This window comes from Frigidibacter oleivorans (assembly GCF_003993775.1).
GTDB lineage: Bacteria > Pseudomonadota > Alphaproteobacteria > Rhodobacterales > Rhodobacteraceae > Frigidibacter > Frigidibacter oleivorans.
This window is the reverse complement of sequence record NZ_RJRZ01000005.1, coordinates 1-109,137: the sequence shown is the minus strand read 5'-3', so window position 1 is coordinate 109,137 and position 109,137 is coordinate 1. Positions and strand designations below refer to the sequence as shown.

Here is a 109,137-nt window from a genome sequence, read left to right as displayed (position 1 = left end):
GAACACCTCTCCCATACACCAAGAGCGCTATTCTGCGCCCATGCGTAAGTTTGCGAACACCCTGTGCGGTTTGTGCTTGCTCGTCGCCCTTCTTTGGGCGGCGCTTCCTGATCACGCATCCCACGGCGCTCATGCAGATCATGCTCAAACCGCAGCTGTGGACCAGGACGCCCTTTGCAGCGACGGATCAGGCCATGCCTCCTGCCAGCTTGTCGCAACTGCCTCCTTGTCATTTTTCGAGGTGGCACCGTATGCCAAGTCTGCGCGGTTCGTGATTACGCCGGTCTCTGCCTCAAGCCGCGCCTTTGCCCCCGGTCGCCCACCTCCGCGAACCTTCCTCTGAGTGAACCCTCGTCCTTCACGTTCCTCTCAGGAGTTCGCATGATTTTCCGTCGATCCTTTCTTTCCGGCGCAGCCGCTGCAGCCCTCTCGATGCCAACTGTCCTTCGTGCCCATACCGATGAACCCTTCGTACTGGCCGACGAATTTCAACCTCGCGAGGTCCGAGTCCGAGAGCAACATGCCCCCGGTCAGATCCTCGTCTTCCCGCGAAGTTTCTTTCTGTACTATGTTTTCGATTCCGAGCGGGCCGTCCGGTACGGTGTCGGCGTCGGCAAGGCCGGTCTGGCATTCAAGGGATCGGCAATCATTGAACGCAAGGCCGAATGGCCGTCATGGCGCCCGACAAACGACATGATCCGCCGGAATCCCGATCGCTATGCCCAGTTTGCCGAGGGGGTGCCGGGCGGACCTGGCAACCCACTGGGCGCCCGAGCCCTCTACCTTTACCGCGACGGGCGCGACACCTACTACCGGATTCACGGCACGACAGAGCCGTGGTCGATTGGACGGTCCGTGTCGAACGGTTGCATCAGGATGCTGAACGACCATGTGATCCAACTCTATGAGCAGGTCCCAGTCGGAACGCCGGTTACTGTCCTGTGACGATCCGCCGTCGTTATGTCTTCGTGTTGGGGGGCATCGTAGCCTTGATCTATGGACTACGGGCCCTGCCCTGGGACCGGCTTGGCGGAAGCGGGCTGTCCTATGTCGACATCGAGGGTGTGCCGCCATTTCGTCGACTGGAGCTGGCCGGTCAGACCTCCACGGCAAACATCGCCCTTGTCGGTCTCGATGGGCCACTACCTGATGCGGGAGCACGCAGGGCGCGCATGGAGACCCTGCGCACTGACCCATGCCCAGCCCTGTTCGGAAATAACTCCCCGGATGCTGTGGTTCCGATCGCCTACTTCAGTGAGTTTCGTTGCCCCTTCTGCCGTGCACTCGAGCGGGATCTTGAGACCCTGCTGGCCGAAGATCCGGCTGCGTACCGGCTCGTGCAACACGAACTTCCAATCTTCGGGCCGCCGTCTGAACTGGCCGCCCGGGCATCTGTTGCCGCCGCACGTCAGGGCAAGCAACAGGAGCTTCGCCGCCGCTTCATGCGGACACCGATGGTTGCCGAAGAGGCCTCGGTGCGGCGTGTGGCGGAAACCCTTGATCTGGATGTCGAGCGGCTCTTGATTGACATGTCCTCCGCTGCGGTTCAGGTCGAGCTCGAACGAACACGCGCACTTGCCGATCTCTTCGGGTTCATCGGCACCCCAGGTCTGGTGATCGGCCGGACCGTGCTCACCGGTGCGGTTCCCCTCTCCCTCCTCCGAGAGATTGCGCAAGAGGAGAAGGCCGAACCAGTTCCGGTCTGTTGATACGATGAACACACCAACCCATATGCTGATCGGGGCTGCCGTCTTTGCGCGTCCCATCGTGCCGGCCACTCTGGTAGCGGCCATGCTGGGCGGCCTCGCCCCTGATGTCCCGATGTTTGCATTGGTCCTATTTTCGACACGCCTGGTCGGAATTCCGCAGCATGAAGTCTTCGGAGACCTCTTCTACTCGGACTCATGGCAGGCCATTTTTGCCGTTGATCACAGTTTTTTCGTCTGGGGCCTGCTTCTTGCTCTTGGACACTGGCGACGTCACCTCATTCTTACCGCCTTTGCAGGAGCCGGCCTTTTGCATGCGGCCACCGACTTCGTCACCCATCATGACGATGCCCGCCGCCAATTCTGGCCCGTGTCGGACTGGGTATTCCGCAGTCCGGTCAGCTACTGGGACCCGAACTATTACGGCGGTATCATCGGCGTGGTGGAACTTGGGCTGGTTCTGTTCGCCACTGTCTTTCTCTGCTGGCGGCACCAAAAACTCTGGCAGCGCGTCGTGATCGTCATTTTGGCTGCTGTGTTCGTCGTACCCGTGATTGTCACAGGTGGCTTCCACGGACTTCACGGCATGGGCTGAAAGAGCGCAACGCAACCTGCTCCAGGTTCCCGCTCGGCATGGCTTGAATGGCCATTCTGGATTGATCGCGCCGCCCCTCGCAGCTTACCGAAAAGCCCGCTTGGTCGTCCTAAGCGCTCAATGTTTCCTTAGCTCGATCTGTATCGCCGCAACAGTTGCGCGTTGATGGCAACAATGATCGTGGAGGCCGACATGAATACGGCACCGACTGCAGGCGTCATCAGGAAGCCGGTGCCGAAAGTGATGCCAGCCGCCATTGGAATGGCAAAGGCGTTGTATCCTGTCGCCCAGATCAGGTTCTGAACCATCTTCGAATAGGTCGCTCGTGACAAACCAAGAATGGCCTCGACGTCCCTTGGGTCAGAACGCACCAAGACCACGTCAGCGGATTCCACGGCGACATCCGTTCCCGCACCAATTGCAATCCCAAGATCGGCTTCGACGAGCGCTGGCGCGTCGTTCACCCCGTCTCCGACCATGGCGACTTTCAAACCCCGGGCGCGAAGTTCTTTCACGCGGGCCGCTTTCTGATCCGGGAGCACCTGTGCGAAATATTCATCGAGGCCGAGTTCTGCGGCGACCGACTTCGCGACACCCTCTGCGTCTCCTGTCATCATGATTGACCTGACGCCCTTTGCCTTGAGACGCGCTACGACATCACGCGATTCCGTGCGCACGATGTCTGCCAAAGCAAGCAACGCATAGGGCTGGCCGCCGACCTCCAGCACCACGACGGTCTTGCCGGCCGCCTCCAGCAGGGCGAGTCGGGGGTCGGTTACAGGTCTGTCCTGCCGCCGGAGATGACTGGGGCTGACAATCGCGATTTCCTGCCCTTCAACGCGCGCCGTTACGCCAGCACCAGTGATGCTCTGCAATCCTTCCGGTGCCGGAAATCCGATGCCACGGGTTTTCGCGGCGGCGACGACTCCCATGGCGATCGGATGCTGCGACTGGCTTTCAACCGATGCCGCAAGGCGCAAGGCGGTTGTCTCGTCGCCATCTTGCAGCAAAACCAGATCGCTGACGCCGAACCTGCCCTCGGTCAGTGTGCCTGTCTTGTCAAAGACCACGGCATTCAGATCCCGCGCACGCTCGAAGGCCGCACGGTCGCGAATCAGCAGTCCGTTGCGCGCTGCCAGCGATGTCGAGACGGCCACGACGAGCGGCACGGCAAGGCCAAGCGCATGCGGGCAGGCGATGACCATGACGGTCACCATCCGCTCAAGCGCAAAAGTGGCCCCCGCCCCGACCGCATACCAGTAACCGAACGATCCGAGGCCGACGGTGATGGCAATCCAAGTCAGGACAGTCGCTGCGCGCGAAGCCAGATCCTGTGTGCGCGAGCGGCTGTCCTGCGCCACTTTCACCATGGCGATGACCTGTGACAGGTAGGTCGCCTCGCCCGTCGCCTTCACCTCGATGGTAACAGCACCTTCGCCATTTACCGCACCGCCGATGACAACCTCGCCCGCAGACCGCGTGACAGGTTTCGATTCCCCGGTCAGCATGGCCTCGTTGAAGGATGATGTGCCTTCGATGATCGTTCCATCGACCGGCACCTTGGCGCCGGGGCGGATCACGACCCGGTCGCCGGCAATCAAGGCCGCGACGGGCACGTCCTCCGTTCCACCGTCCGCAGTAACGCGCAGTGCGGTATCGGGCAGCAGGCGGACCAGTTCCTCCAAAGCGCGAGAAGCGCCGAGGACGGACCGCATTTCAAGCCAATGGCCCAAAAGCATGATCGTGACGAGCGTGGCCAGTTCCCAATAGAACGGCTCTCCGCCGGGCAGTCCCAGCGTGACGGCAGCCGAGTAGAAATAGGCTGTAGAGATGGCAAGCGCGACCAGCGTCATCATGCCCGGACGACCACTGCGGATTTCCGGAAGTGCCCCTTTCAGGAAGGGCCAGCCGCCCCAGAAATAGATGATCGAAGACAGGGCCAGCGCGACCCACTCTTCGCCAGCAAACAGGGGTGCCATCCCTTGCCCCGTAAAGACCCGCACCATCGGCGACAGCACCAAGACTGGGACGGTCAAGACGACGCATACCCAGAACCGGCGGCGGAAATCGGCCACCATGTCGCCGTGTCCTGCGTGGGCACTACCCCCCTGTGGCGCATGCCCCATCGCGGTGTGATCAACGGCGGGCTTAGCACCATGGCCCATCCCGGAATGGTCCATTCCGGCCATCGGCGGGTGGGTGTCCGGTTTCTGCGCGTTGCTGGCCATCAAACCGAACTCCTTTGCGTCCCGGATTGCACGCGGCGCGGCCGATCTCGACCGCGCCGCCCAAGGTCATGCCGGGCTTACATGCCCTTGGTGGCGAGAAAGGCCTTGAGCGTGGCGATCTCGGATTCTTGCGCCGCAATGATCGCTTCGGCCAGCTTGCGCATTTCGGGGTCCTTGCCGAATTCAAGCTGAATCTTCGCCATGTCGATAGCGGCCTGGTGGTGCGGGATCATGCCCCTGGCGAAATCGATATCCGGGTCGCCGGTATAGGGGACCATCATGTCGGCCATCATCTTGTCCATCGCGGCAGCGCTGGCGACGGTAGCCGGGTCATTGGCGAGTTCCGGGGGTATCAGGGTCGCATGGCTCATCATGCCCATATCCCCCATGCCCATGCCGCCCATGTTGGAGTGGTCCATGCCCTCCATGGTTTGCTGGGCAAATGCGATCCCGCCGACAACAGCAACAGCCGCAATAGACAGCGCTAGAGTACGTTTGTTCATTCAGATTTTCCTTCGATGGTTATGTTTTGTCAGGCAGGCGCGTAGCCGACCTCAGTCAGCGCAGCGACCAATCGGTCGCGAGAAGCCGCTGATTTCACTTCGACCTTGTGCGAGGCCGGATCTGCGCTCACCTTAGCGGTGGGGTCCACCGCCTGGATCGCCTTGGTCACACTGCGTGCGCAGCCGCCGCAGGTCATGTTCTCGATATGGAACTGCATGAGTGTCTCCTTTTGGACAATCGCCTCATGCAACTCGATATGGGCCTTCCCACCGTTGTAAGGTCAAGGGAACAAATCCGTGAACAGACAAATTGAAATCAGGGCTTGACCTTATCATCATGGGAAGCCTTATCTCAGTCAGCGGAGTAACTCGCCACTGGAGTGCCGCGATGAACATACAAGCCCCTCAGAACGCCACGGCAGACCTCGGCCGGATCGTGATCGACGTCGAGGGCATGACCTGCGCATCATGTGTCGGGCGCGTTGAGCGCGCACTGCAGGCGGTCTCCGGGGTAAAAACCGCAGCCGTCAACCTCGCGACGGAACGGGCAGAAATCATCGGGCCAGACCTCGACCGGTCGGCTCTGGTCAAGGCAATCGAGGACGCGGGCTATGATGTGCCAACGCGCCCGATCGATCTCATCATCGAGGGGATGACCTGCGCCTCCTGCGTCGCACGGGTGGAGCGGGCCTTGAAAACGGTACCCGGTGTGACCGCAGCCAATGTCAATCTGGCCACGGAACGCGCCACGGCCACCGGAACGGCGGATCTTGCCTCCCTGATCGGCGCAATCGCGGATGCGGGTTACGTGGCACGGGCAGCGACCGAAACCGCCATCATGTCAGAAGAGTCCGCCGCGAAGAAAACGGCCGAGGAAGCCGCATTGAGGCGCGATGTGCTTTTTGCTGCGGCTCTGACTCTGCCGGTTTTTGTCCTCGAGATGGGATCGCATCTGTTCATGTGGGTCCACATGGCGGTGATGAACAGCATTGGCATGCAGAACAGCTGGTACATTCAGTTCGCCTTGACGACCGTGGTCCTCCTTGGCCCTGGCCTCAGGTTTTACCGCAAGGGGTTTCCGGCCTTGGCGCGTCTGGCGCCTGATATGAACAGCCTAGTCGCGGTCGGAACGTTGGCTGCCTTCGGCTATTCCCTCGTGGCAACCTTTGCCCCCGGAATCCTTCCCCCAGGCACCCAGAATGTCTATTTCGAGGCGGCGGCAGTCATCGTCACATTGATCCTCCTTGGTCGTCTGCTTGAAGCTCGCGCAAAAGGCCGGACCTCAGAGGCAATCAAGCGGCTGGTCGGACTTCAGGCCAAGACCGCCCGTGTCCTTCGCAATGGCGGCCTGGTCGAAGTGCCGGTCGCCGAAGTCCGCCCGGGCGATGTCGTCGAGGTCCGCCCGGGCGAGCGGGTGCCGGTCGACGGCGAGGTGACGACGGGCGCAAGCTGGATCGACGAAAGCATGATCTCTGGCGAGCCCGTGCCGGTCGAGAAGGCACCGGGCAGCACCGTGACCGGCGGCACAGTAAACCAGACCGGCGCCTTCAGTTTCCGGGCGACGGCGGTGGGCGAGGCTACGATGTTGGCTCAGATCATCCGCATGGTCGAAGCCGCGCAAGGCGGCAAGCTGCCGATCCAGGCGTTGGTCGACCGCGTGACGATGTGGTTCGTTCCCGTCGTCATGGCGCTTGCCGTCCTGACTTTCGCCGTCTGGCTGATCTTCGGGCCTGATCCGGCCCTGACCTTTGGCCTGGTCAACGCCGTCGCCGTCCTCATCATTGCCTGCCCCTGCGCCATGGGTTTGGCCACACCAACGTCGATCATGGTCGGCACCGGGCGTGGTGCCGAAATGGGCGTGCTCTTCCGCAAGGGTGAGGCCCTCCAAGCCTTGCAGAGCGTCAAGGTGGTCGCGTTCGACAAGACCGGTACCCTGACCGAGGGCAAGCCGCGCCTGACCGACATGGCGCTGGCGCCGGGCTTCGACCGGGCCGCAGTGCTGGCAGTGGTGGCGGCTGTCGAAGCGAAGTCCGAGCATCCGATCGCCCGCGCCATCGTCGCCGCGGCCGAAGCCGAGGGCCTGATCCTTCCCGAGGTCACTGCCTTCGATTCCGTCACCGGTTTCGGTGTGACGGCGGCGGCGGGCGGACAGCGGGTCGACGTCGGCGCCGACCGCTACATGGTCAAGCTCGGCCTCGATGTCTCGGGCTTCGGCGATACCGCGACCCGGCTCGGCGACGAGGGCAAGTCACCGCTCTATGCCGCCATCGACGGCAAGCTTGCCGCGATCATCGCCGTTGCGGACCCGATCAAGGAAACCACGCCGCAGGCGATCCGGGCATTGCACCTGCTGGGGCTGAAGGTTGCCATGATCACCGGCGACAATGGCCGCACGGCGAACGCCATCGCCCGCCAGCTTGGCATCGACGAAGTTGCGGCCGAGGTGCTGCCCGACGGCAAGGTCGCTGCTGTGAAACGTCTGAAGGCGTTGGGGCCGCTGGCCTATGTCGGCGACGGGATCAACGATGCTCCCGCCCTGGCCGAAGCGGATGTGGGCCTTGCCGTCGGCACCGGCACCGACATTGCCATCGAGGCGGCGGACGTCGTACTGATGTCGGGCAGGCTGACTGCGGTTTCGGATGCCATCGCGCTGTCCAAGGCCACCATGCGCAACATCCGCCAGAACCTGTTCTGGGCCTTCATCTACAACGCCCTGCTGATCCCGGTTGCGGCAGGCGCGCTCTGGCCCGCCTTCGGAATCCTGCTGTCGCCGATCTTCGCCGCCGCCGCGATGGCGCTATCGTCGGTCTTCGTCCTTGGCAACGCTCTGCGACTGCGGCGCTTTGCACCTTCAATCGCCGTGTAAGGAGGACCTGAGATGAACATCGGTGAAGCTTCAAAATCTTCGGGCGTTTCTGCCAAAATGATCCGCTACTATGAGTCGATCGGACTCATTCCGGCAGCAGGAAGGACGGTTGCAGGATATCGCGTCTATACGATGACCGATGTTCAGCTTCTGCGCTTCATCCGAAGGGCGCGGGATCTGGGCTTCTCCGTCGAGAAGATCGAGGAGTTGCTGGCGCTCTGGCAGGATCGTTCACGGCAGAGCGCCGATGTGAAACAGATTGCACTTGAGCAGATCGCCGGTCTTGAAGTTCGAATTCGTGAAATGCAGGCAATGATGGACACGCTTCGCCATCTGGCGGATGCGTGCTGCGGCGATCACCGCCCGGACTGTCCGATCCTAGCAGACCTCGTGAATGGCCCCGATCAAGGCAGTAATGGTGGCCAGGATGAACGAACTCCCGCGTCCCGCTCCGAAAAGGCTGCCGGGCTTCAAGCGCATTGACATTCTACGGCCTGCGCATGATCGTGATCTTGTTTGGTGTTCATGGGATGCAGAGTCCCCGAACTCAATCGGGAATGAGGAAGGGTGGACCCAATAGCGGCACCCGACGCCTCAGCCGCCCCCGCGACTGTATGCGGTAGTGGCCCTTCGATATGCCACTGGGCAACTGCCCGGGAAGGCGAAGGGTTGCAGTGACCGTGAGCCAGGAGACCGGCCAGACAGGAGGCTTAACCCCAATCCCGTCGGGTGTGACGGGCGGAGAAACTTCATGTCTGCCACCACTCTTTCCACCGCGTCCGTACAGCACGCAGGTCTGGTTCGGCCCATCCTGACCAGTGCTGTCCTTGGTACGTTTCTCATCTTTGCGGCAGGTTTTGCCTCTTCAGATGCGCTGCATGCCGCAACACATGATACCCGCCACGCCACTGGCTTTCCCTGTCACTGACAGATCGAGTTCGCTGACATGACGAGATCCCTGTTGTCCGGCGGGGTGATTGCGGGTGCTATTACAGGTCTCGCGGTTGCCTTTCTGCAGTTTTTTCTGATCCAGCCACTCATCATCGAAGCCGAGCGATACGAGACCGGCGAACTTGTCCTGATGGGGGTGGCGCAAGATGACCCCTCGGGATCGAGTGGCGATCCTGTCCTGCCTGCGCACGATGCCGACGACGCTGACGAAGAGGTTGGTATCGTCGTGCGAAACGGCCTGACGGTCCTGACTTTGGTCTTGACCTGGTCAGGCTTTGGCCTGGTCGCGGGAGCTGCTCTTGCAACACACCGTGCCCTGTGGGGTCCACACAGCATTTCTGCACCCGCGCTCGCCCTTTCCGGCTTCGCTGCTTTCGCCCTGTCACCCAGCTTGGGACTGCCACCGGAGTTGCCAGGCATGCTGGCCGCTGATCTGTCGGACAGGCAAATGTGGTGGGTCATGTCGGCGGCGGCGACGGTGGCGGGGCTTTTCCTCGCCAGTGGGGTCAAGTCCTGGCCTGGGCGTCTCGCAGGGCTTGCCTTGATGGTGGCCCCCCACCTTCTCGGGGCACCGCAGCCACCTGCTTCCGTCCCGGTCATTCCTCCGGATTTGGCCGCGCTCTACAGTGCCCGGGTACTCGGCCTGAGCCTGATCGGTTGGCTTGCTCTCGCATCCCTTCTCTTCAGATTGATGCCGGAAGACGGGCGGGAGCAACCTACTGCTGTCGCAGAAGCTGTTGATACCCGTTGACAGAGCAGTCGGAACGACGCATGCGCTCCAGTCTTGCGGTGATCCGATCATCGTCCTTCACATCCTGAACCGCACGATGCATGTTGAGGACAACTTTTTTCCGGACGGCTGACACCCCACGCCTGTGAAGGGCTGTCAATTCGCAGCGCGCCACATCCGATACCGCCCCTGCCCCGTCACCTCGCGGATTAGACCCCGCGTCTCCATCCAGGCGAGGTTGCGCTGGACGGCGGCGCGGCTGGCGCCGGTCAGCACCTCAGCCATTGGGGCGGATACAAGAGGCCATTCGGTCAGCACCGCGCGCAAGGCTGGGGGTGTCCTGCCCGAGAGCGTGGCCATCTCGGTTTCGGACCGCGCTGACCAAGCCTCGATGTCGTCGAGGTGCCGCATCGCGGTCCGGCTTGCCGACTCCATCCCGTCGAACCATCGCACCAGTCGGTCAGCGGCTGTACCACCGGCGCGCAGCCCCCCTGCCCCGCCCATGGCGAGAGGGACAAATATCGCTCCCCTGCCCTCGCTGGTCGCAATCCGCGCGGCCGTTACAGCCGCTTCCACACGGTCTCCGTGCTGCCCGAGACCCGCCAAACTCCAAAGGTGGAACCCCATGCAGGCGCGGCTGATCGGGTGGAGATCAGCAGCTTGCGCCATCACGTCCAGCCAACCCCCCGCACGATCCGCGAAGGACTCCGCCTCATTCGCCAAGTTTTCAGGGTCACGGCGATCCACAAAAGCGGCCAGGTCCACCTCCGGCCTTGGCCCTCCCGTCAGGCGTCGCACCGCCCATCCGACGCGTGCCAAGGCGGCCGTGTCGTCTTGAACTCCAGACAGGCGCAGGGCGATCCAGAGCGCCAGTCGATCCGGCCCGATGCGGTCGCCTGCGAACCAGCTTAGGTCGGCTGCTTCGATCAGGGCGAGCCTGTGGCGCCAGCCCTCAGGCCCACGCTTCAATCGTTCGTCCAGAGCGCCAATCCGCCCCGCGACGCGGGCGAGCCGCGCGGCATGACCCGCCTCGGCCTTCCGCCAGTCATCAAGAACCGCCGTCGCGCGGGGTTCGGCTCTGGGGCCGGGCGGCAGATCGTCGGGCTCGTCTTCGATCGGACCGGGCAGGAACCACAAATCGTCTTCCGATCTCTCCTCGGCCTCTTCCACCCCGGTCAGAGGGTCATCAAAACTATCATGTAGAGCAGATGCTTGAGGCTTCATATGTGCAAAATACGCACGTTTTGCACTTTACCCAAGGGTTTTCTTGGGGTGCGTCTGCACTCCTTATATGGCACGCGCGCGCGAATGCCTGCGAGATCTCTCTGATCGCGCGCAGCCCTAGGAAACCAAGGGCATTTCGCTGACCTCAGCAATAGAGAGCGCCCTTGCATCCGTTTACAAACGGTCGTTTATTAGCGCTACATGAAACTGCAAACGGCCCGTTTTGATGCCCCTGATCGGTTACGCGCGCGTCTCGACCGAGGATCAGACCCCCCTGCCCCAGTCGCAGGCCCTGAAGTCAGCGGGCTGCGTCGAGATTCACGAGGAGCAGGCCTCGGGCGGCAATCGCGCACGGCCCGTGCTGGCCCGCGTGCTGGAACGGATCGGCAAAGGCGACACGCTGGTCGTCGTGCGCATCGACCGCCTGGCGCGGTCGCTTTCGCACCTGCTGGAGGTGATCGAGCGACTGGAGGCAAAGGGTGCCTTCTTCCGCTCGCTCACTGATCCGATCGACACGTCCTCCCCACAGGGTAAGTTCACCCTCCAGGTCCTCGGCGCCGCAGCCGAGTTCGAGCGTGCCCTGATCCGCGAACGCACCAAGGCGGGGCTGGCCTCGGCGCGTAGCAAGGGGCGGATCGGTGGCAACCCGGGTCTGCGCGCCCGCGATCCCGCGGCGCTGCGCAAGGTGCGGCTGGCGCGACAGGACGGCTACATGGAACGGCTGAACGAGACGGCGCAGGACTGGGTGCCCCATGTGCGACGCCTGCGGCCCGACATGGCCTGGGAAGACGTGCTGCGCATCGTCAACGGCCCCCTGCCCCGCGAGCGCCAATGGACGCAAAGCCGCCTTTTGCGCGCAGTCAACGCCTATGTGCGGGACGGCTTCCTACCGCCCACGGTACTGGACCGCGCCGGCCGCCGCGAAACCGACGACCGCCTGCCCGCCATCGTCGCCGCCATCAAGGGCGCGGACCCCGACATCACACTTCAGGCGATCTGCACTCGACTGGACGCGATGCGCGAGCGTACGCCCCGCGGGCGGACAAGCTGGCAGCCCTCCTCGGTGAAGATGCTGCTGGAGAGGGCTGAGAGGCTGGGGCTGCTTGCGTAGTCGAGATACCTTGCAAATTCTCCACGACATGGAAGGATTACAAGGCTTTGGCCACCGCCATGCTCAGAAACTCTCTGCTCACGCAAAGGGGTTGATGATGCGAAGCTGGCCTTCGACCAGCAGGCCATCTTGCATGTCCTCGCTCCACAGCGTGGTGCAGCCCGCAACCAAAGCGCTGGCCACGATCATCGCGTCGTAGATCGAGAAGCCGTAGCGTTCCGCCAAGGCACGGCCGACGTCATGGGTCTGGAGGGTCAGGTCTTCGACGGGGCACAAAGCACGCACTCCTTCGAGAAACGCCCCTGCTTCTTCCCAGCTTAGGCCAGCCTTGCGGCGACAGTTCACCAGCGTCTCGTTTAGGACCTGAACGCTGATCCGGGGCCCCTGCCCCAGGATAATCTCGGCGCGATCGGCCTTTGGGCCATCGTCGAGCAGGTAAAGAACGACATTCGTGTCCGCGAACTCAGCGCTCATGCGCGTCATCGCGGCTCAGGCGCTCTGCAGCGGGCAGCTTGCCCCGGAAGCGGCGCAGGCCCGTCAGCACCTCATCCGCGCGCGCCAGACGACGGACTCTGACCTGGCCGTCGTCCTTGACCAGATCGATCTGATCGCCTTCCTTGAGGCCAAGCTCCCGGACAAGCTCCGCGGGCAAGCGGACGGCGAGCGAGTTGCCCCATTTTGCGACCTGCATCGTGGCCTCCTGCGTGGATATACGATCAGTAATGTATATCACACTAGCTACATGGGCAAGCCTGTCCGCTGCTTGGGCTACTCTTGTGCGTCGCGCAGTGGCTGACACCAGATTTAGAAAGTGCTTGCACGAATCTGAGTCCTCCGGCAATAGTCACGGAAAAGGGCGACTAAACGCCGAAATCCGTGAACACGCCACGGACGCGCGAGGGTAGATGAGCAGAGCCGATACACCAGAAGACCTGAACGCTGTGATCCGCCAGCACTCCGAGTTGTTGGCGGCGCAATTGCATTCGCAACGTGAGAGCCTGTTCCCGCCCGACGCTTCGAAGACTATGCGCAAATTCACCTCTGGGGAAGCTGCTGCACTGCTGGGCGTCAACGACTCATACCTCAGGAAACTTCACCTTGATGGCAAGGGGCCGTCGCCAGAGGTCTCATCGGGGAACCGGCGGCATTACTCGGCCGAAGATATCCATAACTTGCGGGTCCTGTTGGAGAAAACGGCTCGCAAGCCGGGAGACTATCTGCCTGGTCGCCGCGCTGGGGATCATCTTCAGATCATCGGCGTGATGAACTTCAAGGGTGGCAGCGGCAAGACAACCTCCTCGGCGCATCTTGCGCAGCGGTTGGCCCTCAAGGGGTACCGTGTCCTGGCAATCGACCTTGATCCGCAGGCTTCGCTTACGGCCTTGCACGGGGTTCAGCCAGAATTCGACCTACGTGATGGTGGCACACTCTACGATGCGATCCGCTACGAAGACCCGGTTCCGATCGCAGAGGTCATCCGCAAGACCTACATACCAAACTTGGATCTGATTCCTGGAAACCTCGAACTCATGGAGTTCGAGCACGAAACGCCCCGGGCTCTTTCTCGTGGCAACGCGGGCTTGTTCTTCTTCCGTGTGAAGGAGGCGCTGGCACAGGTCGATGATCGGTATGACGTCGTCGTCATCGACTGTCCTCCGCAACTTGGGTTCTTGACTATGTCCGCACTGTCGGCCGCGACAGGCGTTCTTGTGACGATCCATCCCGAGATGCTCGACGTGATGTCGATGAGCCAGTTCCTCAGGATGACAGCCGACCTCATGGATGTCATCGCCGACAGTGGAGCCGACATGTCGCATGACTGGATGCGCTATCTGTTGACCCGCTATGAGCCGACGGACGCGCCACAGAACCGCATCGTCGCCTTCCTGCGGACGATGTACGGAGACAAGGTATTAAACGCTCCGATGCTCAAGTCGACGGCCATCTCGGATGCCGGCCTGACGAAGCAGACCCTGTACGAAGTCGAGCGGAGCGCCTTCACCCGGACTACCTATGACCGGGCAATCGAAAGCCTGAATGCCGTCAACGATGAGATCGCCCAGCTCATCCAGAAGACGTGGGGGCGCTGATGACCGACAGCAAGAAAAAGCGCATGTCCATGCTCGACAGTTTGGCGGCGGCGGGCACGCCCCCTCCCCCGGGCAGCATGATGTCAAGTAATCGGGCGCTCCGCTCTGCGCGCGATGCCGTGGATGCTCACCATGTCTGGGAACTCGATCCGGTTGAGATCGAGGACGAAAGGTATTCAGATCGCCTCGACCCCAAGGATGTGCATGATCTACGCGCCTCGATAGAGCAGAACGGCCAGACCGTCCCCATTCTCGTAAGGCGCCACCCGACCGAGACCAATCGCTATCTCCTTGTCTATGGACGCCGACGTCTTGAGGCCATTCGTGCCTCCGACAAGGTCAAGAAGGTTCGAGCGCTTATCGCGAACCTGGACGATACGGCCGCGTTGCGCGCCCAGGTTTCCGAGAACACCGGACGGCGCGACCTCAGTTACATCGAACGCTCCCTCTTTGCCCAGGAGCTGCTCGACAACGGCTTTGGTTCGCAGGCTCAGATTGCCGAAGTGCTGAACGTGACCCGTTCTGCGGTTTCGATGTCGATCTCGGTTGCCAAGGCGATCGGGACTGCCTTGGCCCATGCGATCGGACCGGCTCATGGAATCGGGCGCCCCAGATGGGAATCCTTGGCGAAGGAACTTTCCAACGCCGGCATGGGCATGGACGAGCTGTGCCGGGTTGCGATTGATGCCCGTGGCAAAGCAGCCGCAGGCGTACCGGCCGACGAGGAGCCCCAGGTTGATCCTTCGGTCGCGGCATTTGAGGCCGTTGTCCGTCATGTGAGGAGGACCAGTGGTCCTTCTCTTGACAGGAGGCCGAGACCAAAAGCGACGCCCCTTTTGATCGATGGCGCACCTGTGGGAGCCATCAAGAGGTCGGCTCGGGCAGTCAGGCTGGACCTAACGGATGTGGACGATGCCTTTGCACAGTGGCTCGACGCCCGTGCGCAGGACGTCCTCGAAGAGCTTCATGATCGCTGGAAACGCGAGACATGAAGAGAGGTAGAGCAGCAACAAGAAGGAGGCACGGTACAGGCTAAAGAAAAGGTCCCGCAAAGCTTGCGCTCCACGAGACCCCAACTTTGATCTTAGCACCTTCAAGGTAGTGGGCCAGCGCGCAAACCGCAAGTCATATGTGATTCGCGGCGCAGTCTTTCTTTGCCTTCGTGAACTGACATCATGGAGTACACACCGATTTCGCCGTTTATGCGGCCGATCTCGCACGCCCATCTGCGCGTGGTCGAGCGGCCTGAGGCGTCTGTTCCAGGCAAGCCTGTCAACAAGTGGGAGCTCCTTCGCGAGCTTTCGAAGGCGCAGGCCGCCTTTGGGGTTACTGAGCGCGATCTGACCGTCCTGCAGGGGCTTCTCAGCTTCTTTCCCGATGATGCGCTTGGCGGGAACGCCGAGATGGTCGTCTTCCCGTCCAACAAGGCGATCTGCGAGCGGCTGAATGGCATGCCCTGCTCCACGATGCGCCGTCACCTGGCCCGCCTGGTCGAGGCAGGCTTGCTGATGCGTCGCGATAGCCCCAACGGGAAGAGGTATGTCCGCAAGCATGGCGATGGGCGCGTGGCTTTCGGCTTTGATCTCTCGCCACTCTACTGCCGGTCCGAAGAGGTGGCACGGGCCGCAGAGGCCGTGCGTGAGGTAGAGGGTCGTGTGCGGCGACTGCGCGAGGTCGTGAGCCTCATGCGGCGCGATCTCGCTGCTCTTGCGGAGTTTGGAGAGGATATCCAGCCAGGCCTTGGCCTATGGGATCAGCTACGCGACAAGGCGGCCCTCATTGCCCGCGCCCTCCGCCGCAAGCTCGCGATCGAGGAGCTTTCGGCATACCGAGCAGACCTCGAGGCCCTTCTCGACCATGCTCGCAACGTCATTGACGGTCCTGAAACAGAAGAAATGAACACCAATGGTGCCAGTTTTGAGCGTCATCATCATAATTCAAATGAAGAATCTATAGATCTTGAACCTGCCTTAGAAAAAGGCGGGGCGGCGGCCGGCGCGCCAGATGTTGAAACGGATGTGCCATTTGCTGACCTGGAAGAAGCAGACACAAGACGCGTGCCAAAGATCCCGCTTCATCTGGTGATCGCGGGCTGCCCGTCGCTCAAAACCTTCTACCAGGGCGATATCCGCCACTGGCATCAGCTTTTCGACGCGGCTTGCCATGTACGGCCCGCCATGGGCATCAGTGCGTCCGCTTGGGAAGAAGCGCAACGGTTCATGGGCCCCGAACAGGCCTCGATCGTTGTTGTCGCCATGCTGGAACGCTTTGCTCACATTAGATCGCCCGGCGGATACCTCCGTGCGCTGACATCGAAGGCGGCGGCGGGCGAGTTCTCCTGCGGGCCGATGGTCATGGCACTGATGTCGCGACGAACCGCGGCATGATGTTCACAGCTGTGAACTCTTGTCACGCTCGAGACAGTTCACAGCTGTGAACTGTCGGACGGGTCGCGCGACGATGAACGTAGAGAGGGAAAGGTTGGGGGTTTGAAGGGTGACGGGAAGTGAGATCGGGAGAGTGGCTTCCGGCGACCGTTGTGGAGAAGATCTGATGGCGAAAGCAGCTCAGAAAATCACCCTGTCCCCCTCACGGGACATCCCCTTCGACAAGCTCGTGCTGAGCCAGTCCAACGTGCGGCGCATCAAGGCGGGCGTTTCGGTGGAAGAGCTGGCCGAGGACATCGCGCGGCGCGGGCTCCTGCAGAGCCTGAACGTGCGGCCCGTAGTCGATGCCGATGGTGTCGAGACCGGGATGTTCGAGATCCCGGCCGGCGGCCGTCGCTTCCAGGCACTGTCACTGCTGGTGAAGCAGAAGCGACTCGCGAAGACCGCGCCGATCCCCTGCATCGTGCGGGATGCTGCGTCGGAGATTCTGGCCGAGGACGACTCGCTGGCAGAGAATATGCAGCGCGTCGCCCTGCATCCGCTCGACCAGTTCCGCGCGTTTCAGGCCTTGCGTGAAAAGGGTCAGGGCGAGGAAGCGATCGCGGCGGCCTTCTTCGTCACGCCGCAGATCGTCAAGCAGCGCCTGAAACTCGCGTCCGTGGCCCCTGCCCTGCTCGAGGTCTATGCCGAGGATGGCATGACGCTGGAACAGCTGATGGCCTTCACCGTGAACCCCGATCATGCGCGTCAGGCGCAGGTCTGGGATGCGGTGAAGAACTCCTGGAACAAGGAGCCCTACGCCATCCGGCGTATGCTTACCGAGACCTCTGTCCGGGCCTCCGATCGTCGCGCGGTCTTCGTCGGTGTCGATGCCTATGAGGCGGCGGGCGGTGTCGTCCTGCGCGATCTCTTCCAGGGCGATGACGGTGGCTGGCTCGAGGACCCTGCCCTGCTCGACCGGTTGGTGGCCGAGAAGCTTCAGGCGGAAGCCGAGGCGCTGGTCGTCGAGGGCTGGAAGTGGATCGAGGTCGCGACCGACCTGCCCTATGGCTACAGCCACGGTCTGCGGCGTCTGGCCGGTGATCCCGCCCCGATGACCGACGAGGAAAGCGCGGCCCACGCTGTGCTCCTCGCAGAGTATCGGGCGCTGGAAGAGGAATACTCTGGTCAGGACGAATATCCCGTGGAGATCGATGCCCGGCTCGGGCAACTCGAGATGGCCATGGAAGCGCTCGAACAGCGGCCGCTGATCTACGATCTGGCCGAAGTTGCGCGCGCTGGCGTCTTTGTGACGCTGGATCGGGACGGCAGCCTTGCGATCTATCGCGGCTATGTCCGGCCCGAGGATGAGCCGCGCGAGAAGACCGCGGTCCAGGATGGCGATGGTCCGGATGCCATGGGGCAGGGGGGTGATGCTGGTGTTTCCAGTTGGAACCCGTCGGCGACCTCCGCCGGGGGCACCGTCATCACCTCGGGCGGTCAGCCGGTCGGCGCGGATGCGTCCGATGAGGAAGATGACGGTGCGCTAAAGCCGCTGCCCGAGCGGCTGGTCACGGAGCTGACCGCCCATCGGACCCTCGCGCTGCGTGAGGCCATCGGGCGTTCGCCGGATGTTGCTCTGACGCTTCTGCTCCTGAAGGTGGTGACGGATACCTTCCGCACCTCCTCTGCCACGGGCAGCTGTCTCGAGGCTTCGGTGCGTCACGTCTACATGTCGGCGCAGGCACCCGATCTGAAGGACAGCACCGTGGCCAAACTGGTCGATGAGCGTCACGCAGCCTGGGAGGCCGCTCTGCCCCTCGGCGATGATGCGGCGCTCTGGGACTATCTGACGGCTCTCGACCAGGGCAGCCGTCTCGCCCTTCTGGCGCATTGCCTCAGCTTCGGGATCAACGCGCTCCATGAGAAGGTGAACCCCTATGGGGCTGGCATCTCCGCCAGCGGTCTGACTCGTCGCATGGCGCATGCCGATCTCGTGGCCCGGGCGGTCGATCTTGACATGGTCGAAGCAGGCTGGGAGCCGACGGTCGATGGCTACCTTAACCGCGTGCCCAAGGCCCGGATCCTCGAGGCTGTTCGCGAGGCGAAGGGGGAGGGGACTGCGCAGCTTCTCGATCACCTGAAAAAGGGCGAGATGGCGACCGAGGCCGAGCGGCTCCTCAAGGGCAGCGGCTGGTTGCCCGAGGTCCTGCGCCGGGTCGATCTGGCGGCAGGCGATGGCGAGGTAATCGCAGAAGGGCAGGGGGAGGACGCGGGTCAGGCCGAGGAAGTCGATCTTCCCGCCTTTCTGACGGCCGGTCTGCCGGAAAGCGCCGCGTCGATGATGGCCGCAGAGTGATCTGAGGCATGCGGGGGCGGGGAAACCCGCCCCTTCTCTTACAAAACACAGCAATATCAATATGATGAATGCAAGAGCTCGCATTCAGGATGAGGAATCATGTCTGCAACAACCATCATCGACACAGCCCCCCTCGGGGCGCTTATTCGCTACACCGACGGCAGTCTCAGGCCGCCGGCACGTTTCACCAAGAAGCTTGCCGCCTGGGAGCACTCGAACGGCGTGGGTCGTCTCGTGAAGAAGGAGCCGCCCCGGGTCTATCCGACCTGGACGGCACCTGCCTCTTTCACGCTGCATGAAGGAAACTTCTCCTCGGACGGGGTCATTCTCGTCACGATCATGCGCAGTCATTCGGCCGACAGCCGTCTGATCTTCGAAGTGGCCGAGGTACCGAAGGCCGGGCAGGTGCGTGTGCTCCTCGACTTCGGGGGCAACACTGAATTGCTGCATCTGGCGGAGTCCGTCACTGCGGCCGAGCTCTGGATCGCGCGAGAGGGCTATCGCAACGCACGGCTCGAAATCGTTGGCGCCGAGGACGGCGATAGGGCAGGGGGCGCGGACCTGGCCGCCTGAGCCCTGAGATTGTGTGAGGGGCCTGCCGAAGGGCGGGCCTCTCACCGATCGCACCTTCGTCCCGCGATGCCGCGGGGCGCCAAAGGATCCATCTCCCAAGAAGGAGGTCTTCAACGAAGAGCCTGGCCGGGAGGCCGGCGGCGTTCCACGCATCAACGGAACAATCGGCTCCTGACGTTGGGGCACCATCCCCCGCTCGCCATTCCCTTCCTTGCCCCGAATCCCGTCTTCGAGATCAACCCGCGAGGGGTCGGACTACGGGCAAGCCCGTGCCGCCGGGTGGATTCGGACGAGCCGAACGCACCCGGTGATGTCAGCCAGTCTTCGGGCCTGCGGGGTCCTGTCGCGCGGGGGATGGTCCCCCGCCTCCAAGACAGGAGCCAAACAGATGTCCCGCAAAGATGCACACGCCTTCGCCGCCTCCCTCGCCGCCACGCTCATGGTCTCGATCGTTGTCTTCCAGGCAGGGGATGGAACCTTCGGCGCCGTCCCCGCCGATGAAATCGACGGCGACGAGGTTCAAGTGGTCGCTGAGGTCGACCCGTGGGCATAATGCCCACTGTTTCTCCCGAGACTCGGCATCGGGGCAGGGGCCCCGATCCGGGCCGTTCGGCTTTCAGACCTCTCGTTGGCCCGGAAATTTGAGGCGACGCGGAGGTCGGCACGACTGCCCAAGGAGCCGAACGCCCGGTGTCGAGTTTACGGTCCGCCCGAAACGTCGAGGAAGAGTTTCACCAGGGCGACGTTGATGAAGTAGTTGTGCTTTCCAGAGCGGTGCTTTTCGACAAAGCCCTGCTCAGCCAAAGTATCGAGATACTTCGCGGCCGTCTGCCGACTGACATCCAGATCGTTCTGCAGATATTCGATCCGGGTGTAGGGATGGCGAAACAAGTTGTTCAGAAGTTCCTGGCTGTACATCTTCGGCAAGTTCTCACGTAGGCGATGCTTCACGTCCGCCATTTGCTGTCGGATGCCGGTGACAATCTCGACGGTTGTGGCAGAAGTCTCTGCAACGGCCTGCAGCATGTAAATGACCCAGGGTTCCCATTCGCCCGTGTCGCGCACCGCCTGAAGGTGCCTGTAGTAGTCCGCTTTGTTACGGGTGATGAACCGCGACAGGTAGAGCACCGGGATGTCGAGCAACCCCGTTCTGGTGAGATAAAGTACGTTCAGGATGCGCCCGATCCGTCCGTTCCCATCCGGAAACGGGTGGATGCTTTCGAACTGATGATGGATCAAAGCCATCTTGATGAGCGGATCGAGATCGCTGAGTTCATCGTCGTTGATGAACCGTTCGAGCGCCGTCATGTGGCGGACAATTTCGTTCGCGTCCTGGGGCGGAACGAAGACGATCTCCCCTGTTTGCTCGTTCTTGAGGGCAGTGCCCGGTGTCACGCGAAATCCATCGCTGCGGTCCTTCAGCAAGCGGAACATGTCGATCAGGGCCGAATTCGGGATGAGGCCGCCGGTTTCGCCCAAGCGTGCGTATCCGAGCCGCAGAGCGTCGCGATACAGCGCCACTTCCTTTGCCGCAGGGGACTGCGGATCGTCAGGGAAAACATCCGCCTGAAACAGTTCATCCTGCGTAGTGACGATGTTTTCGACTTCCGACGAAGCCTTGGCTTCCTGAAGCGCTAGGGTATCGATCAGGATGCCTTGGTTCGGAATGGTCTTCGCCTGACCTTTCAGATCCGCAAGCGCGCGGCTCGCTCCCGCGAGCGCCTTCAGCACCGGAACGGTCTCGATCTCGGCCGGGGGTGGCAGGGCAGGAATGGCATAGGTCGGCTTTAACATGCGCTCCGCGTCGTGTTAAGAAATCGTCGTTTTTCTAACATGATCGAACAGTCGTGTCAGCAAAAACCGGTTTCCTTAACTTGGCCATGCTTCGCCCGGGCGGGGTCACCCAACTCCGTCAGACTGCCAGAGCGCTCGGGTCCTTGCCGGAGTTGATGTGGTCTGCGAACCACTGCGGTTTCCGGCCACGGCCCGACCAGGTGAGGGCCGCGTTCTCAGGGTGCCTGTACTTCGCGAGGGCCGGCGCACGGGTGGCTTTCACCTCAATACCGATCAGCTCGGCGAGGGAGTAGCCCATCTCTTTGACGATTGCTTCCAGCTTGGTGCGGGCTTCGGCCTTGTGACGGTCCTCATAGGTGGAAATCGCCTTGGCGAGGTCCTTCTGCAATTGCCGCAGTTCCTTGAGCGACAGTGCCTCGAGATTGAAATCAGCCATTGGGCCCTTGTGTCCTGAATGATGCATCCGGGATAGCCGTCAGGGCGAAACATCGCAACTCCCAGGGAGGTCACCGCGATAGGGCAGGGGGGTGTGGTTGGCTTGAGCTGCCGGGTCAGCGGTTTCGCAAATGCTTCAACCCCGTTGCCATGGCCAGGAAGGCCGAGTTCTGCGAGAGCCCAGGTCGCTCCCATCCCCGGTGCCATCCCTTCGACTGACAATCCCCTAAGCCTGTTCGGCCTCTGGCGCGCAACCCCGCGTCAGTCCGGGCCGTGTTGCCCTTTCAGGGCTGCCCGCTCCACCCCGGCCCTCTGGAGGTTTCCGGTCGACGTTCCGTCTCCCGTGCACGCCTCAGCCGACAGGCTTTTTTCGGGTCTTGTCGAAGGGACGGTCCCAGGGACAGGAAACACAGGAGCTTAGCATGCAGAACATCGTCATCCTCGCCGGCAACATCGGTCAAAAGCCCGAAGTGCGCTCGACCCAAAGCGGCACGAAGATCACCAACTTCACCCTGGCCACCTCGCGGCCGCGCCTCTCGGAAGGTCGCGTGATGCGCGACGAGAACGGCTACCGGGTCATGGATACCGAATGGCACCGCATCACCTGCTTCAACGGTCTCGGCAAGACCGTCGCAGAGCATTGCGAAAAGGGCATGAAGGCCCTCGTTCACGGGCGCATCCACTACACCAAATGGACCGACGCCACCGGCACTGACCGCTACGGCTGCGAGATCATCGCCGAGAAGGTCGACTTCCTGAGCCGCCCGAAGTCGGCCGAGAACGAAAACCCCGAGCTGGTCGACCGCGACGACGAGATCCCGTTCTGAAAAGAACGGGGTCTCCCCCTCGGGCCCGGCGGGGAAACCCGCCGGGTTCCGTCGTTTTCGGCCCTTACCCGCCGGTCGGCCCCGACCAATGCTGTGGAGCGGCACTCCGAGAAGCAGTCGTTCAGTCAGTCTTGCAGCAAAATACACGATCTGTGGTAGCGATGCGGGACCAATTAGCTGGTCGCGGTCGCAGCATCAGAACAAACTGCGTTGCTCATCCCGCGTCTGCAAACCTCAAGGTCAGACTGGAGGTGGCGACGTTGAGATTGTTTTCAACCGTGTCGCACTACCCTATAGACGAAACAACGAACGCTCGGGGTACGAATGCATACGTGTGAGCCGCCAGTCGCCACGATGGAGGAATGGCTCAAGTCCTATCCGAGCGTCGAGGGCAATTATGGCCATCTGCTGCTGGAGCAGCAGATGGCCCTTAGCCCTCAACTTGTCGGCGGCCTGCGCCCGTATTTCGAATCCGCACATCTTGACGCCCGGGAACATTTCCACGCGCAGATTGCAATCGATTTGCATCCCGACGCTGACGCGCCCGGTGCGCATGCGTGCTATCCAAATTGCCTACCACTGACCGCCCAGCACGGACTGTTCGGTGAGGTCATGGCGGGCCTGCTGACTGAGGTTTACCAAGAGGAATTCGTCGGCGCCCATAATTGGACTGTGCCAATCTTCCTTTTCCGCTACCATGCCGATGTTGAAAGCTACCTCTGGACCTTTGCCCGCGATGCCGATCGCGAACGTCCGATCTTTGGACGCTTCGGCTCCGACTTCATTGGCCTTTCGCTTGACGACGATGGAGAGGTCATCAGACTAATCGCCGGAGAAGCGAAATGGCGCAACCGGCTTACACAATCTGTGGTCGATACTCTGATGTTCGGCGACTATGAGGATGAGGAGGACGAAGACGGCGAGCGGGCGCGGAACGGACGCGGCGTCTGGTTCGAGATCAACCGTGATATGCCGGTTCCGCATGGCTTGCGCCAGTTGCAGCGCCTGCTCGAACTGCGCGCACCGCAGGACTACGCCGCCGCGATCCTGTCGATCGATCGCGCAATCGCACTCGACGGACCGCCGCTGCCGCGTACAAACCTGATCCTGATCTCCGGCAATGGCGCTCGTCGCCGCGAGGCAGGCGGCTACCTGATCCCATGGGAGGAATGTCCCGAGGACTATACCGCCCCACACGATCTTCAGGTCATCGAACTGGTCCTTGAGGAAGGTGCCGATCTGATCGAGCAAATCTACTCGAGCCTATGGCGGGCGGGTGCAGATGCCTGAATTTGACCCCGAACGGCTTGAAATCGCCGATCGACTTCGCCGTCAGCTCGCCATCGAGAATGAACTCTCGCGGTCGCAGGCGAGGGCCTACGTGCGGTGTCTCCAGACGAGCTGGCAGGTCCAGACGATCCAGTGGACCGAACGCGAATCCAACGGACAGCGCTCTGACGCCCGGCGCCTGCTGCATGCGGCCCATGTCTTCCGCGAGATTGAAGGGCCTATGTCTAGGCGCGCGATCGATTGCTACCGCCGCGCCGGCGAGATCCTTGAATGGCTGGCGCGCGCAGGGGACGATTCCGGAAGGCAGGTGCCAATTGAACTGCTCGCCGCCGGCGCTTACCAACTCGGCGGGCTGCCTGCGATGGCCACAGGCCTAATGGCGCAAATCCCAACCGAGCACGAGGGGGTCGCGCTATATGGTGCCTTCCTGCGGGCCGATTTCGACGGCGTACTGCGACGCGCGGCGAGTTATTGGAGCGCCAATCCTGACTTGACGGTACCTGCTGCAGGTCGTCTCCTCGCCGCGGTCGAGGACCGAGAGGATATCGAACGGGTCGGCCGATATTTCACGGTCGAACTGATCCGGAGCCTCGGCCTAGTCGCCGACAGCCTGCGGCGAGGTGACGATGCCCGTCTCGCCCGCGCAATGGACAAGCTGCAAGCGCTGGAGAGGATGGCGATGCGGATCCTCAGCGACGATGCCTCACTGATCATATCGCTGCTTTATCAGGTAGCCGAGAGCTACAGTAAGGCCAGCATCTACGGTGCAGTTCGCTCGCTCGCTAACCTGAACCCCGAGCGGCAAGGTCGGCTGCTCGCTTATGCGCGCGATCAGTTCAGCCGGGGGCGCGGCGTCCTGTGGACGTCGCAGCTCCAAGGCATAGATCGCCTGCGACAGGAAACCTCCTTTGCGCTCTGTACGCCGACCGGCTCGGGCAAAACCCTGATTGCCAACCTCGCACTGGTGCGCGAACTGCTGCTGCGCGAAGCCGACGGGCTCGCGCCACTCGCCATGTATCTCGTTCCGTCGCGTGCGCTGGCCGGCGAAGTGGAGGCCAAGCTCCGTTCTGAGCTCGGCCGCGACATGACGGTGACCGCGCTCTACGGCGGTGCTGATTGGGGTATCACCGATGCATGGTTGACCGACGACCAACCAACCGTACTGATCGCGACAGTCGAGAAGGCCGATGCCCTGATGCGCTATCTCGGACCGATCCTAGCGGCGCGGCTCCGGCTTATAATTGTCGATGAAGCACATCAGGTCGTTCCCGAAGCCAACGAGAACACCCGCGTCAGCTTTTCAGAGCACAGCAATCGCGCCATCCGGCTCGAGCAACTGGTCTCCCGCGTGTTGGTCCAGCGTCCCAATGTCGTCCGCATCGCGCTCACTGCAGTAGCCGGCGGCGCCGCGGGTCCGGTCGCCAAATGGATCGAGGGCCGCGCCGATGCGACTGCTGTCGGGGTGCGCTACCGAAGCACGCGGCAGGTGATCGGCGTACTGGAAACCGCGCCCGGTGCGCAGGGCCGGATCCTCCTCGATATAATGAACGGCCGGCCTCTTTACGTCCGCGGCCAGGAGCAGCCCGTCTATCTGCCGCTGCGAATGCCTCCGATGCCGGACATCCCCGCGCGTATGCGCAACAGCCTGAATCGCTTTAACTGCCTGAGCGTACTCTGGACCGCGCTCCATCTCGTCGAGGAAGATCAGCGCATTCTGATTTCGGTCGCTCAGGAGCCGGAGAAGACCATGCGCTGGTTCCAGGAAGCGCTGCTGCTACCGGCCTGGGCGAACGCGCCCCAGTTCCGGTCACCCGAAGGGTTCTTGCGCGAGCGTTTCGATGAAGCCCGGGCAGCCTGCCGTGACTATTGCGGCGAGGCGTCGTTCGAGATGTTTTTGCTCGAACGCGGTATCGCCTCGAGCCACGGCCAAATGCCCCAGCGCCTACGGCGGCTGATGACCGAGATGATAGAGCGGCGGATCTGTCCGATCACGGTAGCGACGGCAACACTGACCGAAGGCGTGAACCTGCCTTTCGACCTCATTTTTCTTACCTCGCTCAAGCGGCGGTCCTGGGACCAGGTCTCTGAGCAGCAGGTCGTCACTCCGTTGCCGACCTCCGAGATCCGCAACCTTGCTGGGCGCGCGGGTCGACCAGGCGCGGCCAAGGGCATCGAAGGCATGACTCTCGTCGCTATCCCGACACGCGAGGCGGCAACGGCGCCCAAAACTATTCCTGTTCAGCGTCAGCAGCGTAACGAACTCCAGCGTGACTATGATCGGATGCGCGAAGCGCTCCTGATTGAGGAGGCTGAGGCCGGCGAAGTGGAAAGTCCGCTGGCTCTGCTGTTGTGGACGATCCGCGAGCGCGCAATTCGTGTCCTTGGTGTCGAGCCCGATGATTTTCTCGACTGGCTCGAAAGCACCGCGCCCACCGAGATTAGCGATTACGCCGGGGAAGATGCTGCTGATCGCAAGTCTCGCTTGGCGGACGCCGTAGATGAACTGGATAGCATCCTGCTGACCGCGATCGAGGAAATCGCCAAGGCCGAGGGGCAAGATATGACGCCGGCGCGCGCAGAGGAGCATCTGGCGCAGCTCTGGAGCACGACCTTTAGCGCCGTCGCCGCCGAGCAGGAGACTTGGCTCAAGGAGGCTTTTGTTCTGCGCGGTCGCGGCATCGTCGGGACCGTCTATCCCGATGCCGCCGAGCGCCGTCGCCTCTATCAATATGGCTTTACTCCGCTGGTCGGTCGGCGCTTCGAGGAGGTCGCGCCGCACATTCGCAGGCTCATCGAAGAAGCCGACACCTATGGCGAAGCCGAGGCGACGGCGCGTATCGAGGTATTCGAGGCCATCGGCGACCTACTCGCCAATGACCGCGGGTTCGGCTTCCGAGTGCGCAGCACCGACACGGATCAAGCTTTACTTGAACGTTGGGCCGATGTGCTGGGATGGTGGATGGACGAACCCGACAGTTTCGATCCCGATGCCGACGCGTTGCGAGGGTGGCAGCGATTTGTTGCGGACAATCTGGAATTTCGCCTCGGCATCGCGATTGGTGCGGTCGTCACCCAAGCGTGGTCAGATGGCGCGGCAGATGCATTCGCAGTGCCGACGCTCGCCGAATGGAAGGATACTACTGGTATGCCTTGGTACGGCTTTTGGGCGCGCGAGTTGCTTCGCTGGGGCACGCACGACCCCTTCGTCGCCTTCGCATTGTCCCAGGGTCTCGCGCAGACGCGAGAAGCCGCGGCGGGGCGCCGCGAAGAATTCGAGACTTGGCTTGACGACGACCTTGAGGAAATCTCATCAGAGGATCTGATCGATCCGCAGCATTTCTTACGCTGGCAGCTCAGTTTAGGGCGCGACGTCCGGGACCTGTTTGATGATCTCCCTGAGTTGGTCGAGCTAACCGGGACGGATGGCCGTCGTCGCCGGTATAATGTCATTCCTGCTCGCCGCGACGGGCGCGTGGGCTGGATGGATCCCGCCGGGTTTGAACTGGCACAGTCCGATGACATCTTCGATGAGCTCGGCCCCGGCGCAATACGCAGTGATTACGAGCTGCGCACAGACGGCGTTGAAGCGCATGTTCACCGCGTCTTCGCGGCGGGTCGGTAGCGTCATCGCCGGTCATCTTGAGTTATGAGATGATGGAGGTGATACGCTACTGCCGATACCTCAACACGTCCTGTACAACGTTGTCTACAAGCTGCCTCAGTAGCTCCGAAAAATCATACTGTGCAAGTTCATTGCACAGAAGAGAGTAAACGCAGGCTAGGAGATCTACGCCCATTTCGCCGACTGGCTGGCGGATGTAGACGTTCCTATGCGCCGCAAGGCGAAACCGGAAGAGAACTGACCGCTAGCTCTTGCACCCAACTTATCCGTTGTGTACTTGTCCACAACAAATAAGTTGGGTAAATTGAGGCATGGCGATGAATGGAATCACCCTGAACGAGAAGGAGGCTCGGGAAACGCGCGCCCGCATTTCCCGTCTGACCGAGGCACTGAGCTCTGAGCGCGCGATGGAACCGGTTGTTGCCGGACTGCCGCCCGAGGTAGTTTCCCAAGTCTCGCGCATGATGAAGGCCGAGCGCGAGCGCCTGACACGCGCAGTCGAGGCATATGAGGAGGCCAAGGAAACCCAACGCCCCTCCGCTCTTAAGGCACTAGTTAATCGCGACCTTGGACTGATGCTGATCGTGGCGAGGATCGCCAATGGCTTCTCTCAGAAAGACTTGGCGTGGCGCCTCGGCGTGAAGGAGCAACAGGTCCAGCGGTGGGAAGCTGAGCGATATGGCCAGATCAGCCTCAAGAATTACCATCGCTTGGCGGCGCTGCTCGGTGTGCGCCCGTGGGCAGACATGCCCGACCAACCGGAATTCCGCGGGCTGGACAGGGTCATCGACGGTGTGTCGAAAGCCGAGATCAAGAAAATCCTTAAGCACGGGCGCGAGAACGGCTGGTTCGCCGAGGACTTCACTGAGGCAGAACTTCGTCGCTACATCGCGGAGAACAGGATCGACTTTGGAAGTCCCGGGCTTCTCCGAACTGGCCTCAACGTTGTGGATCACACCGAAGATGTCATGCTCCACGCTTGGCGCGCGAGGGTAACAGCAAAGGCGCGGGAGGCTTTCGCAACCGTCGAGGACGTTCACGAGCCGCTTGAGCTCAAGTGGATGCCCGACTTGGTGCGCCTGAGCAAAGAACCCGACGGGCCACTCCTGGCGGTGGAGGTGCTCGCGACCCACGGCATTGTTTTGATCGTGGAGCCGCAGGTCCCCGGCCTGAAGATCGACGGCGCGGCCTTCATCGTGGATGGGAGACCGGTCATCGGAATGACCGTCAGGACCGACACCGTGGACAACTTCTGGTTCACGCTGATGCACGAGCTTGCCCACGTCACGCTTCACTTCGCCACCGGGCTGGCCGTAGGCTTCTACGATCAGACGGATCAAGAGGCATCGGTCGATGAACAGGAGGAGGAGGCAAACCGCTTCGCCTCCAACCTACTCATCCCGGAGGAACGCTGGCGGCGCTCTACCGCCCGCATCGCGAAGTCGGCTGCGGTAATCGAGCGCTTTGCCAACGAGTTGGGTATCCATCCGGCGATTGTTTTCGGGCGGATACGCAAAGAACGGGGAGAGTGGTCCCTGTTTGCAAACAAGATCGGGAGGAACACCGTGAGGAAACTGTTTGTGGGCGAAGCCCAGAAAGGAAAGAGTGATGCTCCCATACTTCCCGGCCCTCAGGGCTAAGCCCGGCGAGTTCGCGGCCTGCGGCAGGCTGGCTCCTCGTTATCAGGGCCATGTCTGCCCTCGCTTCGTGGTGCCGCCGCCCACCGAGTCCGATCCCGAAAAGGGGCGCGTGCCAACGCTGGACGAGATCGCCTACATGATGGGCGAGCGCCTCGGAAAGAGCTGGCCCCACCGGCGTGCGTTTCTTGACCCGCAACTGGCAGCGGCGGCCCTCGGCGACGAGGGGGTGGCGACTCTCTTCCGCATCGCCACGGCCGTGAATTCGCGCCTGCTTCCGGTGCTGACGATCGCCGATCTGTCCAATCCGGCCCGCCACGCGCTCGTTCGGGACGGGAACGTTAGGGCGGGCATCTACATGGACTTCGAGGAAGTTGATCCCGCCGCTTTGGTCGAGGCGGTGGAGAAGGCGGGGGTCCGGCCGGAACAGTGTGTCCTCTTCGTGGACTTCACCGGGGCTCCCCTGGGCGCCGACTTCGCGCCCGCCATCGGCGAAATCTTTGACCAACTGGACGCCGCGGCGCGGTGGAGCAAGATCGTGTACCAGGCGTCGGCGTACCCGGACAAACTGCCGGTCGGAGCCAACGAGCGCACGCTGATCGCGAGGGCGGAGTGGACCACCTTCCAGGCGGCCCTTAAAGAGACCGGCGTCCAACCCGATCGACTGGCCTACGGTGACTTCGGCGCGGATTGCGGGCGGATGGTGTTCCCGAAGGGCAAGAGAGGCGGGCGGCCGAGGCCGCACCTGCGCTACACGGGCACGACCCACACCTTGGTCGTCAGGGGCAGCGACTCGGGAGCCTTCACTCCGACTATGCGCGACGTCTGCAAGCAGATCGTCGAGAGCAAGGAGTACAGCGGCCGGGGCTTCTCCCCAGCGGACGACCGTATCTGGCGAAACGCGAAGGGGCTGACCGATACCTGCGGCGACGCGACTGGCTGGCGGGAACTGAACACCGCGCATCACCTGGTCAGGATCGTTAGGGACCTGGGTGCCATGTCTGGCATCGAGTTCGAGGAAGATTCTATCGCCGAGTACTCAGAGCAGGGGGCTCTCTTCTAAGTACCGACAGGAGCGATTTTTCGCTCGAATACGGTGTTCATTCGGCACTTGACGTAGCTCACACCTGGCTGCGGTCATCGTAAGTGCTTGTTTGTTATGGATCCGGCGGCGGGGATCGAAACTAAGACCATGTTTAACAGATAGCTGGTCGACGCGTTCCCGCCCAGATCACAACTACGAGGTGCGGCGATCGTTCACATCAACCCGCAGCCGCCGCTCACTCCGACGGCAGCGACCGTCCGCTTTTCGCCCTTCACGTCGGCCAGAGTCAGAGGAGTGCCGGTTTCCCGGTGACGGGTTGAGGGCTGGGAGAGTGGCTCCCGGCGCCCGCCGCGGGAGATAGCCGATGGGCGTTGTGGAAGTTCTGGATCCGGTCGCACCGAGGAAGGCTGGTGGCTGGAAGGTGGATGTGAGCCGGGGTGAGCGGAATGGGCGGGTGTCGTCCGAATGGTTCAATCGGCCGGATGACGAGCGTTATCTGTCGCTCGACGATCTATGGGCCAATGTGAAAGGCCGCTCCGATCGCAGCCGCAGCCGCGTGGTGCAGACGGCTGACATCCGCATCGAAGCCGCGCGCGACAACCCCGAGCGGCTGCACCTGATGCTGCCGAAGGCACATGAGCCGGTCGCGCCGACGCATTGGGCCTTCGGCCAGCTTGCCAGCATCGTCGGTGCTCCGGCCTCCTACCTGCGGCAGTTGCCCGCGCCGCTGGCGGGCATCAACTTGCAATATGGCCTGACCAACCACCGAGCCGAGCAGGTCAAGACCTTCGAGACGGAAGACGGCCGAACTGAGCTGCGCGCTGTGACCGGTCCCGACTATGGCCGCATCCATGACCATGAACTCGTCGAGGCGGTGCAGCGCATCGCGGGTAATGGCACGGGCGACACGCGCTGGAAGGTGCCGGGCGTCCTCGACTGGTCGACCGGGGTCTACAACCCCGATGTCGAGATCAGCCGCGACACGACCACGCTCTATGCCTCGGACCGGGATGTCTTCCTGTTCCTCGTCGACGATCACAACCCGATCGAGGCGGGCCGCCTGCCGGATGGCTCTCCCGACCTCTATTTCCGGGGCTTCTACTGCTGGAACTCCGAGGTGGGGGCGAAGACCCTCGGCATGGCCAGCTTCTACCTGCGGGCGGTGTGCCAGAACCGGAACCTCTGGGGTGTCGAGGATTTCCAGGAGATCACGATCCGCCACTCGAAATACGCGGCCTTGCGCTTCGCGCATGAGGCCGCGCCCGCGCTGACGCGGTTTGCCAATTCCTCGCCGCAGGGGTTCGTGAACGGCATCAAGGCGGCGCGGCAGCAGATCGTCGCGCGGACGGATGAGGACCGGGATGACTTCCTCAGGAAGCGCGGCTTCTCGAAAGCCGAGTCCGGCAAGATCATCGAGAAGGTGCTGATGGAGGAGGGCCGCCCGCCAGAAAGCATCTTCGACTTCGTCCAAGGCATCACGCGGCTTGCGCGGGACAAGACCCAACAGGATGCCCGCCTCGATTTGGAGGGGCGCGCCAAGAAGCTCCTCGACCGGGTCGGCTGACGCCGGGCCCGACAACGCGACCGCCCTCGCGCGCGGCGGTCGCACTTTCCCCTTCAAACAGCATGCCGCAGGCCCCGCCTCGAGAGGGCAGGGGGCTTCGGCCTGCGCTTTTCAGCGAGAACCTTCATGACCCCCCAGGAAGAAACCATCATCCTCGAGGCCCGTGACATCCTCGGCCGTTACCTCAGCCAGAACCCGGTCATCGGCAGTTGGCAGGCGCTGATCGACTATTGCGCTCTGACTGTCAGAGGGCCCATCGAGCGCTTCCATGTCCTCTACCTGGACCGCAAGAACCGCATCATCTCCGATGAGCTCCTGTCGACTGGCACAGTTGATCATGTCCCGGTCTATCCACGCGAGGTGATCAAACGGGCGCTGATGCTGAACGCCAGCGCCCTGATCCTGATCCACAACCACCCCTCGGGCGATCCGACGCCCTCGGAGGCCGATCTCAGCATGACCAAGGAGATCCACAAGGGCTGCAAGTACCTCGGACTGACGTTGCACGACCACATCATCGTCGGCGCGGGGACGGAGCTGAGCCTGCGGGCCCTTGGCAAGCTCTGAGGGCCTATCGGACCCATCACCGCTGCCCCTTCGAGGACGAGGGCGGCGGTTTGGTCTTTGACGGATGAGGCGGGGAGAGAGGCTTCTCGCGCCGTCGGAGATTTCCCGCATGTTCGACCTGCCCCTTCCGGTCCACCCGAGCACCGCCCTGCAGGGCTTCGCGCCGGTCTTCGCTGTCGGCGACACTGACCTCAGTCATCCCTTCGCGCTGACCCTGTCGCGCCGCGCTCCGGCCGATCTGATGTCGGGCTGCGCCGCGCCCCTAGTGCTCGCCCGCTTCGCGACGCTGGCCGAGGCCATGCAGGGCGCGATCGACCATGCCGAGGGCATCGTCCCGGATGCTCCGCCCCAGCTTCTGGCGATCCTCGACCGCGATCAGCGCCTTGTTCTGGCCGGGGCCGCCAGCAACCACGCCGTCGCCTGGTGCCACCCGGTGACGAGCGCGGCCGAGGCGCGGGGCGTCGTGACCGAGGCGAGCCAGCTGCGCGCGCAGGCCGGCCGCGCGACTGCCTGGGCCGAGCCCGATCTGGCGCGACGGCTGCGCCACCGCGCCGATCTTCTGGATGGGCGTCTCGTAGACCCGCTCTGGCGCGCCTTTGCCGCCCGGGCGCTGCAAGTCGCTGCCTGAGGCCCGAGAGGCAGGGGAGGGCAGGGGGGATTTGGAGCTTGTCCGGGGGAGAGAGATCGCCCGGACCGGCTCCGATCCCTTAACCTTAGCGGAGACTCACGATGACCCTGACCGAACCCACCCTCACGCCGCCGATGACACCCTCGTCCGTCGACATGGCGCAGATCTTCGCGGCGCATGCCGAACGCGCGGCCCGGATCGACGCGCTGCGCCCCGGCAACAAGGACCGCCTCTTCGACGGTCTCATGGCCGCTGGCATCACCCATGTCACCGTGACCTTCGACGGTGCGGGGGACAGCGGCCAGATCGAAAGTATCGGTGCATGGTCTGGTGAAACCGCGGTCGATTTCCCCGCGACCGAGATCGAGTATGCCGCGCTCACCTGGGACGACCCCGAGGTCGAGATGCGGCAGCTCTCGCTGGACGATGTCGTCGAGCAACTCGCCTACGACTTCCTCTCCGACACCCATGGCGGCTGGGAAAACAACGACGGTGCCTGGGGCGAATTCTGCTTCGACGCCGCGGCCCGCTGCATCCATCTCGAGTTCAACGAGCGGTACACCTCGTCCGAACTCTTCACCCATGATTTCTGAGGGTGCGGCGATGGCACATCCCTATCACCACGCCCTCTCCTCGGTGAAGAAATGGGGCGGCACGGTCGAGGATTTCATGGCGGTGCATGCCTGGTTCGACCAGAGCAAGGAGATCACAGCGGACTTCCGACACCGGGCGCTCCGCCACCACGCCGAGGGCATCTTCATGGCGGAGACGATCTTCGGTCCCACCCTCACCCTCTCAACCGGACGCGTCATCCCGACCCGATGGGTCGGCGAGCAGCATGTGAAGGAGGACCTCGGCTTCATCCCGAGTTTTGCCGACTGGGTGAGGGCGATCCGTCCCGAGCCCTGGATGGGTCGGGCCGAACGGATCGATGCACTGGTCGACCCGCATCTCGCCTCGCCCGTGATCGAGGTCACCTGAGATGACCGATCCGGCCTATCATCGGCTCGGCCTGTCGGCGACCGCTTCGCCCTACGCCGTCCTTCGGGCGGCGGTCAGGGCGCTCCACCCGGACACGCGCGCCGTTCCTGGCTTCCGGGCTGCGCGCAAGCGCTTCTACCGGCAGATGCTCTGCGCGCATGCCGCGCGACAGGCGGCGGGCGACAATCCGGCCGGCTGATCGTTCTCAACCACCCCCTTATCCCGACTCAGCGCCCGGCCTCTTGGCCGGGTCTTCCCCGTTCAGGAGGTCCCCATGGCGGATTACTTCACCCATTTCTCGTGCCTTATTGACGTCGGCACCCCCGACAAGGCCGCCCGCGCGCTCGCGTTGTTCCAGAGCTTGCGCGAAGCCGATCAGGACGCCGACGAGCCGGAGGTCACGGGCTTCGACCTCGTGCGCCAGGACGCGCCCGAGGGCTGCACCCTCTGGATCCATGACGACGACCACGGTGATGTCGAGGCGGTTATCCGCTTCGTGCTGCGCCTTGCAGCAGAGCTCGACCTCACCGGCCTATGGGGCATCCAGTACGCCCTGACCTGCTCGCGGCCGCGCCTCGATGCCTTCGGCGGCGGCGCGCATGTCATCGATCTCGGCGCACGCAAGTCCATCGGCTGGACCAGCACGCAAGAATGGCTCGCCGCCGCGCTGAACGGGGAGGACGTTGATGCCTGAAATCATCTGCACCACCGTCTACCAGTTCCCCGAACTCTCGGAGGCCGCCAAGGAAAAGGCGCGCAGCTGGTATCGCGAACTCGGCCCGCACGACGACTGGTGGGACGCGGTCTATGAGGATTTCGAGAGGGTCTGCGAGATCCTTGGTATCCGCCTGAAGACCACGCTCGTCCGCCTGATGGGCGGTGGCACGCGGGCCAAGCCCTGCATCTGGTTCTCCGGGTTCTGGAGCCAGGGCGACGGGGCGTCGTTCGAAGGGTATCTCAGCCACTCCAAGGGCGCGGCCTCGTGCATCCGGGACTACGCCCCGAGCGACGCGACGCTGCACGGCATCGCCGACCGGCTGCAGGCCATCCAGCGGCGTAACTTCTACCAGCTCACTGCCGAGGTCAGCCATCGCGGCCGCTACTACCACGAATACACCATGGCCGTTGACGTCACGCGGGACAGCCCGACCTGGCAGCCGCCGACTGAGGACGCAGAGGAGATCGTGACCGAGGCGCTGCGCGATCTGGCCCGCTGGCTCTACCGCCAGCTTGAGACCGAATACGACCACCTGACCTCGGACGACGCCATCGAGGAGGGGATCATTGTGAACGAGTACACCTTCACTGAAGCCGGGCGCAGGTTCGGGTGAGGGCGCACCCTTCGAAGAACTTTCCCGACCGCACGCTTGAAACGTACGTCGATCTGGCGTACATATCGACAGGACATTTCAGGAGGCGACCATGCTCGGTTTCCACGACACCACCCGCGCAATCGACGAGCGCAACGAGGCCCGGATGAATTTTCGGACGAAGCCCCGCATCAAGACTGCCATCCAGCAGGCCGCGGCACTGTCCGGCGTCGACGATTCCGTCTTCACGATGAACGCCGCCTATCAGGCCGCGCTGGCAACGATCGCGGCGCATGAACGCACCATGCTGCAGCCGGTCGATCATGAGGCGTTCTTCGCGGCGCTCGATGCACCAGCTGCGCCGACCGATGCCCTGCGCGCGGCCTTCCGTCGACACAGCGACACGGTTGTGTCGAAGTAAATGGCCGCGTCACAACCGGTCGCTTACACCATCGAGCCGTTCGATCCTTCGAAGCATAATCGGGCGGCTTTTTCTTGCGGCGTTGAACAAGTCGACAACTATTTCCAGAAGACCGCGAACAAGCTCGCCAAGGCGGACCGTGTCCGCCTCTATGTGATGGTCGACCCTGACGGGAAGGTCATCGGCTTCTATGCCCTGAATGCGCACGCCGTTCAGTTCACGGGTCTGCCAGCGAAGTTCGCGCGGACCCGGCCTTCGCATGGCAACATTCCTGCCGCATATATCTCGATGATCGGGCGGGATCGGAAGTTCAGCGGCGCCGGGTTTGGCGGCGATCTTTTGGTCGACGCCCTACGGCGCATTGCCGTTGCGGCCGACGCCATTGGCGTCGCCGTCGTCATGCTCGATGTGCTCGACTGCGGCGATCCAGACCGCGTTGCGCGCCGCAAGGCGCTTTACGAGAGCTACGGGTTTGAGCCGTTGCCTTCGAACCCGCTCAGAATGTTCCTGTCCGTCAGCACAGTTCGCAAGCTGATCGCTGAAGAGGACGACATGCAGAAAAAAGATGCCGCACTCGCGGATCTGGCGCGGCTCGGACAGGAGTTTGACCGAGGTTGAAGTCCTGAAGGTCGAACCTGCCAACCTATAGGCTGGCAATTGAGCTTCGGTTGCCAAGCCACGGTATGGCAAACGCTCTGGAGGGCCGGAGCCAGCCGGTGTCGGGATCACTTGTTCCCGTCGATCCACTTCGACATCAGCCCTTTGTCGCGGAAGCATTCGTCCGGGACGGCGCGCCGTTTGATCCGGGCGAGTTTCTCCGCGAAGGCCACCTGCTTCGACGTGGGCAGCCGATCCATGTCGGAGACTGGTTTCAGCTGGGACTGCGCCTCGATCCAGGCGCTCAAGGACCGGCGGTCCTGCTGAACTTCCCAGGGCAGGAGGGTCTGATTGCGCAGGGCGAGCGACCGCGCATAGGCAATTTGCTTGGGCGTTGCGGGCAAGGCGTATGTGGTGCTGTCCATCGGGAAACTCCCTTACTGGCTTGATCCTCAATATAGAACATAACAAGAACAAAATCAAGCTGAGCGACTGCCAAGCGTCGGTTCGAGAGGAAGAGGGTGGCCGGGGAAGATCAGGCCTGAGGGTGCCCGAGAGAGGGCGTCCGGGGCTGATCCTGTCCCTCATTCCGGAGTCTCCCGATGACCTATCTCGCGCCTGTTGCGCCTACCGTTCCTGTTCCATCTTGCGATCCCGCGCCCGCGATCCTCGCCGTGGCCGAGGCGCTGCAGCCCGATCTCGCCCAAGGCTTCCAGATCGACGCGCTGCGCCTGCGGCTTGAGATGGAGCGCGCCTTTGGCGGCTCCGATGCCGATGGCGCCTGGGACTGGAAGCTTGCCTATGAGGCGGGCGAGGTGGCGCTGATGCTCTTCCTGCGGAAGTTCGGCCGTGCACTCTTGGCCCGGGCAGGCTCGCCTGCCGCGCTGCTGCCGATCCTCGCCAAGGTTACCGGCCTCTTGCCGACGCACACCCGCCGCTCGGAGGAGATGGAACGCTTCCAGCAATTCTCGACACCGCTGCCCATGGGGCTGGCTGCAATGGCGGCAGCTCAGATCACGGCGTGCGATCTGGTCCTCGAGCCTTCGGCCGGGACCGGTCTTCTCGCGATCCTCGCCGAGATCGCTGGCGGCGGTCTCGCGCTGAACGAGTTGGCTGACATGCGCGCCGACCTTCTGCGCCACCTTTTCCCGGGGTGCCCGATCACCAGTTTCGATGCCGCACAGATCGATGATCACCTCGACGCAGGGCTGCGCCCCAGCGTCATCCTGATGAATCCGCCCTTCTCGGCGGTGGCCAATGTCGATGGCCGCAGCACCGAGGCGACGGCGCGGCATCTGCGCTCGGCGCTGGCGCGCCTCGTGCCCGGCGGGCGTCTGGTTGCAATCACCGGGGCCGGTTTCGCGCCGTATGCGCCCGCTTGGGCGGAAACCTTCGACCGCCTGACTGAGACCGCGCATCTGGTCTTTACGGGTGCGGTTTCCGGTGCCGCCTTCGCCAAGCACGGCACCAGCTTCGAGACGCGGATTTCGGTCTTCGACAAATGTCGTGGTGGCGAGGCGGGCGGCATCACCGCCGATCTGGCTCGGCCGATGTCCGTCGATGCGCCGCAGCTCCTCGCCCGGATCTTAGCAGAGGTCCCGCCACGCCTCGAGATGGATGCGGGCGCAGTCGCGTGCTCCCCGACCACTTCCCCTTTCCGGGGAATTCCCGGCCGTTCCTCCGGCCTCACCGCTCGACCCTTGCGTTCGACGGCAGCGGCCAAGATGGATGTGCATGTCACCACGCCGGATGCCGAAGACCTCGGCTACACCCTGCGCGAGACGGAGGACGACCTCGGCTCCGCGCGCATTTCAGACGCGATCGACGAGACCTTCCGCCTGCAGGCCATCGACATCCCCGGCGCGGCACCGCACCCGACCAAACTGGTGCAGTCGGCAGCCATGGCATCGGTCGCGCCCCCGAAGCCCACCTACCGCCCGAAACTCCCCTCCGCCGTCCTGCGTGATGGCCTGCTGTCTGACGCGCAGTTGGAGACCGTGATCTATGCAGGCGAAGCGCATGACGCCTATCTCGCCGGCTCGTGGACCGTCGATGAAACCGGTGACATGGTCTCGGCTGCGTCCGATGATGCCGCGGACGCCACCCGCTTCCGCCGTGGCTTCTTTCTTGGCGATGGCACTGGCGCGGGTAAGGGCCGGCAGTCGGCTGGCATCCTGCTCGATAATTGGGCGCAAGGACGGCGTAAGGCGCTCTGGATCTCGAAGAGCGACAAGCTGCTCGAGGATGCACAGCGCGACTGGTCGGCGCTTGGCCAGGAGAGGCTTCTGGTGACGCCCCTGTCGCGCTTCGCCCAAGGTCGCGACATCCCGCTCACCGAGGGCATCCTCTTCACCACCTACGCCACGCTCCGCTCCGAAGAACGCGGTGCCAAGAAATCCCGCGTCGACCAGATCGTCGACTGGCTGGGTTCTGACTTCGACGGGGTGATCCTCTTTGACGAAAGCCATGCCATGGCGAATGCCGCAGGGTCCAAGGGCGAGCGTGGCGATACGGAAGCCTCGCAGCAGGGCAGGGCGGGCCTGCGCCTGCAGCACAAGCTGCCCAATGCCCGCGTGGTCTATGTCTCCGCCACGGGGGCGACAACAGTGCACAACCTCGCCTATGCGCAACGCCTCGGTCTCTGGGGTGGCGAAGATTTCCCCTTCGCAACCCGTGCCGAGTTCGTGCAGGCCATTGAGGCCGGCGGTGTGGCTGCGATGGAGGTTCTCGCCCGCGACCTGCGATCGCTTGGCCTCTACACCGCCCGGTCACTCTCCTATGACGGTGTCGAATACGAGATGCTGGAACATGCGCTGACGTCTGAGCAGCGCGGCATCTATGATGCCTACGCCGGGGCTTTCGCCATCATCCACAACAACCTCGCCGCGGCCATGGAGGCCGCAAACATCACCGGAGAGTCTAGCACACTGAACAGGCAGGCCAAGTCCGCCGCACGCTCGGCCTTCGAATCCGCCAAGCAGCGCTTCTTTGGCCATCTGCTGACGTCGATGAAAACCCCCACACTGATCGCAAGCATCGAGGCCGATCTCGCCGCAGGCCATGCGGCCGTCATCCAGATCGTCTCGACCGGCGAGGCGCTGATGGAACGCCGCCTGTCGGAGATCCCGACCGAGGAATGGAATGACATCCGCGTCGACATCACACCGCGGGAATATGCCCTCGACTACCTCGCCCATTCCTTCCCGGTGCAGCTCTACGAGCCCTTCACCGACAGCGAGGGCAACCTGTCCTCGCGGCCCGTGGTGCGCGACGGCCAACCAGTCGAATGTCGAGAGGCCGCCCGCAGGCGGGACGCGCTGATCGAAGAGCTCGCCAGCCTGCCGCCCGTGCCGGGGGCGCTTGACCAGATCGTCCAGCGCTTCGGGACCGACCTCGTGGCCGAAGTCACGGGCCGGTCGCGCCGCATCGTGCGCAAGGGCGAGGGCCATGCCGCGCGCCTCGTCGTCGAAAGTCGTGCCAGCTCGGCCAACCTGTTCGAGACCGCCGCCTTCATGGATGACCAGAAGCGCATCCTGGTCTTCTCGGATGCCGGCGGCACTGGGCGCAGCTATCACGCCGACCTCGGCGCGAAGAACCAGCGCTTGCGGGTGCATTACCTCTTGGAACCGGGCTGGAAGGCGGACGCGGCCATCCAGGGCCTCGGCCGAACCAACCGCACCAACCAGGCGCAGCCGCCTCTGTTCCGGCCGGTGGCCACTGATGTGAAGGCGGAAAAGCGCTTCCTCTCCACCATCGCGCGCCGCCTCGACACGCTGGGTGCCATCACCCGTGGCCAGCGGCAGACCGGCGGGCAGGGGCTGTTCCGGCCCGAGGACAACCTCGAGAGCCCCTATGCCCGCGATGCGCTGCGGCAGCTCTACCGCCGCATCTACCGCGGCGATGTGGTGGGCTGCTCGCTCGGGGCCTTCGAGGATGCCACCGGTCTCAGCTTGACCGATGATAACGGTCTGAAGGATGACCTGCCGCCGATCACGACCTTCCTCAATCGCCTGCTCGCGCTGACGATCGACATGCAGGCCGTTTTGTTCTCGGCCTTCGAGGAACTGCTCGACCAACGGATCGAGGGCGCCATCGCCGCTGGTGTCTACGACCTCGGGCTCGAGACGCTGCGCGCCGAGAGCTTCCGCGTCACGGATGCCAGGGTGATCTACACCCATCCCGGCTCGGGTGCAGAAACTCAGCTTCTGACCATCGCGGAAAAACGGCGCAACACGCCGACCTCGCTTGCCGATGCGCTGGACTGGCTCGACGACCCGAAGGCGCGCCTTCTGGTCAACAGCCGCTCCGGCCGGGCTGCGGTGCGGGTACCCGCCACCAGCCTGATGCTGGATGATGGCACGATCGAGCCTCGCTTGCGTCTGATCCGTCCGACTGAGGCCAGTACCGTGCCTGCCAAGATCATGGACGACACTCACTGGCTGGAAGCCGACCGCGCGGCCTTCGCTGCCGCCTGGACCGCGGAACTGGCAGAGGTGCCGGAGTTCTCGGAAGCCACGCTGCACATCGTGGCGGGCCTCCTACTGCCGATCTGGAAGCAGCTCCCACAGGATGAAACCCGCGTCTACCGGCTACAAACCGACGATGGGCAGCGCATCATCGGCCGCCGGGTTTCGCCCACCTGGGTCGCGACCACGCTGGCTGCGGATGCGCCGCAACTCACGGCGGCCCAAGTCCATGTCCTCCTTCTGGAGGGCAAATCCGTGGTGCGGCTGGCCGAGGGGATGGAGTTGCACCGCTCCCGCGTCATGGGCGTGAACCGGATCGAACTCTCGGGCTTCACTGAGGCCTCCAAAGACCGGCTGAAGGCCGATGGTTTCTTCTCGGAGATCATCAGCTGGAAACTGCGTCTCTTCTGCCCGGCGGACTCGGGTGGCATTGCCGTGCTGGATCGCCTGCTTGCACGTTGTCCTGTCACGGGACTACATGCACGCGGAGGTTGTTGACCCATGTATTCCGAGACCGAAGATCTGATCCGCGCTCTGGCGGAAAACGCCGAAAGCGTGTGTCGCGCCTACCTTCCCGTTGGACGGCGGGAAGGGTCCTACTGGATCGTGGGCGATCTGCAGAACAACCCCGGCAGGTCGCTCTTTGTGCGGCTTACGGGGCCCACGTCTGGTCCGGGTGCTGCTGGCAAGTTTACCGACGGCGCCACGGGCGAGCATGGCGATCTCCTCGACATCATCCGCGAGCGGACCGGGATCTCGCGCTTTCCCGATCTTCTGGCCGAGGCCCGGGCGCATCTTGGCCGTCCGCAGCCGGTCCTCCCAGATGCGCCGGTGCCAAAGAAGGCCAAGGCCCCCGGCGGCACACCAGCGGCGGCGGCGCGGCTCTTTGCGGCCTCGGTGCCGGTCGCAGGCACGCTTGCCGACACCTACCTCCGCTCCCGGGGCCTCACCCAAGGCGGCATGATGAGCGCGCTGCGCTTCCACCCGAAGTGCTGGCATCGGGATGAGGGCCAGACCCGGAGCGTCCCCAGACCGGCGCTGATCGCGGCGGTCACCGATGGGGCAGGGGCCTTGCAGGGCGTGCATCGCACCTGGCTGGCACCTGACGGACAGGGGAAGGCGGATGTTGAGACGCAGCGGCGTGCCATGGGTCACCTCCTCGGCAATGCCGTCAGGCTGACCCCGCATGAAGACATCCTCGTGGTCGGCGAAGGCATCGAGACCATGCTGTCCCTTTCCGAGGCGGCCTCCGGCCTTCCCGTCTGGGCGGCTCTCTCGTCGGGTCACCTCGGGGCGGTCCAGTTGCCGGAGGGGCTGCAGCGCCTCTACATCGCCATCGACCGCGATCCGGCCGGGCAACGCGCGGCAGAGAGGTTGAGCGCCAGAGCCCTTGATGCCGGGATAGCCGTACGGGTGCTGGAACCGCGGCTCGGGGATTTCAACGATGATCTCCAGGCGTACGGCAAAGAGGCGCTGCGCCAGCATCTGGCAGGTCAGATCGGGCCCGAGGATCGGCCTCGCCCGTTCGGCTGAACTGAATCGCGAAAGGGGCAGTCCGGGAGTGCGGGGCAGGGGCCACGGATCCTTGTCATGGTTCTGGATCGTCGCTTTGCCTCTTCCCGGGCAATCTCATCCACACGTCACCCGCGCGGCCTTCAAGAGATGGGCAGGCGGCCGTCAAAGGGGCCGCCCCTTCAAGGACGGGGGGCAACTGATTTCCGCCGGCGGCAGAGCCGCCTTTGCATCGCGAAGCATATGTGGACACCCCCTTCGTCAAGTCTTTCCTCAAAGCGCGTCGAATCCGGTTGGGTGCTTGCATATGTCCGGCCTCGTAGTGCGGCCGGTTGGCCGCGGGCCCTGATGATATCCGCGGATCATGGTCCCTATCAAATCATCGCGCTTTCGGGCGCTGTCTCGCGAACGGGTTTTCCTGATCCCCGGCAAAACCGGTAGTCATCACGCTTCTTGGGCAGACCCTCCGAACTGTTGTGACGCCAGTGCGTCGGAATTTATGCGGCTGTTTCCCCGTAGATGGTCTTGCGTGCCATCACCGCCCAGCAGATCCGTGCCATCTTGTTGGCCAAAGCCACGGTGGTCAGGCGTGCTGATTTTGCCTGCAGGAGCTTTCTGACCCAACTCAACAATGGCCCCTCGTTTGAGCGCCTCGAGAAGCCGACGACAGCGGTCGCCCCGATGACCAGCAGGGTTCTCAGATATCGATTGCCGGCCTTTGTGATCCGTCCAAGTCGCTCTTTGCCTCCAGATGAGTTGGATCGGGGTGTCAGGCCGAGCCATGCGGCAAGATCTCGTCCCGATCTGAAGGCAGCAGGGTCCACTACACTGGCCGCCATTGCGGATGCGGTGATCACGCCGACGCCGGGGATCGTCGCCAGCCGTTGGCTGGCTTCGCTCGTGCGGTGCCATTCCAGGATTTTCCTCTCGAGCTCCTTTATCTCGGCATTCAAGGAGTCGATCTGTCGGGCAGAGGAAAACACGATGTCACGCACGAGTGGCGGCAAGTCAATCTCGTCAGCGCCGTGTGCAAGCACCCGCTCGACGAGATCGGCATGCCGTCTGATCCCCTTTGGCGCTACGACGCCCATCTCGGTGAGATGGCCTCGCAGGGCGTTCACAAGCATTGTTCTTTGGCGGACCAAAAGAGCGCGGGTTTTGTGGACCATGAGAATGGCCTGCTGCGATTCAGATTTGATCGGGACGAACCGCATGGTCGGCCTCGTCACCGCCTCGCAGATAGCTTCGGCGTCGACCATGTCGTTTTTCTGGCGCTTGACGTAGGGTTTCACATAGGACGCGACCATCAACCGGACTTCGTGGCCTAGGGCAGAAAGCTCTCGCGCCCAATGGTGCGCGGAAGGGCACGCCTCCATTCCAACCAGACACGGATCCAACCTCGCAAAGAACTCGAGCATCTGGGAGCGCCGCACCTTTCGTGTGATGACGACTTTTCCGTCTGCATCGACTGCGTGGACCTGGAAAACGCTCTTCGCGAGATCGAGGCCAATGATCATTCCGGACATATCCAACCACTCCTTCTTCCCGGAGAACCGTTGAAACCAGATTCGACGGTTGGGGTGGGGGTGTCCACATCATCAAATCAGCCGGGCTTTGCCATCAAGGCCCTCGCAGAAGGCTCGGGCTGCCAGACCGGAACGCCCGTGGGCTTGTCGTCGCCATGAAGGCCGCGACGGTCGCGGCCCAGCCGAAGGACGCATCCCATGTACGCTCATGACGAATACGAACCCGATCACGGCATGTCCCCGACCGGCCATGTCATCGAAGACCTCGAACTCTATGGCTACCATCCCGCCGAGGAGGAGGCCGATCCCCGGATCACGCCCGAAGACGACGCGATCCGGGGTGCGGTCGCCGACATCTTCGACGCCCTGATCTCCACCATGGCCGACACCAGACTCGATTCCGACCTCGACGAGATCATGTGGTCCACCGTCAACACCTTCCATCGTGCCGTCGAGCGGACCGAACGCAAACTCGACGACAACGAGCAGGCGCAGAAGCGCCTTCAGCGGGAACAGGACGGCAGCGAGGTCAAATCCGTCCAGCTTGAAACCCTGATCGGTATCGGCCAGAGCCTGATCGAGCGCCGCGACAGCATGGAGACCTTCCGCGAGACCGCCGCCGACCTCTACCTGCGCACCACCGGCACGCCCTGGTCGCCGCGCTCCGGCTCACGGGTCAACCATCGCCAGATGACCTCGGCCATGATCGACAGCCGCGATTTCCTCGCCGCCAAGCGACGGGCCGACAACGAGGTGCTACTGCCCGCCGGACCGAAGATTGCTTTCTCGGGCGGTGAGACCACCGATCACCGGACGATCTGGGCCAGGCTCGATCAGGTTCATGCCAAGCACCCCGACATGGTACTCCTGCATGGCGGATCGCCAAAAGGCGCCGAACGCATCGCCGCCACCTGGGCCGACAACCGCAAGGTGCCGCAGGTCGCCTTCAAGCCCGACTGGACGAAACACGCCAAGGCCGCGCCCTTCAAGCGCAACGACCGGATGCTCGACGCGATGCCGATCGGGGTCATCGTCTTCCCAGGCACCGGCATTCAGGAAAACCTCGCCGACAAGGCCCGCAAGATGGGCATTCCGGTCTACCGCCTGGCGGAGGGCAGCGCGTGAGCGCTGCCAGCAATCCGTCGACACCATACCCGGCAGAACTCTCGCCATGCCGGGCGATTTCATGCTATGTTCGCCTTGCGCCATGGTGGTGGTGGAAGGCGCGACCGTTCCAAGCCATACGGGAGACTCCACCATGATCGTTCTCGGAATCCTTGCATCTTTCGCGGCCATTGCGGGCCTGTGCTGGTTGGTGTTCAACCTCGCCGTCTTCGCCCTGCCGTTCCTCGTCGGGCTTCACACCGGCATCTGGGCGTATGGAACCGGCGCCGGCTGGCTCGGTGCAATCCTCGTCGGCGGCTTCGCCGCCGGCCTGACGCTCGCCATCGGCCAGGCGCTGATCATGCTCGTACGCCCGCTCTGGGCGCGCTTTGTCATCGCGCTGATCTTCGTGGTGCCCGCCGTCCTGGCCGGGTTCAACGCGACCCTCGGAATCACCAGGGCCATGATGCCCTCCGAGACATGGCAGATGATCTTCGCCGTCATCGGCGCGGGCGCCGTTGGCGTTTCCGCCTTCCTCCGCATTGCCGGTATGACCGCCGACTCTTCGGACAGTTCTCCCGTAGGCGCCTGACACTGCCGACGATCCGATGAGGCGGAGCCGGAGCAGCGCTGGAATGCCATCCCGGTCGTCAGGATGCCGGTATGGGGCGGCGTGCGGATCGGCATGAGGCTCGCGTCGCGGCCCGTGGCCGTGCGGTGGAGGGGGCGGACCGTTCGAACGGCAAACCGCACCTTTGATCGGGGGGGGCACGCCGGACGAGGTGCATGGAGAACGATGCGCATGGCCTGTCGCGGGTGAGCGAACCCGCCGGTGAAAACGCCGGTCAGGCTGACGGGCATCCGCGGCCGCCATCGTCTCCGTTCCTTGCCCGTCTCATGTCCGCTCCATACGGCCCCTTCAATGGCCTGATCTGGCCGAAGACCGGCTACGCCTCGACCGGCTTGGCGCAACAGCGCCGCCATAACTTTCTTCCCCTGGGCTGTGCCCATTCCGCGCGGAACAAGAAAGTTCTGCCTTTGCTGTCCAGCCCCCGGCAGGCCGGGGGTGCGCCGCCGGTCGTCTCCAGCCTGTCGATCGCCATCGGGCCGCAATGGTGCGGACCCGGAAACGGAAAACGGAGACTTACAATGGCGACCATCGGCACCTTCAAGAAGACCGGCTCGAACGAATTCACCGGCGAAATCGTCACCCTCAGCGTCCAGGCCAAGGGCGTGCGCATCGTCCCCGACACCCGCGCCACCGGCGAGAACGCCCCCAGCCACCGGGTCCTGGTGGGCCGCGCCGAGATCGGCGCCGCCTGGTCCAAGCGCTCCGTGGAGGGCCGCGACTATCTGGGGCTCAAGCTCGACGATCCGAGCTTCACCGCCCCGATCTACGCCAATCTCTTCGATGAGGAGGACGGCGAGAGCTACGCGCTGATCTGGTCCCGCCCCAACGGTCGCCGCGGCGAATAACGCCGTCGCGAGGCCCCGGTCGAAAGGTCGGGGCCGACCGCCAGACCGGGCACCCGAATCAGTTCCCGAATTTTGCGGCGCCAAAGCGGAAACGCAATGTAAACACGTCAGAATTTTGGTGGTGAAATTCTGATAAGCGACTATAATAGCCGTAGTTCTGGCGCTTGCGCCGGGCCGGATGGGAGGTGATCTGCATGATCACCTCCCGACAATCACGGGCCGCGCGCGCGCTTCTTGGCTGGACACAGGAGCAGCTTGCGGATGAGGCCCGGGTATCTTTGACCGCGCTCAAGCGCCTCGAGTCCGAAAGCGGGCTCGAGGTCTATGAGACCACGCGCGATCAGGTTCGGCGGGCTTTCGAAGCGAATGGCATTCTGCTCCTGAACTCCGACCAGGGGATTGGAGTGATGCATGTGCAGGCGAAGGCCATCGCTAAGAGCTGACTATTCCGGCAGGTTTCGCAGTGAACGGAATTGCGCTATTGCCGTGCTCACGAAAACGTCAACCTTCTGTGCTAGGATTGTACAGAAGCCGCAGTGGGGATGCGTGTGACGATCAGCAGCTTGCAGGATGTGCCGCCGCAGGGGACCGTGGTGACGGAGTATGACCGTCGTCACATGGCGCAGTACATGCGTTTGCTCGATGCTGCAGGCGAGGGCGCGAGCTGGCAGGAGGCCGCGCAGATCATCCTGGGCCTCGATGCGCAGAAAGAGCCGGAGCGGGCGCGCATGGTCCATGACGCCCATCTTGAACGCGCGCGCTGGCTTAGTTCCGAGGGCTATCGGCAATTGGCGGCGGGGCGCACCGCCTGAGGAGGTGATGCGCCCCGCGCATCACCTGATGCCTTGGGGTGGGCTTCCCAAGTGATTGATCTCTTGGAATCCTTTTTTGTGATCAACCCAGGGGAGAGGCGATGCCATGCAACCTGATCGCTCGAATTGGCGTGACCAGGCCGCCTACGACTATCTCGATGATCTGGCTGCGCCGGAACTCGGCTGGGAATGCCTGCGCCGCAATCCCGAATATCAGCATGATTACGCAAAGCTCGCAGGAGAACCCCCGGAGAGGGTTGATCTGATGGATCAGGTCGGCCGTCGATGGGGGTTGTGCTTTCCCGGTTCGCCCCGGTCTGAGCGCGACTGTCGCAGAGATATTCTGGCGCCCCGAAATCGATACCAGCGCCGTGGTGCTCGTGGTCGCTCCCGGGTCACTCGTCGACGAGACTGACGACGCTGGCGACGCTGGCGACGCTGGCGACGAGATATCTGCCTTAAACGGCAGGGTATCACGCATTGGCAAGCACCTGTGCCACAGGCTACCGGACGGAACATACCTGCATCTCGTCGCTCCGCGCAAACACCGCGGTCGGCTTGTGGCTGCCGTCCCTCTCGGTCCCGAGGGCCTTGATCGCATGGAGGCGATCCAGCGGCTGCTGGCGGACCAGCATCGACGTCGTTCAATCCCGCGCGACACCCGTCTGACCGCGCAGCAGAAAGCGCGCCTGCGGCGTGTCCTTCAGGCCTCCGACGCAGCCTTCCATGGCGCGACCCAGAAGCAAATCGCCGAGGTGCTATTTCGCACCGGTCACCTGGACCGAGATGAATGGCAGGTCTCCTCGGCGCGTTTTGCCGTCTCCAGCCTCCTTCGCGAGGGGCGTGACCTGATCGCCGGCGGCTATCGCAAGCTCCTTCGCCACCAGCGCCGCCTCTAGGTTGGCGATCCCGCGCCGCGGTGTGCGGATTTACCCCTGCTACCTTCCCACTGCATCTGACCGGACGCGCTTCGCCATCGTGACCGTCATCAGCCGCTGTTTCGCGGCACTGGTCACACACAGTAGGGAGACGCCCGATGTCCGCCATCTCAACCGAACTTCCCCCGCGCTATCTGCGCACCAAAGAAGCCGCCCAGTTCCTGAGCCTGTCGGCTCGGACGCTGGAGAAGCACCGGACCTATGGCACCGGTCCCGCCTACCACAAGCTGGGCGGACGCGTGGTCTATGCGATTGAGGACCTGCAGGCCTGGGTCGGACGCGGCGCCGTCACCTCGACATCCGACCCGCGCGGGCAAGTGCTGCCAGCGAAGCGCCACACGCTCCCCAACCTCCCGCAGCCTGGCCGCTTCGTGCGCTGACGCGGGGGCGACACCTTCATGACCGATGGACGCAGACCCCGTTCCGAGCGAGGGCAGCTCGATCTGTTCCGCGCGCTGCCCGGGGATTTCGCCCCCAGAGATGCGCAGGACCTCATGGCCTATCCCTTTTTCTCCCTCGCCAAATCCAAACGGGTCGCACCGATCGACTTTGCCGCTGGCAGCGTCAGCATCCGGGTCGAGGCGGTTCCCGATCACGGTATGGCCACAATCTGGGATGCCGACATCCTGATCTGGGCGGCGAGCCAGATCGTCGAGGCGCGTGACGCGGGGCTGCGCACCTCCCGGCTGATGGCCGCCACCCCATATGAGATCCTCACCTATGTTGGTCGCGGAACCAGTGCGCGGGATTACCAGCGCCTGAAGGCGGCGCTGGATCGTCTGCAGTCGACGACAATCTCCACCTCGATCCGGCAGCCTGCGGAAGGACGCCGCCATCGTTTCTCCTGGATCAACGAATGGCAGGAGCGCAGCGACAGGGAGGGGCGCCCGGACGGCATCGAGTTGATCGTGCCCGACTGGTTCTACCAGGCCGTGCTCGACAATACGCTCGTCCTCACCATCGACCGGGCGTATTTCGACCTGACTGGCGGGCTCGACCGTTGGCTCTATCGCCTGGTGCGCAAGCATGGTGGCAGGCAACGGGACGGTTGGCGTTTCGATTTCCATCATCTTCACCAGAAATCCGGGGCGCTGTCCCCCTTCAAGCGGTTTGCCTTCGAGCTTCGCGACATCATCCGGCGGCAGCCGCTGCCGGGTTATACGCTCTTTCTCGAGACAGAGGTTGGTGGCCGAAAGCTGCTGGCTTTCGAGCCTGCGCCGGGCTGTGGAAAACCTGTGAATGGGCTCGTGCTATCGGGAACCCGGGCTATCGTGCTATCGGGAACCGGAGGCTCGTGCTATCAGGAACCCAAACAGGGGGTAACGCACGGAAGCAAAAGCGGAAATCGCCCCCTTAACTTAGAGTCTAACAAAGAGTCTAACTTTGAAGAGCGCGCGCGTGATGTGGAAAACCTCATCCGTGCCACCGCAAAAAGCCTCAGCCAGGCCGGCAAGACGAAGGCAGCCGTCGCCCCATCGGTGCCGCGAACGGCTTCCGATAAGGGCGTCGCAGCAGCCTCCGATCATCCAGATACGCCCCGCCTTCCTCTCGAATTGCCGGGAGGTGGCGAATGATCGTCGCTCTGCTCAATCAGAAGGGTGGCGTCGGCAAGACGACGCTGGCGCTCCATATTGCTGGTGAATTGGCGATACAGGGCAAGCGCGTCACCCTGATCGATGCCGACCCGCAAGGCTCCGCTCTGGACTGGTCGCAGCAACGCGCCCGCGAAGGTCTGCCGCGGCTCTTCGGCACCCTCGGCCTGGCCCGTGACACCCTGCACCGCGAAGTCCCCGAACTTGCCTGCACAGTCGACCATGTTGTTATTGATGGCCCACCGCGTGTTGCGGGGCTCATGCGCTCAGCGCTGCTCACCGCCGATCTGGTGCTGATCCCGGTACAGCCCTCGCCATTCGATGGCTGGGCCTCTGCCGAGATGCTGTCCCTCCTTGCGGAGGCCCGCATTTATCGGCCGGAACTTGTCGCCCGCTTCCTGCTCAACCGCTGCGGCGCGCGCACCGTCATCGCCCGGGACACTGCCGAGGCGCTGGCCGATCACGATCCTCCTGTGCTTGCCAGCACGATTTGTCAGCGCGTCGTCTTTGCAGATGCGGCACAAACTGGTCGCCTCGCCAGTGACATTGACCGTCAATCGCCTGCTGCCCGAGAGATCGCGGCGCTGACGTCTGAGATCGGGCGCCTCGGTCTTGGGAAGGTGGCGGTATGACCGGGCGCAATGACAAGCGTGGTTTCGCCGCGCGGCCAGTCGATGCCGAGACCTGGATCAAGGCTGGCGAGGCGCCATCCGCACACGGTCGCGCGGCGGCGATCTATACGGCCCGGCTCACCATCGACATCACCCCGGACCTGCGCGGTCGCATCAAGGTCGCAGCCTTCAGCCGCGGCGTCACTGTCGCTGACATGCTGCGCGAGTTGCTCGGGCGCGAATACCCGGAACCCGAAGGAGAACCTCAATGACCGGCTTTGTGATCCCCGGCGTGACCGGAGACGGACCGTTCGACGCCCATTCCCGCGGCGAGCTGACGCGCGTGGAACTGACCTGGGTGGAGAAGCGGATCGAGTTCTGGATCAGGTTCGGCCAGGCGGCCGGGGAACAGATCCTCGACCGCAGCCGCCGCATCGTCTTCTTCCGTCCCGGCGCCGTGTTTGGCTTCGTCCGCTGGGCGGCGAATGACTATGGAACCGTCCTCTCGCGCATCGACATCGTGCGCACGATCGCGCCTAGCAGCGCCTGTCAGACGCTGCCCTTCGTGCGCCCCGGTGGCGAGATTTTGTTGAAGATCGAAGGCTGGCCCAAGGTCGAAGAGGTTCTGCGCCATGTCGATGCGATCGAGGGTCTCGGCATCGTCCCTGCCGAGGTCGATCCCGACCACTGGCGTCATGTCGGGCACTGGATGAAGGCGGGCGAAGCGCCGCGTCCCTACTCGGCAGAACGCCATGATGCATGGCTCCGGCGCCGGGAGATCGGAAAATGACCCGCTCCCGCTACATCATGGCGACTGTCGCGGCGCTCGCCACCGTCATCGCCGGCAGCATTCCGACTGCGCCACGGCTGGTCTGGAACGCCTCGGCCAGCGTGCCGATCGGTTTCTACACCATCGCGCCAGAGGATCGGCTCAGGGTGCCAGATCTGGTCGCCGTTATGCCGCCCGAACCCCTTGCGGGTTTCATGGCCGCGCGCGGCTATGTCGGTCGCGATACTCCAATCCTGAAGCACGTCATCGGGCTGCCGGGACAACGGGTCTGCCGTGACGGCGCCGCGATCACCGTCGATGGCAGACACCTGGGGGAGGCGCGAGAGCGCGACAGCCAGGGCCGCGATCTTCCCGTCTGGCAGGGCTGTCGCACCATCGTAGAGGGCGAGGTCTTCCTGATGAACACGGCGGTCTCTGACAGCTTCGACGGCCGCTACTTCGGCCCGTTCCCCACCTCGGCAGTGATCGGCCGGGCCAGTCCACTGTTCACCGATGAGGGTGGCGATGGCCGCCTCGTCTGGCACGCGCCGGAGCGGTGACGGCGTGTCCATGGCGGGGCGCGCAAGCGGCCCGCATCCCAACAACCGCATCAAGAAGGAATCTCCAATGCCGCAAATCGGCCAATTCACCCGCACCCCGTCCGGCTATTCAGGACAGCTGCGTACGCTCTCTCTCGACCTGGAACTGACCTTCGTTCCCACAGACAATGTTGATACCGAGAAGGCGCCCGCCTATCGCATCCACCTCGGTGACGAGGAGGGTCCGGAGGTTGGCGCGGGTTGGAAACACACAGGCGAAACCGCAGGGGCGTTCGTTTCGGTCCTGCTCGATGATCCGGTTTTTCAGCATCCGATCCGCGCCCGCCTGTTCCAGTCGGATGAGGAGGGCAGGGACTGGGGGTTGCACTGGACCCGCCCGAAGATGCGCGACGAGCAGGACTGACGATGATCGCGTCCTGCACCCGTCCCGCCTCGGGGAGAGGTGGCATCTGCCACCGCATCCTCCTCCTTCTTCTTTCCGGCCTCTTCCTCCCGGTAACCGCCACGCAGCCGCTTCTGGCGCAAACCGATGCGTCCGAACACGCAATCGCCGCGCATCCCTACGCCGCCCAAGTCACCGAGGCATCGCAGCGCTTCGGCATTCCGACGACATGGATCATGGCCGTGATGCGGGCAGAGAGTGCGGGCGATCTGCGTGCGGTTTCTTCCGCTGGCGCGATGGGGCTGATGCAGGTCATGCCCGACACCTGGGCCGGGCTGCGTATACGTCATGGCTTCGGCCATGATCCCTTCGAGCCGCGTGACAACATCCTCGCGGGCACGGCCTATCTGCGCGAGATGTGGGACCGCTATGGCAATGTCGCGGCGATGCTGGCGGCCTATAACGCCGGTCCCGCCCGCTACGACGAATACCGACTGGCGGATCGTCCGCTGCCCGCCGAGACGCGCGCCTATGTCGCCGCGCTTGCGCCCGTGCTGCTTGGTGAGCGGCCATCGGGCACCGCCATCACTGCAGCCCGGCCGCTCGATTGGCGTGAGGCGGCGCTCTTCATCAGCCGCGACGACGGCGCGTCTGCGATCGATCCTGTGTCGCCTCACCGGACCGTCGGCGGCGCTCCTTCACCCGTCCCGGCGCTGCCGCAGGCGGGCATCACCCCGCAGCCTGAGGGCCTCTTCGTCCAGCGGGAGAATGGTGAGGTCCGGCCATGACCCGGGAGATCGCACTTCTCAATCCGTCGTGCTCTGGCGCGCGTTCGAGGGGAAGGACGGTGGTGGCCGGCACCACGACCGAAGGATGGCAGGATAAAAGGGCGCACGGTGCGCGGCGGTTGGGCGGTTGTTTTTGTTCATGTTTTTGTCGCGTTTCGCACCGTGTGACGCGTCTTCGCACCGTGCGAGATCTGCCTAACACTCTGATATTCAGTGCAGTTTCGCACGGTGCGGGGATTTCCCATGCCCGATGATCGCGAGTTCCGCATCCGCCCGGGGCGTATCCGTTCGACACGGGCGCAGCAGGCCCGTCCCTTTGTCGCACAGGCCTTGGCTGCGGCGAAAAAGGCCGGGGGTGGTGTCTCGCGGGCCGGGCGCGTCATCCCGGGCAATCGGTCCCGCTTCGGGCGCGGTCAACGCGCCAGTATTCAGGCCAATCGCCTCATCACCTCGCGCACACGCGGCGCCGTGGTGAAGGCGCGTGTCGTGCGGCACAGCGGGACGTCCGCGCCTCTCGGAGCCCACCTCGATTACCTGCACCGGGACGGCGTGACCCGGGACGGGGAGAAGGCCAGGCTCTTCGGGCCCGGAACCGAGGATGCCGATGGCCGGGCCTTTGCCGAGCGGTGTCGCGATGACCGTCATCATTTCCGTTTCATCGTCTCACCCGACGACGCGCCGGACATGTCTGACCTGCAATCCTTCACCCGCGATCTCGTCGGGCGGATGGAGCAGGATCTCGGCACACCTCTTGACTGGGTCGGCGTCGATCACTGGAACACCGCGCATCCGCACGTTCACCTGATCGTTCGGGGTATGCGCGACGACGGCCAGGATCTCGTGATCTCGCGGGACTACATCAAGGAGGGGCTGCGCGACAGGGCACGGGATCTCATCACCCAGGAACTGGGCCCACGCAGCGATCTCGACATCCGCCGGACGCTTGAGCGACAGATCGGGGCCGAGCGCTGGACGCAGCTCGACCGTCAGTTGCTGCGGGATGCGGGGCGTTCGCGCATCCTCGACATGGCGCCGGATACGGATCGGCAGCCGGATGTGTTTCACGCGCTGAAGGTCGGGCGGTTGCGCCGGCTGGAAGTTCTCGGCGTTGCCGACCAGATCGGACAGTCGCAGTGGCACATCAGGGATGATGCCGAGGCGGTCCTGCGCGAGATGGGGGAGCGTGGCGACATCATCAAGCGGATGCATCGGGCGCTGACGGACCGGGGGATCGAGCGCGGGTCCTCGAGTTACGTCCTTGCCGCGGAGAGCCTCGATGTTCCCGTCATCGGTCGTCTGGTCCAGCGCGGTCTGGATGACGAACTGAAGGGGACAGCCTATGCCGTCGTCGATGGCGTCGATGGCCGGAGCCACCATATCCGATTGCCTCATCTCGACGCCGCCGGCGACGGCGCCGCCGGCTCGATCGTGGAGCTCCGCTCCTACGACGATGCGCGCGGCCAGCGGCGCGGTGCGCTGGCGGTCCGGTCCGACCTGGACCTTGCTGCGCAGATTACCGCGTCCGGGGCCACCTGGCTCGACCGGCAGGCCATCGCGCGCGACCCGCTCGCCCTGTCGGACCATGGCTTCGGTGCCGAGGTCCGGCAGGCCCTGGACGCGCGCGCCGATCATCTGACCTCGGAGGGGCTGGCCGAGCAGCAGGGCGGCAGGGTGGTCTTTGCCCGGCGCCTGCTCGGAACCTTGCGCGACCGGGAGTTGCGGGCGGTTGGCGCGCAGCTCTCGGGAGAAACCGGGTTGCCGTTCAACAAGGCGGGGGCGGGCGACTACGTCAGCGGCCTCTATCGCCAGCGCCTCGCGCTGGCTTCGGGGCGCTTTGCGATGATCGAAGGCTACGGTGCCGACGGCGCTCTCGGCTTCCAGCTCGTGCCCTGGTCCCCCTCCCTCGAAAAGCACCTCGACCGGGATGTCACCGGCGTCGCGCGCGGGGACGGCGGGGTTGATTGGGACTTTGGCCGTAAGCGCGGCCTCGGCCTCTGATCAACACACCGGAAAGGAGCGACAGTCATGTCCGCGACCAAGATCCTCTGGGGCCAGATCTCCATCGTCTTCCTCATCATTCTGGCCACCAGCTGGGGAGCGACGCAATACGTGGCCGCGAGCCTCGGCTATCAGGCACAGCTGGGCCCGCCCTGGTTCGTGCTGTTCGGGACGCCCGTCTACTATCCACCGGCCATCTTCTGGTGGTGGTATTTCTACGAGGCCTACGCGCCACCGGTCTTCGCGACGGGCGGGATTATCGCCGCCTCTGGCGGCTTCATCGCCATCGGTGTGGCCATCGCCATGTCGGTCTGGCGCGCGCGCGAGGCCCGCAACGTTGCGACCTATGGATCTGCCCGATGGGCCGAGAAGGGCGAGGTGAAGGCGGCCGGACTTCTTGACCCGGATGGCGTGGTCCTGGGTCGCTATGAGCGGGAATATCTGCGCCACGATGGGCCGGAGCATGTGCTCTGCTTCGCGCCGACGCGATCCGGCAAGGGGGTCGGGCTCGTCATTCCCTCTCTTCTCACCTGGCCCGGCTCGGCCATCGTTCATGACATCAAGGGGGAGAACTGGCAGTTGACCGCAGGGTTCCGGGCCCGGCACGGTCGGGTCCTCCTCTTCGATCCGACCAATCCAAACTCTTCGGCCTACAACCCGCTGCTGGAAGTGCGCCGCGGCGAGTGGGAGGTTCGCGATGTCCAGAACATTGCAGATATTCTTGTCGACCCCGAGGGAAGTCTGGAGCGGCGGAACCACTGGGAGAAGACCAGCCACAGCTTGCTCGTCGGTGCGATCCTGCACGTCCTCTATGCCGAGAAGGACAAGACGCTGGCCGGTGTCGCCAATTTCCTGTCCGACCCGCGGCGTCCCGTGGAGTCCACACTCCGGGCGATGATGCGGACGTCGCATCTGGGCGAGAGGGGGCCGCATCCCGTGGTCGCCAGTGCCGCCCGCGAGTTGCTCAACAAGTCCGAGAATGAACGCTCCGGTGTGCTGTCGACGGCGATGTCTTTCCTTGGCCTCTATCGAGACCCTGTCGTCGCCCAGGTCACGCGCCGCTGCGACTGGCGGATTGGTGACATTGTCGGGGGAGTGCGCCCCGTTACGCTGTATCTCGTGGTGCCGCCATCTGACATCAATCGCACCAAGCCGCTCATCCGCCTGATCCTCAACCAGGTCGGCCGACGCCTGACCGAAGACCTGCAGGGCAAGGATGACCGTCATCGGCTGCTTTTGATGCTCGATGAGTTCCCGGCGCTCGGCCGGTTGGATTTCTTCGAGAGCGCGCTGGCCTTCATGGCGGGTTACGGGCTGAAGAGCTTCCTCATCGCCCAGTCGCTGAACCAGATCGAGAAGGCTTACGGCCCGAATAATTCGATCCTCGACAATTGCCACGTCCGGGTGAGCTTCGCGACCAATGATGAGCGTACGGCCAAGCGGGTGTCCGACGCTCTCGGCACCGCCACCGAAATGAAGGCGATGAAGAACTATGCCGGGCACCGTCTGGCGCCCTGGCTCAGCCATCTCATGGTGTCCCGGTCAGAAACCGCGCGGGCGTTGCTCACCCCCGGAGAAATCATGCAGCTGCCGCCATCCGATGAGATCGTCATGGTGGCCGGCACACCACCGATCCGGGCGACAAAAGCACGGTATTACGAAGATGCGCGGTTCACCGAGCGGGTCTTGCCGCCACCCGACCTGGTGGATGTAGGCGCGTCCGGGGAGGATGACTGGAGCAGTCTTGCAGTCCCAATGCAGGACCACGAGCTCGAGCCAGTCTCCGAGACGGGATCGGAGGATGAGGATCCGACAGCGTCGGAACGCCGCCTTCAGCCGGAGCTGGCGCAGCCTCGGCCGGTCGACAGGCAGACGCCTCTCGAGAACGAGTTTGAATTCGACCCGCCCGAGGATGACGAAGATGGCGCCATCCGCAATCGCCGCATCATGCAGCAGATGCGCGGTGTCGCGCGTCAGGTCTCCCTCAATCCCGATGACGGCATGGAGCTTTGATCATGACCTTGAGCCGCAAGAAGACGAAGATCTCGGTCTATCTCGATCCTGAGGTCATGCAGATGCTGGCGCAGTTTGCCGCCCGGCGCGACAGATCCCAATCGATGGTGGCCGAGGCTGCGATCGCATCCTTCCTCTCTCCGGATGACGCAGAACGGCGCGAAGCTGTTCTCGCGAGGCGCCTGGATCAGATCGACCGGCGGCTTACCCGGATGGAACGCGATGTCGGGATATCCGTCGAAAGCCTGGCTGTGTTCATCCGTTTCTGGCTCGCGACAATACCGGCTCTGCCGGAACCAGCAGCCAAGGCGGCGCGGGCAAAGGCTGGGGAGCGCTACGAGGCGTTTATCTCAGCACTCGGTCGGCGCCTCGCGCAGGGGCCGAAACTGCGGCAGGAGGTGTCGGAAGATGTGGATGAGGTCGCAGGCGGCTGAAAAGATGTCACCTGCCGCCGCCGCAGACGTGGGAACTGTAGCCGTGATCATCATGTCCGGGTTGCTCGCCCCTGAGCGGACCTCCGTGACCACCTCGAAATGCTGCTGCGTTCGCGACAACGGCCATTCGCGGCGGCTGCGAAGGTCCCGATGAGGCTAACGTGCGCTATGCGGGACGAAGCTGCCTTTAGCTCCAAGCAGTTGAATGTCCGCTTTTAGCTTGCTCGGACAAAGGGCTGCCTTGGTGCAACGTGGAGTCTTTCGTAAAACTCCGATAGCATCCTTTGAGCTTTTCGGCTTCGTAGTCGTAAGCCCACTTCGCCACTCAAAGCACTTCGAGAGACATCATGCCCCGCCCAAAGACTGTATCTGATGAAGAAGTTCTAGGCGCCGCTTTGGACGTCATGGCAAGCAATGGCATGATCTTCACGATGGCTGACATCGCAAGGCATGTGGGTCTCTCGCGCGCGACTTTGATCCAGAGGTTCGGTGATCGCGATGCAATCCTACGAAGGATTGCCCAGCAGGAGGTTGATGCCACCCGTTCATGGCTCGAAGAGCTTCCGATTGCCGAGGGTACTGACGCGCTCTGGAAATTTCTTGAACTGATCGTCCGCAGCATGGGAGAAGGAGAAGGTTTTTCTGCCCGTGTCCAGATCGCCGCCTTCGAGTCTCGCGACCCCGTTTTAAGAACGCTGGCTGACCAACGTTATGCCCTTGTCCAAAGGGCCATTGCCGCCCGACTTCCGGACACCGCAGAACGGCTTGAAACGGCAAAGCACCTTCATGCAATCATTGCAGGAGCCACCATGCAGTGGGTCGTGACTGATCGGTCCGAGGGCTTGTCCGACTTCGTCCTTCGCAGACTTCGGTGGGCGGTGGATAACATCGAAAAATCTTGACATCGCTCCAGCCGAACCAATACATAACTAACATGTAGGTTATATATTCAGGACGTCGATATGCATCGTCGAAACTTTCTTGGCGGGGCGGCTGCTACTTTGACACTGCCGCAGGCCAGCTTGGGGCAGATAAATGGGGATCAAGGCATGAAGGTCATCGAGGCAAATGACATCGAAATCGCCACGCAAGCCTTTGGTTCAGCTGACGACCCAGCTCTGATCCTAGTGATGGGCGCGACCGCTTCGATGCTGGGGTGGCCGGATCAACTTTGTGATGCCCTTGCGAACCACGGTTTCTACGTCATTCGGTTTGATCATCGCGACACAGGAGAATCGACAACTTTGCAGCCTGGTGAGGCGACATATTCGGTGGAGGACATGGCAGCAGATGTTATCGGCGTCATGGACGGCTACGGCCTGGGCAGCGCCCACATTATGGGCATGTCTTTGGGCGGCTATATCTCGCAGATCCTTGCCCTGACACATCCCGGTCGTGTCCGCACTCTGACACTCTTTGCTTCGGAACCTCTCGGCTGGGACGGACCAGCGCTGCCTCACATATCGCAGGAGTTTCTCGATCATTTCAGCAATCTGGCCACTCTGAATTGGTCGAGCGAGACGGAGACGACGGAATTCCTGCTGACCAGCGAGCGACTGAGCGCCGGTTCTGGTCAGGACTTTGACGAAACCTACATGCGCAGACGGATCGGACAGATTCTTGCGCGCACTTCCAGTCCTGCCAGCATGTTCAATCATTCGACGCTTGGCACAAGAGAAGACTGGACCGGCCGCTTTCGCGACATTGCCGTTCCGGTTCTGATCCTCCACGGTGCGGATGACCCAATCTTACCGGTTGAAAACGGAGAAGCCCTGGCTGCTGGTATCTCGGGGTCAGAGTTGATCATACTGGATGGCGTCGGGCATGAACTTCCTCTGCTCATAGTTGAAACAATTGCTGACCTTGTTGCGAGTGGTATCCGACAATAAGGCGTTCTTCGATATTCTTTCGGACCTTTAGCAAGCAGCCATTCGCTGAATAGCGGAAAAAGGTCATCTTGGGCTCAAAGCCCGAATTCGCCGCGTTCGGTTCGAACGGCTGCTGTTTGCCGCCAAAGTGTTATGCCGACACGCCGCGCCGATCCTACCGCAACGTAACAAGTGCTGCATGTCGGCGCGGCATAATCCAAACCTCGGCATTATGGGTCAGCTCATGCGCCAAGGTCCCGTAGTATCCAACCGCCCGATGAAAGGTACCAATCGGCGGCATGTGGATGCGGTCGGTCCTGATGTTGTAGTAGGCGCGCGGCTCCTCGGTCACGTCAATCTGCGCACCGGTCGCGGCAAAGAACGCCTCCAGCTCAGGGTCTGCCGTGGTTCCAAGATCACGGGGCGGATCGGGCAGGATGTAGAACTCGACGGGCAGGCCCTCGATCTGGTCTGAATTGAACACCCTGTAGGCCTTCGCGTAGGGGACTTGCCGTTCCTCGCCGTTCTCGTCCTCGCGCTCGACGGTCCCGTACTTCACCACGGTGGCGGATTTCTCGCCCTTGCGGACATGCCCCCCGAGCTGCTTTGCCTGATTGAACGTCATCCACCGGGCCGAACTGTAGTCCTTGCTCATCGCTGTGGCCCAGAGCACAAGGATGTTGATTCCTCGATAGGCTTCGCCGTTGAACCGCTCCGGCAGGCTGGCCGAGCCTCCGCCGCCGGTCCACGGTTTGCGCCAGGGCGGCGTTCCCGCCTCGATCTGCGCGACGATCTGGTTGGTGACATAGGTGTAGACGTCAAACTTCGCTGCGGCCCGGCGGGGCCGTGACACCCGGGTGGAGGGCGTGAATTTGGGAGGGAACCGCGCGTCTGCTGACCTGAGACCCGCTTCTTCCTCCAGTTTTGGGTAGAGTCCGCTCCATCAAGGAGACGGACGATGAAGCGATCGAGGTTCACGGAAGAGCAGATCATCGCGATGCTGAAGGAGCAGGAGGCCGGGATGACGACGGCCGATGTCTGCCGCAAGCACGGGGTCAGCTCGGCGACGTTCTACAAGTTCAAAGCGCGCTATGGCGGGCTCGAGGTCTCGGACGCCCGGCGGCTGAAGGCGCTGGTGGACGAGAACGGCAAGCTGAAGAGGCTGCTCGCAGAGGCGATGCTCGACAACGCCATTCTCAAGGATGTCGCGGCAAAAAAATGGTAGCGCCCGGCGTTAGGCGGGAAGCGGTGGCCCACGTCGTCGCGACGCACGGGGTGAGCCAGCGCCGGGCGTGCCAGGTTCTGGCGGTGGACCGGTCGAGCGTGCGCTATCGGAGCCTGCGCCCGGACGATGTCGAAGCGCGAGCTGCGATGAAGGCCGTGGCGGGCGAGCGACGCCGGTTCGGCTACCGACGCATCCACATCATGCTGGCACGGCAGGGGATCGTGATGAACCTCAAGAAACTTAGGCGGCTTTACCGAGAGGAGCGGCTCCAGGTTCGGCGGCGGGGTGGTCGCAAGCGGGCGCTCGGGACGCGGAGGCCAATGCTGGTGCCAGATGCGGTCAACCGGCGTTGGAGCCTCGACTTCGTCAGCGACGCGTTCACCGACGGGCGTCGGTTCCGGGTTCTGGCGGTGGTCGACGACTTCAGCCGGGAATGCCTGGCTCTGGTCGCGGACACCTCCTTGTCCGGGCACCGCGTCGCCCGCGAACTCGACGCGGTGATCGCCCGCAGAGGCCGGCCACAGATGATCGTCTCGGATAATGGGACGGAACTGACCTCGATGGCGATCCTGACTTGGTGCCAGAGAACCAATGTCGCCTGGCATTACATCGCACCCGGCAAGCCCATGCAGAACGCCTTCGTCGAAAGCTTCATCGGCCGCTTTAGAGACGAGCTGCTCAACGAGGCGCTGTTCTCGAGCCTGCAGGACGCCCGCGAACAAATCCGGGCCTGGCGGGACGACTACAACCACCACCGCCCACATTCCGGCCTCGGGAACATCCCGCCGGCCGAGTTTGCAGAGAAGAACAGGCTGGAAATGCGTGCCGCATAGCCCCAGAAATCAACCTGCGGACTCTCCGGAAATTCGGAGGAGAGTCGGGTCTCAGGTCACTGCGCGTGGGAGGAACCGGAATTCTCGACCGGAACCGACGCCGAAGGCGGCGCTTGCCGGTTTTCCCGGACCTGCCGGGATGGCAGGCGGATCAAGAGGATTTCAAACCGTCAGGGTTGGGGTGAGCGGGCGTCAGCCCGTCGATCCACGGCCCTCTCTATGGGTCAAAGCGAGACCGGCGCACGGCCGGGATCACAGACATCTTGCCGAGACCATGCGGCGGCCCTGCAGGACAAGGCTGCCATTTACTGCTGAAGCACGAATGGCAGTTCTTGGTTCGGGGTGGCACAGTGTTTCGCACATTCCACCTGACAGCCTCGCCCCTTGATCTTCGTCCAATGCCTTACCCCAGCATCGGTTCGGGTGCGCGGAAAGTGCCCGCGAGTTCGGCCAGTTTGTCTAAATCTCCCTCCACAGCCAACGTGCCCGCAGCCAAGGCCGTAGAGCCTGGTTTACCGGCATAGAGAACGGCTAGGAGCGCGTTCTGGTCGCCAGAGACGACGCATTGCGGATCGGGGGTGCGCCCCGGCTCCACGCTGAGACAGCCACCCTCGACACGAATGGCAAAGTCGCCGTCAGGCAGGCGCAGATCGACCGCGACGCTCACTCCTGCCGCCTTATCTCGATCGAACATACTGCTTAACGAGAGCATCGCGGCCGCCGCGCTCAAAGGCTTGTCGAAGCGCAGTTGCGGTGACGCCGATGCCCAAGCACCCATCACCCGTAGTGGTTCACGAAAGGCTTTGCCCCAGGCTGTGAGGGCGTAGGCTTTTCCACGTGCCGGGCGGGGGAGGTCGACCTGCCGGACGATCCCGGCCTCTTCAAGCCCAGCCAGCCGTTGAGTCAGAACGTTGGAAGCGATGCCGGGAAGGCGCTCCCTCAGATCAGTAAAGCGCAGCGGGCCGAACATGAGCTCGCGAACGACCAACAGGGCCCAACGCTCTCCCACAAGGTCGAGCGCCTGCGCAAAGGCGCAGCCGTCGTCGTAGCTCCGCTTCCGGTCCATCGTGCCGAACTCCTCATTTAGTTTTAAAAAACAACTTATCACTTGCATATTAAAATCATAATGTGCAACCCTCAAGATCAAGCCGACTCGCAACCGACACACGGGAGACACCCATGACGACAGCATCCCTCGACATCACCCCCGGCGCTCACACGCGTGCCGCGACCGCGGGCTGGGCCCTTTCAGGCCTATTTGCCATCTTCATGCTGGGCGCTTCCGTGCTTCCCAAGCTTGCTGGCATGCCCGTTGCACAGGAAACCATGGAGGCTCTCGGCTGGCCCGACGCGCCGATCGTCCTGATGGGATTTATGGAACTTGCCTTCACGCTTCTGTTTCTCTGGCCACGTACAGCCCCGCTCGGCGCGGTGCTGATGATGGGCATCCTTGGCGGTGCAATGGCCACGCAGCTCCGCGCGGAGACTCCGCTATTCTCGCACGTGCTCTTTTCGGTCTATCTCGGCGCTGCGATGTGGGGCGGACTATGGCTTCGCGACCACCGCCTCCGCGCGCTGCTCCCTTGGCGGAGTTGAAAAGTCGCGACATGAGAGCGTGCGCTTAGGCTGCCAGGTGTGCCTCCACGTATTGTAAGACAGTCACTCGAGGTCCGTTTGTATCCAGCGAGGGGAATGGTGAATGTCGATTGTCTGGAGCCGTCCAGACCCGATGTTCTCGAACCGGTGCGGGATGCCAGCGGGGCCGAGCACGACCTCGCCCGCACCCGCATCGATCACCTCGTCTCCCACGAAAAAGCGCGCGCGGCCTGAGAGGACGATGAACGTCTCATCGTAAGGATGGACGTGAAGGCGCGGTCCTTCGCCCGGCGCTTCGTTGCCGTAGGCCAGAATTGTGATCCCCGAGCCGATCGTCTCACCTGCGAGCGAACCCCGCCAAGGCCCGGCCCCGGCGGGATCGAACGCAATCTCCTTGGCGGGAGGTCGTCCGTCGGGTGGCGCCGTCGCCGGATCGAAGTCCCTGCGCACCACCGTGGTTTACTCCTCGCCCCGTTCTTCCCGGATTGTGTCGGCAACGAGTGCGTTGGCGTGGCCATGTCCCATGCCGTGCTCCTGCTTGAGCCAGGCGACAAGCTCCATGTGTTTTTTTGTCGGTCGCGCCCGGATCAGCGCCTTCCAGTCCGAGATCGAGCGGCCGTACTTGGCCTCGATCGACGGGAAATAAGAGGCCGGACCCTTCACTTTCTCTGTCATGTTTTTTCGCCCCAAATCGTTATGATCACAATCGCCTATATACCTAGGAGGACTTAGGAATACCGATAACAGTGCCCGCAGGCAACTGTACGCGGACCTGACCGGCCAGACGATTTCTGTCAGCAAAAAGCAGCTTCGTCCCGCATGAAGGATGGCGCTCAGCACCCAAAGGACGCCCGCCTTCGCCCGTTTCCTCCGACGCAGGCAGCTTCTGTTCTCGCCACCGTTGGCTAGGGCTCAACGACCACAGGGACGGCTCCGATAACATCGGAATCAAAATTTCGCATATTCACACCCATGTGCGGCAAGTGGCCGTCCGGGTCGATCCAATGCGTAACCACGCCGCAGCGGACACATCGGTGGAACTCGATCATGCGTGAAGCACGCCGATAGGGTGTCGTATCTCCCGCCACGACCGCTGATCCATGAGGAAAATAGCCCCACAGGGCACCAAAGCGCGAGCAAAAGTCACAGGGACAAGCGTTCATATCCGCTGGCAGATCAGGTATCGTCACCGATACCTCGCCACAATCGCATCGGCCTTCCACGGCTGCCTTGTTTGACGGCTTTTCTTCAGCATTGATTGTCATGGCCTAATATTTCCAATGGTTCGCTTTCTCTTTCAAAATACGTTCTATCGCTTCGGCTCGGCGGCCCCTGGTGCGCTGCTTTGAACGATGACCAGATCAGGCCGGAAACATCGTCGCGACCAATTCGTCCACATGGACCGCTTTCATTCTGGCCGCCAGTGGCCCGTCCATAACGGCGCTCGGCGTATCCCCGACAAACAGTACCTTGCCCGGCGCGACCTGCAAGCCGTCCAGCATCGCCACGTAGATCGCAGGCTCCGGCTTGATCGCCCCGACCTTGCAGGACAGCACCTCCACGTCTGGGGTGTCGGGGTGTCGGGAAGCGCATTTCGCAGCGCCGTCACATAGTCGCTGGCGAGATTGGAACAGAGCGCCAGGCGCAGCTCCTCGCCGCGTAGCCTAGGGTCAGGATTCATAACCAATAGATGACGAGAGCCGTCAGGGCGATGGCCGAGAGGAATACCTTCGGAGATCGGTCATAGCGGGTCGCCACACGCCTCCAGTCTTTGAGCCTGCCGAACTTTATCTCGATCCGGCTACGGCGCTTGTAACGGCGTTTGTCATACTTGATGGGCGTCTTGCGTTGCTTCCGGCCCGGGATGCAGGCGCGTATCCCTTTGTCTTGCAACGCTTCTCGGAACCAATCGGCGTCATAGCCGCGATCCCCGAGCAGCCAGTCGACCTTGGGTAGGCTGCTCAGTAGCGCCCGCGCACCGATGTAGTCACTGACCTGCCCAGCGGTGACGAACAGGCTAAGCGGTCGCCCTTGGCTGTCGCAGATGGCATGCAGTTTGGTATTCATGCCGCCCTTGGTTCGGCCGATCAGGCGACCGCGCCCCCCTTTTTCGCGGCCATGCTGGTCGCGGTGCGGTGTGCTTTCAGGTAGGTCGCGTCGATCATCACGGTCTTTTTTTCTCCGTGTTCGGCAGCCAGCCCGACCATCATCTGGGCGAAGATGCCTTTTTCGCTCCAACGCTTCCACCGGCTGTAGAGCGTCTTATGTGGGCCATAGGCGGCCGGAGCATCGCGCCAACGCAAGCCATTGCGATTGATAAAGATAATCCCGCTCAGCACCCGTCTGTCATCGACCCGTGGCTTGCCGTGTGACTTTGGAAAGAAAGGGGAAAGCTTGGCAATCTGCTCGTCGGTCAGCCAGAAAAGATCGCTCACGTCGCCGCTCCATTTTCGGAGCCGTGAATCACTCGAGGCAACAGAAATCAATGCATCCTGACCCTAGTTGGCGATGATGGTCTTCCAGCCCCCCTTGGCATGTCCGAGCTGGCAGAAGGGCGGACCGCCGTTTCAGCGGCAACTTCCCTTCTGGTCGATGGCATAAGTGAAGAGGCGCAAACAACGACCCGGCAAGTTCTTGACCAAGTGCGTTGCAAAGCTGACGAGATGCTACAGCCGTGATCGTAGGCGGCCTCAGGCGCGAGGCGAGTTTAGCCTTCGCCTTTTGCCAGTTTGCCCCGACGTCCCGTCGGTCTGAAAGCCGTCATTCCCTAGTCTCGCAGCATCGGTCATTCCGGGCTCCGAGCGATCATGCGGCGATGCGGCAACGCCCCGGTTTTATCGTCCGGTGGAATGGCCGCTATCAACAAAACGTCCATCTCGGTTCGCAGGTGCGGAGAACGGCCGGTCTTCGCCCGAAACCGCCATGTTCTCATGACGGTGGCCGCGACGCCTTACTCCTAGAGTGGATCTGAGGATCATTCCGCCGATCACCTGTCTTTAAACGCCACGCTACTACACCCCTCGGAAACCTGTTGAGCCGTAGGCATTTACGGCATTCCTAATCGACCCCGATCCAGGGCGGCCTGTTGGAGGCGCCCGTAAAGGAACGGGGCCGGCATGGCGAAGACCGATCAGAGACCAGAGGTGATCCGGAGAGGCGCGCGAATGCTGCGCACCGCGCTCGGGCCGGCGATCAACGGGTTTCTGGACGACCCCATGACCGTCGAGGTGATGCTCAACCCCGATGGGCGGCTCTGGGTCGACCGACTTTCCGAGGGGCTGGCCGACAGCGGCAAGACGCTGAGTGCAGCCGACGGCGAGCGTATCGTTCGCCTCGTCGCCCACCATGTTGGCATCGAAGTTCATGGCTTGTCCCCTCGCGTTTCTGCGGAGCTTCCGGAAACGGGCGAGCGCTTCGAGGGGCTCCTGCCTCCCGTCGTCTCAGCCCCCGCGTTCGCCATCCGCAAACCTGCCGTCGCCGTCTTCACCCTCGACGATTACGTCAAGGCCGGAATCATGACTGGGATGCAAGCCGAGGCGCTGCGCCTGGCGGTCGCCACCCGCGCCAACATCCTCGTGGCTGGCGGCACCTCGACCGGCAAAACCACGCTGACCAATGCGCTACTTGCCGAGGTGGCCAAGACCTCCGATCGCGTCGTGATCATCGAAGACACCCGAGAACTGCAATGCGCCGCGCCGAACCTCGTGGCGATGCGCACCAGGGACGGTGTTGCCAGCCTGTCCGATCTGGTTCGCTCTTCGCTGCGTCTCCGCCCCGATCGTATTCCGATCGGTGAGGTGCGTGGCGCCGAGGCGCTGGACCTGCTCAAAGCCTGGGGCACCGGCCATCCCGGCGGCATCGGCACCATCCATGCCGGTACCGGGATCGGCGCGCTTCGTCGTCTCGAACAGCTCATCCAGGAAGCCGTCGTTACCGTGCCTCGCGCCATGATCGCGGAGACCATCGACCTCGTGGCCGTCCTGGGCGGTCGGGGGTCCGCGCGTCGTCTGGTCGAACTCGCCTGCGTCGAGGGTCTCGGACCGGAGGGCGACTACCGGATTTCACCTGTCATTTCAGAACCCACCACTCACGAACCAGGAGACCTCGAATGATCCGTCACGCCCTGCGCATTCGCCGCCACATCGCCACCGCGGCCACCGCCACCTATGTCAGCCTGTTCATCGCCCCGGCTGCTCATGCCTCCGGTTCTTCCATGCCCTGGGAAGCGCCGCTGCAATCCATCCTCGACTCCGTCGAGGGGCCGGTGGCCAAGATCGTGGCGGTGATCATCATCATCGTCACCGGTCTGACGCTGGCCTTCGGCGATACCGGCGGCGGGTTCCGGCGGCTGATCCAGATCGTCTTCGGGATTTCCATCGCCTTTGCGGCCTCGTCCTTCTTCCTGAGCTTCTTCAGCTTCGGTGGCGGAGCGCTGATTTGATGGTGACGACCGTTGGCCCGCAGGGACACGAAAGGCTCCGGGGGAGCGTTTCGAGGGAGGAATGCCATGAGCGGTAGCGAATGGCAAAGTTTCGAGGCCCTCGACGCGGTGCCGGGGTTCAGCGTGCCGGTTCATCGCGCGCTCACCGAGTCGATACTGCTCGGCGGCGCACCACGCTCGGTCGCCATTCTGAATGGCACGCTCGCCGGTGCGGTCGGCCTCGGGCTTCAGCTCTGGCTGGTCGGGATCCTGATCTGGGCCGTCGGCCACATCGCCGCCGTCTGGGCGGCCAGGCGCGATCCGCTCTTCGTCGAGGTCGCGCGCCGCCATCTGCGCATACCCGGTCATCTCTCGGTGTGAACCGCCATGATGAATCTTGCAGAATACCGCCGCACCGCCTCGCGCCTTGCCGACTACCTGCCCTGGGTGGCGCTGGTCGGGGAGGGCGTGGTCCTCAACAAAGACGGCTCGTTTCAGAGGACGGCGAAGTTTCGGGGGCCCGATCTCGACAGTGCCGTAGCCGCCGAACTGGTCGCGGTGGCAGGACGGCTGAACAACGCTTTCCGGCGCCTCGGTTCCGGGTGGGCGATCTTTGTGGAAGCACAGCGCTCTGAGGCCGCCACCTATCCCGCAAGCATCTTCCCCGATCCCGCCTCGGCGCTGGTCGATGCCGAGCGCAAGGCCGATTTCGAAGAGGAGGGGAGCCATTTCGTATCCGGCTACTTCCTGACCCTCCTCTGGCTTCCGCCCGCCGAGGACGCGGCGCGTTCGGAGTCCTGGCTCTACGAGGGCCGCGAGACCTCAGGTGTGAACCCCTGGGAACAGGTGCGCGGTTTCATCGACCGCACCGATCGCGTGCTGGCGCTGCTCGACGGCTTCATGCCGGACTGCCACTGGCTCGATGACGCCGCTACGCTGACCTACCTGCATTCGACGATTTCGACCAACCGTCACCGCGTGCGCGTGCCCGAGGTGCCGGTCTATCTCGACGCGCTCTTGCCCGACCAGCCGCTGGCCGGCGGGCTGGAGCCGCGTCTGGGTAATCATCACCTCCGCGTCCTGACGATCACCGGCTTTCCCGGCGTCACGACGCCGGGCCTGCTCGACGAGCTGAACCGGCTGGCCTTTCCCTATCGCTGGTCGACCCGGGCCATCCTCATGGACAAGCTGGATGCAACCAAGCTGCTAACCCGGATACGTCGTCAGTGGTTTGCCAAGCGTAAGTCCATCGCCGCGATCCTCAAGGAGGTGATGACCAACGAACAATCCGCGCTGGTCGATACCGATGCGGCGAACAAGGCCGCTGACGCAGACATGGCCTTGCAGGAACTTGGGGCTGATGTGGCCGGCATGGCCTATGTCACCGCGACGATCACGGTCTGGGATGAGGACGTTCGCCGCGCTGACGAGAAGCTGCGGCTGGTCGAGAAGATCGTCCAGTCCCGCGATTTCAACGTCATGGTTGAGACGGTCAACGCCGTCGATGCCTGGCTCGGAAGTCTGCCCGGGCATGCCTATGCTAATGTCCGCCAGCCACCGGTCAGCACATTGAACCTCGCCCATATGATCCCGCTCTCGGCGGTCTGGGCGGGCGAGGCGCGGGACGAGCTTTTCGGCGACGCTCCGTTGCTCTACGCCAGGACCGAAGGCTCCACCCCGTTCCGATTTTCTCTCCATGTCGGCGATGTTGGTCACACCCTCGTCGTCGGCCCGACTGGGGCGGGCAAGTCCGTGCTGCTCGCACTGATGGCGCTTCAGTTCCGCCGGTATCCGCGCAGCCAGATCTTCGCCTTCGACTTCGGCGGCTCGATCCGCGCCGCCACGCTCGCCATGGGCGGCGACTGGCATGACCTCGGCGGAGAGCTGACCGACACGGACGAGAACTCCGTCTCGCTACAGCCGCTGGCCCGCATTCACGAGGCGCCGGAGCGCGCCTGGGCGGCTGACTGGATCGTCGCCATCCTGACGCGCGAGAACATCCAGATCACCCCGGATGTGAAGGAACATATCTGGACGGCGCTGACCTCGCTGGCCTCGGCCCCTGTGGGCGAGCGGACCATGACCGGCCTGGCGGTCCTGCTGCAGTCCAACGATCTGAAGCAGGCACTCCGCGCATATTGCGTCGGGGGGCCCTATGGCCGGCTGCTTGATGCTGAGGCCGAACAGCTGGGATCATCGGATGTGCAGGCCTTCGAGATCGAGGGGCTGGTAGGAACCGGCGCGGCGCCCGCCGTCCTCTCTTACCTGTTCCACCGGATCGGTGATCGGCTCGACGGACGCCCCACTCTGCTCATCATCGACGAGGGCTGGCTCGCGCTCGATGACGATGCCTTCGCGGAGCAGCTCCGCGAATGGCTGAAGACGCTGAGGAAGAAGAATGCTTCGGTGATCTTCGCGACGCAGAGCCTCAGCGACATCGACGGCAGCGCCATCGCGCCTGCGATCATCGAAAGCTGCCCGACGCGGCTCCTGCTGCCGAACGAGCGGGCGATCGAGCCGCAGATCACCGCGATCTATCGTCGCTTCGGCCTCAATGACCGGCAGATCGAGATCCTCGCGCGAGCCACGCCCAAGCGCGACTACTATTGTCAGTCGCGGCGTGGCAACCGGCTGTTCGAACTGGGCCTCAGTGACGTTGCGCTCGCGCTGTGCGCGGCATCGTCCAAATCGGATCAGGCGCTGATAGCCGAGATCTGCGCCGGGCACGGCCAAGACGGCTTCCTCGCCGCCTGGCTGAAGGCGCATGGCCTCGATTGGGCCGTCGACCTGATCCCCGACCTCACCAATCTCGCCATCGACGCGGAGGTGGCCTTTCCGGCCTCCGTCGTCGTCGAGGACACCGAACCCGCCCTGAAAGAAGAGGAGATCACACCATGACTCGCAAGATCACGTTTCGGTTCGCCGGCACGTCGCTGCTCGCCCTCGCACTGGCGATGCCCATGGCCATGTCGCCCATCGCAGCGCCGCCCGCCCATGCGCTCTTCGGCATCGGCGGCGGCCCGTTTATCGTCTACGACCCGACCAACCATGCCGAAAATCTCCTGACCGCGGCGCGCGCTCTGGAGCAGATCAACAACCAGATCGCACAGCTCCAGAACGAAGCGCAGATGCTGATCAACCAGGCGCGCAATCTCGCCAACCTGCCGTATTCCGCGCTCCAGCAGATCCAGCAGAACGTCAGCCGCACACAGCAGCTCCTCGCGCAGGCGCAGAACATCGCCTTCGACGTTCAGAGCATCGACCAGTTGTTCCAGCAGGACTATAGCAACCTTTCCCTGACGGCGACCGACCAGCAACTGATCGCCGAGGCCCGGTCCCGTTGGGAGAACACCGTCGGTGGCCTGCAGGATGCGATGCGCGTGCAGGCCGGTGTCGTCGGCAATATCGATGCCAACCGCGCCGAGATGTCCGCGCTCGTGGGGCAGAGCCAGAACGCGGTCGGTGCTCTGCAGGCCACACAGGCGGGCAACCAGCTCCTCGCACTGCAATCGCAGCAGCTCTCGGATCTGATCGCGGTGATCTCGGCAAACGGCCGCGCCAACGCGCTGACCGAGGCCGAGCGCGCCACCGCTGCGGAACAGGGCCGCATCCAGCGCGAGCGCTTCCTGACGCCGGGCTCGGGCTACCAGCCCGGCAACGCGCAAATGTTCAACTGAGGCCGGGAGGGGAGCCGATGGAGGGGAAGGTGCTGGCCCGGATCGCGGCCATCGTGTTCGTGGCGATCGCGATCACAGCCACGGTGATCGAGATGACACGCGAGGAAGCTCCCGTGCCGACCAGCACCGCGCCCGCGCTCCAGCCGTCTGCCGATCCTCTCCGAGCGACGCTGCGCAGGTGCCAGCAGCTTGGCGAGGCCGCTTCCAGCGATGCCGATTGCCTCGCCGCCTGGGCCGAGAGCCGTGACCGGTTCCTCGGCCGGACGCCTGCACCCGAAGCGCCGCAGCGTCCGGGAGATCAGTGAGCCATGGGTGGAACCGGCGTCATCGACAACTTTCTGGGCATCTTCACCAGCTATATCGACAGCGGGTTTGGGCTGCTCGGGGGTGAGGTGGCCTTCATCGCCACCACGCTGATCGTGATCGACGTGACGCTGGCGGCCTTGTTCTGGGCCTGGGGCGCCGATGACGACATCATCGCGCGATTGGTGAAGAAGACGCTCTTTGTCGGGGTCTTCGCCTATATCATCTCCAACTGGAACAACCTCGCCCGGATCGTCTTCGAGAGCTTCGCGGGCCTCGGTCTGATGGCCTCAGGCACCGGGTTTTCCGCCGCCGATCTTCTGCGCCCCGGCCGCGTCGCCCAAACCGGGCTAGAGGCTGGACGGCCGCTGCTCGAAAGCATCTCCGATCTGATGGGCTGGGTCGCGGTCTTCGAGAACCTCGTCCAGATCCTCTGCCTGTTCTTCGCCTGGGCGCTGGTGATCCTCGCGTTCTTCATCCTCGCGGTGCAGCTGTTCGTCACCCTGATTGAGTTCAAGCTCACGACCCTCGCGGGCTTCGTGCTGATCCCCTTCGGCCTCTTCGGCAAGACCGCCTTCATGGCCGAGCGCGTGCTGGGCAACGTCATTTCCTCCGGCATCAAGGTTCTGGTCCTCGCCGTGATCATCGGCATCGGATCGACGCTCTTCGGTCAGTTCACCGCTGGCTTCGGAGGCGTGACGCCGACCATCGATGACGCCATGGCGATTGTGCTGGCCGCCCTGTCTCTGCTGGGCCTCGGTATCTTCGGCCCGGGTATCGCCTCAGGTCTGGTGTCCGGCGGGCCGCAACTCGGCGCGGGGGCCGCCATAGGCACCGGCCTTGCCGTTGGTGGCGCTGCGATCGGGGCCGGAGGGGCGACCATGCTCGCAGCGCGCGGGGCCGGGTCCGCGCTCTCCGGTGGTGCCGCCCTCGCACGTGGCGGCGTCACCGCGGCGGGCGCTGCCTCGAGCGCTTACACGCTTGGCTCGATGGGCGGAGGTGGTCTCTCCGGGGGGATGGCTGGTGTGGCGCGCGCCGGGGCCGCTGCCGCGGCATCACCGCTCAAGAAAGCGTCCTCTCGCGCGGCTGGCGGCATCCAGTCCAGCTACGCCGAGGGCGTCAAGGGCGGTGTTGCGGCGACGGGCGGAACCACCTCGATGGGCACGGTCGGCGGTGCGGCGCCCGAGCCTTCTTCCAGCCGGTCCGCCTCCGATGGCCCGCCAGCCTGGGCGAAGCGCATGCGCCATAGCCAGGCCGTGAGCCATGGTGTGCGCGCTGCGGCCCATGCCGTCCGGTCGGGCGACAGCCACGGCTCGGGCTCCTCCGTCAATCTCTCCGAAAGGGATCGCTCATGAACCTCTTCAGGCGCTCCGCCACCCATTATGGCAAGACACCTCAGCCAGAGACGCCCTATCAGAGGGCCGCGCAGGTCTGGGACGAGCGTATCGGCTCCGCCCGCGTTCAGGCCCGCAACTGGCGCTACATGGCCTTCGGCAGCCTGATCCTCGCGGCGGGATTTGCCGGCGCCCTGGTCTGGCAATCCGCGCGTGGCACCGTCGTGCCCTGGGTCGTTCAGGTCGACGCGCTCGGCGAGGCTCAGGCTGTCGCTCCGGCCTCCGCCGACTACGAGCCCACCGATCCCCAGATCGCCTTCCACCTCGGCCGCTTCATCGAACAGGTCCGATCGATTCCGGCCGATCCGATCATCGTGCGGCAGAACTGGCTGCGCGCCTATGAGTTCACCACGGACCGAGGCGCGGCCGCGCTTAACGACTTCGCTCGCGCCAACGACCCGTTCACACGCGTCGGCCGTCAGCAGATCGCCGTCGAGGTGTCCTCTGTCATCCGGGCCTCACCGGGATCGTTCCGCGTCGCCTGGACCGAGCGGCACTACGAGAACGGTCAGCTTTCCACGACCGAGCGCTGGACCGCGATCCTGACCGTCGTGATCCAGACTCCGCGCAGCGCCGAGCGCCTGCGCGCCAATCCCCTCGGAATCTACGTCAATGCGATCTCCTGGTCGCGGGAGATGAGCCAATGACTGAACAGCATCTTCGTGCAACCAGGTCTCCGGGTGTCAATAAGCCTACTTTGGTGGCCTTGCTGCTGTCCGCGTCCGTGCTGGCGGGGTGCGCCAGCAGCCCGGTGCCGGAATTCAGCTACGACGAGTCCGTGCCGCCGCTGCCCACTCCGCCCGCCTCGGCTGCCGAGGAACGTCCTCGGCCCCTGCACACGCCGCCGGTCTGGACAGTGGCGCATGGTGGAGCCGCGGCGGGCACACCGACTGGTCGCATCGAAAACGCCAATGCTGCCGCCCGGGTCGAGCCGCGCCGCGAAGGCTATTACAATGCCATCCAGATCTATCCCTGGTCGGAAGGCGCCCTCTATCAGGTCTATGCCGCACCGGGTCAGATCACCAACATCGCACTCGAGCCGGGCGAACGTCTGACCGGCGCGGGTCCGATTGCCGCGGGGGATACCACACGCTGGATCATCGGCGACACGGAGAGCGGGTCCGGATCCACCGCCCGCGTCCACATCCTCGTCAAACCGACACGGGACGACATCTCGACCAATCTGGTGATCAGCACTGACAGGAGGGTGTACACGATCGAACTGCGCGCGCGCGAGGCGCTCTACATGCCGTCGGTCGCCTGGGCCTATCCGGCAGCGCCGCGTGGCGGTCGACAGGCTGTGGCGACCGCGCCGGCCATCCCTGCACCATCGGCCCGCAATCATCGTTACGGATTGCAGATTCCGGGGGACAGCCCACCTTGGCGCCCGGTCTCGGTCTTCGACGATGGCCGTCGCGTCTATGTCGTCTTCCCGGCTGGCATCGCCCAGGGCGAAATGCCACCGCTCTTCGTGCTCGGCACCGACGGAGAGCCGCAGATCGTCAACAGCCGTATCCACCGGAACGTGCTGATCGTGGATCGCCTCTTCGGTGCCGCCGAGCTCCGTTTGGGAGCAGGAGACCGCCAGCAGGTGGTCCGGATCGTGCGCACGGAGGAGCGCGAGGCAGATGCGCGGACGGAGGGGGATGCGCGAAGGGGAGGGGCGTCATGAGTGACACCAATCCTGCAGCTCCGATGCGTCTGCGCCCCGATCCGCCGCGCGTGACCCGGCTGTCGCGCAAGGTTCTGGCCGGTGTCGGAGCTCTCGCCCTGTTCGGCATTGGGGGCGCGCTGATCTATGCGCTCCAGACCCGTGAGGCCGGGCCGGGAGGTGGAGAACTCTATTCCATCGACAACCGACCGGCCGCGGACGGCCTGGAGGGGTTGCCGTCCGACTATACCGGACCGGTTCTGGGACCTGCACTGCCCGGTGACCTCGGGCGACCGATCCTCGATGCGCAGGAGCGGGGAGTGCCCGTGACCCCGCCGCCAATTGTGGGCCCGACCGTCGATCCGGAAGCGGAGCGCCGCAGGGCAGAGGAGGAAACCGCGCGTCTGAGCGGTGTCTTCTTCCAGTCGGCAACTGGCAGGGCAACGACGGCCGGGGCCGGCGTAAACCTTCCGGGCCTGGGTGGCACCGAACAACCCGAGGGGAGCCGGCATACGGCTTTCCTCAACGGTCCGGTGGACCGGCAAACCGTCGCATCGGATCGCATTCAGCCGCCAGCCTCGCCGTACATCCTTCAGGCCGGAGCGGTGATCCCGGCCGCGCTGATCACCGGCATTCGCTCCGATCTCCCGGGGCAGATCACCGCACAGGTCACCGAGAACGTCTATGACAGCCCGACCGGATCGCTGCTGTTGATCCCACAAGGAACTCGCATCATCGGCCAATACGATGACGGCGTGACGTTCGGCCAACGCCGCGTGCTGTTGGTCTGGAACCGCCTGATCCTTCCCGGCGGTCGATCCATTGTTCTCGAACGTCTGCCGGGATCGGATGCGAGCGGCTATGCCGGCCTCGAAGATGGCGTCGACTATCATTGGTGGGAGTTGATGGGCGCGGCGGGTCTGTCCACGCTGCTGGCGATCGGCGCGAACCTCGCCACCGATGACGAAGACCGCCTGGTCCAGGCGATCCGCGATGGCGCTGTGGACACGGTCAACCAGGCCGGTCAGCAGATTGTCCAGCGTCAGTTGCAGATCGCGCCAACGCTGACCATCCGTCCGGGGTTCCCGGTCAGGATCATCGTCACCCGAGATCTCGTATTCGAGCCCGCAGGAGGTTGATCATGTCGAAACTCAAGCTTGGGCCGTTGGCCGATGACAAGCCGGTGAAGGTGACAGTGGAATTGCCCGCGTCCGTTCATCGCGATCTTGTCGCCTATGCCGAGGTGCTGGAACGGGAGACAGGCCAGCCTGTCGCCGATCCCGTCCGGCTTATAGTGCCGATGTTAGAGCGGTTCATGGCGACGGATCGCGTGTTTGCGAAGACACGACGATAGTAGTATTGGAAATTGAGGCTAAGCCGTTCGAGAATGCCACTTGATAGAGTATTCGCGCGCGGTACTTAGAAAGCGCCTTAGGGCAGGGTTGTCGTTGTGCATCGACCAGACAGCAGAGAAAGCCATTCGTTCATTTGCTATCGGTCTATACACTACGCCGGGGAACTTCGCGATGGTTATGGCTTCACCTACAATGGTCAGCCCTTGCCCTATTGCAACAAGTGGAAGTAAGTTATCGCGCACAACATTGTGAGTCCTAATCGTTGGGTGCACGCCTATGTTTCCCATTTGCCTGACAATGTATTTATAAAATTCTTCTCCGGGAGGCGCATCACTCACCATTAAGACTTCGTTTGAGAGGTCATGCCAGGTGACCAACTCACGGCCTGATAGGAAGTGGCGGTCTGGAATGGCAACGTAAATGCATTCGGACCAAAATTGCTCTTGATCGCAGTTCTCCCAGTAACGTGTGCCTGCAGTCACAGCAATATCTAAGTTTAATTGACGGATCGATGCGACGAGATCGCCGGGCGCCCCCTCAATAAACTCAAGACGGATACTTTCGTGGCGTTGAGCGAAATCGGAAATTACACTCGCTAGAAATCCGGAAGCCATCGATGAATAGAGTCCGATGCGTAAGATGCCTTCTTCAGACCGGCCACTTGCAGACGATTCGATCGCCCCCTCATAAAGAATTCGAATTATTCTACGTGCTCGCGGCAGAAACTGACGGCCTGCGTAGGTAAGTGAAACTCCGCTCGTTTGCCGATGAAAAAGCGATACGCCAAGGAGGTCTTCCAGCGTCCGCACCCGACGGCTAACGGTTGATTGTTCAGTTTCGAGGATAATACTCGCCCTGCGAAAGCTACCTTGCTCGGCAGTGATAACAAAGAAGCGCAGATGTCGGATTGAAATCTGGACGTTATTATCGCATCGTTTCCGAGAAGTGTGGATCATGAGAAGATCTGTTCCTTATTCTATGTTGCTCAGCTCCAATTAGGCGCTTCGTGATCCGAAGATCTGTTGGCTTTCAAGCGTTAGAGGTGATGCCGGCTTGATTCTTCTGGCTTGAAAGGGCACTGGCTTCGAGAATAAATTTCGGTTACAATCCCAAGTTCTATATACCAGTTTGTTCGCTTCAATCGTGATGAATGCTGGCGAAATCGGCAGTTCGCTTCCGCCGGTTGCGGCTGGGTTCTAAAGGTGATGCATCTTGCTTCAAAGTTGAGGGCATAGCAGGTATCCGAGATGATAACTGTGCAGCTATTAGGCCCTTGTAATTTGCGTCTGCATGGCTAGTTCCTAGGGACAAGGTGCTCTCGAACTTAAAGCGTGAGACGTAGACTGCAGTTCGTCACGGGCTGCATCCCTACGTGAGGCAGGGTCACGGTTGAATTGCCACATGGTGCACGCCATGCGGCATGACGATCCGGCCCACGGCAGTCAGCGCTCCTCTCGGACCTGCTGTCGGATCGACTTCAAATACTTCTAGACCGGCGCCGGTGTCCGGTGTGGCGTCCTCATGGCCATGGAAAACCGTCGCCAGGAAGTGCCGGCCAGTTGCATCGAACGTGCCGCCCTCGGGCAGGACGCCTTCCAGCTGATAGAGACCTAGCGGGTCGAGCGTGCCCTGGTCGGACAGCCGGAACAGGCCGATCGTGCCGAAGCGGCTGAAACGGTCACCCGGAAGGCTGGTGCCATCCATATTCACGGTCGCGATCAGGCCTCCGTCTGGGCTGACTGCAATGCCTTCGGCTGATTCACCCGTCTCCGCACGACCCAGGGCGATGAGACCGCTGTCCTCCACGGCGAGGACTGAAAGCGTCGACGGACGGTCCGGCAGCCTGCCCGTCACCGTCTGGGCGGTGAAGTCCCGCCCCCAGTTCGCGGTCACGTAGTACCGGCCACCTGCCGCGAACCTGCCCACGAAGGGGTCGGTTCCTGTGGGGGCCGGTGTGCCAATCAGTCGAAGCCCCTCCGGCAGTATTTCCAGCAATGCCACGCTGTCCTGCCGGTTGAGGTTGACTGCAATGCGGTTTCCGTCGGGGTGCCAATGGACATTGGTCACCGCCAGCGGTGCCAGTGCTCCGTCAACACCTAGCGTGTTCAGCTCCGCCCTTAGCGCGGTGCCGAACCCATCGGGTCCGAAGGGCAGGATGTCGATGCGGGCGTCATCACCGCTGCCTCCGACGACCGCGATACTGCGTCCATCCGGGCTAACGGCCAGCGCTTCGGGGAAGTCCATCACTTCGGTCTCGAATGCCAGCCGCGGTGCGGCGGGATCCTCGAGGTCGACGGCAAAGACCCTGCGACCGGGCGAGAGATCGGCTGCCGTCTGGTCGCCCGCCTGCCGACCGGCCAGCCGTTCCGCCACAAAGGCCCAGCGGCCGGTTGAGTCAAGGGCCAGGATTTCGGGCGCTGCGGTGACGGAGTTGGAGAGTTCGAGCTCCGCGCGGATCCAGCCGTCGGCGCTGCGGGTCAGAACGCTCAAGACATCGCGGTGTCCCGCGGCCTCGGGCGCAAGCACGCCGTCGGCATAGGTGCTGCCGACAAAATCACCATCCGAGATGGCGACGATCCGGCTGGCATCCAGCCGGTCCAGGAGCGCGGTGTCCTCGGCGAAGGCGGGCAGGGGAAGTCCGGAGCACAGAAGCCCGGCGATGATCAGATGGCGCATGTTATTTCCTTTTCTTGTCTCCGGACCATTGGGAAACGATGCAATCTGCGCGCCGGGGCTTCAAATCTTAAGGTCTTCGGTCATTATTGCAAAAACCAATAGAGCATGGGGGAGATGGATGGATATCGACCTGCGCAGCCTGCGCTGCTTCACGGTCCTGGCCGAAACCAGAAGCTTCAGCCGTTCTGCCGAGCGCGTCAGCCTGGCCCAACCGACCTTCAGCCAGCGGATCGCGCGTCTTGAGGATCTGCTTGGGTTCGCGCTGTTTGAACGCAGGCCGGGCGACACGGTGCTGACACCGGCCGGTGCAGAATTCCTGCCCCATGCCGAGGCACTCCTGCGCCAGGCCGAAGACCTTGGCCAGACCGCGCAACGGATTGCCGCTGGCGATGACGGTGTGCTGCGGGTCGGCTACACGCCCGTCTCCTTCTACTCTTTCGTGCCGCGCCTGATCCGCGCGTTCGAGGCAGCGCATCCGGGGGTAAGATTGCGCCTGAGCGAGCATCTGTCGGACGGAATTGAGGTCGAGATCAGGGCCGGCAGACTGGATTTCGGAGTGCTTCACCCGCCGCTCCAGCGCGGCGCCCGGCCGATGCTTGCACTGCCGGGGGAAACTTTCGTGGCGGTGTTGCCCGAAGGCCATCCGCTGGCGCAGCGAGACGTGATCGATCCCGCGGAACTGGCGGGCGAGTCCCTGATCTTTACCGGCCGCTCCATCGGACCCGCGATCTTCGACCGGCTCGTTCACATGCTACGGACCGCAAATGTGGAGCCGATGATCGACCACGAGGTCTCGAATTCCATCGCGGTGATCGGGCTGGCCTCCGCCGGGCGCGGGATCGGGTTCGTCATCCGTTCGATGGCTTTTGCCGGGAGGCCGGGTGTGTGCTTTCGTCCGCTGGCGGGGGAGAACGTGCCTGAACTGCCGTTTGCGCTCAGCTGGCAGGATCGAATGCATCACCCCGCGGCTGAAAAGTTTCGAAGCTTTGTGGCGGCGTGGTGCGGGAAAAATGCCGCCAGTGGCACAGGAGGTGGCACTGGCGGATCATGACCCCTGCAGGCACGATCACATCAGCGGCAGGCTGGCGCGGCGGTCGCCGGTTGCCTGCGCGAGAGCTTCGAGCAATGCGGATGAGACGGGCGGAAACGCGGATTCTCCGAGGCCCGACGGCGGCGCGTCGGAGAGGATGAAGATCACCTCGGCCCCGCGGGGGGCGGCGTCCATCCCGATCACGCCATAGTCCGACAGGTAGGACTGATCAACGGCCCCGCCCGTCAGGGTGATCCTTTCGGCCAGGGCTGTCGACACCGCCTGGACGATGGCGCCTTCGACCTGCTGGGCCGCGCTGAGAGGATTGACGACCTGTCCGCAATCCACCACCGCGACGGTCCGCAGGATGCGGGGGCGGGGCCCGTCTGCCGTCAGATCGAACCCCACGGCGCAGCGCGTGCCTCCGAACCCTTCGGCATATCCCAGCCCGCGGCCGGTCCCGGGCGCGCCGGCGGCCGGGCCGAGCACATCGGCAAGCGCGCCGAGAACCGCGGTGCCGCGCGCATCCCCAGACAGCAGGCGCAGCCGGATATCCAGCGGATCCGCGCCCCGGGCGGCGCACCAGGCATCGAGTGCCGCCTCGCGCCAGAACCCGTGCTGTGAGGCATTGACGCCTCGGAACGCCCCCACCGTGACCGGATCCCTGCGGGGCACGGACCGGAACCGCTGATGCGGGATCGCATAGGGGATCGGATGGGCGATTTCCCGGGCGACCACGCCTTCGGTATAGGTCTGGTCCCAGAGCACCGGCAGGCCGGTTGCGTCGCTGCCGATCCGGATGCGGCTGGTTGCGGCCGGACGATAGCGCCCCTGCTTCATGTCCTGATCGCGGGGCCAGATCAGCTTCACGGCGCGGGGTGCGGCATGGCGTGCCAGAAGGCATACTTGGCGCAGGGGACCCGACGCCTCGGGCGCGGTGCGCACCCGCAGACCGAAAGACCCGCCGATGGGGCAGGGATGCAGGGTGACATCCTCGAACGCGAGCCCGGTAAGTGTTGCAGCATCGGCCCGGGCCCCCAGCGGGTCCTGATGGCCGATCCAGACGTCGAGCTTGCCGTCCTGCATCCGGGCCGTGGCGTTCATCGGCTCCAGCGTGGCATGGTGCAGATAGGGGACGTCGAGCGTGACGTCGAAGAGGTCAGCGTCAGCCATGGTCCCGGCCATCTCGGCTGGCTCACCCTGAACCTCGACCTCGGTCCAGGGGCCGGTGTCGAGCGCGGCGAGGCGGTCCCCCGTCAGCGCGGCGCTGGAGGGCCCCGCCGGGCCGGCAAAGCGGGGGCGGGCGACATCGGCCCCCTGTTCCGCGTGCCAGTGGCTGTCGGCCAGAACGAAGAGCGTGTTATCCTCGACCAACGCGTCCACAACCCCGGGCACGGCGCGGGCGGCCGCCAGATCGACGGCCTCAAGCCGGTGGCCGCGCACGGGGGGATGGCGCACTGTCGCATGGAGCATGCCGGGCAGGGCGATGTCGATGGCGTAGCGGGTCCGGCCCGTCACCTTGCCCGGGATGTCGAGACCCGCGCGCGGCCGCCCGGTGAGCCAGCGCTCAGGCACCGCCTTCTGCCGGGGGCGCGCGGGCAGGGCCCGCGTTGCCGCATCGGCGGCCAGCGTGCCAAAGTCGAGCGCACGGCCGGTTTGCGCATGTGTCACCTGTCCGGAGTCGACCGAAAGCTCGGCCGCCGGCACGCCGAGGGCCGCAGCGGCACTGTCCACCATCACCGCGCGGATCGCCGCGCCGATCAGCCGGAAGCCGAATTCGCCGGTGGTGCGGACGGCGGTCGATCCGGCGGTAAGCTGCATGTGCATCCGCCGCGCGGCGATGCGGAAGACGGGGTCCAGCCAGCCAGCCTCGGCGCCCGGCAGTTCGCCGTTCTCGCGCGTGTAGGCCAGCGCCAGGAACCAGTTGGCAAAGGCGGGATCGGCCGGTGCCGGGGCGACCGAGACGCGGTCCCAGTCGCCGTCCATCTCCTCGATCAACTGCATCGCCAGCGCGGTCTGGGTGCCCTGTCCCATATCGACATGAGGCACGTAGACGGTGACCGCGCCGTCTTCGTCGATCCGCACCCATCCGGCCAGAAGCCGTCCGCCCCGTGTATCGGTCAGCGCCGCGGCACGGTCCGCCACGGCGGCTTCCGCCCGCCGGTAGCCGAGCCAGCCGAACAGCACACCGCCGCCCGCAAGGGCCGCACCGCCGGCCAGCAGGCGGCGTCTGGTGATCACGCCGCTCATCCTTCGGACTCCGTGGCCACCCGTGCGATGGCACGGCGCACACGCGGATAGGTGCCGCAGCGGCAGAGGTTGGTCATCGCCGCGTCGACCTCGGCCTCGGTCGGGCGGGGCGTTTCCGTCAGGAGCGCGGCGGCGGCCATGATCATGCCCGGCTGGCAGTACCCGCATTGCGGAACCTGCACATCAATCCAGGCCTGCTGGACCGGGTGCAGGGATGCCTCGCCGCCCAGTCCTTCAAGCGTGGTTATGCGTCGCCCGCGGCAATCGCCTGCCAACACCGTGCAGGCCCGCACCGCCCCACCATCCAGATGGACAGTGCAGGCGCCGCAGGCGCCGACGCCGCAGCCGAACTTGACGCTGGTCAGCCCGAAGGCGTCGCGCAGCAGCCAGAGCAGGGGCATGTCCGGGTCGGCGTCCGCCTGGACGGGGGCGTCGTTCAGGGTGAACTCAAGCCGCATCGCGCCGCTCCTCCGCACCGGGGGCCGTGGCCGGGGCGTGTCCGGCGGCCGGCGCCTGCCGTCGGCTCAGGCGATAGACCCGCGCGGGCGGCAGGTTTCGCCAGGTGAAGCCGACTTCCTCGGCCACCAGGCCGAGTCGTTTGAGCATGGCCGCCGGTACAGGGGCTCGCGGGCCGTAGGTGAACTGGTAGAGAGCGCCGTCCCGGCAGAGCGCGCCGAAGACCGATGCCAGGATGCGGAACTTCGTCGCGGTCGACATCGACAGCAGCGGCAGGCCGCTGATGGCCGCTGCGACATCACCCTTCGCAAGGTGCCGCCCGAGCCGCGCTGCGTCGCCATCCAGCACCCGCGCCCGGGGATGGCAGGCGGCGAGGCGCCGGGCAAAGCCCGGGTGCCGTTCAATCAGGGTCAGGTCCGCCTCGGCCACGCCCTGGTGCAGCATAGCCCGCGTGAAGACCCCCGTCCCAGCGCCGAGTTCTAGGATGGGCACGCCCAGCGGAATGTCCCGCACCATGATGTCGCTCAGCGCCGCGCCGGATGGCAAGGCGGACGCGATCCGCCTCGGGCTGCGTAGGAAGGCTGCGAGGAAGGCGGCGGGTCCCAGCGGCGGCGGGGGCGGGTGATGGGACATGGCGGTGCTCCGCGATGATGAGTGCTATATTGACAGTGAACACATGGTTGCACGTCGATATGATCGCTGTCAATATTGACCTGTTTCACGGAGCCGGGAGCCGTTCATGGGCGGAGAAGACGCCAACCGCGAGCTAGGCAAGGGCGCGTACCACCACGGAAATCTCAGGGCAGCATTGCTGGATGCCGCCGGAGACCTGCTGGAAAGTTCCGGCGCCGACGCGATCTCTTTCCGGGCGCTTTCGCGCCACGTCGGGGTGTCCCAGACCGCGCCCTACAACCATTTCGACAGCCGCGAGGGGTTGCTGGCCGCCCTGGCCGAGCAGGGGTACGAGCGGCTGCGCCTGAGGCAGGACGCGATCACCGATCCTGCGGCGGCCGACTGGGAAACGCTGCACGCGCTCGGGCGGGACTATGTGGCCTTTGCGCTCGAAAAGCCCCAGTTGTACCGGCTGATGTTCGGAGCCTTCATCACCTCATGGGCGGACCATCCCGGCGCGGCCCTGGCGAAACGCCGCACGATCGAGCCGCTGATGACCGCGCTGTCGGTCTGCCTGAGCGGGCGCTCCGACAGCGACCGACGCGATGCCGCGATCTCTCTGTGGTGCCTGGTCCATGGCTACGCGATGTTGCGGATCGATGGCTCGCGTTTTCTCGGGGAAGAGGTCACCCCTGATGATCCGGTTCTCGAGCGTATCCTGAGTTCGGCCCTGGCGGGGCTGGCCCTCGACGCCGGCTGGAACGTGCCCGGATGACTTTCGCCGGGGTCGGGCGGTCCCGCGTCCAGACAGCAGGTCTGCGCCGATCCACCTCATCCGGGCCGGGCAACGTGTTGATCGATTGATAGATACCAACCGGTTTGTATTTGCGTTCCAAGCCCGATGCGCCGCGGGGTAAACGGAACAGCACTCTGTGCGGCCCGACGTTTGACTGCGGTGCAGCACTCTCAGTCAGGAGACAACCTGATGACCGACGTTCCCAATGACCGCGAACTTGTGCTCAGCAGGCTCCTTGATGCTCCACGGAACGCAGTTTATCGCTGCTGGACCGAAGCCGAGTTGCTGAAGCAATGGTTCGCGCCGAAGCCGTGGAACGTTTCGGAGGCCGAAGTCGAGCTCCGGGCCGGAGGCAAGCACAACATTACGATGCAATCCCCCGAAGGCGATGCAATGCCTGCGCAGGGCATTTGCCTAGAAGCGGTGCCTGGCGAGAAGCTGGTGGTCACTGATGCCTTTCGCGCTGGTTGGGAGCCGGGGGAGGGGGGCGCCCTTTATGGTTGTGATTGTCACCTTCGCAGATGAAGACGGGAAAACGCGATACACGGCCCGGGCCCGCCACTGGTCGACAGAGACCATGCAGAAGCATCGCGACATGGGGGTTCACGACGGCTGGAACCAATGTGCGGATCAACTCGAAGCGCTGGCACGCACGCTTCGACGGAGGAAAGCTGGTGATGCCACGCCCTTGTACGTGCCTGCAAGCCCATTGCGGACATGCCTGAGGGCTGAAGGTGCGGAGGCAGGCCGAAGGGAAAGGAAAGGTCTCATGTCACGACACGATTTTGATCCCGACGATGTGGTGCCGGATGGACGGCTCGCCACGAGGTCGAAACTGTTTGATGCCACCGCCGCCGGTCCATGGCGCGGAGTGGTGGCAGGAGGCACCCTCGGCGGTCCGGTCACGATCCTTGCCTATGGCACCGACGAGATCGGGGCCGGCCCGCGGTGGCACGTGCATCCCTATGACGAGACTTTTTTGGTAATCGAAGGACGGGCCAAGTTCTTCGTCGGTAACACCGTTGTCGAAGTCGGCGCAGGGGAGGTGGTGCTCGGCCCGATGGGGTTGCCGCACCGGTTCGAGAATCTCGGCCCGGGCCGTTTGCAGACAATCGATATCCACCATGCGACCGAGTGGGTGCAGACAGATATCGACCAGTGGTCTGTCTGAAAGCCCTCCGGAAGGTCTGCCAAAGTTCTGTCGGAACGTCAGTGCTCTGGCCTTCCTTCGTCACCAAAGTCATAGTCGGGCATCGGTCGCATTATGGTGAGGATCGTGTCGATTGGTCAGGATCGGACGCGCGCGGGGGGCTGGAGAAGGCGATGTTCCATCGAAACCCTTCGAACAGGATCGATAGCATGACCTACACATCTTCACCGCGAAGCACCAGCCGTCGAGCATTCATCGCCGGCGCCTCGGCCATGGCTCTTACCGCCTATGCCAGGCCACGCGCAGCTCTGGCGCAGGAAAATGGTCCGCGGCCCATCTTGCGCGCCATTCCCGCGACTGGGGAGCAGGTTCCGGTTATCGGCCTTGGAACATTCGAAACTTTCGACATCACTCCGGGCGAACCGCGGGACCATGTAAGGGACGTCTTGAGGCGGTTCCATGAGGCGGGCGGGCGCGTCATCGACACGTCCCCGCTCTACGGTATGTCCGAAGTCGTGACAGGTGACTACCTCACCGAGCTCGGGCTCACGAACGAGATGTTCATTACCAACAAGACGTGGACCACCGGGGACTACCTTTCGGACAACTCGCACTCCGAACGGCAGTTGCGACAGTCGCAGGAGCGCCTCTGGCGGAACCAGATCGATGTCCTACAAGTACACTCGCTGGAGAACCATGATCAGGTCCGGCACTGGCTGGCGCAGAAGAAGGAGGAAGGCGTCGTGCGCTACATTGGCGCCACGCAGTGGAGTCCGGAGTACTGGGATACAATGGAGCGGCTGGTGAACACGGGTACTCTGGATTTTGTTCAGATCGCTTATACGATCCTGTCCCGTACACCGGAGCAACGGCTGCTGGATGCCTGCGCTGACAATGGCGTCGCGGTTCAGATCAATATCCCCTTCGAAAAGGCGCGGCTGTTTACTCCTGTCGCCGATCAGCCATTGCCGGATTTTGCCGCCGAGCTGGGAATCGAGAGCTGGGCGCAGTATTTCCTGAAGTGGATCGTTTCACATCCGGCCGTGACCAATGTCGTGCCGGCGACCTCGAACCCGGAGCACGTCGCGGACAATATGGGCGCTCTCTACGGTGATTTGCCCGATGTGGAGATGCGCGAACGCATGGCAAGCTATTACGCTGAACTCCCCGGAGTGTCCGAGGCGCTGCGACAGCCGCCCTATCCGGGAAAGACCTACGGAGGCGTGGTGACATGGCCCTTCCCGCAACGCGGCTGACGAGGGCCTGCGCGCTGACCGCTGCATTGGTCGCTGCTTGGGCCGGTGCTGCAGGCGCGCAGGCCACCCCTGACCGCGTCGTGCTCGGGCAGGTCGCGCTCGATCGGACCGAGGTGACGGTAGGCCGCTTCGCCGCCTTCGTTGATGCGACGTCCCTGCTCACAACGGCCGAGCGGAGCGGAGGCGGAAACGAATGGGGCGCCGGCTGGGAAAGGCGGCCAGGCTGGACCTGGCGGGCGCCCTTCGGCACTCCGGCGGCCGACAGGTTGGAGCCGGCCGTGCATGTGACCTGGTTCGAAGCGCGAGATTTCTGCGCCTGGGCCGGGGGACGCCTGCCCACCCGGGATGATTGGGAAGGTGCCGGGTACACAGAACAGGGGCAGGGTGCGGCGGGGGGATTCGAGATCGGGCGCCGCTATCCCTATCCGACAGGCGAAAGCGCCGACGGTGCTAATGGCGCTGGTCATGATCCATGGCCGCGCCATGCGCCCGCCGGTGCGACACGTCTGGGAATCAACGGGCTTTTCGACATGGGCGGCAACGTATGGGAGTGGCTGGCTGATCGCGACGCAGGGCAGGCGCTGACCGCTGGCGGGTCATGGTGGTATGGACCCGCGCAGATGCGCGCCGATGCGATGCAGTGGAAGCCCGCCGATTTCGCGGTGGTCTATATCGGCTTTCGCTGTGCCTATGAAGTCAATGAATAGGGCGGCGACGCTAGCAAGTCACGGGCGCTGGTGCCGATGCGCTTAAGGACGGTGCGCGTGATCGCCTGTCCGGGTTCGTCTATGCCATCGACAAGATCAGAGGTGATCGCGGCAATGGCTGAACTTCCGCGTTCGAGCTCGGCGGCTCCGAGGGCGGTCGGCGTGTCATCTGGACCAAGAAGGCCGGTGGATCTCATACGGCACAGCATGTCATCGACTTTCTGTGGCTCGACACAAAGCGCTTGGCGCACGGCCGTGCGCCAGGGGATGTCCGCAGAACGAACGGCCGCGGACACAGCATTGAGCAGGATCCTTTCGCCATAGGTGTCGATACGTGTCGTCGCAAGCGACGGCAGAAGCAACGCTCTTAGCGCGTTCTCTGTCGGACCGATAACAGTGGCAGTGGCCGGAGGTTGGAATCGGGGCATCATCCGTTATATTGGTGTTGCCAATATTGAGTTGGTGACACCAACACTTTAGAGCCCTGGTCCTGGCGGAGCTCTACATGTCCTCAGAATTCACCGATCTTCCGTCATGGGTGCTTAGTTCTGCCGCCACACGGTCCCATCGTCAGGTGCTGTCTGGCCTGCGGAAGGCCGGGTTCGATGGTTACGAGTATCGCTGTATTGCAATTCTTGCCGGCACTGGGCGAATGTCGCAGGCGCGATTGGGCGAGGCAGTCTTGCTTGACCCACGCGACGTGACCCATACCGTCCGGTCGCTGGAGGAGCGCGGTCTCATTCGGCGCGAGCCGGATCCAAAGCATGGCCGCAAGAAACTCGTCTCGTTGACTGAAGCCGGTCAGCACGGGGCCATTGCGCTCAAGGAGGTCATGGCAGATGTCCAGGACGCCATATTTGGCGCGCTCGATGCACGCCAGCGCATTACGCTTATCCAGCTGCTTCGTCAGTCCGCATGCTACAAGCGCTAGGCACCGCTCGGGCAGGTGATGATCGCGATAGCGCGGCCGATATCCACTTCCTCCATCAGGATCTGGTCCTGCAATAGGGCCTGCCACGAAAAGCCAAGCCAGAGCCGGGCACGCAGGTCGATCTCTTCGGCGCTGGCCTGCGACAGGATCCGTCCCAGCATCTCCCGGATCGTCGAAAGGCGCGGTGGCAGGAAGCGATCGCGCAGCGCGGTCATGGCGGCCGGAGAGGACTGGGCCTCCGCGATCAGGCCACGAAATGCCTGTCCTGCCGTATGTGTGCTCCAGAACTGCCAAAGATTCACCGTATAGCGGAGGAGGTCGTCGTTGGGATCATCGCTCTGAGCCGGTACAACTGAGACGAGCTTCTCGCGTTCATAGACATCCATCAGGAGGTCAGCACGCGTTGGCCACCAGCGGTAGATCGTCGGCTTTCCGGCACCTGCACGCTGGGCAACCGCTTCCATGCTGAACCCGGCGGCTCCCCGTTCGGTCAAAATCTCGCGGGCCGCATCCAGTATTGCTTCGGATACTCTGGGATTGCGGCGCGATCCCGTCGGGGGTCTGGCCTTTGACATGCGTGCCTGCTCCTGTCGGTCAAAGGGTGAGAACGCTTTTCGGCAAACTAACGAGGATTTGCGTTCAGAACAATTGTCGTAACGGTGCGTAACGACTATGCTCGTCCGCACGTGCCGACTTGGAAAGCCGGTGTCGATTCAGAAAGGATATCGCACTGGAAAAAGAGGACATCTCACCTTGGCAACTCAGTCGACCACCTGAGATCCGGAGCAGCATAGCCTGGCAGGGAGCGCGGTATGAAAATGGCTATCGCCCCTTTACCGAACGTGTTGAGGGGCGGATCAAATCCTCGAGTCATCTTGTCATGGCCACGCTCACCGGCGGGGCAGAACGGCATCGCTTCCGCACGGATGATGGCAATATCTTTGACGGGCGAGATACCATCGGGACCATCTCTTTCCTTCCCGCAGGGTGCGGGCGCGACCTTACCCTGTCGAACGTGGCATGGAGTTGGGGTGCCGTTGCCATTGACGCCGACAGCTTCCGGGGGACGGATGATTTATTGGCGCGAATTCCCCCCTTCACGGTCGCTAGGGACCCACTGATCGCTTCGTTGGTCGCGCAGATGGATCAGGTTCTGAAGGCGGACGGGGCGCTCGATCCCACATGGTGCGATGCGGTGGTCATTGTTCTGACCGATCATTTGTTGCGGATGTCCCGTCAGGTCATCCGAGGGCAATCGTGCCAATACCGGCTAACGGATTGGCAAATGAGGCGCGTGACAGAGCGAATGGAGGCCGGACTGACGGAACACATCCGGATCGCGGAACTCGCTGCGGAGCTGAACATGTCGGAAGGTCATTTCTACCGCGCATTCCGGGCTACTTCCGGGCGAACGCCACTCGAGGTTATCACAGACCGGCGCGTTGAACGCGCCGCGCGCCTACTTTCGACCTCTAATGCGTCATTGACGGAGATTGCATTCGATGTGGGCTTCACCAGCCCGAGCTACCTAGCGCGCGCCTTCCGTAAGCGCCGAGGCATGTCCCCGTCGGAATGGCGCGGGCAAACACGGTCAAATCAGGCGTGACGCCCGGCGGAGACGTTGTTGGAGACATCAGTACGATTGGGTCCGGGGTGAGGCGACCAGGTCTTGCAGAGACGCTCGCAGCAAAAGAGAACGGTCATGAGAAAACAGTATCATACCCGGACGGTCGGCGGCGAACGCCATACTTGGGATGTCCATCGTCTTGTGCGTCTATCGCGCGGCGTGCCAGTCGAGTGGATCGCCATTGAGTCCCTGGCGGAAATAGACACGCTTTGGTGGTATCAGGGGGAGGACAGATTTCCCACCCCAAGGTCTATTGCTGTGCACCTGCGGTTGGTGGCCGAAGCAGACCTGAAGTGGCCAATTCTAATCTGCGGCGAGGGACGCCTGATGGATGGAATGCACCGGGTACTGAAGGCGCTGGTCGAAGACCGGTGCAAGATCGCTGCAATTCGGCTCAATCCGACGCCAGAGCCGGATTTCGTGAACGTGGACCTGCAGGCGCTACCCTACCCGGACGAAGAGGTCTGATGGCACACGAGGCGCGGTTATTGGCCCAAGGTTATTATTATCCGGCGTATTGATGCATGGTAGGCACCGGGCTCGGCGCCGTCTTCGATGGCAAGAGCCGCGCGGTCGAAAAGTGCCGAGACAAGGTCGGCCAGCGCCTCGATCTCTGCCTCATCAGTGTCAGGCCTGGCGCTGATCATAGCCTCGCGAAGTCCGGCGCCGCCGCGCTCACGGTCGATCCGGCGCATTTCGGAGATACCCAGCACAGCCGGACCTTCGAGCAGCAGAAGCCGCGCACGGCCCGGCTGACGCATCGCCTCGAACCAGGCCGTGGCACCGTCCAGCAGGGCCTCCCGGTCGCGTCCTGGTGCTGCGGCCTCGACATCCGCCTGTACTGCGTTGGCTTCCGCCGCGATCACGGCCGCGAAGACCGCCGTCTTGTCCTCGAAATGGTGATAGAGCGCGCCCCGCGTCACGCCCGCGTGTCGCACGATCTCGGGCGTGCCGGTATCGGCGAAGCCTTTCTCGAGGAACAGTGCCCGCGCTGCGCCGATGAGGGCCGCGCGGGTTTCCGCACGCCGTTCGGCATTCGGTTTTCTCTCTTGCATACATACAGCCTGTATGTTAATTCCCGACTTACATGCAGAGTGTATGTTTTATGAAGGAGCAAGTCCATGAAGTCCACGCAATATTATCCGGTTCTGATGGTCGGGGACGTCGCTGCCGCCAGCGCATTCTATCAGCGGCACTTCCGGTTCCGCCCGCTGTTCGAGGCGGACTGGTACGTGCATCTGCAATCGGCCGAGGATGCGGGGGTCAATCTCGCGCTTCTCGATGGCACCCACGAAACCATTCCAGCAGAGGGGCGGGGGCGGGTCTCGGGCCTGCTGCTCAATTTCGAAGTGGCAGATGTCAATGCGGTCCATGACCGTCTTGTGGCCGAAGGGCTCCCGATCCTGCTGCCGCTCAGGGACGAAGCCTTTGGCCAGCGGCATTTTATCACCCGCGATCCCGATGGCGTGCTGATCGACGTGATCACCCCGATCCCGCCGACGGCCGAGTTCCAGGCCCAGTTCGCGGAAGAGGCGCTGCCGACCTGACGGGCGGGGGCAGGCGGGCCGGGGTCGGTCGCCTCTGGCGGTGGTGCGATGCGCAGGCGGACAGATTGCTGCGGGATCGCGCAGCCCTATCTGAAGCTGCGCCTGTTGGAGGGTTCGATATGAAACCGACAGTCGCAAGGGTCTGGCGCGGCCGGACATCGCCTGAAAAGGCCGATGATTACGAGGCCTACAACTACGAGGTGGGGATCCGCCCGCTGATCGAGAAGGCGCTTGGCGTCCAGACGTTCCGCGAAGACGCGGCGGAGTATTCGGAATTCGTGACCGTGTCCTACTGGGCGGATTTCGATGCGATGGCGACCTTCACCGGCGCCGATCCGGGGGCGATTCATCACCTGCCACGGGACAGGGAATTCCTTCTGGAGCTGCCCCGGTCCGTGCAGATCCTGTCGATACGCCACAGTCACGGCACTGTCGGCGGCTGAACTGCGGCGGGCCGTAAGGTTCTGCAGCGCCGCGGGCTCTGGCCAACCGTTTCGGGCGACGCGTCAGGCCCGAGGCAGAGGCCGTCGCACTTTGACAGCGGTTGCGTGTCCGGGCGGCGATGGCCCGGCGCGATCCGGGACAGTCCGGTTGGTGTTGCGGTCGGTGCGCCGCAGGGCGCTGGTCCTTTCGAGTCGTCTTCGCGATTTCCTGCGCAGAACCTCACGCGGCGGCGGGCCGGTCGAAGAGTTGGCGCAGGTAGCGCTGCAGGTGCTCGATGGCGTCCGTCACCGGGCGGTCGTCGGCCAGTGCCTTGGCCACCACGATGGAGCCCTGAAGGATAGTCTGCACGTAAAGCGCCAGGCTGCCGGCCGTCACACCTGCGACCGGCTGCGCGGCAAGCGCCAGTTCCAGGTTGTGCTCGACATGCGCGGCCCCGGCGCGCACCGCGTCTTCGGCCGCGCTGCGGATCAACGGGCTGCTGGCGTGGATTTCCTGCACGGTGGTGCCCGCGACACAGGAGAAATCGGCGATCTCGCCCTGTCCGATCTGTTTGCGCATGTCGAGATAGCCCAGGACCCGGTCCAGCGGATCGGCGCGCCGATGATGCGGGGCCGCGGCGAACAGCCGGTCGGTAGTTTCGACCCAATGGGCGATGACGGCGACGCCCATCTCTTCCTTGGTCTTGAAGTGATGGAAGAAGGCGCCCTTTGTTACACCGGCCGCGGCGCAGAGATCGTCGACCCGCGTCGCCCCGAAACCGCGCTGGCGTACCATGTCCACGGCGGCATCGAGAAGCCGGGTGCGGGCGTCCTTGCGGCGGCGGTCGGTCCTGGTCTCTGGGTCGGTCATTGGTGGCTCCGGTCTTTGGTCGGCCGCGCCGGGGGCGCGACCGTCATGGCAGTGAGGGCGGTCAGTTCGAGGTGGCCGGGGTCGCGGTTTCCGTCTCGTTGATGAAACCGAGCGATGTTTCCGCTAGGGCAGGGGACATGAAGATATTGTAGTGGGTCAGCCCGGGCAGAATGGCGAGCCGGTTCCGGCTCATCGTCTCGCCCATCCAGCCACCGTCCTGCTGACCGCCGCCGAGTAGGGCGTAGAACTCGATCATGTGTTGCGGCGTGATCATGTCGCTGTCGCCGTAGACCAGCATCACCGGCATTTCGAGTGTTTCGATGAAATCGCTCATGTCGAACTCTGCGCGCATGACCGTTCCGAGTTCGTCGAGTAGCCTCGGGAAGTCCTCGGGCACCGGGGCAAGGGCGGCGTAGTTCTGATACATCGGTGTCTCTGCCATCATGGGCGCGATGTCGGCCCCGATCGCCACCTGCTGCTGCTTGATCTCGGGAAAGAAGCCGTCCGAGGAATACGTGGTCGAGACAAGGACCATCCGGTCGATGCGCTCGGGGTCCGTGAGGGCAAGCTGCAGTGCGACGCCGCCGCCCAGCGAATAGCCGAGGACGTCAACAGTGTCGTAGCCGAGTTCCGTCAGGATCGCGCCCACGTCCGCGCCGAGTTCCGCCATGTCGAAGCTGCGCGTTCCCAGTGCGGTGCGACCGTGGCCGAGCAGATCGACCGCGATGACTTCGTGGCTTTCTTCGAGCAGCGGAAGGATGGGATCAAACGAGTCGTATGACATCAATCCGCCGTGCAGCAGCAGCAGGGGCGAGCCTTCGCCAGAGATCCTGTAGCCGTAGTCGGCTCCGCCCGCGACGATCGTGCCGCTACGCGAGGTCTCGGCCAGCCCGGCAGTCGCGGTCAGGGCGACGAGCGTCGCTGCAAACGCCGTGGCCAGCACCTGTTGCGCCGAACGGCGGCCAACATGGTCGGCGTGGTGGGCATCGATCGTGATCGTGGGGGCAAAGGTATTCGGCATCATTGGATCTGTCCTATTGGCAAGCATCGTTTCATTGATGATATAATACCGACCAGTTGGTATTGTTGTCAAGGGTGAAACTTTCTCTTGCCCACGGCAGAGGCGCTGATGATTTACTGGGACACCGAAGATGTGACCGCCCCCGACGGCATCGATGTGCCACGTTGGGTCGCAGCGGTCACGTCACTCGGGCATTCTGCGCCAGAAAGTCCAGAACGGTCCGAACACGCGTGGGCATTGGGCCCACTTGGCCAGTATGGATCGCGTGGAAGGCCTCAGGCGGGGCCGCATGCAAACCGCGCAGAACCGGGACCAGCCGTCCCTCGGCGATGTCGTTGCGGACGGTGAAGGCGGCCAATCTTGCGAGCCCGACCCCGGCAAGGGCGAGTTGCCGCAGTCCTTCGCCCTCACTCACTTGGACACGCCCGGTCTGAGGCGCAAATGGCTCGGCTGCCCCGGGATCAGGCGGGTCACCCGCACGGCGATAGCCGAGCCCGAGAATGTCGTGGCTTGCAAGATCAACCTGCGATCCGGGTACCCCTATCCGCGACAGATACGCGGGCGCGGCGACAAGGATCATTCCCGTTTCACCGAGCTTGCGAGCAATCAGGCTTGAACTCTTCAGTGGGCCCGCGCGCACAGCCACATCGACCCGCTCTGCCAGCAGGTCGATTACTGAATCGGTCTGCAGGATATCAAGCCTGATCCTGGGGTATCGGGCAAGAAACTCCGGCAGCACCGGTGCAAGGACGTGGATGAGATATGAGGCACTGGTGCTGATCCTCACCACCCCCTCGGCCCTTTCGCCGAGCCCCGCCGCAGTTTCCGCTGCCTTGATATCCTCGAGGATGTCGCGCGCGCGTTCGTAGAAAAGGCAGCCTTCGGGCGTTAGCAGCAGCTGGCGGGTCGAGCGGTTCAGCAGCCGTGCCCCGAGCCGCGATTCTAGCCGCGAGATCAGTTTACTGACCGCCGAAGGTGTCATCCCTACGGCCCTCGCCGCGGCGGAAAAACCGCCGAGGTCGACGGCGCGCACAAAGACCTCCATCTCGCCCGAGCGATTGAGCTGCAGCCGCGCCATGATGCGTTCATCTCACAAGTCATGTGCTTTACGATAATCTAATTCACAGAAGCGGTGCGGTCCATATCGGAGGGAAGCGATAAGGAAAGGACATTGCGATGGACTACAGACTCCTAGGAAAATCTGGCCTGAAAGTGCCGGTCCTGAGCTTCGGTACCGGCACTTTCGGTGGCTCCGGTCCGCTTTTCGGCAACTGGGGTCGCTCGGATGCGACTGAGGCGCGGCGGCTGGTCGACATCTGTCTCGACGCCGGAGTGACCCTCTTCGACACGGCGGATGTCTATTCAGATGGTGCCTCGGAAGAGGTGCTGGGTGCAGCGATCCGGGGGCGGCGCGATCAGGTTCTGATCTCGACCAAGACCGGTTTGCCGATGGGTGAGGGGCCGAATGATTACGGCACTTCTCGACTGCGGCTGATCCGGGCGGTGGAGGCCGCGCTGCGCCGGCTCGGGACCGATTACACCGACCTGTTGCAGCTTCATGCCTTTGATGCGGCGACACCGGTCGAAGAAGTGCTTTCGACCCTCGACATGCTCGTGCGGGCGGGAAAGGTCCGTTATGTCGGCGTGTCGAACTTTGCAAGCTGGCAGGTCATGAAATCGCTCTCTGCAGCCGAGCGGCAGGGCTGGCCGCGCTACGTGGCGCATCAGGTGTATTACTCGCTGATCGGGCGGGATTACGAACGGGACCTGTTGCCGATGGCTCAGGATCAGGGACTTGGCGCGCTGGTCTGGAGCCCACTTGGCTGGGGCCGGCTGACCGGAAGGATCCGGCGCGGCGAGTCTTTGCCCGAAGGCAGCCGCCTGCGAGCGACCGCCGATTTCGCGCCGCCGGTGGAGGAGGCGCATCTCTACCGAGTGGTTGATGCGCTGGATGAGGTATCCGAAGAGACCGGCCGGACGGTGCCGCAGGTCGCGCTTAACTGGCTTCTGCAGCGCCCGACCGTGTCCTCGGTCATCGTCGGCGCGCGGGACGAAGGGCAGCTACGCCAGAACCTCGGCGCCGTGGGCTGGACCCTGACGGCAGAGCAGGTGGCGCGGCTCGATGCGGCCAGCGCCCGGCCGGTACCCTATCCGCAGTTCCCCTATCACCTGCAGGAAGGCTTCGCGCGGCTCTCTCCGCCGCTGCTGTGATGAACGGCCAAGCCCTGTCGGGGGCGGGCACCCGCAAACTTGCTGCAAGGGTCCGCCCGGGCGTCGTGCGTCCGGGCGTGACAGCCCTCGCGGCTGTCGGTACGCCGTTGCGCCGTTTTCCGTACGGCATGCTCCCGGTCTGTGGAGAACGGTGGAAAGTTCGGAAGCCCGAACCTACATCAATTGGAGCGCGACGCCCGGGACGCGGGTCGCATCCCGCGGACATTCGCGTCGAAGGAGCAGCATGACCCCGGACGAGGTTCGCGAGGACTTTCAGGCCATCGCCCGGATCGGGCCGGACCCTGCCGGGGGCTGGACGCGGCCGGGCTGGTCGTCGGCAGAGACCGCGGCGCATGATTGGTTCGCGGCGCGGGCGCGCGAGATCGGATTGAGCGTCCGGCAGGACGCCTTCGGCAACACCATCGCGCGACGCCCGGGGCGCGCGGCAGCGAGACCGGCGGTCGCGATCGGGTCGCATCTCGATACCGTGCCGAATGGCGGGCTTTATGACGGGGCGCTCGGGGTCGTGGTGGCGCTGGAGGTTGCGCGCCGGGTCGGGCAGGGCGGGTGCCCGCTGGAGATCATCGTGTTCCGCGACGAGGAGGGGCGATTCGGTCCCTTCACCGGCAGTCGGGCGATGATGGGAAAGCTGGCGGAGAACGTGCTCGACACCAGCGCCATCGACGGCACGCAACTGCGCGAGGCGATGCGGCAGCAGGGCCTCGCACCGTCAGGTCCCCATGCCGCGCGGCGCGACCCGGCCGAGCTGGCGTGCTGGATCGAGCTGCACATCGAACAAGGCCCGGTGCTGGAGACTGCGGGGCTGCCGGTTGGCCTCGTCACCGAGATTGCCGGGCAGTCGCGCCTGAACCTGCGGTTCGTGGGGCAGGCGGGACATGCAGGGGCCTTGCCGATGGCGGGGCGGCGGGATGCGTTCATTGCCGCGGCGCGGTTCGCTGCCGGCTTCGACGATCTGATCCGCGCCGAAGCGGACGGCCCGCGCGGCACGATCGGCCGGGTCGAGGTCGCACCCAATCAGGGCACGATCGTCCCGGGCGAGGTGCGGATGAACCTGGAAATCCGCGACTCTGATCCGGCCGTTCTGACGCGGCTGATGACGGCGACCGAGGCCCTGGCACGGCGCACAGCCGTGCAGGCCGGCGTGACGGTCGAGGCGGCGCGCGGCTTCAGCACCGCTCCGGTGCCGATGGATGCCGACCTGATCGCGTGCCTGGCCCGGTCGGCGGAGCGCGCCGGGCATCCGGCGCGCCGGATCGTTTCAGGGGCCAATCACGATGCGGGCATCCTGGGCGCCCATATCCCTGCGGCGATGCTGTTCGTACCATCGCGCGATGGTCTGTCCCACGTGCCCGAGGAACACACCGACGAAGCTCCAATCCTCGCTGCAATCGAGACTCTGGAACGGGCCGTGGCGGCTCTGCTGGAGCCTGGTCCGGTGGAACCGTCTTCGCCGCAGCTGTAGCCGTATTGGCGGGAGGAAGCTTCGATCACCCGTTTGGATAGCGTCTCATCGACCGCCGTCCCGAGGATTGTTGTAGTGCTTGGAAAGGCAAGCATCCCACGCTGGTTCGTCAGGCGGCACGGCGCCGCGATGTGCGGGTTCGCGGTCAGATCATCGCTGCCATTGGCCTGACCAGGCGCAACCAGATCGCCTGTTGGTGCATTTTGCCGGGGTGGGGAGCCGTGCATCGTCCGAAATGGCTGCATCGCGGGTCAGTCGTTTCAGCATGTGATCCCGCGAGTCGCGAAGGCGTTGTCGTGCTGCGAGGCCATCCGACTGCCGGCGGAGGCAAAGGTCCGCACGTTTTCGGCCAGCAGCTCGGGTGATGCGCCCGTGATCAGCACCTTGACGGTCGGGTTCGCGGTGATGAGCGTCCAATGGCGATCTACCGTCAGCGCCGGGTGGGGATAGCCTGACCCGTTCCTGATCAAAGCCCCGTCGAAGCGGATGTGTCAGCTCGTCAATGCAAGGCGTGTCGCCTCATCCGCAGGGTAGAAGCACTCGAGCGTCAGTTCGGACAGGGTTACGTCCGTCGCCGTGCCGAACACCGTGGTCGTCGAGATGAAGGACAGCACCGATCCGCTTGCGGGATGGCGCAATGTCAGCGGCACCGCAATACAGCCGGCGACACCGGTCGCGGATTGTCCATTCGGTGCAGGCAACGCTTTCAACTCAGCGTGAAGGACGTCGAGGGCAGGATCCAAGCTCCGATCGGCATCATGCCGAAGCCGCGCGAGAACATGGTGACGCCACTCCGCGAGATTGACGATGTGGCGTGCCAGGCCTTTGGGGTGGAGGCTGGCGCGCAGAACGTTGACCGGCGGTTCAAGCAGCTCTGCAGCGACATCGGCCAACAGCGCCGTGGCGGCTTCATTGGCGAGAACAAGATTCCAGTGGCGGTCGACCGCCAGTGCCGGAAACGGCGCGTGGCCTCGGAGAACCGCCTCAACGACGGACTTCGCGGCCGCCATGTCGGGCTCGTCGATTGCCCGCTCACCATGGAGTGGTGCATAGCCGCCGGCAAGCAGGAGCCGGTCGCGTTCACGAGGCGGCAGGCTCAGCGGCGCGGCCAAACGCAGGAGCATCTCACGGCTCGCCGCCGACCGTCCGCTCTCGACGAAACTGAGGTGACGTGTCGACACATCCGCTTCCAGGGCAAGGTCGAGCTGGCTCAAACGCCGCCTCCCACGCCAGTCGCGAAGAAGATCGCCGACGGTGAAATCCATATGGGTCATTCTGTCATGATACACACATATGGCCGCAGTGGCATTACCTGAGAGGTAATCGCTTTGCGCCGACTCCTTGCCCATTCTGTCCCGAGCAAAGCACGGAGAAAGAATGATGATCGAACCCCACAGCATCGCCCAAGCCTACCTCTCGGTCTGGAATCAATCGGATGACGAACGACGTGTAGCGTTGCTGGCAGAAGGCTGGTCGAAGGGCGCGACCTATGTCGATCCCCTGATGAACGGCACGGGCCGCGACGGCATCGCCGCGATGATCTCAGCGGCGCGCGCCCAGTTCCCCGGCCACGGCTTCACCCTTCGAGGCACGCCGGACGGCCATGGCGACTACGTACGCTTCGCCTGGGACCTGGCTCCTGCGGACGGCCCGCGCGTTGCCGGCGGCACGGATATCGTCAGACTGGACGGAGACGGCCGCATTGCCGAGGTGGTCGGCTTTCTCGATGGAGCTCCGGCATGACCCCCGGCTTCATCCCGCGCGCCGAGGGGCAGGGCCTGTTCGTCAGGGACTGGGGTTCGGGCCCGCCCGCCTTGCTGCTGGCCGGCTGGGGAATGGACTCTCGGATCTGGGCGGAGACCATGCTCCGGCTGAATGCTGGCGGCGTGCGCACGGTCGCGTATGACCGGCGCGGTCACGGACGCTCGACCGACTGGGGGGACTTCGAGTACGAGGCCCTCGCGGACGACCTCGCGGCGGTGATCGAGGCGCTCGACCTGCGAGGTGTCACCCTCATCGCCCATTCAGGCGCGAGTGGCGAGGCGTTGCGCTACCTGTCGCGCCATGGGTCCGATCGCGTGACGCGCCTTGTTCTTGTCGGCGCGACGGGTCCGCGTGTGCTGGCGGATGACGGCGAACCCGGCGTGACACGGGAAATGCTGGACGCCCTTTGCAGCCGACTTGCCTTCGACCTTTCCGGATGGATCGACGAGAACATCGAACCATTCGCTCCAGGAACGCCGGCGCGTCTGAACGAATGGATGGCATCCATGGTGCTGGACTGCTCACGCCGCGCGATCGTCGAATTTCAACGCAGCATCGGGGAGGCCGACCTGACGGCGGACGCGGCGGCGCTCCGGCTTCCGGTGACGATCATCCACGGGACCGCAGACGTTTCCGCCCCGATCGAGACAAGCGCCAGTGTCTACGCGGCGATCGTGCCGCAGGCCGAGCTGCTGATCTACGAGGGGCGTGCCCACGGCGTGATGGTGACCGATGCCGAGCGGCTTTCCGCCGACATTCTCAGACAGATCGGAGACGCGAGATGACCGAGACTTATGTGATCACCTTCCACGTGAAGCCGGAGCAGCGCGTTCGCTTTCGCGAACTGCTCGATCCCGTGCTGGATGCGATGCGTCACGAGGACACCTTCGTCCACGCCGCGCTTCACGTCGATCCGGAAGACCCTTGCGTCTTCCAGTTGCACGAGACCTGGCGCGACCGCGACGATGTCCTGAACGTGCAGCTCAAGCGTCCATATCGCGATGCCTGGCATTCGGCTCTGGACAGCCTTCTCGCGATGCCCCGCGACATTCGCGTCTGGCAGCCGCTGCGCGCCGATCCCTGAGCGGTGGAGCTACGGGTGCCCTCTGCACCGCCGCCAGAATGAATGGCCGCTTACATAGGTGATCGCCGGCTCATCGATGGTGAGCCCGATGCCCATGCCGGTCGGACCCTTGCCGGAGATGGATGGGCCACTTCAAAGTAGTGGCTGGCTCACGGCCATACCGCACCCCTCGGAGACGTCCTCCGGGTTCGGGTCGCCTGCGAGACAAGCGTATGCCGCATCTGTCGTGCGGGCAAATCAAGCTGGGATTGCATCCTCATCTGGCGAGCGGAGTGTGAGCCTGGCCGTCCGGTGCCTGCCGCAGATTTCGGGTATTGGCCGTGGTTTCCCGAATGAACCTACCCCCGACCGTACTCTGAGCGTTCGCCAAGCCAGACTGCTAGATGCTCACCGCGTACTGCACCAGCACCACGCCGCTGCCGAAGGCCGCAGCCCGAACGCGGGTCAACTCGACAGTCTTTCCGAGACTATCAAAGACGTTCAGGCCGCCACCCAGCAACAGGGGGTGGACCAGGAGGTGCAACTCGTCGAGCAGCCCGAGCGAGATGATCTGACCAAGGACATCGGCGCTGCCGTACATCACGGTCCGTTCCGCACTCGCCTTGATGCCACCGATGCTGTCTGCCGTTACCGCGCTGACGATCTCCGTCCCGGCCCAATCCGACGCCTCGAGTGTTCTGGACACAGCGATCTTCCGGGTGCCGTTGATCTTCTCTGCAAAAGCCTGTTCGAAAGCGCTTGCCTGAGGCATCTGCGGAACGTTTGGCCAGAAGCTCGAGAATTCGCGATACGTCTTGCCACCAAATAGGACAGCGTCGGCACCGCCGATCAGATCGAGCTCGTAAGCCCCCATTTCCTCGTCGCCCCGTATCCAGGTGAGATCCCCTCCGTTGCCAGCGATGAATCCATCGACCGAGATCCAGTTCCTTGCGATCAGTCTTCCCATGTCCATCCTCAAGAATGACAGTGTTCAATCAAATGCTCGACGAACGCCTCAGAAAGGGCGAACGTCTGCGACCATTTCCAGCGCGACGCTGCCCCGTGAAGGGTAGCCCCGCTCCCCTGTGACTATTCCGAGCCGTCCACAAATCCGCGAGGCGGCTCGGCAAGGTTTATGCGATTGCCCTCGGGATCGATCAGTTGTGCAACCGCCCCGAAATCGCCGCTCGCCTCGTTGATCAGTTCCATGCCGGCAGCAGCGAGGCGCGCTTTCTCGGTCGCGAGATCCGGCACGACAATCGTCATGATTGCCTGCCCCGCGCGCTCCGCTTCCTCCCAGACCTGGAGCCCGGCCCCTCCCATGTTCCGCCACTGGGCCATTCCGGGAATGGGCGTGTCATCTGCCGGACGCCCCATGAATCTCTCGTACCATGCCACGCCCGCGTCGAAGTCTTCGACGATGGCGGCAGCGTAGATACCCTGGACGGTGATCGACATCGCATCTCCTGTTTGATGGGTTTTGACAATCATTGTTGTTCCATTGGCTGGTCGGGCCCGTCCCGTTGTCGCGTCGAAGGCAGGCATGACGCCGACAGCGGGTCAGGTATTATCAGCCGAGACTCGTTCACACATTCTGATCAAAGCGAGGCAAGGGCCGCAGTCGCGAATGCCGCAATCAACCCGCCGACAGCTGCCCCGCCCCAGAAGCGGTATCCGGACAACCACATCGAGATGACACGGCCTTTGGAGAGCGCGCCGATTTGCATGAACAGGGTCATCATGTCGGAGCAGATCCATTCCTCGGCGAGTTTTCCGTTTTCAAACCTGTAGACCTCGTGGCTGGTGTACGAGACCCGCTTTGCCGTAGGGCGCGTTCCCAAGAACTCTCCCTGGTGGGTGCCGGATATCTTTACCCGCACTGCAAGCTTGTCCTGTGAGGCAATGATGTCCTCTATCTCGACCCGTGTGTCGGGGAACGCATCGAGCATGATCTCCGCATGCTTTCGCCACGCCGCCCGCCCATGTTTCTGATGCGGCATTTCGGCGATGTTGATGATGAAATCGTCAGTCATGAGAGAGGTGCACGCGTCGATGTCGCGACGGTTGAGCGCTGTGAACGCCGCGCGCAGTATCTCGATGTTCTCGTCAGCGGTTGTCATGCCAAGCCTCGTTGACGGAGTGACGGCCGAAGGGCCATAATGTGTGCATGACACATAGTGAACAATATTCACGAACCAGGCAAGAGGCCTTGTCGCAGCTGCTCCTTGTGACCGATCTGATGCGAGCCGACATGCAGAGCGGGTTGGAGCAGCGCGGTCTGACTCAGGTTCGAGCGCACCTGATCTGGGAACTTGGGAAGAAGCAGCCGGTGACGCAACGCGAACTGGCCAAAGCGCTCGATGTAAGCGCCCGCAATGTCACGACTTTGCTCGACGCGCTCGAGGCAAAAGGCTTTGTCCGGCGCTCGGCGCATCCGACCGATCGGCGGGCTATCCTCGTCTCGCTGTCACCGGAGGGGGAGGCGGCGAGGGAGCGCCTCGAACGAGACATGATGGACCTCGCCAACGTCCTGTTCTCAGCCGTCTCGCGGGACGATCTTGACGCGTTCATGCGCGTCGCGGCAGCCGCAGCGGAGCAGCTTGCAGCACTCAACGCACGGTAGACAGGCTGACGGGATGTGCAGACCGGCGATGTCCGGGCCGCCGAGTTCACGTCCAATCGCCACGGTGACAGCCCGCTGCTATCGGAACACCGGTAACAGCCCTCCGACGTTGTAGACACCAGTTTGGTCACGGCCGACGGTGCCAATGACACCAGGCGCTTTCATGGAGCGATCATCGAGTGGGAATTCAAGGCGAGCATGCCCATCCGCCGGAACGGTCGCGCCTGGAATGAGGATTGCGTCGTTGCTCGCGTCCGCAACGACGTCCTGTATGAACAGAAAAGCCTCGGTGGCGCTAAACCGGAACGACCGATCGGCTACCCTCTCCGAAGCCAGTTCGAGGCGCGCATGAATTGGCACAATTCGTTCGGAGAAGATTCCCCCACACTATCGGGACGACGGGCTGCAGAGGTCCAGGTCTGTGCTCCCATCACAAAATGGCAGACCGCTTTCGGCACCGCCGAGATCACTGGCCCTGACTGAACGGAACACAGGCTGAGCGCAGATCGGCCGTCAGAATATTGGCGAAGAAGCGCCCATTTTCTTTGGCAAGGGCCCTCGGATCTGTAAGCTCAATGAGGCTAAGTCCTTGATAGTGAAGATCACAGCGCCATTGGCTGGGGCGATGGGATTGCGTCCGGCTATAAGGACGTTCTTGGACCACAACTATTGCCTCCGGCTGGCGTTCCCTATTGCAGGGATGCCGCTCGTTGGCCGGCGCGGCGGGTTAATTCTCGGTCACCGAACTCGTGGGTCCATTGCATTTTCAGCGAACTGACCCTCCAACGGCCGTCCGACTTTACCAGGCCGTATTCGTAGTGACCGGAAATTACCCATTGCTCTGCACCTATCCGATGCGAAGCCTGGAAGTCAGCCTCCATCACTGCCGATCTGCCATCGAATGCCATCACAGTGTGATTGGCGACCAAGTGTAGAGTCTGATCGAACCCGGGAAGGAAGGCCCTCCATTGCGTAACCACTTCTTCGGCGTTCTGAGTGGTCGGTTCTCCACCCCACAGGCTAGTGTAATCCAACGTGACAACCTCGTCGAAGGCGGTAAGGACACGGTGCCAGTCGTGGCGATCTGCACCAGCGGCAATCGCGGTGACTGCGTCTATCATGGCAAAGCGATCCTCTGCCGGGATGGGTTGCGCCATCACGGCTCCGGCGGACAGAGCGAGGATCGCAGCGGTGAGACGAAATGTGGGCACGATTAGGCTCCATCGGTTGGGTGGGATCAAGAACCGCCGGGCAAGGTGAGGCCCGGCGACCGTATGTATGCGCGCTCAGTTCATTCCGGCCGCACTGAGATGCTGCGCAACCATATCGGCGGCGGCTTCGACAGCGGCCGGATCGTCGTAGAATTCGAATTGCGTGACATCGGGCAGCCAGAGCTGGGTGACATCTCTGGCATATCCGGCAATGAAACGCCGGGCGCCCTGCGGGATCGCGGCCGCGTCGGAATGAACGATGGCCAAGGGTTTATCGAGCCTGGCGGGATTCTCGGCCGGTGCATAAGTCAGCCAGCCTTCCCAGCCTGCGTTGTTCCACTGGTTGTCATACTCCGGGATCGCGCCGCGCGCGGGGTCGTAATAGTATCCGCCGATTGGCATCAGAACGCCTTCGGCACCCTCAGGTCCGGCCGCGGGAATAACCTCGCCGCCGGCTGCCTCGGCTTGGCGGCTGACTTCGATCAGCTCGGCAACGCCAGCGGCGCCGCCATAGGTGGCTTCGACGATTTCAGCATCGTGGAGCCAGGGCGCAACCAGCGCCACGCGCCGCACCAAAGTATTGCCCGCGGTAGCATCGACCATGTAGCCGGCCGAGGCGCAGATGCCGAGCCCATTGATATCGGCGACGTCCACCTCGGGCAGAGTTGCGACATGTTCAATCGCCGCGCGGATGTCTTCGATCTTGTTGCGCGGGCTTTCGACATAGCGTACACCGCCGGGCAGATCGCCCGAAGCGCCCCAGCCGCGGAAGTCGAAGGTCACGGCGGCGAAGCCGCGTTCTGCCATTTCGCGCGCATAGTTTGCGGGCATCTGCTGCTGGACCGATGTCCATGCGCCCGTCACAATGACAGTTGGCAATGGAGTGCCGTCATGGCCCTCAGGCAGGTACAACGTTCCGCTGAGCGTGCAGCCGCCGCTTTCGAAGCTAAAGGATCGGCTCTGCGGCGCGGCAAGCGCGGTGCTGGCCCAAATAGAGGCAGCAACGGCAATGATAGGCATCTTTTTCGGAGTTATCATCAATTTTCCCTCTCGCAGCGCAAAAGTGGCATGGCTTGGCAGTTAATGTTAAAGTTCAGCAGCTTATCCGTCCTCGCGCATAGCGCTCGCCAGGTGATAGCCGAGGTGCATGGTCCTACGCTTCGACTTACGGCGGGCATTTTGCGTCTCAACTTCGGGAGGTTGTGCGCCCGCAGTAAGGAAAGCGTGTTAGATTAATTGATCATCAGCGACGTTTTGAGGATAGGAGCGATCGAGTCCTGGTAGTCACACCACCATCAGATGACACCGCCGCACGCCGACGGTCCGAACTGAGTGCCTTTCTAAGGGTCCGGAGGGATGCGTTGCAGCCTGAGGCCTACGGGATCGCACGGGGGAAGCGGCGTCTCGTCAAGGGCCTTCGGCGTGAGGAACTTGCGGCGGCTGCCGGTGTCGGCCTGACTTGGTATACATGGCTGGAACAGGGGCGGGACATTAACGTTTCGGCCACTTCGCTCGGACGGATCGCATCGGGAATGCGACTTTCGGAAACCGATCGGGCCTATCTCTTCTGGCTTGCCGGCCTGCAGCACGAACCGCCGTCAGCGCTGTCGTCCGAACTCGCACCCGAAATTGCCAAGGTGCTCGACGGCTATCATTGGCCGGCGGCGGCGATGACCCCGATGTTCGAGCTTCTTTGCGCAAACAAGATGATGCATCGTATTTATGGCTTCGATCGGAGTGTCGGTCCGTTCCATCGCAATCAACTCTGGCAGACGATGATGAATCCGGAGCGACAGGCACTTCTGGCCAACTACGAAGAGCAGGCACGTCACTTCGTTGCTCTGTTCAGACTGAGTTCCGCCGCGTGCGTTGGGCAAGGAGACTTCGAGTTGCTCATCGATGCCTTGAACGCAGAAAGTCCGCTGTTCCGCGAAGTTTGGTCCACCCGCCTGTCCGAACCACCGGTACCGCGAGCAGTACGTTTGAGGCATGTCGATCTGGGAGAAGCAGCGTTGCATGTGGTACGTTTTCCCCTTTCAATTCCTCACGGCGGAATGGTTTTCTTCCTAACGCCGGAGGATGAAGGGACATCTGCTGCCTTGACGCGTCTAGCTCGAGAGTTGACGGGGGGGGCATGACAGCGGATCTCCACTTAAAGCATCGCAACAGATCTAATCGATGGAACTATAGCGTGGGTTTTGAACTCTTTATGGTGTTGAAAGCCGTGGATTGCGATCTGGACCTGGCCGGCCAAGGTTTCTTAGTTCATCCGCCATCGGAGCCAGACGAGCCCTGCTCGAGCGATCAACCGGTGCATCTAAAGGGACCGGATGTACTGCGCCGCAGTCCTTGAACGATCAAGATTTTTTAAAGATTTGAGAGCTTGAGGCACAGTGTTTTGTGCTTTAGGAGAGTTTGGCGATCAGCAATCTTTCGCAATCGCCACCCCGTCGAGAAACTGATCCAGGGAACGCTTTCTGGCGGAACGATCAAAAGCGTAGGCTGGTTGTTTGAATTGGTTGCCAGTCAGAAGTCCTGAGATGTAGCCCGCGACGGTATCGGCACGCCTGGGAAACAGGATCGCAGGCAAAGGCCGCCATCGGATCTTGGATCACCTTCTACAACCATCGACGACCCCACACTGCCCATGGCGGACAGCCGCCCGCCGTGGTCCACTTCAACAGCATCGAAACCGACCAGCAGTAAGCGTTTCCTGCAGATCACGTCCTGCTCAACTTGACGGCCTGAAGCTCCACGGCAGGAGGTCGTCGAGACGGCTTTGCGGGTGGCCGTTTGCGAGGGCTTCGAGCGTCGCCTTGAGATAGGCGAAGGGCTCGATGCCGTTGATCTTGCAGGTCTCGATCAGTGACGCGATGCGGCCCCAGACGATGCCGCCCTCGTCGTGACCCGCGAAGAGCGCGTTCTTGCGGTTGAGGGCCAGCGGGCGGATCATGTTCTCGACCCTGTTGCTATCGATCTCGACCCGGCCATCGGTCAGGAAGGTCTTCAGCCCCTCCCAATGATTGTGGATGTAGGCGAGCTTCCCGCCGAGCCGCGATTTGGCGGAGATCCTGCGGCGCTGCGCCTGCAGCCACGCGCCGAAGGCCGCCACCAGCGGCGCGCTGCGGGCCTGACGGGCCGAGAGGCGCTGGCCCGCGGAGGTGCCGCGGATATCGGCCTCGACGGCATAGAGCTCGGCGATCCGGCGCAGCCCCTCCGCGGCGATGTCCGAGCCATCGCGGTCGAAGACCTCCTTCAGCTTGCGCCTCGCATGCACCCAGCAATGCGCGACGCGCAGCGGCACGCCGCCCCGGCGCGCGGGCTTTGTGAGGCGGTTGTAGCCAGTGTAGCCATCGATTTGCAGAATGCCGTCGAAGCCGGTCAGGAAGGCTTCGGCATTCTCACCCGCGCGGCCGGGGGCGTAGAAGTAGACCACGCCCGGCGGGGCCTCGCCGCTCCAGGCTCGATCGTCGCGGGCCAGCGCCCAGAGATAGCCGGTCTTCGTCGTGCCGCGCCCCGGATCCAGCATCGGGGCGGTGGTCTCGTCCATGAACAGCTTCCTGGATCGCCGCAGGTGCTCGGCCAAGCGGTCCACGATGGGCCTGAGGTGGAAGGCGGCTTTGCCGACCCAGTCGGCCAGCACGGCGCGGTGCAGATCGAGGCCTGACCGCGCCAGGATCTGGCTCTGGCGATACAAGGGAAGGTGGTCGGCATATTTGCTGACCAGAACATGCGCCAGCGTCGCCTCGGTGGGCATTCCACCCGGGATCAGATGCGCCGGTGCCGGCGCCTGGGTCACACCGTCGGTGCAGCCCCGGCAGGCATACTTCGGGCGGATGGTGACGATGACGCGCAGCTGCGCGGGCACGATATCGAGGCGCTCGGTCCGGTCCTCGCCAATCCTGTGCAGCGGACCGCAACCGCAGGGGTAGTCGAGGCTCTCGGGTTCGACGACCACCTCGATGCGCGGCAGCGCCGCCGGGAGATTGCCGAGCGTGCGCCGAGGCGCGGGTCGGGTCGCTGTGTCGTTAGTCCTGGTCCCGCGCGCGGCCTTCTCCGCCTCGACTTCGGCGAGGGCGATGGACAGGTCTTCGAAGGCCAGCTGCCGCTCGTCTTCCGAGAGCTTCTCCGAGCGCTTGCCATGCTGGGCATGGTTCAGCTCGGCGATCAGATGCTCCTGCCGGCGGGTGATCTCCCGAAGCGCGATGACCTCCTCGATCAACGCGAGCGCCGCCGCGCGTTGCGCGGCAGGCAGGGCGGAGAGATCCAGATTGAGGGCGGCGGGCATGGGGCAAGCCTACCACGATCGACCCGCAAAAACACGCAAATTCAGAGCGTTGCTCTATTCCACCGCGGCGGGCGGTCGCGCTTCCAGCGCCTTGACCCTGCGCCAGTCGAGCCCCGCAAACAGCGCCTTGAACTGCGCGTGGTTCAGCGCCATCAGGCCATCCTTGACGGCAGGCCAGGTGAAGCTGCCACTCTCCAACCGCTTGTAGGCCATCACCAATCCGGTGCCGTCCCAATACAGAAGCTTCAACCGGTCCGCACGGCGCGACCGGAAGATGAATACCGTGCCGGTGAACGGGTCCTTGCGCAGCACCGACGCCACCAGCGCCGCCAACCCGTCATGGCCCTTCCGGAAGTCGATGGCCTTGGTCGCGATCAGGATCCGAACCCGGTTCGACGGGAAGATCATGCGCCGGCCGTCAGCGCGTGCGCCACGGAAGCAATCCGATCTGCCGAGGCACCGGCCTCCAAGCGGATGATCGCGGCACCCATGGCGATCTCCACTCTGTCGGCCGACAGGGGCGCTGCGGCAGGCGGGTCCGCCCCCGGGCCGAGGATCAACGCCGCGAACTCGACGGGGCCCTCGGGTGCAGGCAGGACCAGCCGCCCCTTCCGAGCCATCGTTCGCCACGACGACACATGGTTCGCCGGCAGACCATGCCGCCGCGCCACGCCGTTCACCGTGGCACCGGGCACCAGCGTTTCCGCCACGATCCGTGCCTTCAGCTCATCCGGCCACTGCCGGTTCCGACGGCTCCGACCTGCGGCTGGGAGAACCTCCAATATGGTCTCCATGGAGAACCTCCGTCCTGATAATCACGCACCTCCAACGAGGTGATCGGGACGAAGGGCGGAAGGTGCGGTGCTGACGCCGCTTACGACCAGCAGGCGCAGGCAGTAGCTTAAACATCCTCGAAAACTGTCCAAGCATCGGGGAGTAGCTCATGGACCCGAACCTTATCGACCTCGATCAGCCCTATACGAAAGAGTTCGAGGGCATGACGAAGGTGCATGTTAGCCTCGAAGACCTTCTGGAAACCCGCAAACGGCTGGTTGCGGACATCCGGTCTCGTCTCGATGGAAAAGTCAGGACGTTTCTCGTGAGCCTGCATGACGGCACGCCAGACTTCGACGCTATCGAGCGGCCGCGGGCGGCTGACCTGCCTGCGGTTCGTTGGAAGCTGATCAATCTGGAGAAGCTGAAGAGGGATAACCTGGCCAAGCATGCGGAGTACCGATCAGCGCTGGAAGCGCTGTTCAGCTAGTCACCACTGCGGCTATCGCTCCGCTCGGGGGACTGACCTGTCTCTGCTGCTAAATGCGAGGCAGGAATACCTCGAAGGCAAGGTTTCCCAAACGGCGCCAATGAGTTACATTAAGCAGCGAGTTTGGGGATCTGGCGTTCCACCAATCGCATGTATCGTTGGTTGCACGCCCCCGCAACCAACGATAATTGCGAAACCTCCGCAGGCGCCGCCGCGGAGGTTTTTGCATTTCCAGACCCATTCCGCAGAGATCGTCTGTTGCGCCCTCCCGCAACCAGAATTAACAAACGCAATGACCCCGCCACTCCGGCGGGGTTTTGCGTTTGAACCGAAAGCGCAAGGATTCCAGCGAGAGCGCCCCGCGCGTCGATCTCTGTTGTTGTCGATCCGATCGGCCGCCTCGCCCGGAACGGGATCCGGGACGTTCCGTGCTGTGACCCCCGATCACTCGTCCATCTGATGCTAGAGTCCGGCCCAAGGAAAGGACCGGACATGAAGAGATCGAAGTTCACGGAAGAGCAGATCATTGCGATCCTGCGGGAGCAGGAAGCTGGG

The 109,137-nt window shown here is 63.5% G+C and carries 121 protein-coding genes, 2 pseudogenes and 1 riboswitch; of the genes and pseudogenes, 85 read left to right on the top strand and 38 right to left on the bottom strand.

All coding sequences use genetic code 11. The features are described from left to right. The first annotated feature begins 381 nt into the window (after positions 1–381). From EEY80_RS08960 to EEY80_RS08950, 3 genes are read left to right on the top strand one after another with little or no spacing between them, the layout of a single operon-like run. The gene (locus EEY80_RS08960; protein WP_126976242.1) at positions 382–945 is read left to right on the top strand and encodes a L,D-transpeptidase; all 564 of its coding nucleotides are present in this window, start codon (positions 382–384) and stop codon (positions 943–945) included. Further along, positions 942–1,709 (top strand): DsbA family protein, encoded by a 768-nt coding sequence (locus EEY80_RS08955; protein ID WP_126976241.1) that lies wholly within the window; start codon positions 942–944, stop codon positions 1,707–1,709. Before EEY80_RS08960 ends, EEY80_RS08955 begins: the two co-directional genes overlap by 4 nt. Positions 1,710–1,713: 4 nt before the next feature. Next, the gene (locus EEY80_RS08950; protein WP_126976240.1) at positions 1,714–2,301 is read left to right on the top strand and encodes a cobalamin biosynthesis protein CobQ; all 588 of its coding nucleotides are present in this window, start codon (positions 1,714–1,716) and stop codon (positions 2,299–2,301) included. Positions 2,302–2,429: 128 nt separating this feature from the next. Here the strand turns inward: EEY80_RS08950 and EEY80_RS08945 are convergent, their stop codons facing one another. From EEY80_RS08945 to EEY80_RS08935, 3 genes are all read right to left on the bottom strand, one after another. Further along, a complete protein-coding gene (locus EEY80_RS08945) occupies positions 2,430–4,529 on the bottom strand; it encodes a copper-translocating P-type ATPase (RefSeq protein ID WP_235829773.1) in 2,100 nt (699 codons plus the stop codon). Between the two features lie 77 nt (positions 4,530–4,606). Next, positions 4,607–5,032 (bottom strand): CopM family metallochaperone, encoded by a 426-nt coding sequence (copM, locus tag EEY80_RS08940; RefSeq protein WP_125327782.1) that lies wholly within the window; start codon positions 5,030–5,032, stop codon positions 4,607–4,609. A gap of 29 nt (positions 5,033–5,061) precedes the next feature. After that, positions 5,062–5,250, bottom strand: coding sequence for a heavy-metal-associated domain-containing protein (locus tag EEY80_RS08935; RefSeq protein WP_126976239.1), 189 nt, complete (start codon positions 5,248–5,250; stop codon positions 5,062–5,064). Between the two features lie 170 nt (positions 5,251–5,420). On the opposite strand from EEY80_RS08935, the gene EEY80_RS08930 reads away from it, so the two are divergent. The 4 genes from EEY80_RS08930 to EEY80_RS08915 all read left to right on the top strand — a co-directional run bounded on the left by EEY80_RS08930 (position 5,421) and on the right by EEY80_RS08915 (position 9,600). Next, a complete protein-coding gene (locus EEY80_RS08930) occupies positions 5,421–7,898 on the top strand; it encodes a heavy metal translocating P-type ATPase (RefSeq protein ID WP_126976238.1) in 2,478 nt (825 codons plus the stop codon). A gap of 12 nt (positions 7,899–7,910) precedes the next feature. Next, positions 7,911–8,381, top strand: a complete 471-nt coding sequence (gene cueR, locus EEY80_RS08925) for a Cu(I)-responsive transcriptional regulator (protein WP_126976237.1) — start codon at positions 7,911–7,913, stop codon at positions 8,379–8,381. A gap of 17 nt (positions 8,382–8,398) precedes the next feature. Next, a riboswitch (cobalamin riboswitch) is annotated at positions 8,399–8,614 on the top strand. 35 nt (positions 8,615–8,649) lie between these two features. Continuing rightward, complete coding sequence (locus EEY80_RS08920; RefSeq protein WP_126976236.1) at positions 8,650–8,826, top strand: CbtB domain-containing protein; 177 nt, start codon at positions 8,650–8,652, stop codon at positions 8,824–8,826. Between the two features lie 18 nt (positions 8,827–8,844). After that, positions 8,845–9,600, top strand: a complete 756-nt coding sequence (locus EEY80_RS08915) for a CbtA family protein (protein ID WP_126976235.1) — start codon at positions 8,845–8,847, stop codon at positions 9,598–9,600. A 135-nt stretch (positions 9,601–9,735) separates the two neighbouring features. On the opposite strand, the gene EEY80_RS08910 is transcribed toward EEY80_RS08915, so the two are convergent. Next, the gene (locus EEY80_RS08910; RefSeq protein WP_164738204.1) at positions 9,736–10,803 is read right to left on the bottom strand and encodes a hypothetical protein; all 1,068 of its coding nucleotides are present in this window, start codon (positions 10,801–10,803) and stop codon (positions 9,736–9,738) included. 226 nt (positions 10,804–11,029) lie between these two features. Here EEY80_RS08910 and EEY80_RS08905 point away from each other — a divergent pair, with 226 nt between their 5' ends. Continuing rightward, the gene (locus EEY80_RS08905; RefSeq protein WP_126976234.1) at positions 11,030–11,914 is read left to right on the top strand and encodes a recombinase family protein; all 885 of its coding nucleotides are present in this window, start codon (positions 11,030–11,032) and stop codon (positions 11,912–11,914) included. Positions 11,915–11,992: 78 nt separating this feature from the next. Here EEY80_RS08905 and EEY80_RS08900 read toward each other — a convergent pair whose 3' ends face one another. Next, the gene (locus tag EEY80_RS08900) at positions 11,993–12,388 is read right to left on the bottom strand and encodes a PIN domain-containing protein (protein ID WP_018065892.1); all 396 of its coding nucleotides are present in this window, start codon (positions 12,386–12,388) and stop codon (positions 11,993–11,995) included. Beyond that, positions 12,378–12,605, bottom strand: a complete 228-nt coding sequence (locus EEY80_RS08895; RefSeq protein WP_018065893.1) for an AbrB/MazE/SpoVT family DNA-binding domain-containing protein — start codon at positions 12,603–12,605, stop codon at positions 12,378–12,380. Before EEY80_RS08895 ends, EEY80_RS08900 begins: the two co-directional genes overlap by 11 nt. A gap of 214 nt (positions 12,606–12,819) precedes the next feature. Here EEY80_RS08895 and repA point away from each other — a divergent pair, with 214 nt between their 5' ends. From repA to EEY80_RS20075, 6 genes are all read left to right on the top strand, one after another. Then, entirely contained in the window at positions 12,820–14,004 is a 1,185-nt protein-coding gene (repA, locus tag EEY80_RS08890; RefSeq protein WP_126976233.1) for a plasmid partitioning protein RepA, read from the top strand. Then, entirely contained in the window at positions 14,004–14,996 is a 993-nt protein-coding gene (gene repB / locus EEY80_RS08885; protein WP_018065895.1) for a plasmid partitioning protein RepB, read from the top strand. Before repA ends, repB begins: the two co-directional genes overlap by 1 nt. 183 nt (positions 14,997–15,179) lie before the next feature. Next, the gene (repC, locus tag EEY80_RS08880) at positions 15,180–16,391 is read left to right on the top strand and encodes a plasmid replication protein RepC (protein ID WP_126976232.1); all 1,212 of its coding nucleotides are present in this window, start codon (positions 15,180–15,182) and stop codon (positions 16,389–16,391) included. Between the two features lie 166 nt (positions 16,392–16,557). Further along, on the top strand, positions 16,558–18,729 hold the full coding sequence (locus tag EEY80_RS08875; RefSeq protein ID WP_126976231.1) for a ParB/RepB/Spo0J family partition protein: 2,172 nt from the start codon (positions 16,558–16,560) through the stop codon (positions 18,727–18,729). 99 nt (positions 18,730–18,828) lie between these two features. Beyond that, positions 18,829–19,302 (top strand): hypothetical protein, encoded by a 474-nt coding sequence (locus tag EEY80_RS08870; RefSeq protein ID WP_126976230.1) that lies wholly within the window; start codon positions 18,829–18,831, stop codon positions 19,300–19,302. Between the two features lie 388 nt (positions 19,303–19,690). Next, the gene (locus EEY80_RS20075) at positions 19,691–19,855 is read left to right on the top strand and encodes a hypothetical protein (RefSeq protein WP_018001789.1); all 165 of its coding nucleotides are present in this window, start codon (positions 19,691–19,693) and stop codon (positions 19,853–19,855) included. A gap of 146 nt (positions 19,856–20,001) precedes the next feature. On the opposite strand, the gene EEY80_RS08865 is transcribed toward EEY80_RS20075, so the two are convergent. Then, positions 20,002–21,096 carry a Fic family protein gene (locus EEY80_RS08865; protein ID WP_126976229.1) on the bottom strand — a complete coding sequence of 365 codons (1,095 nt, stop codon included), beginning with the start codon at positions 21,094–21,096 and terminating at the stop codon, positions 20,002–20,004. 118 nt (positions 21,097–21,214) lie between these two features. After that, positions 21,215–21,532 carry an H-NS histone family protein gene (locus tag EEY80_RS08860; protein ID WP_126976228.1) on the bottom strand — a complete coding sequence of 106 codons (318 nt, stop codon included), beginning with the start codon at positions 21,530–21,532 and terminating at the stop codon, positions 21,215–21,217. A gap of 421 nt (positions 21,533–21,953) precedes the next feature. On the opposite strand from EEY80_RS08860, the gene EEY80_RS08855 reads away from it, so the two are divergent. From EEY80_RS08855 to EEY80_RS08785, 15 genes are all read left to right on the top strand, one after another. Continuing rightward, positions 21,954–22,358, top strand: coding sequence for a single-stranded DNA-binding protein (locus tag EEY80_RS08855; protein ID WP_126976227.1), 405 nt, complete (start codon positions 21,954–21,956; stop codon positions 22,356–22,358). A 354-nt stretch (positions 22,359–22,712) separates the two neighbouring features. Continuing rightward, on the top strand, positions 22,713–23,648 hold the full coding sequence (locus EEY80_RS08850) for a hypothetical protein (protein WP_205749068.1): 936 nt from the start codon (positions 22,713–22,715) through the stop codon (positions 23,646–23,648). Beyond that, positions 23,641–27,270, top strand: a complete 3,630-nt coding sequence (locus tag EEY80_RS08845) for a DEAD/DEAH box helicase (protein ID WP_126976225.1) — start codon at positions 23,641–23,643, stop codon at positions 27,268–27,270. Before EEY80_RS08850 ends, EEY80_RS08845 begins: the two co-directional genes overlap by 8 nt. 317 nt (positions 27,271–27,587) lie before the next feature. Continuing rightward, the gene (locus tag EEY80_RS08840) at positions 27,588–28,910 is read left to right on the top strand and encodes an XRE family transcriptional regulator (protein WP_205749067.1); all 1,323 of its coding nucleotides are present in this window, start codon (positions 27,588–27,590) and stop codon (positions 28,908–28,910) included. Beyond that, positions 28,879–29,970, top strand: coding sequence for a beta family protein (locus EEY80_RS08835; RefSeq protein ID WP_126976223.1), 1,092 nt, complete (start codon positions 28,879–28,881; stop codon positions 29,968–29,970). The genes EEY80_RS08840 and EEY80_RS08835 overlap by 32 nt, the downstream gene beginning before the upstream one ends. Before the next feature lie 346 nt (positions 29,971–30,316). Further along, on the top strand, positions 30,317–31,516 hold the full coding sequence (locus tag EEY80_RS08830; RefSeq protein WP_126976222.1) for a DUF932 domain-containing protein: 1,200 nt from the start codon (positions 30,317–30,319) through the stop codon (positions 31,514–31,516). Positions 31,517–31,642: 126 nt separating this feature from the next. Further along, complete coding sequence (locus tag EEY80_RS08825; protein ID WP_126976221.1) at positions 31,643–32,083, top strand: JAB domain-containing protein; 441 nt, start codon at positions 31,643–31,645, stop codon at positions 32,081–32,083. 109 nt (positions 32,084–32,192) lie between these two features. Beyond that, positions 32,193–32,711 (top strand): DNA repair protein RadC, encoded by a 519-nt coding sequence (locus EEY80_RS08820; protein ID WP_126976220.1) that lies wholly within the window; start codon positions 32,193–32,195, stop codon positions 32,709–32,711. 101 nt (positions 32,712–32,812) lie between these two features. Then, on the top strand, positions 32,813–33,304 hold the full coding sequence (locus EEY80_RS08815; RefSeq protein ID WP_126976219.1) for a DUF6878 family protein: 492 nt from the start codon (positions 32,813–32,815) through the stop codon (positions 33,302–33,304). Between the two features lie 10 nt (positions 33,305–33,314). After that, positions 33,315–33,692, top strand: coding sequence for a DUF6915 family protein (locus EEY80_RS08810; RefSeq protein WP_126976218.1), 378 nt, complete (start codon positions 33,315–33,317; stop codon positions 33,690–33,692). Position 33,693: 1 nt separating this feature from the next. Then, a complete protein-coding gene (locus EEY80_RS08805; RefSeq protein ID WP_126976217.1) occupies positions 33,694–33,891 on the top strand; it encodes a hypothetical protein in 198 nt (65 codons plus the stop codon). A gap of 75 nt (positions 33,892–33,966) precedes the next feature. Beyond that, positions 33,967–34,386, top strand: coding sequence for a hypothetical protein (locus EEY80_RS08800; protein WP_126976216.1), 420 nt, complete (start codon positions 33,967–33,969; stop codon positions 34,384–34,386). Further along, positions 34,379–35,023: an antitoxin of toxin-antitoxin stability system gene (locus tag EEY80_RS08795; RefSeq protein WP_126976215.1), complete on the top strand. Its 645-nt coding sequence runs from the start codon at positions 34,379–34,381 to the stop codon at positions 35,021–35,023. Before EEY80_RS08800 ends, EEY80_RS08795 begins: the two co-directional genes overlap by 8 nt. 91 nt (positions 35,024–35,114) lie before the next feature. Continuing rightward, the gene (locus EEY80_RS08790) at positions 35,115–35,423 is read left to right on the top strand and encodes a type II toxin-antitoxin system TacA family antitoxin (RefSeq protein WP_126976214.1); all 309 of its coding nucleotides are present in this window, start codon (positions 35,115–35,117) and stop codon (positions 35,421–35,423) included. Further along, positions 35,424–36,041, top strand: coding sequence for a GNAT family N-acetyltransferase (locus EEY80_RS08785; protein ID WP_126976213.1), 618 nt, complete (start codon positions 35,424–35,426; stop codon positions 36,039–36,041). A 107-nt stretch (positions 36,042–36,148) separates the two neighbouring features. Here EEY80_RS08785 and EEY80_RS08780 read toward each other — a convergent pair whose 3' ends face one another. Continuing rightward, a complete protein-coding gene (locus EEY80_RS08780; protein ID WP_126976212.1) occupies positions 36,149–36,445 on the bottom strand; it encodes a hypothetical protein in 297 nt (98 codons plus the stop codon). Positions 36,446–36,622: 177 nt separating this feature from the next. Here EEY80_RS08780 and EEY80_RS08775 point away from each other — a divergent pair, with 177 nt between their 5' ends. Together EEY80_RS08775 and EEY80_RS08770 are read left to right on the top strand one after the other, a co-directional pair. Further along, positions 36,623–40,984, top strand: coding sequence for a bifunctional class I SAM-dependent methyltransferase/DEAD/DEAH box helicase (locus tag EEY80_RS08775; protein ID WP_126976211.1), 4,362 nt, complete (start codon positions 36,623–36,625; stop codon positions 40,982–40,984). A gap of 3 nt (positions 40,985–40,987) precedes the next feature. Next, positions 40,988–42,019, top strand: a complete 1,032-nt coding sequence (locus EEY80_RS08770) for a DUF7146 domain-containing protein (RefSeq protein WP_126976210.1) — start codon at positions 40,988–40,990, stop codon at positions 42,017–42,019. Positions 42,020–42,495: 476 nt separating this feature from the next. Here the strand turns inward: EEY80_RS08770 and EEY80_RS08765 are convergent, their stop codons facing one another. After that, a complete protein-coding gene (locus tag EEY80_RS08765) occupies positions 42,496–43,524 on the bottom strand; it encodes an IS110 family RNA-guided transposase (RefSeq protein ID WP_010400842.1) in 1,029 nt (342 codons plus the stop codon). Between the two features lie 198 nt (positions 43,525–43,722). On the opposite strand from EEY80_RS08765, the gene EEY80_RS08760 reads away from it, so the two are divergent. The 3 genes from EEY80_RS08760 to EEY80_RS08750 all read left to right on the top strand — a co-directional run bounded on the left by EEY80_RS08760 (position 43,723) and on the right by EEY80_RS08750 (position 46,104). After that, the gene (locus EEY80_RS08760) at positions 43,723–44,649 is read left to right on the top strand and encodes a DUF2493 domain-containing protein (RefSeq protein ID WP_126976209.1); all 927 of its coding nucleotides are present in this window, start codon (positions 43,723–43,725) and stop codon (positions 44,647–44,649) included. A 46-nt stretch (positions 44,650–44,695) separates the two neighbouring features. Continuing rightward, the gene (locus EEY80_RS08755; RefSeq protein WP_235829764.1) at positions 44,696–45,220 is read left to right on the top strand and encodes a hypothetical protein; all 525 of its coding nucleotides are present in this window, start codon (positions 44,696–44,698) and stop codon (positions 45,218–45,220) included. Between the two features lie 557 nt (positions 45,221–45,777). After that, the gene (locus EEY80_RS08750; protein ID WP_126976349.1) at positions 45,778–46,104 is read left to right on the top strand and encodes a DUF736 domain-containing protein; all 327 of its coding nucleotides are present in this window, start codon (positions 45,778–45,780) and stop codon (positions 46,102–46,104) included. A gap of 58 nt (positions 46,105–46,162) precedes the next feature. On the opposite strand, the gene EEY80_RS20070 is transcribed toward EEY80_RS08750, so the two are convergent. Continuing rightward, positions 46,163–46,300 (bottom strand): hypothetical protein, encoded by a 138-nt coding sequence (locus tag EEY80_RS20070; RefSeq protein WP_164738203.1) that lies wholly within the window; start codon positions 46,298–46,300, stop codon positions 46,163–46,165. On the opposite strand from EEY80_RS20070, the gene EEY80_RS08745 reads away from it, so the two are divergent. From EEY80_RS08745 to EEY80_RS08670, 17 genes are all read left to right on the top strand, one after another. Next, on the top strand, positions 46,299–46,547 hold the full coding sequence (locus tag EEY80_RS08745) for a helix-turn-helix domain-containing protein (RefSeq protein ID WP_126976208.1): 249 nt from the start codon (positions 46,299–46,301) through the stop codon (positions 46,545–46,547). The two genes, EEY80_RS20070 and EEY80_RS08745, sit on opposite strands and share 2 nt — an antisense overlap. A 99-nt stretch (positions 46,548–46,646) precedes the next feature. Further along, the gene (locus tag EEY80_RS08740) at positions 46,647–46,916 is read left to right on the top strand and encodes a DNA -binding domain-containing protein (protein ID WP_121062022.1); all 270 of its coding nucleotides are present in this window, start codon (positions 46,647–46,649) and stop codon (positions 46,914–46,916) included. 106 nt (positions 46,917–47,022) lie between these two features. Then, positions 47,023–47,331, top strand: a complete 309-nt coding sequence (locus EEY80_RS20720) for a transcriptional regulator domain-containing protein (protein WP_407920727.1) — start codon at positions 47,023–47,025, stop codon at positions 47,329–47,331. Continuing rightward, positions 47,288–47,815: a DUF2285 domain-containing protein gene (locus tag EEY80_RS20665; protein ID WP_328590517.1), complete on the top strand. Its 528-nt coding sequence runs from the start codon at positions 47,288–47,290 to the stop codon at positions 47,813–47,815. Before EEY80_RS20720 ends, EEY80_RS20665 begins: the two co-directional genes overlap by 44 nt. Before the next feature lie 137 nt (positions 47,816–47,952). Next, complete coding sequence (locus EEY80_RS08730; RefSeq protein ID WP_009573772.1) at positions 47,953–48,234, top strand: helix-turn-helix transcriptional regulator; 282 nt, start codon at positions 47,953–47,955, stop codon at positions 48,232–48,234. A 114-nt stretch (positions 48,235–48,348) separates the two neighbouring features. Further along, positions 48,349–49,428, top strand: a complete 1,080-nt coding sequence (locus tag EEY80_RS08725; protein WP_456236427.1) for a replication initiator protein A — start codon at positions 48,349–48,351, stop codon at positions 49,426–49,428. Beyond that, positions 49,425–50,078: a ParA family partition ATPase gene (parA, locus tag EEY80_RS08720; RefSeq protein WP_126976206.1), complete on the top strand. Its 654-nt coding sequence runs from the start codon at positions 49,425–49,427 to the stop codon at positions 50,076–50,078. The genes EEY80_RS08725 and parA overlap by 4 nt, the downstream gene beginning before the upstream one ends. Further along, complete coding sequence (locus EEY80_RS08715) at positions 50,075–50,329, top strand: ribbon-helix-helix protein (RefSeq protein ID WP_043870025.1); 255 nt, start codon at positions 50,075–50,077, stop codon at positions 50,327–50,329. The genes parA and EEY80_RS08715 overlap by 4 nt, the downstream gene beginning before the upstream one ends. Beyond that, complete coding sequence (locus EEY80_RS08710; protein WP_126976205.1) at positions 50,326–50,847, top strand: DUF2840 domain-containing protein; 522 nt, start codon at positions 50,326–50,328, stop codon at positions 50,845–50,847. Before EEY80_RS08715 ends, EEY80_RS08710 begins: the two co-directional genes overlap by 4 nt. After that, positions 50,844–51,386, top strand: a complete 543-nt coding sequence (locus EEY80_RS08705; protein WP_126976204.1) for a S26 family signal peptidase — start codon at positions 50,844–50,846, stop codon at positions 51,384–51,386. The genes EEY80_RS08710 and EEY80_RS08705 overlap by 4 nt, the downstream gene beginning before the upstream one ends. After that, positions 51,352–51,789, top strand: coding sequence for a DUF736 domain-containing protein (locus EEY80_RS08700; RefSeq protein WP_456236425.1), 438 nt, complete (start codon positions 51,352–51,354; stop codon positions 51,787–51,789). Before EEY80_RS08705 ends, EEY80_RS08700 begins: the two co-directional genes overlap by 35 nt. A 2-nt stretch (positions 51,790–51,791) precedes the next feature. After that, positions 51,792–52,556 carry a lytic transglycosylase domain-containing protein gene (locus tag EEY80_RS08695; RefSeq protein WP_126976203.1) on the top strand — a complete coding sequence of 255 codons (765 nt, stop codon included), beginning with the start codon at positions 51,792–51,794 and terminating at the stop codon, positions 52,554–52,556. 243 nt (positions 52,557–52,799) lie between these two features. After that, positions 52,800–54,554, top strand: coding sequence for a relaxase/mobilization nuclease domain-containing protein (locus EEY80_RS08690; protein WP_126976202.1), 1,755 nt, complete (start codon positions 52,800–52,802; stop codon positions 54,552–54,554). Positions 54,555–54,581: 27 nt separating this feature from the next. Continuing rightward, positions 54,582–56,567 carry a conjugal transfer protein TraG gene (locus EEY80_RS08685; RefSeq protein ID WP_126976201.1) on the top strand — a complete coding sequence of 662 codons (1,986 nt, stop codon included), beginning with the start codon at positions 54,582–54,584 and terminating at the stop codon, positions 56,565–56,567. Positions 56,568–56,569: 2 nt separating this feature from the next. Continuing rightward, a complete protein-coding gene (locus tag EEY80_RS08680; RefSeq protein WP_126976200.1) occupies positions 56,570–57,001 on the top strand; it encodes a CopG family transcriptional regulator in 432 nt (143 codons plus the stop codon). Between the two features lie 347 nt (positions 57,002–57,348). Further along, complete coding sequence (locus tag EEY80_RS08675; protein ID WP_126976199.1) at positions 57,349–57,903, top strand: TetR/AcrR family transcriptional regulator; 555 nt, start codon at positions 57,349–57,351, stop codon at positions 57,901–57,903. A gap of 147 nt (positions 57,904–58,050) precedes the next feature. Continuing rightward, complete coding sequence (locus EEY80_RS08670; protein ID WP_126976198.1) at positions 58,051–58,890, top strand: alpha/beta fold hydrolase; 840 nt, start codon at positions 58,051–58,053, stop codon at positions 58,888–58,890. 154 nt (positions 58,891–59,044) lie between these two features. On the opposite strand, the gene EEY80_RS08665 is transcribed toward EEY80_RS08670, so the two are convergent. Beyond that, positions 59,045–59,722 carry an ArdC family protein gene (locus EEY80_RS08665; RefSeq protein ID WP_235829761.1) on the bottom strand — a complete coding sequence of 226 codons (678 nt, stop codon included), beginning with the start codon at positions 59,720–59,722 and terminating at the stop codon, positions 59,045–59,047. Positions 59,723–59,827: 105 nt separating this feature from the next. Between EEY80_RS08665 and EEY80_RS08660 the strand changes: the two genes are divergently transcribed. Beyond that, positions 59,828–60,927, top strand: a protein-coding gene (locus EEY80_RS08660) for an IS3 family transposase (protein WP_235829760.1) whose coding sequence is annotated in 2 segments (ribosomal slippage) — positions 59,828–60,080 and positions 60,080–60,927 — 1,101 coding nt in all. Because the reading frame shifts where the segments join, the coding sequence is not laid out codon by codon here. A 403-nt stretch (positions 60,928–61,330) separates the two neighbouring features. Here EEY80_RS08660 and EEY80_RS08655 read toward each other — a convergent pair. Then, positions 61,331–62,041 (bottom strand): winged helix-turn-helix transcriptional regulator, encoded by a 711-nt coding sequence (locus EEY80_RS08655; protein WP_164738202.1) that lies wholly within the window; start codon positions 62,039–62,041, stop codon positions 61,331–61,333. Between the two features lie 65 nt (positions 62,042–62,106). Here EEY80_RS08655 and EEY80_RS08650 point away from each other — a divergent pair, with 65 nt between their 5' ends. Beyond that, positions 62,107–62,523, top strand: a complete 417-nt coding sequence (locus EEY80_RS08650; protein ID WP_126976195.1) for a DoxX family protein — start codon at positions 62,107–62,109, stop codon at positions 62,521–62,523. Between the two features lie 63 nt (positions 62,524–62,586). Here the strand turns inward: EEY80_RS08650 and EEY80_RS08645 are convergent, their stop codons facing one another. The 5 genes from EEY80_RS08645 to EEY80_RS08630 form a co-directional block, all read right to left on the bottom strand. Next, positions 62,587–62,976 carry a cupin domain-containing protein gene (locus EEY80_RS08645; protein ID WP_126976194.1) on the bottom strand — a complete coding sequence of 130 codons (390 nt, stop codon included), beginning with the start codon at positions 62,974–62,976 and terminating at the stop codon, positions 62,587–62,589. A gap of 6 nt (positions 62,977–62,982) precedes the next feature. Next, positions 62,983–63,198 carry a DUF4287 domain-containing protein gene (locus EEY80_RS08640; protein ID WP_126976193.1) on the bottom strand — a complete coding sequence of 72 codons (216 nt, stop codon included), beginning with the start codon at positions 63,196–63,198 and terminating at the stop codon, positions 62,983–62,985. Between the two features lie 230 nt (positions 63,199–63,428). Further along, positions 63,429–63,788 carry a GFA family protein gene (locus EEY80_RS20755; RefSeq protein WP_456236424.1) on the bottom strand — a complete coding sequence of 120 codons (360 nt, stop codon included), beginning with the start codon at positions 63,786–63,788 and terminating at the stop codon, positions 63,429–63,431. A gap of 96 nt (positions 63,789–63,884) precedes the next feature. Next, a complete protein-coding gene (locus tag EEY80_RS08635; protein ID WP_164738201.1) occupies positions 63,885–64,085 on the bottom strand; it encodes an HAD family hydrolase in 201 nt (66 codons plus the stop codon). A gap of 115 nt (positions 64,086–64,200) precedes the next feature. Then, positions 64,201–64,958, bottom strand: a protein-coding gene (locus EEY80_RS08630; protein ID WP_126976191.1) for an IS5 family transposase whose coding sequence is annotated in 2 segments (ribosomal slippage) — positions 64,201–64,634 and positions 64,634–64,958 — 759 coding nt in all. Because the reading frame shifts where the segments join, the coding sequence is not laid out codon by codon here. A gap of 729 nt (positions 64,959–65,687) precedes the next feature. On the opposite strand from EEY80_RS08630, the gene trbB reads away from it, so the two are divergent. The 11 genes from trbB to EEY80_RS08575 all read left to right on the top strand — a co-directional run bounded on the left by trbB (position 65,688) and on the right by EEY80_RS08575 (position 75,322). Continuing rightward, positions 65,688–66,635, top strand: coding sequence for a P-type conjugative transfer ATPase TrbB (trbB, locus tag EEY80_RS08625; protein WP_456236426.1), 948 nt, complete (start codon positions 65,688–65,690; stop codon positions 66,633–66,635). Next, a complete protein-coding gene (locus EEY80_RS08620; RefSeq protein ID WP_009573785.1) occupies positions 66,632–66,964 on the top strand; it encodes a TrbC/VirB2 family protein in 333 nt (110 codons plus the stop codon). Before trbB ends, EEY80_RS08620 begins: the two co-directional genes overlap by 4 nt. A 66-nt stretch (positions 66,965–67,030) precedes the next feature. Beyond that, positions 67,031–67,324 (top strand): VirB3 family type IV secretion system protein, encoded by a 294-nt coding sequence (locus EEY80_RS08615; protein WP_126976189.1) that lies wholly within the window; start codon positions 67,031–67,033, stop codon positions 67,322–67,324. Positions 67,325–67,330: 6 nt separating this feature from the next. After that, on the top strand, positions 67,331–69,841 hold the full coding sequence (gene trbE / locus EEY80_RS08610) for a conjugal transfer protein TrbE (RefSeq protein WP_126976188.1): 2,511 nt from the start codon (positions 67,331–67,333) through the stop codon (positions 69,839–69,841). Further along, the gene (gene trbJ, locus EEY80_RS08605) at positions 69,838–70,620 is read left to right on the top strand and encodes a P-type conjugative transfer protein TrbJ (RefSeq protein ID WP_126976187.1); all 783 of its coding nucleotides are present in this window, start codon (positions 69,838–69,840) and stop codon (positions 70,618–70,620) included. The genes trbE and trbJ overlap by 4 nt, the downstream gene beginning before the upstream one ends. 17 nt (positions 70,621–70,637) lie before the next feature. Continuing rightward, on the top strand, positions 70,638–70,925 hold the full coding sequence (gene trbK-alt, locus EEY80_RS08600; RefSeq protein WP_126976186.1) for a putative entry exclusion protein TrbK-alt: 288 nt from the start codon (positions 70,638–70,640) through the stop codon (positions 70,923–70,925). Between the two features lie 3 nt (positions 70,926–70,928). After that, positions 70,929–72,278 carry a P-type conjugative transfer protein TrbL gene (trbL, locus tag EEY80_RS08595; protein ID WP_126976185.1) on the top strand — a complete coding sequence of 450 codons (1,350 nt, stop codon included), beginning with the start codon at positions 70,929–70,931 and terminating at the stop codon, positions 72,276–72,278. After that, complete coding sequence (gene trbF, locus EEY80_RS08590; RefSeq protein WP_076623826.1) at positions 72,275–72,964, top strand: conjugal transfer protein TrbF; 690 nt, start codon at positions 72,275–72,277, stop codon at positions 72,962–72,964. The genes trbL and trbF overlap by 4 nt, the downstream gene beginning before the upstream one ends. Continuing rightward, positions 72,961–73,989, top strand: a complete 1,029-nt coding sequence (gene trbG, locus EEY80_RS08585) for a P-type conjugative transfer protein TrbG (RefSeq protein WP_126976184.1) — start codon at positions 72,961–72,963, stop codon at positions 73,987–73,989. Before trbF ends, trbG begins: the two co-directional genes overlap by 4 nt. Then, positions 73,986–75,107, top strand: a complete 1,122-nt coding sequence (locus EEY80_RS08580; RefSeq protein WP_126976183.1) for a TrbI/VirB10 family protein — start codon at positions 73,986–73,988, stop codon at positions 75,105–75,107. Before trbG ends, EEY80_RS08580 begins: the two co-directional genes overlap by 4 nt. A gap of 2 nt (positions 75,108–75,109) precedes the next feature. Continuing rightward, the gene (locus EEY80_RS08575) at positions 75,110–75,322 is read left to right on the top strand and encodes a DUF2274 domain-containing protein (RefSeq protein WP_126976182.1); all 213 of its coding nucleotides are present in this window, start codon (positions 75,110–75,112) and stop codon (positions 75,320–75,322) included. An 18-nt stretch (positions 75,323–75,340) separates the two neighbouring features. Here the strand turns inward: EEY80_RS08575 and EEY80_RS08570 are convergent, their stop codons facing one another. After that, complete coding sequence (locus tag EEY80_RS08570; RefSeq protein WP_126976181.1) at positions 75,341–76,279, bottom strand: LysR family transcriptional regulator; 939 nt, start codon at positions 76,277–76,279, stop codon at positions 75,341–75,343. Between the two features lie 427 nt (positions 76,280–76,706). Then, complete coding sequence (locus tag EEY80_RS08565; RefSeq protein ID WP_126976180.1) at positions 76,707–77,999, bottom strand: lactonase family protein; 1,293 nt, start codon at positions 77,997–77,999, stop codon at positions 76,707–76,709. 118 nt (positions 78,000–78,117) lie between these two features. Here EEY80_RS08565 and EEY80_RS08560 point away from each other — a divergent pair, with 118 nt between their 5' ends. Then, a complete protein-coding gene (locus tag EEY80_RS08560; RefSeq protein WP_164738200.1) occupies positions 78,118–79,050 on the top strand; it encodes a LysR family transcriptional regulator in 933 nt (310 codons plus the stop codon). A 15-nt stretch (positions 79,051–79,065) separates the two neighbouring features. Here the strand turns inward: EEY80_RS08560 and EEY80_RS08555 are convergent, their stop codons facing one another. From EEY80_RS08555 to EEY80_RS08545, 3 genes are read right to left on the bottom strand one after another with little or no spacing between them, the layout of a single operon-like run. Then, positions 79,066–81,270: a xanthine dehydrogenase family protein molybdopterin-binding subunit gene (locus EEY80_RS08555; RefSeq protein ID WP_164738199.1), complete on the bottom strand. Its 2,205-nt coding sequence runs from the start codon at positions 81,268–81,270 to the stop codon at positions 79,066–79,068. 5 nt (positions 81,271–81,275) lie between these two features. After that, positions 81,276–81,737, bottom strand: a complete 462-nt coding sequence (locus tag EEY80_RS08550) for a (2Fe-2S)-binding protein (RefSeq protein ID WP_126976177.1) — start codon at positions 81,735–81,737, stop codon at positions 81,276–81,278. Next, positions 81,727–82,368, bottom strand: a complete 642-nt coding sequence (locus EEY80_RS08545; RefSeq protein WP_205749066.1) for a class I SAM-dependent methyltransferase — start codon at positions 82,366–82,368, stop codon at positions 81,727–81,729. The genes EEY80_RS08550 and EEY80_RS08545 overlap by 11 nt, the downstream gene beginning before the upstream one ends. A gap of 106 nt (positions 82,369–82,474) precedes the next feature. On the opposite strand from EEY80_RS08545, the gene EEY80_RS08540 reads away from it, so the two are divergent. The 6 genes and pseudogenes from EEY80_RS08540 to EEY80_RS08520 all read left to right on the top strand — a co-directional run bounded on the left by EEY80_RS08540 (position 82,475) and on the right by EEY80_RS08520 (position 86,256). Continuing rightward, complete coding sequence (locus tag EEY80_RS08540) at positions 82,475–83,122, top strand: TetR/AcrR family transcriptional regulator (RefSeq protein WP_126976176.1); 648 nt, start codon at positions 82,475–82,477, stop codon at positions 83,120–83,122. Between the two features lie 210 nt (positions 83,123–83,332). Then, the gene (locus EEY80_RS08535; protein ID WP_205749065.1) at positions 83,333–83,668 is read left to right on the top strand and encodes an SRPBCC domain-containing protein; all 336 of its coding nucleotides are present in this window, start codon (positions 83,333–83,335) and stop codon (positions 83,666–83,668) included. Next, positions 83,640–83,729, top strand: a pseudogene (locus EEY80_RS20715) (hypothetical protein); the annotation flags it as partial. The gene EEY80_RS08535 and the pseudogene EEY80_RS20715, both read left to right, overlap by 29 nt. A gap of 183 nt (positions 83,730–83,912) precedes the next feature. Next, positions 83,913–84,314, top strand: coding sequence for a cupin domain-containing protein (locus tag EEY80_RS20410; RefSeq protein WP_126976346.1), 402 nt, complete (start codon positions 83,913–83,915; stop codon positions 84,312–84,314). Between the two features lie 188 nt (positions 84,315–84,502). After that, positions 84,503–85,549, top strand: coding sequence for an aldo/keto reductase (locus tag EEY80_RS08525; protein WP_205749063.1), 1,047 nt, complete (start codon positions 84,503–84,505; stop codon positions 85,547–85,549). Beyond that, positions 85,525–86,256, top strand: coding sequence for a formylglycine-generating enzyme family protein (locus EEY80_RS08520; RefSeq protein ID WP_126976175.1), 732 nt, complete (start codon positions 85,525–85,527; stop codon positions 86,254–86,256). Before EEY80_RS08525 ends, EEY80_RS08520 begins: the two co-directional genes overlap by 25 nt. Here the strand turns inward: EEY80_RS08520 and EEY80_RS08515 are convergent. After that, the gene (locus EEY80_RS08515; protein WP_126976174.1) at positions 86,238–86,618 is read right to left on the bottom strand and encodes a hypothetical protein; all 381 of its coding nucleotides are present in this window, start codon (positions 86,616–86,618) and stop codon (positions 86,238–86,240) included. The two genes, EEY80_RS08520 and EEY80_RS08515, sit on opposite strands and share 19 nt — an antisense overlap. A gap of 143 nt (positions 86,619–86,761) precedes the next feature. Here EEY80_RS08515 and EEY80_RS08510 point away from each other — a divergent pair, with 143 nt between their 5' ends. After that, positions 86,762–87,187, top strand: a complete 426-nt coding sequence (locus EEY80_RS08510) for a MarR family winged helix-turn-helix transcriptional regulator (RefSeq protein WP_126976173.1) — start codon at positions 86,762–86,764, stop codon at positions 87,185–87,187. Here EEY80_RS08510 and EEY80_RS08505 read toward each other — a convergent pair. Then, complete coding sequence (locus tag EEY80_RS08505) at positions 87,184–87,762, bottom strand: TetR/AcrR family transcriptional regulator (protein WP_126976172.1); 579 nt, start codon at positions 87,760–87,762, stop codon at positions 87,184–87,186. The two genes, EEY80_RS08510 and EEY80_RS08505, sit on opposite strands and share 4 nt — an antisense overlap. A 305-nt stretch (positions 87,763–88,067) precedes the next feature. On the opposite strand from EEY80_RS08505, the gene EEY80_RS08500 reads away from it, so the two are divergent. Continuing rightward, complete coding sequence (locus EEY80_RS08500) at positions 88,068–88,793, top strand: helix-turn-helix transcriptional regulator (RefSeq protein WP_126976171.1); 726 nt, start codon at positions 88,068–88,070, stop codon at positions 88,791–88,793. Between the two features lie 96 nt (positions 88,794–88,889). After that, complete coding sequence (locus EEY80_RS08495) at positions 88,890–89,282, top strand: hypothetical protein (protein ID WP_126976170.1); 393 nt, start codon at positions 88,890–88,892, stop codon at positions 89,280–89,282. Positions 89,283–89,299: 17 nt separating this feature from the next. Here the strand turns inward: EEY80_RS08495 and EEY80_RS08490 are convergent, their stop codons facing one another. Continuing rightward, a complete protein-coding gene (locus tag EEY80_RS08490) occupies positions 89,300–89,869 on the bottom strand; it encodes a TetR/AcrR family transcriptional regulator (protein ID WP_126976169.1) in 570 nt (189 codons plus the stop codon). Positions 89,870–89,935: 66 nt separating this feature from the next. Between EEY80_RS08490 and EEY80_RS08485 the strand changes: the two genes are divergently transcribed. Further along, positions 89,936–90,361 carry a VOC family protein gene (locus tag EEY80_RS08485; RefSeq protein WP_126976168.1) on the top strand — a complete coding sequence of 142 codons (426 nt, stop codon included), beginning with the start codon at positions 89,936–89,938 and terminating at the stop codon, positions 90,359–90,361. A gap of 119 nt (positions 90,362–90,480) precedes the next feature. Then, entirely contained in the window at positions 90,481–90,804 is a 324-nt protein-coding gene (locus EEY80_RS08480) for a hypothetical protein (RefSeq protein WP_126976167.1), read from the top strand. Between the two features lie 220 nt (positions 90,805–91,024). Here EEY80_RS08480 and EEY80_RS08475 read toward each other — a convergent pair whose 3' ends face one another. From EEY80_RS08475 to EEY80_RS08465, 3 genes are all read right to left on the bottom strand, one after another. Next, positions 91,025–91,654 carry a TetR/AcrR family transcriptional regulator gene (locus EEY80_RS08475; RefSeq protein WP_126976166.1) on the bottom strand — a complete coding sequence of 210 codons (630 nt, stop codon included), beginning with the start codon at positions 91,652–91,654 and terminating at the stop codon, positions 91,025–91,027. A gap of 61 nt (positions 91,655–91,715) precedes the next feature. Beyond that, positions 91,716–92,678, bottom strand: a complete 963-nt coding sequence (locus EEY80_RS08470; protein ID WP_205749062.1) for an alpha/beta fold hydrolase — start codon at positions 92,676–92,678, stop codon at positions 91,716–91,718. Positions 92,679–92,853: 175 nt separating this feature from the next. Beyond that, on the bottom strand, positions 92,854–93,753 hold the full coding sequence (locus EEY80_RS08465; protein WP_126976165.1) for a LysR family transcriptional regulator: 900 nt from the start codon (positions 93,751–93,753) through the stop codon (positions 92,854–92,856). A 98-nt stretch (positions 93,754–93,851) separates the two neighbouring features. On the opposite strand from EEY80_RS08465, the gene EEY80_RS08460 reads away from it, so the two are divergent. Together EEY80_RS08460 and EEY80_RS08455 are read left to right on the top strand one after the other, a co-directional pair. Beyond that, a complete protein-coding gene (locus EEY80_RS08460; RefSeq protein WP_126976164.1) occupies positions 93,852–94,886 on the top strand; it encodes an aldo/keto reductase in 1,035 nt (344 codons plus the stop codon). Positions 94,887–95,130: 244 nt separating this feature from the next. Continuing rightward, the gene (locus tag EEY80_RS08455) at positions 95,131–96,369 is read left to right on the top strand and encodes a Zn-dependent hydrolase (protein WP_164738198.1); all 1,239 of its coding nucleotides are present in this window, start codon (positions 95,131–95,133) and stop codon (positions 96,367–96,369) included. A 491-nt stretch (positions 96,370–96,860) separates the two neighbouring features. On the opposite strand, the gene EEY80_RS08450 is transcribed toward EEY80_RS08455, so the two are convergent. Next, positions 96,861–97,634: a helix-turn-helix transcriptional regulator gene (locus tag EEY80_RS08450; protein WP_235829759.1), complete on the bottom strand. Its 774-nt coding sequence runs from the start codon at positions 97,632–97,634 to the stop codon at positions 96,861–96,863. Positions 97,635–97,746: 112 nt separating this feature from the next. Between EEY80_RS08450 and EEY80_RS08445 the strand changes: the two genes are divergently transcribed. From EEY80_RS08445 to EEY80_RS08435, 3 genes are read left to right on the top strand one after another with little or no spacing between them, the layout of a single operon-like run. After that, positions 97,747–98,112 carry a nuclear transport factor 2 family protein gene (locus EEY80_RS08445; protein WP_205749061.1) on the top strand — a complete coding sequence of 122 codons (366 nt, stop codon included), beginning with the start codon at positions 97,747–97,749 and terminating at the stop codon, positions 98,110–98,112. Then, positions 98,109–98,918 carry an alpha/beta fold hydrolase gene (locus EEY80_RS08440; RefSeq protein WP_126976162.1) on the top strand — a complete coding sequence of 270 codons (810 nt, stop codon included), beginning with the start codon at positions 98,109–98,111 and terminating at the stop codon, positions 98,916–98,918. Before EEY80_RS08445 ends, EEY80_RS08440 begins: the two co-directional genes overlap by 4 nt. Beyond that, positions 98,915–99,217 (top strand): putative quinol monooxygenase, encoded by a 303-nt coding sequence (locus EEY80_RS08435; protein WP_126976161.1) that lies wholly within the window; start codon positions 98,915–98,917, stop codon positions 99,215–99,217. The genes EEY80_RS08440 and EEY80_RS08435 overlap by 4 nt, the downstream gene beginning before the upstream one ends. 379 nt (positions 99,218–99,596) lie before the next feature. Here the strand turns inward: EEY80_RS08435 and EEY80_RS08430 are convergent, their stop codons facing one another. From EEY80_RS08430 to EEY80_RS08420, 3 genes are all read right to left on the bottom strand, one after another. Then, positions 99,597–100,163, bottom strand: a complete 567-nt coding sequence (locus EEY80_RS08430) for a dihydrofolate reductase family protein (RefSeq protein WP_164738197.1) — start codon at positions 100,161–100,163, stop codon at positions 99,597–99,599. A 122-nt stretch (positions 100,164–100,285) separates the two neighbouring features. After that, the gene (locus EEY80_RS08425) at positions 100,286–100,654 is read right to left on the bottom strand and encodes a VOC family protein (RefSeq protein ID WP_126976159.1); all 369 of its coding nucleotides are present in this window, start codon (positions 100,652–100,654) and stop codon (positions 100,286–100,288) included. A gap of 140 nt (positions 100,655–100,794) precedes the next feature. Beyond that, positions 100,795–101,316, bottom strand: coding sequence for an ester cyclase (locus EEY80_RS08420; RefSeq protein WP_126976158.1), 522 nt, complete (start codon positions 101,314–101,316; stop codon positions 100,795–100,797). An 89-nt stretch (positions 101,317–101,405) separates the two neighbouring features. Here EEY80_RS08420 and EEY80_RS08415 point away from each other — a divergent pair, with 89 nt between their 5' ends. Further along, the gene (locus EEY80_RS08415; RefSeq protein WP_164738196.1) at positions 101,406–101,819 is read left to right on the top strand and encodes a MarR family winged helix-turn-helix transcriptional regulator; all 414 of its coding nucleotides are present in this window, start codon (positions 101,406–101,408) and stop codon (positions 101,817–101,819) included. 689 nt (positions 101,820–102,508) lie between these two features. Here the strand turns inward: EEY80_RS08415 and EEY80_RS08410 are convergent. Together EEY80_RS08410 and EEY80_RS08405 are read right to left on the bottom strand one after the other, a co-directional pair. Continuing rightward, the gene (locus EEY80_RS08410; RefSeq protein WP_126976156.1) at positions 102,509–102,976 is read right to left on the bottom strand and encodes a nuclear transport factor 2 family protein; all 468 of its coding nucleotides are present in this window, start codon (positions 102,974–102,976) and stop codon (positions 102,509–102,511) included. Positions 102,977–103,105: 129 nt separating this feature from the next. Next, positions 103,106–104,050, bottom strand: coding sequence for an alpha/beta hydrolase (locus tag EEY80_RS08405; protein WP_126976155.1), 945 nt, complete (start codon positions 104,048–104,050; stop codon positions 103,106–103,108). A gap of 215 nt (positions 104,051–104,265) precedes the next feature. Between EEY80_RS08405 and EEY80_RS08400 the strand changes: the two genes are divergently transcribed. Continuing rightward, entirely contained in the window at positions 104,266–105,168 is a 903-nt protein-coding gene (locus EEY80_RS08400; RefSeq protein ID WP_126976154.1) for a helix-turn-helix transcriptional regulator, read from the top strand. A 376-nt stretch (positions 105,169–105,544) separates the two neighbouring features. Continuing rightward, on the top strand, positions 105,545–105,736 hold the full coding sequence (locus EEY80_RS20710) for an integrase core domain-containing protein (protein WP_126976341.1): 192 nt from the start codon (positions 105,545–105,547) through the stop codon (positions 105,734–105,736). 25 nt (positions 105,737–105,761) lie between these two features. Here the strand turns inward: EEY80_RS20710 and tnpC are convergent, their stop codons facing one another. From tnpC to tnpA, 3 genes are read right to left on the bottom strand one after another with little or no spacing between them, the layout of a single operon-like run. Next, a complete protein-coding gene (gene tnpC / locus EEY80_RS08390; protein ID WP_126976153.1) occupies positions 105,762–107,318 on the bottom strand; it encodes an IS66 family transposase in 1,557 nt (518 codons plus the stop codon). A gap of 54 nt (positions 107,319–107,372) precedes the next feature. After that, a complete protein-coding gene (tnpB, locus tag EEY80_RS20065) occupies positions 107,373–107,726 on the bottom strand; it encodes an IS66 family insertion sequence element accessory protein TnpB (protein WP_164738194.1) in 354 nt (117 codons plus the stop codon). Further along, positions 107,723–108,112: an IS66-like element accessory protein TnpA gene (gene tnpA, locus EEY80_RS20060; protein ID WP_164738193.1), complete on the bottom strand. Its 390-nt coding sequence runs from the start codon at positions 108,110–108,112 to the stop codon at positions 107,723–107,725. Before tnpA ends, tnpB begins: the two co-directional genes overlap by 4 nt. 146 nt (positions 108,113–108,258) lie before the next feature. On the opposite strand from tnpA, the pseudogene EEY80_RS08380 reads away from it, so the two are divergent. Next, a pseudogene (locus EEY80_RS08380) lies at positions 108,259–108,582 on the top strand (nucleotidyl transferase AbiEii/AbiGii toxin family protein); the annotation flags it as partial. Positions 108,583–109,137: the final 555 nt, after the last annotated feature.

Bases quoted from the DNA above. Each gene is read 5' to 3' on its own strand.
- EEY80_RS08960 (WP_126976242.1), top strand. From the start codon at position 382: ATGATTTTCCGTCGATCCTTTCTTTCCGGCGCAGCCGCTGCAGCCCTC.
- EEY80_RS08950 (WP_126976240.1), top strand. From the start codon at position 1,714: ATGAACACACCAACCCATATGCTGATCGGGGCTGCCGTCTTTGCGCGT.
- EEY80_RS08945 (WP_235829773.1), bottom strand. From the start codon at position 4,529: ATGGCCAGCAACGCGCAGAAACCGGACACCCACCCGCCGATGGCCGGA.
- copM (WP_125327782.1), bottom strand. From the start codon at position 5,032: ATGAACAAACGTACTCTAGCGCTGTCTATTGCGGCTGTTGCTGTTGTC.
- EEY80_RS08935 (WP_126976239.1), bottom strand. From the start codon at position 5,250: ATGCAGTTCCATATCGAGAACATGACCTGCGGCGGCTGCGCACGCAGT.
- EEY80_RS08930 (WP_126976238.1), top strand. From the start codon at position 5,421: ATGAACATACAAGCCCCTCAGAACGCCACGGCAGACCTCGGCCGGATC.
- cueR (WP_126976237.1), top strand. From the start codon at position 7,911: ATGAACATCGGTGAAGCTTCAAAATCTTCGGGCGTTTCTGCCAAAATG.
- EEY80_RS08920 (WP_126976236.1), top strand. From the start codon at position 8,650: ATGTCTGCCACCACTCTTTCCACCGCGTCCGTACAGCACGCAGGTCTG.
- EEY80_RS08915 (WP_126976235.1), top strand. From the start codon at position 8,845: ATGACGAGATCCCTGTTGTCCGGCGGGGTGATTGCGGGTGCTATTACA.
- EEY80_RS08910 (WP_164738204.1), bottom strand. From the start codon at position 10,803: ATGAAGCCTCAAGCATCTGCTCTACATGATAGTTTTGATGACCCTCTG.
- EEY80_RS08905 (WP_126976234.1), top strand. From the start codon at position 11,030: ATGCCCCTGATCGGTTACGCGCGCGTCTCGACCGAGGATCAGACCCCC.
- EEY80_RS08900 (WP_018065892.1), bottom strand. From the start codon at position 12,388: ATGAGCGCTGAGTTCGCGGACACGAATGTCGTTCTTTACCTGCTCGAC.
- EEY80_RS08895 (WP_018065893.1), bottom strand. From the start codon at position 12,605: ATGCAGGTCGCAAAATGGGGCAACTCGCTCGCCGTCCGCTTGCCCGCG.
- repA (WP_126976233.1), top strand. From the start codon at position 12,820: ATGAGCAGAGCCGATACACCAGAAGACCTGAACGCTGTGATCCGCCAG.
- repB (WP_018065895.1), top strand. From the start codon at position 14,004: ATGACCGACAGCAAGAAAAAGCGCATGTCCATGCTCGACAGTTTGGCG.
- repC (WP_126976232.1), top strand. From the start codon at position 15,180: ATGGAGTACACACCGATTTCGCCGTTTATGCGGCCGATCTCGCACGCC.
- EEY80_RS08875 (WP_126976231.1), top strand. From the start codon at position 16,558: ATGGCGAAAGCAGCTCAGAAAATCACCCTGTCCCCCTCACGGGACATC.
- EEY80_RS08870 (WP_126976230.1), top strand. From the start codon at position 18,829: ATGTCTGCAACAACCATCATCGACACAGCCCCCCTCGGGGCGCTTATT.
- EEY80_RS20075 (WP_018001789.1), top strand. From the start codon at position 19,691: ATGTCCCGCAAAGATGCACACGCCTTCGCCGCCTCCCTCGCCGCCACG.
- EEY80_RS08865 (WP_126976229.1), bottom strand. From the start codon at position 21,096: ATGTTAAAGCCGACCTATGCCATTCCTGCCCTGCCACCCCCGGCCGAG.
- EEY80_RS08860 (WP_126976228.1), bottom strand. From the start codon at position 21,532: ATGGCTGATTTCAATCTCGAGGCACTGTCGCTCAAGGAACTGCGGCAA.
- EEY80_RS08855 (WP_126976227.1), top strand. From the start codon at position 21,954: ATGCAGAACATCGTCATCCTCGCCGGCAACATCGGTCAAAAGCCCGAA.
- EEY80_RS08850 (WP_205749068.1), top strand. From the start codon at position 22,713: ATGGAGGAATGGCTCAAGTCCTATCCGAGCGTCGAGGGCAATTATGGC.
- EEY80_RS08845 (WP_126976225.1), top strand. From the start codon at position 23,641: ATGCCTGAATTTGACCCCGAACGGCTTGAAATCGCCGATCGACTTCGC.
- EEY80_RS08840 (WP_205749067.1), top strand. From the start codon at position 27,588: ATGAATGGAATCACCCTGAACGAGAAGGAGGCTCGGGAAACGCGCGCC.
- EEY80_RS08835 (WP_126976223.1), top strand. From the start codon at position 28,879: ATGCTCCCATACTTCCCGGCCCTCAGGGCTAAGCCCGGCGAGTTCGCG.
- EEY80_RS08830 (WP_126976222.1), top strand. From the start codon at position 30,317: ATGGGCGTTGTGGAAGTTCTGGATCCGGTCGCACCGAGGAAGGCTGGT.
- EEY80_RS08825 (WP_126976221.1), top strand. From the start codon at position 31,643: ATGACCCCCCAGGAAGAAACCATCATCCTCGAGGCCCGTGACATCCTC.
- EEY80_RS08820 (WP_126976220.1), top strand. From the start codon at position 32,193: ATGTTCGACCTGCCCCTTCCGGTCCACCCGAGCACCGCCCTGCAGGGC.
- EEY80_RS08815 (WP_126976219.1), top strand. From the start codon at position 32,813: ATGACCCTGACCGAACCCACCCTCACGCCGCCGATGACACCCTCGTCC.
- EEY80_RS08810 (WP_126976218.1), top strand. From the start codon at position 33,315: ATGGCACATCCCTATCACCACGCCCTCTCCTCGGTGAAGAAATGGGGC.
- EEY80_RS08805 (WP_126976217.1), top strand. From the start codon at position 33,694: ATGACCGATCCGGCCTATCATCGGCTCGGCCTGTCGGCGACCGCTTCG.
- EEY80_RS08800 (WP_126976216.1), top strand. From the start codon at position 33,967: ATGGCGGATTACTTCACCCATTTCTCGTGCCTTATTGACGTCGGCACC.
- EEY80_RS08795 (WP_126976215.1), top strand. From the start codon at position 34,379: ATGCCTGAAATCATCTGCACCACCGTCTACCAGTTCCCCGAACTCTCG.
- EEY80_RS08790 (WP_126976214.1), top strand. From the start codon at position 35,115: ATGCTCGGTTTCCACGACACCACCCGCGCAATCGACGAGCGCAACGAG.
- EEY80_RS08785 (WP_126976213.1), top strand. From the start codon at position 35,424: ATGGCCGCGTCACAACCGGTCGCTTACACCATCGAGCCGTTCGATCCT.
- EEY80_RS08780 (WP_126976212.1), bottom strand. From the start codon at position 36,445: ATGGACAGCACCACATACGCCTTGCCCGCAACGCCCAAGCAAATTGCC.
- EEY80_RS08775 (WP_126976211.1), top strand. From the start codon at position 36,623: ATGACCTATCTCGCGCCTGTTGCGCCTACCGTTCCTGTTCCATCTTGC.
- EEY80_RS08770 (WP_126976210.1), top strand. From the start codon at position 40,988: ATGTATTCCGAGACCGAAGATCTGATCCGCGCTCTGGCGGAAAACGCC.
- EEY80_RS08765 (WP_010400842.1), bottom strand. From the start codon at position 43,524: ATGTCCGGAATGATCATTGGCCTCGATCTCGCGAAGAGCGTTTTCCAG.
- EEY80_RS08760 (WP_126976209.1), top strand. From the start codon at position 43,723: ATGTACGCTCATGACGAATACGAACCCGATCACGGCATGTCCCCGACC.
- EEY80_RS08755 (WP_235829764.1), top strand. From the start codon at position 44,696: ATGCCGGGCGATTTCATGCTATGTTCGCCTTGCGCCATGGTGGTGGTG.
- EEY80_RS08750 (WP_126976349.1), top strand. From the start codon at position 45,778: ATGGCGACCATCGGCACCTTCAAGAAGACCGGCTCGAACGAATTCACC.
- EEY80_RS08745 (WP_126976208.1), top strand. From the start codon at position 46,299: ATGATCACCTCCCGACAATCACGGGCCGCGCGCGCGCTTCTTGGCTGG.
- EEY80_RS20070 (WP_164738203.1), bottom strand. From the start codon at position 46,300: ATGCAGATCACCTCCCATCCGGCCCGGCGCAAGCGCCAGAACTACGGC.
- EEY80_RS08740 (WP_121062022.1), top strand. From the start codon at position 46,647: ATGCGTGTGACGATCAGCAGCTTGCAGGATGTGCCGCCGCAGGGGACC.
- EEY80_RS20720 (WP_407920727.1), top strand. From the start codon at position 47,023: ATGCAACCTGATCGCTCGAATTGGCGTGACCAGGCCGCCTACGACTAT.
- EEY80_RS08730 (WP_009573772.1), top strand. From the start codon at position 47,953: ATGTCCGCCATCTCAACCGAACTTCCCCCGCGCTATCTGCGCACCAAA.
- EEY80_RS08725 (WP_456236427.1), top strand. From the start codon at position 48,349: ATGGCCTATCCCTTTTTCTCCCTCGCCAAATCCAAACGGGTCGCACCG.
- parA (WP_126976206.1), top strand. From the start codon at position 49,425: ATGATCGTCGCTCTGCTCAATCAGAAGGGTGGCGTCGGCAAGACGACG.
- EEY80_RS08715 (WP_043870025.1), top strand. From the start codon at position 50,075: ATGACCGGGCGCAATGACAAGCGTGGTTTCGCCGCGCGGCCAGTCGAT.
- EEY80_RS08710 (WP_126976205.1), top strand. From the start codon at position 50,326: ATGACCGGCTTTGTGATCCCCGGCGTGACCGGAGACGGACCGTTCGAC.
- EEY80_RS08705 (WP_126976204.1), top strand. From the start codon at position 50,844: ATGACCCGCTCCCGCTACATCATGGCGACTGTCGCGGCGCTCGCCACC.
- EEY80_RS08700 (WP_456236425.1), top strand. From the start codon at position 51,352: ATGGCCGCCTCGTCTGGCACGCGCCGGAGCGGTGACGGCGTGTCCATG.
- EEY80_RS08695 (WP_126976203.1), top strand. From the start codon at position 51,792: ATGATCGCGTCCTGCACCCGTCCCGCCTCGGGGAGAGGTGGCATCTGC.
- EEY80_RS08690 (WP_126976202.1), top strand. From the start codon at position 52,800: ATGCCCGATGATCGCGAGTTCCGCATCCGCCCGGGGCGTATCCGTTCG.
- EEY80_RS08685 (WP_126976201.1), top strand. From the start codon at position 54,582: ATGTCCGCGACCAAGATCCTCTGGGGCCAGATCTCCATCGTCTTCCTC.
- EEY80_RS08680 (WP_126976200.1), top strand. From the start codon at position 56,570: ATGACCTTGAGCCGCAAGAAGACGAAGATCTCGGTCTATCTCGATCCT.
- EEY80_RS08675 (WP_126976199.1), top strand. From the start codon at position 57,349: ATGCCCCGCCCAAAGACTGTATCTGATGAAGAAGTTCTAGGCGCCGCT.
- EEY80_RS08670 (WP_126976198.1), top strand. From the start codon at position 58,051: ATGAAGGTCATCGAGGCAAATGACATCGAAATCGCCACGCAAGCCTTT.
- EEY80_RS08655 (WP_164738202.1), bottom strand. From the start codon at position 62,041: ATGCAAGTGATAAGTTGTTTTTTAAAACTAAATGAGGAGTTCGGCACG.
- EEY80_RS08650 (WP_126976195.1), top strand. From the start codon at position 62,107: ATGACGACAGCATCCCTCGACATCACCCCCGGCGCTCACACGCGTGCC.
- EEY80_RS08640 (WP_126976193.1), bottom strand. From the start codon at position 63,198: ATGACAGAGAAAGTGAAGGGTCCGGCCTCTTATTTCCCGTCGATCGAG.
- EEY80_RS20755 (WP_456236424.1), bottom strand. From the start codon at position 63,788: ATGACAATCAATGCTGAAGAAAAGCCGTCAAACAAGGCAGCCGTGGAA.
- trbB (WP_456236426.1), top strand. From the start codon at position 65,688: ATGCTGCGCACCGCGCTCGGGCCGGCGATCAACGGGTTTCTGGACGAC.
- EEY80_RS08620 (WP_009573785.1), top strand. From the start codon at position 66,632: ATGATCCGTCACGCCCTGCGCATTCGCCGCCACATCGCCACCGCGGCC.
- EEY80_RS08615 (WP_126976189.1), top strand. From the start codon at position 67,031: ATGAGCGGTAGCGAATGGCAAAGTTTCGAGGCCCTCGACGCGGTGCCG.
- trbE (WP_126976188.1), top strand. From the start codon at position 67,331: ATGATGAATCTTGCAGAATACCGCCGCACCGCCTCGCGCCTTGCCGAC.
- trbJ (WP_126976187.1), top strand. From the start codon at position 69,838: ATGACTCGCAAGATCACGTTTCGGTTCGCCGGCACGTCGCTGCTCGCC.
- trbK-alt (WP_126976186.1), top strand. From the start codon at position 70,638: ATGGAGGGGAAGGTGCTGGCCCGGATCGCGGCCATCGTGTTCGTGGCG.
- trbL (WP_126976185.1), top strand. From the start codon at position 70,929: ATGGGTGGAACCGGCGTCATCGACAACTTTCTGGGCATCTTCACCAGC.
- trbF (WP_076623826.1), top strand. From the start codon at position 72,275: ATGAACCTCTTCAGGCGCTCCGCCACCCATTATGGCAAGACACCTCAG.
- trbG (WP_126976184.1), top strand. From the start codon at position 72,961: ATGACTGAACAGCATCTTCGTGCAACCAGGTCTCCGGGTGTCAATAAG.
- EEY80_RS08580 (WP_126976183.1), top strand. From the start codon at position 73,986: ATGAGTGACACCAATCCTGCAGCTCCGATGCGTCTGCGCCCCGATCCG.
- EEY80_RS08575 (WP_126976182.1), top strand. From the start codon at position 75,110: ATGTCGAAACTCAAGCTTGGGCCGTTGGCCGATGACAAGCCGGTGAAG.
- EEY80_RS08570 (WP_126976181.1), bottom strand. From the start codon at position 76,279: ATGATCCACACTTCTCGGAAACGATGCGATAATAACGTCCAGATTTCA.
- EEY80_RS08565 (WP_126976180.1), bottom strand. From the start codon at position 77,999: ATGCGCCATCTGATCATCGCCGGGCTTCTGTGCTCCGGACTTCCCCTG.
- EEY80_RS08560 (WP_164738200.1), top strand. From the start codon at position 78,118: ATGGATATCGACCTGCGCAGCCTGCGCTGCTTCACGGTCCTGGCCGAA.
- EEY80_RS08550 (WP_126976177.1), bottom strand. From the start codon at position 81,737: ATGCGGCTTGAGTTCACCCTGAACGACGCCCCCGTCCAGGCGGACGCC.
- EEY80_RS08545 (WP_205749066.1), bottom strand. From the start codon at position 82,368: ATGTCCCATCACCCGCCCCCGCCGCCGCTGGGACCCGCCGCCTTCCTC.
- EEY80_RS08540 (WP_126976176.1), top strand. From the start codon at position 82,475: ATGGGCGGAGAAGACGCCAACCGCGAGCTAGGCAAGGGCGCGTACCAC.
- EEY80_RS08535 (WP_205749065.1), top strand. From the start codon at position 83,333: ATGACCGACGTTCCCAATGACCGCGAACTTGTGCTCAGCAGGCTCCTT.
- EEY80_RS20410 (WP_126976346.1), top strand. From the start codon at position 83,913: ATGTCACGACACGATTTTGATCCCGACGATGTGGTGCCGGATGGACGG.
- EEY80_RS08525 (WP_205749063.1), top strand. From the start codon at position 84,503: ATGACCTACACATCTTCACCGCGAAGCACCAGCCGTCGAGCATTCATC.
- EEY80_RS08520 (WP_126976175.1), top strand. From the start codon at position 85,525: ATGGCCCTTCCCGCAACGCGGCTGACGAGGGCCTGCGCGCTGACCGCT.
- EEY80_RS08510 (WP_126976173.1), top strand. From the start codon at position 86,762: ATGTCCTCAGAATTCACCGATCTTCCGTCATGGGTGCTTAGTTCTGCC.
- EEY80_RS08505 (WP_126976172.1), bottom strand. From the start codon at position 87,762: ATGTCAAAGGCCAGACCCCCGACGGGATCGCGCCGCAATCCCAGAGTA.
- EEY80_RS08500 (WP_126976171.1), top strand. From the start codon at position 88,068: ATGGCCACGCTCACCGGCGGGGCAGAACGGCATCGCTTCCGCACGGAT.
- EEY80_RS08495 (WP_126976170.1), top strand. From the start codon at position 88,890: ATGAGAAAACAGTATCATACCCGGACGGTCGGCGGCGAACGCCATACT.
- EEY80_RS08490 (WP_126976169.1), bottom strand. From the start codon at position 89,869: ATGCAAGAGAGAAAACCGAATGCCGAACGGCGTGCGGAAACCCGCGCG.
- EEY80_RS08485 (WP_126976168.1), top strand. From the start codon at position 89,936: ATGAAGTCCACGCAATATTATCCGGTTCTGATGGTCGGGGACGTCGCT.
- EEY80_RS08480 (WP_126976167.1), top strand. From the start codon at position 90,481: ATGAAACCGACAGTCGCAAGGGTCTGGCGCGGCCGGACATCGCCTGAA.
- EEY80_RS08475 (WP_126976166.1), bottom strand. From the start codon at position 91,654: ATGACCGACCCAGAGACCAGGACCGACCGCCGCCGCAAGGACGCCCGC.
- EEY80_RS08470 (WP_205749062.1), bottom strand. From the start codon at position 92,678: ATGATGCCGAATACCTTTGCCCCCACGATCACGATCGATGCCCACCAC.
- EEY80_RS08465 (WP_126976165.1), bottom strand. From the start codon at position 93,753: ATGGCGCGGCTGCAGCTCAATCGCTCGGGCGAGATGGAGGTCTTTGTG.
- EEY80_RS08460 (WP_126976164.1), top strand. From the start codon at position 93,852: ATGGACTACAGACTCCTAGGAAAATCTGGCCTGAAAGTGCCGGTCCTG.
- EEY80_RS08455 (WP_164738198.1), top strand. From the start codon at position 95,131: ATGACCCCGGACGAGGTTCGCGAGGACTTTCAGGCCATCGCCCGGATC.
- EEY80_RS08450 (WP_235829759.1), bottom strand. From the start codon at position 97,634: ATGGATTTCACCGTCGGCGATCTTCTTCGCGACTGGCGTGGGAGGCGG.
- EEY80_RS08445 (WP_205749061.1), top strand. From the start codon at position 97,747: ATGATGATCGAACCCCACAGCATCGCCCAAGCCTACCTCTCGGTCTGG.
- EEY80_RS08440 (WP_126976162.1), top strand. From the start codon at position 98,109: ATGACCCCCGGCTTCATCCCGCGCGCCGAGGGGCAGGGCCTGTTCGTC.
- EEY80_RS08435 (WP_126976161.1), top strand. From the start codon at position 98,915: ATGACCGAGACTTATGTGATCACCTTCCACGTGAAGCCGGAGCAGCGC.
- EEY80_RS08430 (WP_164738197.1), bottom strand. From the start codon at position 100,163: ATGGGAAGACTGATCGCAAGGAACTGGATCTCGGTCGATGGATTCATC.
- EEY80_RS08425 (WP_126976159.1), bottom strand. From the start codon at position 100,654: ATGTCGATCACCGTCCAGGGTATCTACGCTGCCGCCATCGTCGAAGAC.
- EEY80_RS08420 (WP_126976158.1), bottom strand. From the start codon at position 101,316: ATGACAACCGCTGACGAGAACATCGAGATACTGCGCGCGGCGTTCACA.
- EEY80_RS08410 (WP_126976156.1), bottom strand. From the start codon at position 102,976: ATGGCGCAACCCATCCCGGCAGAGGATCGCTTTGCCATGATAGACGCA.
- EEY80_RS08405 (WP_126976155.1), bottom strand. From the start codon at position 104,050: ATGCCTATCATTGCCGTTGCTGCCTCTATTTGGGCCAGCACCGCGCTT.
- tnpC (WP_126976153.1), bottom strand. From the start codon at position 107,318: ATGCCCGCCGCCCTCAATCTGGATCTCTCCGCCCTGCCTGCCGCGCAA.
- tnpB (WP_164738194.1), bottom strand. From the start codon at position 107,726: ATGATCTTCCCGTCGAACCGGGTTCGGATCCTGATCGCGACCAAGGCC.
- tnpA (WP_164738193.1), bottom strand. From the start codon at position 108,112: ATGGAGACCATATTGGAGGTTCTCCCAGCCGCAGGTCGGAGCCGTCGG.